Source organism: Microbispora sp. CL1-1 (assembly GCF_012034195.1).
Taxonomy (GTDB): domain Bacteria; phylum Actinomycetota; class Actinomycetes; order Streptosporangiales; family Streptosporangiaceae; genus Microbispora.
Window position 1 is genome coordinate 169,486 of the sequence record NZ_JAATEK010000001.1, and the last position, 113,753, is coordinate 283,238.

A 113,753-nucleotide genomic window follows, 5' to 3' on the forward strand; every position below is an offset into this window, starting at 1 on the left:
TGCGCGCGCTGCTGACCGGCGACGACGCGTCCGTGCGGCTCGTGCTGACCCCCGAGGCCGTGGTCGTCGCCGAGGCCCGGCGCACCCTCACCTCGCTCAGCCTGTACGGCTACCGCGTCGACGCGGTGATCGCCAACCGGGTCTTCCCGGCGGAGGGCGCCGACGAGTGGCGGCTGGGATGGGTGGAGGCCCAGAGCAGGCAGCTCGCCGCGGTGCACGAGTCGTTCGCGCCGCTGCCCGTCCTCACCGTCCCCTATCTCCCCGCGGAGCCGGTCGGCACCGCCGCCCTCTCGGACCTCGCCGCGCGGATGTACGGAGACCGCGACCCCTTCGCGCGTCCCGGCGTCGAGCCGCCGCTGACGTTCACCACCGACGAGCTGACGCTGTCGCTGCCGCTGGCCGACCGCGACGACCTCGATCTCGCCCGCAAGGGCGACGACATCATCGTCACCGCCGGGTCCTACCGGCGCGTCATCACCCTGCCCGCCGCCCTCGCCCGGCGTGAGATCTCCTCGGCGGTGCTCCGGGACGGCCGGCTCCGGGTACGGTTCCAGGCAGGAGGGGCGAAATGACGGATTCCAACGACACCACTCCCCGCCGCCAGGACCCGCTCGGGTCGGCGGCGGAGGAGGCGATGAAGCTGCTGGACGCCGTGCAGCGGCGGATGGGCCGGGAGTTCGGCAAGGCGCTCGTGAAGGGCGGTGTGAGCGGCTTCGGATCCGCCTTCGGCGGCGCCGGGGCGGGCGGCCGGAGCGACGACGTCTGGAGCGAGGCGGTCGCGGAGGACCACGACGAGTACGTCTGCCGGGCCTGCCCGGTGTGCCGGGTCATCGCGGCACGCCGCGAGTCCGGCGGCGACGTCACCGGCCACCTGATCGCGGCGGGCGGAGAGCTGTTCGCGGCGTTCCGGGAGGCGGTCGACGCCCTGCAACGCCCCATGACGGGCGGTAAGGAACGCCCGGACGGGGAGCGGCGGCCCGGCGACTCGAAGGTCGAGCACATCGACCTGGGCTGACGGGCCGGTCGAGGGCGGACGGCGGCGGGATTGCCACAACCCGGTCTGATCGGCTTCAATCGGCGCGGCGTGCAGGCTCGGGCCGTAGCAGCCCGGGCCGGAAACGGACCCGGGCGCGAAGCGGACGTGGCCGCGAAGCGGGTCCGGGCGACAAGCGGATCCGGATGAGAACCGGACCGGGTGGAAGGATGACGAATGGCGCTGACCATCGGCGTGGACGTGGGCGGTACCAAGATCGCGTATGGTGTCGTCGACGAGCACGGCGCCATCATCGAGCGCGGCCTGCGGCACAGCCCGGCGGGCAGTCCCGAGAAGATGGCGCTCACGATCGCCGATGCGGTGACCGAGCTCGCGGCCCGGCACGAGGTCGAGGCCGTCGGCATCGGCGCGGCGGGCTTCGTCGACGAGACCCGCTCGGTCATCCGCTTCGCCCCCAACCTCGCCTGGCGCGAGGAGCCGCTGCGCGAGAAGGTGGCCGACCTGGTCGGCCTGCCGGTCGTCGTCGAGAACGACGCCAACGCGATGGCCTGGGGCGAATACCGGTTCGGCGCGGGCCGGGGCGAGAGCCACGTCGTGTGCGTGACCGTGGGTACCGGCATCGGCGGCGGCATCGTGCTCGGCGGCCAGCTCTACCGCGGCCGGTGGGGGATGGGCGCCGAGCTGGGCCACATGCAGGCGGTGCCCGGCGGCCGCCCCTGCGGCTGCGGCAACAACGGCTGCTGGGAGCGGTACGCCAGCGGCACCTCGCTGCTGATGGACGCGCGCAACAACGCGCAGGCCGACCCGGAGGGCGCCGCCCACCTGCTGCGGCTCGGCGGCGGCACGGCCGAGGGCATCCAGGGCGAGCACGTGACCGAGGCCGCGCGCCAGGGCGACCGGGCGGCGCTGGCCGCCTTCGAGTCGCTCGCCCAGTGGCTCGCCCAGGGGCTGGCCGACATGGCGGCGGTCCTCGACCCCGGGTGCTTCATCATCGGCGGCGGCGTCTCCGGCGCGGCGGACCTGTTCGCCGACCGGGTGCGCGAGGAGTTCGCCGCGCGGCTGACCGGCCGGGGCCACCGCCCGCTCGCCGAGATCAGGGTGGCCGAGATGGGCCCCTCGGCGGGGCTGGTGGGCGCCGGAGACCTGGCCCGGCTCCGCTGACGGCGTGCTGCGGGTCGCCACCTACAACGTCCGGGGGCTGAAGGACGACCGCAGGGCGCTGGTCCGGGTGATCAGGGCCCTGCGGCCCGACGTGCTGTGCCTGCAGGAGGCGCCCCGCCTGCCCGGCTGGCGGCGGGAGCGGCGCGCGCTGGCCCGCGCGGCCGGCCTGTCCGTGGCCGCCGGAGGCCGCGTGGGCGGGACCGCCGTGCTGATCTCCCCGGCCGTACGGCTCCTGCGCGGGCATGGGCACCGCCTGCGGTGGTTTCCCGGGCTGGAGTGGCGGTCCGTCGCGCTCGCCGTCGTAGAGAAGGTCGTAGAGAAGGTCGTAGAGAAGGTCGTGGAGAAGACGGTGGAGAAGGACCGGGAGAGGTACGCCGTGTGCTCGGCCCACCTCGACCTCGTGGCGGGGGCGCGGCTGCGCCACGCCGCCCAGATCATGCCGATCCTGGAGCGCGCGGCCCGGCAGTCCGGGGCCGCGCCGGTGCTCGCCGGGGACCTCAACGAGGTTCCCGGCTCCCCGGTCTGGCGTCTTCTCTCGGGACGCTACACGGACTGCTTCGCCGCCGTGCGGGACGCCGAGCCGCGGATCGGGACGGACGGAGAGGACGGCCGGGCGGGCGCGACGTTCCCGGCCCGCGATCCCCGCGTGCGCATCGACGCGATCTTCGCGGGGCCCGGCCTGACCGTCGTGTCGTACGGCGGCGCGGACGTCCGGCCCGGGGACCTGTCCGCCGCGAGCGACCACCTGCCGGTCGTCGCCGAGATCGCCGTGACGCCGTCCGCCGGGGCCTGACGCGGCCGTCCGCCGGGGCCGACCCGGCCGGGAGCGCCCGCACGACTGCGGCCAGGGCCTGGACCCGCCGCGGGTGGGCGTCGCGGCCGCCGGGGGCCTGACGCGGCCGGGAGCGCCTCCACGGCTGAACCGGCCCCGGCGGGCCGGGCGGTGGAGGTTCGGGTGGTGGAGGTTCGGGCGGTGGGGATTCGGGCGGTGGGGATTCGGGCGGGGTGCCGCGGCTTCCAGGTGGGCGCGGAGACCGCCGGCAGGGCCGCGTTTCCGCATCTCGGGGTGACCGGATTCGCGACCTGTGTGACGGGGAGTGCCCGGTCACCCGTACGATCGTTTCATGACCCGCCGCCTCACACGGCGTGCGGTGCCGTTGTGTGTGCTGTCCGCCGGCCTGCTGGCCGGACTCCTCCCGTGCGCCACATCGGTCGCGCACGCGTACGCAGGGATCGTCCGTGCCCAGGTGGGGCGCGGCCCGTCGGGGGACGAGGTCGCCCAGGACGCGGGCTCCTCCACCGGACGGCTCCAGCCCGACGGCTCGCTGTCGGACGTGGCCGGCCTGTCGGCCACGGACATCTGGGCCGTGGGCCAGCAGAACGCCTGGGACTTCTGGCGCAACCAGGGGATCATCACCCACTGGAACGGCTCCTCCTGGAGCGAGGTGCCGATCAGGGGCGACGCCACCGGCGCCGGCCACCTTCGGTCGGTCGCCGCCGCCTCCGCCTCCGAGGTCTGGGCCGTCGGCGACGGCCACGACGGCCTGCCGTACGTCGCCAAGGGTTCGCGTGACGGGTTCGACCGCGTCGGCGTGCCGCAGCTGCGCACCGGCGACTGGCTCGGCGGTGTCGCGGCCTCCTCCGGGCGGGTGGTCGCGGTCGGCAGCCGGGACGGCAAGGCGTTCCTGCTGAGCAGCGGCGGATCCGCCAAGGGCACGACCTGGAAGACCGTCCAGGGCCCCGTGGGCGCGATGTACGGCGTGGCGTTCGCGGGCCGGTCGGACGGCTGGGCGGTGGGCGACACCGGCTCCGGCCCGCTGGCCATGCACCTGACCGGCGGCGGGTGGAAACAGGCCGACCTGCCGGCGATCAAGGGCGGCTTCCTGCGGGACGTGTACGCCGACGGCCGCAAGCGTGCGGTCGCGGTCGGCGGCGTCTACCAGCGCGACGGCGGCATCGCGCCGCTGGTGCTCGCTTGGGACGGCAAGCAGTGGAAGCGCGTGACGCCGCCGGAGCGGCGCGCCGAGCTGTACGGCGTCACGGGGGACAGCGACGGCAGGTTCTGGATCTCGGGGTACGACCCGAAGCACGAGGGCGAGGGCTTCCTGCTCCGCTACGACGGATCGCACTGGACCACGCTTCGAGGCCCGAAGCCGGCCGGCGATCGGACGGTGCGGCTGCAGGCGGTCGCGCACGTCGGCGATCTCACCATGGCGGTCGGTCACGTCCTGGACGGCAAGGGCCGCTACACCGACCTCGTGGAGCGGTTCGGCCCGCCTCCCGCCGACGGCCACACGGTGAAGGCGGCCGGCGAGACCGAATGAACACGGGCACCCCGGAGCCCGGGCCCGGCCCGGGGCGTGCTCCGACGTACCGGCCGCGGCAGACGGCCTCGCCCCGGTCAGACGGCCGAGCCGTGGTCAGACGACCGCGCCGTCGTCCCAGCCGGAGTCGGCGGGCGGGCCGTCGCCCATGCGTACGACGAGGATCACGAACCCCGCGATGAACGCGGACACCGCGGCGAACACGATCCAGCCGTCCATGGGCCACTGAAGCAGAGCGGCCAGGAGCAGGTAGGCGGGGCCGCCGAACAGCGCCAGCCAGGAGAGCCGGCTGAGGGTGTCGCCGTGCGGAAGCGGCGGAGGGGGCGGCGGGATGAAATGATCGTCGTCGCCGGAGGTGGGAGCCTGTTCCTCAGCGGTCCGGTCGTCGTCCCGGACCTCGTCGCCGAGAGCGTCGTCGCCGAGGGCCACGCCGCCGGAGGCACCCCCGCCGGGGGCGTCGTCGCCCGCGTCGGTCTCCTCGGTGACGTTCTCCCGGTCAGGCCATGGTTGTTCGGCCGAGGCGTCCTCGGCTGTCTCGTTGAACGAGGCGACGATCTGGCGCCAGACCTCGTCCTCGTCACTTTGCGGCGTCACGTCGATCCCGGGTCACAAGTCCTTCGTCAAGGGTACCGAGGCGTGGGAGCGGATGAACTCCAGGCTCCCTTCGAAGATCACAGGCGCGTCGTTGTCGAGAGTGGCCACGTGATAGCTGTCCGCCAGCTCTCTGACCTCCAGATTGTTTCCCATTCTCGCCTGCAGGAACGCGACGCTCCCCGGCTTTACCACGTGGTCGTTCCTGCTGTGGAACACCAGCACCGGCTGGGTCACCTTGGCGATGTCGGACTGGACGAGCTTCCACAACCGGGGCAGCGTGGCGGCCGCCCGGACGGGCGTACGCGCATAGCCGAGCTCGCTCATGCCCTCCTTCTTGATGTCGCCCGCCACCCCCGGGATCGAGCGTACGACGTACTTAAGGGCCGGGGCCAGCCGCAGCAGCGGCACGTCGTTGACGACGGAAGGGTTGACCACCACGACGCCCGCGACGGCGTCACCGTGCACCTCGGCCAGGCGCAGCGCCATGCAGCCGCCGAGGGACAGGCCCATCACGAACGCCTCCGCGCACCGTCCGCGCAGGTCGGCGAACGCCTTGTCGAGCTCGGCGTACCAGTCCTCCCAGCGGGTGCGGCTCATCTCCTGCCACGTCGTCCCGTGTCCTGGCAGACGCGGCAGGGACACCGTCAGCCCCGCCTCCGCCAGGTGTTCACCCCAGGGCCGCAGCGACTGCGGCGAGCCGGTGAATCCGTGACAGAGCAGGACGCCGATGTCGCCGCCCTCATGGTGGTACGGTTCCGCACCGGGCAGCACTGGCATGGGTGACCTCCGTGAAACGGCGGCGTGTTCCGCCCGATACTCGCACGTTGGTCAGCGTTAGTGCGAGAGGGCTGGGCGTGCGAAGATGACTGCACATCCGAGCCGAGGGGGTGCCCACGTGTTTTATTGGGTGGTGAAGGCCATCCTCTGGCCGATCCTCCGCTTCGTGTTCCGCCCCTGGGCCGAGGGGGTGGAGAACGTGCCGAAGGAGGGCCCGGTCATCCTGGCCGGCAACCACCTGTCGTTCGCCGACCACTTCTTCGGGGCCGGATTCCTGCCCCGAAAGGTGATTTCCCTGGGCAAGGCCGAATATTTCACCGGCCGCGGGCTCAAAGGCGTGGTGAGCCGCGCTTTCTTCTCGGGCGTCGGCACCGTCCCGATCGACCGTTCCGGCGGCAAGGCGAGCGAGGCGGCGCTCCGCACCGGCCTGCGCATCCTCAGGGAGCGGCAGGTGCTCGGCATCTACCCCGAGGGCACCCGCTCGCCCGACGGCCGCCTTTACAAGGGCAAGACGGGTGTGGCCCGGCTCGCGCTGGAGTCCCGGGCGCCGGTGATCCCCTGGGCGATGGTCAACACGTTCGAGATGATGCCCCCCGGCCGGCTGATCCCCAGGTTCGGCATCCGCCCCGGCGTCCGCTATGGCAAGCCGCTCGACTTCTCCCGTTACTACGGCATGGAGAACGACCGCCTCGTGCTCCGGGCGGTCACCGACGAGATCATGTACGCGCTGATGGAGCTGTCGGGCCAGGAGTACGTCGACAAGTATGCGGCGGCGGCCAAGACGGAAACGACCCGGGCGGCTCGCGAGAAGTCCTGATATTTCCGGCCGGACGGCCGACGGGCGTCGCCCGCCTCGTGTGTCCGCCGAGTCCCACGGGCCGCGTGAACCGCTCGCCTGCCCGCGTGAACCGCTCGCTTGTCCGGGTGAACCGCTCGCTTGTCGCGCACAGCCGCGCAGGCCGGAGGGGGTAGCCCATCAGCCGCGCAGAGCCCTGCCGAGTTCCGTCGCCGTCATGCCCCGAGTGGACATCCTGGGCCGGCGCCGCGCCTGGTACCGGCAGTCCCAGGAAGCAGGGACATCTGGCTGCCCACCGCGCCGTTCCGGAGAGTGGAGGCATGACGACAACACTGATCACCGGAGCGAACAAGGGCATCGGCCGCGAGACCGCCCGCCGGCTCGTCGCCGCGGGTCACACCGTGTACGTGGGCGCGCGCAACGCCGAGCGCGGCCGCCGGGCCGCGCAGGAGCTGGGCGCGCGGTTCGTCCTTCTCGACGTCACCGATGACGCCACGGTCGAGGCGGCGGCCAAGACCATCGAGGCGGACGGCGGGCTCGACGTGCTGATCAACAACGCGGGTGTCGAGCCCCGCGTCGAGGGCAACGCCATTCCCGCCCCCGAGTCCACGACCGCCGACCAGGTGCGCGCCGTCTTCGAGACGAACGTCTTCGGCCTGGTCCGCGTCACCCACGCGTTCCTGCCGCTGCTCAAGCGCTCGGCCGCGCCGGTCGTGGTGAACGTCAGCAGCGGCCTGGCCTCGCTGACCGCCCTGTCCGACCCCGCCCACCACGCGCACTTCTACCCGGGCCTCGCCTACCCGGCGTCGAAGACCGCGGTCAACATGCTCACCGTGCAGTACGCCAAGGCGTTCCCGCAGATGCGGATCAACGCCGTCGAGCCCGGCTTCACCAAGACGGACCTGAACGGCAACACGGGCACGCAGACCGTCGAAGAGGCGGCCGAGATCATCGTCCGGATGGCGGAGATCGGCCCCGACGGTCCGACCGGCGGCTACTTCGACATCAACGGGCCGCTGCGCTGGTGAAGCCGTACGGCGAACGCGGATGGAACCGGTCCCGGCGGGCGGCCTGCGGCCGACTCCGCAGGCCGCCTGCCGCCGGTTCTCCCGCACGCTGATGTCCGCGCTGACGGAGCTTCCCGGCCCAGGAGTACGTCCGACAGGTACGCGGCGGCGGCCAAGACGGAAACGACCCGGGCAGCTCGCGAGAATTCCTAATACTTCCGGACCGGACGGGTAACGTTGCGGTGTTCGCCGCGCACCTTGGGACGTTCAGACACGTTCGGATCGGAAGGCGTAGGAGCATGCCAGCACGCAGGCACCGCACATGGGCCGAGCCCGGCGCCGCGAGGCACGGAGCGGGTGACGGCGCGGGTGACGGATTGGACGGCCCGTCCATGATCCCGGCGAGCGGGTCCGCCGTACCCCGCGAAACCACGGCCCGGCACGCGGACGGGAACACGGCCTGGTACACAGACGGGGATACGGCCTGGTACACAGCGGGGTGCGCGGCCGGGGACAGGGCGCGGCGCGCCGCTCGCGGGCGCCGCGCCGGAGACGCCGTCCGCGAAGCCATATCCCGGGTCGCCGCCTGCGGACACTGTGTCAGGGCCGCCGGTCGCGGGCGGCGGATTCGGGTCGCCGCGTGCGGGTGCCCGGCATGAGCGTCCGCGAGAAGCAGCAGGCCGAGACGGGATATCTGCCGCACCGTCAGATCCTGGTCGTGCTCTCCGGAGTTGCGGCCGGAATGCTGCTGGCCGCCCTCGACCAGAGCATCGTCGGCACGGCCCTGCCGCGCATCGTCAGCGAGCTCGGCGGCCTCGACAAGTTGTCGTGGGTGGTCACCGCCTACCTGCTCACCTCGACCGCGGCGACCCCGCTGTGGGGCAAGATCTCCGACCTGTACGGCAGGCGGACGATCTTCCAGGCCGCCATCGGCATTTTCCTGCTCGGCTCGGTGCTGGCCGGGCTGAGCCAGAACATCGGTCAGCTCATCGGCTTCCGGGCGATCCAGGGCCTGGGCGGCGGCGGGCTGATGGCCTTGGCGTTCAGCATCATCGGCGACGTCATCCCGCCGCGTGAACGCGGCCGATACCAGGGCTACTTCGGCGCCGTGTGGGGCACCTCCAGCGTCGCCGGGCCGCTGCTCGGCGGCTTCTTCACCGACGGCCCCGGCTGGCGGTGGATCTTCTGGATCAACCTGCCGATCGGGCTTATCTCGCTCGTCGTCACCTCGATGGCGCTGCGGATCCCCTTCACCCGGCGCAGCCACCGCATCGACTACCTGGGCGCGGCGCTGATCGTGGCCGGGGTGTCGTGCTTCCTGCTCTACCTCGACTGGGCGGGCGGCGACATCGGCTGGACGGCTCCCGGCTCGCTGGCCCTGCTGACCGGATTCGTGGGGTTCGCGGCGCTGTTCGTGTTCGTCGAACTGCGGGCGGCCGAGCCGATCCTGCCGATGCGGTTGTTCCGCAACAAGATCTTCAGCGTGGGCAACGCCTTCAGCTTCCTCGCGGGCCTGGCGATGTTCGGCGGCATGATCTTCCTGCCGGTCTACCTCCAGGCCGTCCAGGGCATGTCGCCGACCGTGTCCGGCCTGGCGCTGCTGCCCGCGGTCTTCGGCATCTTCTCCACGTCCATCACCTCCGGCCAGATCATGAGCCGGACCGGCCGATACAAGATCTTCCCGATCCTGGGCGGGGCGGTCCTCCTGGTGGCCATGTGGCTGCTGTCCACGATCAAGGTGGACACGCCGTACTGGCAGGTGGCGGTCTATGCCTACCTCTTCGGCGCAGGGCTCGGGTTCACCATGCAGACGATCGTCACGGCCATCCAGAACGCGGTGGAGCGCGCCGACATGGGCGTGGCGACGAGCTCCACGACGTTCTTCCGGATGATGGGCGCCGCCATCGGCACGGCGATCATGGGCGCGGTCCTCACCAACCGGCTCACCCACTACCTGACCGTGGAGTTCGGTGGCAGGATGCCGCCGGGGCACGTGGACGCCAACAACGTGCAGGCGATCCAGCAGTTGCCGCAGCCGGTCAAGGATCACGTGCTGGTGGCGTTCACCAGCGCGATCGACGACGTGTTCCTCGCCAGCCTGCCCTTCGTCGCCCTCGCGCTGGTCGTGGCCTTCTTCCTCAAGGAGATCCCGCTCGCCGCCCGGAGCACCGACGGCCCGGCCGCCATGGGCTGACCGAGCACGCAGCCGGCGGCGGGATACGCCCCACGAACGGGCGGTCCGCCGCCGGCGTGGCAACGCGTGCAGGTCTGTCGTGCAGCTCTCACGTGGCGAGCCGGTCTCGCGCGCAGATCTCTTGTGCGGGTCTCGCCTCTCGCATGGAGCTCTCGCGCGTCTCGCCTCTCACATGTGGCGTGGGAGCATGCTCAGGCGAGCTGGGCGCGGATCTCGCGGATGTGGGCCGGGGTGGTGCGGCAGCAGCCGCCCACATAATGGGCGCCGAGCGAGGCCCACCCGGCCGCCGCCCTGCCGAACTCGACGGGATCGGCGAGCCCCAGCCAGCGCCGGTTAGCGGCGTCCCACGTCTCGCCCGAGTTGGGGTAGACGATCGAGGCCCCACGCTTGATCAGGTCCGGGATGAAGCGCGGCGCGGTGCAGTTCACGCCCACGGCGACCACCTGCGGGAGGTCCGCGAAGATCGCTGCCGACTCCTCGAACGGCGTCCCGTCACTGATGTGCTCGCCGTCCCGGCAGGAGAAGGTGACCCACGCCTTCACGGTCGGCGTCTCGCGCAGGAGCCTCGCGAGCGCCCGCGCCTCGGTCTGGGAGGGGATCGTCTCGCACGCCAGCAGGTCGGCCCCCGCGCCGACGAGGATTTCGAACCGCTCCCGGTGCCACTCGGTGAGGCCGTCCTCGTCCAGGTCGTAGTCACCGGTGTACTCCGCGCCGTTGGCCAGGTAGGCGCCGTACGGTCCCACGCTCGCGGCGACGAGCCCGTGCCCGGCCTCGTCCCTCGCCTGTACGGCAAGCGTCACCGACAGCCGGATGAGGTCGCGGGCCTCCTGGGTGGTGAGGCCGTGCCGTACGAACCCGGGGATGCTCGCCTGGTAGCTCGCCGTGGTGGCGACATCGGCTCCGGCCGTGAAGTAGTCGAGGTGCGCCTGACGGATGACGCTGGGATCGTCGGTGAGCAGCCGTGCCGACCACAGGTCGTCGCTCAGGTCACAGCCGAGTGTCTCCAGGTGCGTGGCGAGACCGCCGTCGAGGACGATTGGGTTCATACCGGGCAACCCTACGTGCTCACGCGGGGAACCGGCGTCGCGGCCTCACCGTCGGCCGGACCGAGTCTCGGACGCCTCTGGCCGGTCGGCCGAGCCGGTCGAGGCGCGGCATTGTGCCGCGTGCAGATGGTGCGCGAGGTCCGCCGTGTGCGGTGGAGTCGCGGGGCCGTATGGCTCGGCCTGAAGGCCGAGCCGGGCTCGGGGTCGGCTGTGATGCGGCGTGGGAGGCCGCGGGGTCCACTGTGTGTGGTGGAGGTGCGGGGCCGTATGGCGCGGCCTGAAGGCCGAGCCGGGCTCGACTGCTGGTTCCCCGGCCGAGTCGGAGCAGCGACCGGCTCTCCTGCCCGCACAGGCCGCGACACCCGAACAGCTCACGCTCCTGCAGGCAACAGCGCGCCGGTCGCCCGCGAAGTCCACGCCCAGGGGTCGGCTCTACTGCGGCGCGGGAGGCCCGCCGTACGTGGGGGAGTGGCTCAGCGGGCGTCCGCTGGCTGGCTGGGTGCCCACAGCTGATCGGCGTCACCGGCGGCGAGACGACCTCGGTACACGTCGATCTTGTGGTCGATGAGCCTGAGGTTCTCCTGTATTTCGGCGAGCTTGGCGGCCACCTCCGCGCGGTGGGCTTCGAGGAGGGCAAGCCGTTCCTGCTCGTTGCCGACTCCTGCGGAGACGAGCTGGGCGTAGCGCCTGATGGCCTTGATGGGCATGCCGGTGGCCCGCATTTTCGTGCAGATGACGATCCACTTGAGGTCGACCCCGTGATATCGCCGCTGGCCGCCGGTGGTGCGGCCGACGGGGGAGACGACCAGACCGGCGCGTTCGTAGTAGCGCAACGTGTGCACGCTGACACCGGTGCGGCGGGCGGCTTCGGCGATGCTCAGCCCCTCCTCCGGCACCGGGTGAGCGGGCTTGGACCTCGCCTGCGTATCCACTTCGAGCATGTTCGAAAGCCTAACCTCGTGACCGTTACCCGAAGCGGGTGCCGCCAGTCACCGGCGCCGGCTCGGTCGGGCTCGCGGAGCGGACCATCCCCGCGACGGCGACGCATGCCGATCGGACCGCAGGCCCGGTCGGCGGATCTGCCGATCACCAATACGGCCGTCTCCGGAATGCCCGCGCGAGGCCCCGGCACGGCAGCCTCCATCGGCCTTCACCCGCCTCCACCGGTCTGAGCGGCGTGCACCCATCTAGACAGCCCACCTCGGTGGCCTCCGTCGGTGGCCAGACCGGTAGTGCCGAAGGAGGACGGGTAGGGCCGTACCGGAATCGCGATCGCCGGGACGATCTCGGGAACGATTCGGGAACGATCTCGGACCAAGAGGCTGGACTGCGTTCTCTCCGGCGGCCACGCTTTCTGCGACCAGCGACCAGCGACCAGCGACCAGCGACCAGCGACCAGTGATCGGCGATCGGCGAGCACGCGGCTGGCTCTCGCGGTGAGGAACCGATCGACAATCTCAGGCGTTGGTGGCATATGGGGCTGAAAGGGCTTCTCAATCGGTTGCTGCGCCGCCGGTCTCCCGTCCCCGCAGGTGGACGCGACGATCGGCCTGACACGGGAGGGGTGAGGGAGCCTCGGCGTCCTGCACCCACCCCGCCGTCCGATGTCATTCGCCTACCCGAACCCTCGTAAAGGGCTCCGCTTACAGCGGAACCCGAAGCGGCCGGGGCCCGGCTTCCTCGCCGGGCGTCCCGGCCGCACTCGTTTCAGCCCTGTCGTGTCGCGGCCTCTCCCGGATGGCGTCTCACGATCGCTTCCAGAAAGGACGCCGGCCCTCCTTCGGTCCGGGCGCGGAGCCCGGGGAACCCAAGGGACCCGGGAACGCGTGCCCAGGGGTCGTGGACCCGGGGGACGTCGGGCCTGTCGAGCCGACGCCGGGCCCGCCGGTCAGGATGGTCAGCAGATCGACCGTCCGCCGCCAGAGGTCGTCGAGTGAGACCTCGGCCCACTCGGCTCTCTCCAGGTCGGCAGCGAGTGCGGCGAGATCCGGGTGACCACCTGCCATCTGCGCGAGGACGCGCAGGCGACTGGCGAGATCCGCGAGATAACGCCGCCGCTCCCACTCGGGCAGCGACTCCGCCTCGCCCAGCTTCGCGAGTTCCTCGGCCAGCAGCGGCCGGATGCCCTCGAAATCCGTGACAGGGGCGAACCCTTCGCCGGGATGCGGAAGGAAACGACCGATGGAGAACCCACGGGCGCCCCGTCTCCGAGCCGGTGCGGGCGCGCCGGCGTAAGGCGGGGCAGGCAGTGCGGCCGGAGGCGCGACAGGAGGTACGGCCGGGGGCGCGCCGGGCGGCGGAGCCGCCGCGATGGGCCCTTCAGCCGCCGCGGCGGAAGGCATCTCAGGGCGGGCCGTGGTGAACGCGGCCATTCTGGCCATCATCGGAGCGGCGGGTACCACCATCGGCATCGCGGTCGGCATCTCCCAGCCGCTCGGCGGTTCGACCGGCTGGATCACCCGGTGCTCCGGGCCGCCTTCGCCGGTGACGCGGGTGTCGACGGCCACGAAGGCGGTGAACCGGCACAGCACGCCGAAACGCAGTGAGACGTCGACGATCCGCCGTTCGAGGGAGTGGTCGCCCATGGCGTATCGGTCTTCCAGGGCGCGCAGATATGCCCGTGCCCACACGGCCCGGGCCGCCGGGTTCTGGACGGGACGGCCCTCGATCCGCTCCTCCCAGGGGCGGCCGTCGGCCGTACGGCCCTGCACCGTGAGGGCTCCGGCGGGCCGCCGCCCCCGGTAACGTCCGCTCACGACCAGAGGGACGCCGGGGTAGAGCGAGCCGGCATGCGTGACGGTGTCCGCCACGAGATCCACGCCTTCCGCCTTCAGCGCGATGTCCGTCACCAGCGGCGATCCGATGCGGCGGTGGATGTGCTCCATCGCCGCGTCGAGCCGGTCCTCCGACTCGACCAGCTCGCACCGGCCCGAGCCGGCCAGGGCCAGCCGCCCGAGGAACCCCGCGTTCACCGCCCTGTCGATGCCCACGGTGTGCACCCGGATGCCGTGCAGGCGGGAGCCGATGCGTTCGAGGATCTGGTCTTCGTTGCCCACCTGGCCGTCGGTCACCAGGACGAGCACGCGGTCGCGTGCCTGTTCGCGGGACGGGCCGGATCCGCCGTGCCCGCCGTCCCCACCCGACCGGCCGGGGTCCGTGCCGGTGGCCGCCCCCGGGGCGGGCGCGGTGTGGGTCGGCGCGGTGTGGCCTGGCATGTTGTGGCCCGGCATGTTGCCGGTGGGCGCGGTGTGGGTGGGCGCGTTGTGGTCATCGAGCAGCCGCAGGGCCTCCTCCAGGGGAGCGAGCATCTCCGTGCCCCCGCGTGCGTCGAGCCGGGACAGGTGCTCGACGGCGCGGTATCGGTTGCGGTCGGTCGCCTCCACCAGGCCGTCGGAGAAGGCCCGCTCCACGACCGAATCGAACGAGAGCACGGCGAACCGGTCATGCCGGGTGAGCGTGTCGACGATCCGGGCGGCGGCGCGCCGTGCGGCCACCATCTTCCACCCCGTCATGCTGCCGGATCGGTCGAGCAGCAGGACGACGTCACGGGACGCGGTGCGGGTGCCGTCATCCGGCGGCGGCAGCAGGGTCAGCACGAAGGTTCCCTCGGCGTCAGCCGGGTCCCTGGCCGGGTCCTTCGCTGTGCCCTGTGCCCTGTCCTCCGGTGTGCCCTTCGCGGAGCCGCCGCTGCCGTCAGCCGTGCCGCTGCTGTCGGCCGCGCCGCCGTCGTGGGCCGTGCCCTCGTCGCCGGGCGAACCGGCGTCCGTGGCGTCGGCGGCGTCGTCCGGCACGAGCGCGAGTGACGAGGAGGCGTCGAACGCCAGGCGCAGGATGAAGTCACGGTCGAGCCGCTCGCCGGGCCGCAGCCTGATCGTGTCGCCCTCCCGATCGACCTCGTGCAGGCTGGAACGGACCTCACGCAGGTCGAGCCCGGTGGGGTCGATCGTCGCCGCGAGCGACAGCCGTACGGGATAGGGAAAGCCGGGAAGCAGGACGGGCGGCGTGATCCGGGATGCGTCGGGCACGGCGTCGGTGTCGGGCGCCACGCCGCCGCCCGCCGACGGGCCGGACAGCGGAGCCCCGGGGATGTAGCGGGGTGCCACGACCAGCGGGAAGCGGAACTCGGCAGCGCCGTCCTCGTAGGGAAGCGGCTGGCTCAGCGTGAGGCGGACCACCACGCGCTCCCCGGGGACGATGTTGCCGACCCTGATCGTGAACACGTCGGGCCGGTCCTCCTCGGCGATCGCCGCACGCCTCCCCTCGGAGAGCGCCCGGTCGTAGTCGGCCCGCGCCTGCCCGCGCTCCTTGAGCACGCCCTCGATGACCCGGTCGTCCGCCTCCATCCGGAAGGCGGTGACCGCGGCCCGCGGCGGCAGCGGGAAGACGTACGTCGCCTCCAGCGACACGTCGAAGGCATCGCGGAAGGTCTGGACGACCTCGACGCCCGCCACCAGTCCGGTGACGTGGGCGGTGACGTCCACGCTCTCCAGGGGAAGGTTGCCCTTCTCGGTCTCCAGCGCTCCGAGCCCGGCGTCCGGCACGGGCCGGCACTCCTCCGGCCGCAGAGGTGTGATGGGAACGGTCATGGCGTCATCCCTCCAGCGGGTCGGACGTGTCGGAAGCATGTGGATCGAGTGCCGAGGCGTCGTGGGGGTCGCGGGCGCTCTCGAACGGCCCGGCCAGGCCGAGCGCGGCGAGGGCCGCGAGAAGTGGAGCCGCGGCCCGGCGCAGCGCCGCCACCTCGTGGCCGTCCGGGACCCGGTGAGCCCGGTCGAGCAGGACCGTCACCCCGGGCGCGAGCCGCACGCCGTGCACGACGTCCGGGAGTGCGACCTCCGAGAACGTGAGGTCCGGAAGCACGACGTCGAGGGGCGCGGCGTTCATGGGCCCTGTGCTCATGGGCCCTGTGCTCATGGGCCCTGTGCTCATGAGCCCCGTGTTCATGAGCCCGGCGTTCAAGGGCCCGGTTTCCGTGGGCCCGGTGTTCGCGGGTGTGGCGTCAACAGTCGCGGCGTCCCCGCGTGCGATGTCCTCATGCGGGGTGTTCCCGTGCAAGGCGTCTCCGCGCGTGGCGCCTCTGCGCGGGGAGTTCCTGTGGGGGGTGTCTCCGTGTGCGATGTCTTTGTTCGGGGTCAGGTAGTGGCCTGAGCCGGCCGTGGCGGCGGATGAGGCCGGGCGCGCCCAGAAGCGGTCGCGGGCCGCAGGCCGTGCGATGTCCGGGATGGCGGGCTCGGCGTCGGTTTCCGGGTTCGCCCCGTAGCTCGCCCCGTGCCAACCGGGCGCCGGTGGTGCCGGAGGGGACGGCGGGCCGGGAGGACGGTCCGCGGCGCTCGCCGGAGCCGGGACCGCCGGGCGGTGCGGAGGGGGCGGGGAAGGCGGAGCGGGCGGGGAGAGCGGCCGGGGCGCCGGTCCTGGCAACGGCTCGGTGAGCCCGGCGACGCGCATAAGCATGGCGTCGGTCGCGCCCGCCAGTTCCGCCTGGATGTCGGCGATGGACCGGCCCTCCGCCTGGCGGCGCTTCACGGCCACGAGCTGAAGCAGGTGACGGCGGCCATAGAGGGCCACCCGGCCGCGCCGGCCGAGCGGGGGGTCGAGCAGCCCGATCGTCGTGTACCAGCGGATGAGCCGTTCGTTCGGCACCTCACGGACTCTGCCATTGGCGCGCGGCTCAGGGCCGTTCGGGCGGGGCTCGGGGCCGTTGGCGCGTGACTGGGGGCCGTCGGCTCGCGGCCCGGGACCACCGCTGCCCGGCTCCCGGCCCTTGGCGCCCGACTCGGGACCACCGCCGCTGCCCGGCTCCCGGCCGTGGACGCGCCGCTCCTGGCTGAGCAGGTCCGCCGCCCGCTCCGCCAGTTCGCCGATCGTCCAGGTGTCGCTCATGCCTCCACGATGACACTGTCATAATGACACTGTCAATATCGCCTCCGTCATGCGGCGTCATGGTTTTCGAAGAGTTCGTCTCGGTGAGGAACGCCGCTTCTCCCGCCGTTCACACGAAACGGATCGACTGGGTGCAGCGACGTGTGCGACGGGCCGCCGAGGGACAGGAGAACGCGAGGCGGGAAACGAGGGACGGCCCGTGCGGAACGAGCGAACGGAGGAGGGTGCGGCCCCTCCTGAGCCTGGACGGGCGAACCGGGCCCGGCGGGCACCACGCTCCACGCACCACGCGCCGCACGCCCAGCCGGCCGGGGGTGCGGGGACTCGGCAGGCCCATCGGTGGGCGGCCGGCATGACCAGGGGCAGGGCGAGGAGGCGGTCAGCGGTGCAGGGAACTTCCGTCCGATCGGTGGCGCTCTCGGCGCTGCCGGGATCGTTGTGGCGCGCGGCGTTCGCACGGCCTGGCGACGGAGGTGAGCCGCCCGGTCACGAGCCGTACGAGTCCTACGGGCCGCCCGACCGCGAGCTGCACAAGTCCTACGGGCCGCCCGGCCCAGAGTCGTACGAGCCATACGAGTCGTACGGGCCGGGAGATCCGGATGACCCGTTCCCGGCGGACGTGCTGCGGGCCCTGCCGCCGGGTTTCGCCGCCCGGGTCGTGGCGCGGTCGGGAGAGCGTGCCGGGGGAGTCGTCTGGCCCGCGGCCCCGGACGACGGCGGCTGCTTCCCCGACGAGGACGGCTGGATATACGTGTCCAACTGCGCGCTGCCGCTGCTCGGCGGCGTGACCGCGCTGCGTTTCGCCCCGGACGGGACCCTGCGCGGCGGATATCGCATCCTGTCCGGCGCCGACCGCTGCGGGCCCGGCGCCGCCACGCCATGGCACACCTGGATCTCGGGCGAGCGGACGCCGTACGGCCGGGTCTTCGAATGCGACCCGTACGGCCGGCGCGCCCCCATGCCCCGGCTCGGGATGGGCCTGTTCACCCATGCCGGCGTGGCCTGTGATCCCGACCGGGGCGTCGTCTACCTCACGGAGGGGGAGCCGGACGGATGCCTGTATCGGTTCCGCCCGGACGACCGGGGCGACCTCACGACGGGCGTGCTGGAGGTGCTGGCCGGCGACCCCGGCGAGGAGTCCGTGACGTGGGAACGGGTGCCGATCCCGGCACTCCCCGACCATGTGCCCCACTATGTGCCCCTGCGGGAGCAGGTGAGAGGGGCCAGGAGGTTCGCGGGCGGCGGCGACTGCCACTTTTCCGATGGCCTGGTGCGGTTCGTCACCGAGGGCGATGGCCGGGTGTGGGCGTACGACGCCGCCCGCGAGTGCCTGACCGTGCTGCACGAAACGGCCGGGACGCCGGGCGGCTGCGCTGACGGCGGGTTCACCCTCGTCGCCGGTGACCGGGCGGCGCCGTTCCTGCGTGTCACGGGCGGCTGGGCCGTGACGGGGCCCGCGACGTCGCCCGACGGCGACCGGCTCTACTTCTCCTGCCGTCCGTCCCGGAGCGGGCGGCCCGCCCCGGCCGTCGTGACCGTCGAGGTCCGCGGGCCGTTCCATGATCTCTTCCGGGCCTGAACCGGCAATGGCCTGGCGAGGCCGGACGACACGGATCGCCGGGCCCTCCGCCGCGATCCGGCCCACTCGCCTGGCGGACCGCAGCCCCCGGCGTACGAGGGATGTCAGTCGCAGGGGTCGTGCGGCACGGCGGTGGTGGCCCTACTGCCGGACGTGGCGACCGCGCTGAACTGTGCCGTCGTGAGCGCGTAGCCGACGTCGGCCTTGTCCGTGTCCGCCGCGAAGACCATCCCCGCCACCCGATCTCCGTCGGAGACCAGCGGAGCGCCCGACATGCCGGGTGTGATGGCCGCACCCTGGAAGCGATGGATCCGCAGTGAGACTCGCACGCGGTTGTAAATGTCGTACGACTCGGCGGGCTGGTCCGGCCGTACTTTGGCGGGCAGCTCGACCGGGACGGTCGCGCCCTTGTGGTAGCCGACGACCACGGCGGCGGTGATCGAGGCTTGCGTGAACCGCAGCGGCCGGGCGGTCAGCCCGGGCGCCCGCAGGACGGCGGCGTCGGCCTCCGGGTCGAAGGCCACCACCTGTGCGGCGAACCGCCGCCCGTCGCCGAGGACGACTTCCAGGTCGCGGTCCGCTCCTGCCACGGTGTGCGCGTTGACCATGACCCTCTCGGGTGCGTAGACGAATCCGGTCGCCTCCAGCGGTTTCCGGCAGGAGGAGGCGTAACCCCGGACCCGCACCACGCTGTGCGCGGCTTCGGACATGGCGGTGACCTCGGTCGTGGCCCCGGCTGCAGGGGCGGCGGGCCGTGCGGGCACATGAGCGCCCGCGCACCCTGCCGCGCCCGCTCCCGCGAGCACCGCCACGCAAACCGCGAGCGCGACACTCTGTCTCGGCGTTCTCACGGTCCGCCGCACCGGTCCCAGCACGAAGATCATGATAGGGACCGCCCGGACCACCCGGACCGCCCAGATCGGCCGGGCGGGTCACAGGCCGCCTGGATCGACCTGGAAGGTCACAGGTCCTTGGCCCATATCTGGTCGGTGACGGGGATGCCCGACTCCTCGCTCGGATACTGCTCCACCAGCTCGAACCCGGCGGCCTGGTAGATCCGGCGGGCGCTGACGAGCACGTCGCGGGTCCAGAGCTCGATCCGGCTGTAGCCGGCCGACGCGGCGAAGCGCAGGCACTCGTCGACCAGGCGCCGCCCGATGCCCATGCCGCGGGCGGACGGCTCGACCAGCAGCAGGCGGAGCTGGGCCGTCGTGTCGCCTTTGCGCAGGCAGAAGACGCATCCCACCGGCTCGCCGTGCACCTCGGCGATCCAGGCCGCCTCCCGGCGGGGGTCCTGGTCCTCGACGTACTCGGCGACGATCCGCGCGACCAGGGCCTCGAACGCGGCGCCCCAGCCGTACTCCTCGCTGTAGAGGGCCCCGTGCCGGTGCACCACCCAGCCGAGGTCGCCCGCCCGCGGGGGCCTGATCACGTACGGCTCGCGCCGCTCGCCGGGCTCCAGCAGGCTGCGTACGGTGCCCATCGCGGTGACGAGCCGGCGGCGTTCCGGATCGGTCAGCTTGGCCAGGAGGGTCTCGATCTCGTCGGCCGAACGCCGGTCGAGCAGGGCGAAGGTGTCGCGGCCCTTGGGGGTGAGCCGTACGACCTGGCGGCGGGCGTCCTCGGCCGACCGCTCCCGGGACACGAGCCCGTCGCCTTCGAACCTGGTGAGGATCCGGCTCAGGTAGCCGGGGTCGAGATCGAGCATTGCCCTGACGTCGGCGGTGTCGGCGGCGTCCCTGGTGCCGAGCTCGAACAGCACCCGCGCCTCGGTCAGGGAGTAGGGGGTGTCGTGCATTCCCGACCCGAGCACGCCGATGACGGACGTGTAGAAGCGGTTGAACGCACGGACTTCGGAAACGATGTCCATTTTTCCCTTGCCTAACTCAAGGAAATGATTGACGAAGTCAAAGATAGAGCCGCAGCGGCCGGTTGGGAAGACGCCACTCACGACGAGCGCGGTCTCGTCGTGCGAGACTGAGTTGGTCTGGTCGGCCGGGTGGCGTAGCCTCTCCTTTTGGTCTAGACCATTGAGATAGGCTCAGGCAGAATGCGGTGCGGTGGAGTGCCGGGGCCTGCGTCGGGCCGGCCGCGCCATTCCACGCGTAATCCCAGATGGAGGAAGAACCCGTCATGCGTATTGGAGTCCTGACCGGAGGCGGCGACTGCCCCGGGCTGAACGCGGTGATCCGCGGCGTCGTCCGCAAGGGCGTCGGCGTGTACGGGCACGAGTTCGTCGGATTCCGCGACGGCTGGCGTGGCCCTCTGGAGGGCGACACCATGCCGCTCGACATCCAGGCCGTCCGGGGCATCCTCCCGCGCGGCGGCACCATTCTCGGTTCCTCCCGCACGAACCCGATCAAGATCGAGGGCGGCGTCGAGCGGATCAAGGAGAACCTCGCCGCACAGGGCGTCGACGCGCTCATCGCCATCGGCGGTGAGGACACGCTGGGCGTGGCCAAGCAGCTGTTCGATCGCGATGTGAAGGTCGTCGGCGTGCCCAAGACGATCGACAACGACCTCAACGCCACCGACTACACCTTCGGCTTCGACACCGCGGTCAACATCGCGATGGAGGCCATCGACCGGCTGCACACCACCGCCGAGTCGCACCACCGCGCGCTGATCTGCGAGGTCATGGGCCGTCACGCGGGCTGGATCGCGCTGCACGCGGGCATGGCCGCCGGCGCCAACGTCATCCTCATCCCGGAGAAGCCGTTCGACATCGAGAAGGTCTGCGCCTACGTCGAGTCGCGGTTCAAGACCCGCTACGCGCCGATCATCGTCGTCGCCGAGGGCGCCCACCCGCTCGAGGGCCAGATGGCGCTGCAGGCGGGCGAGCTCGACGCGTTCGGCCACGTGCGTCTCGGCGGCATCGGCGAGGTCCTCGCCAAGGAGATCGAGAAGCGCACCGGCAAGGAGGCCCGCACCACGGTCCTCGGCCACATCCAGCGCGGCGGCACCCCGACCGCCTACGACCGCGTGCTCGCGACCCGCTTCGGCCTGGGCGCGATCGACGCGGTGCACGAAGGCGACTACGGCAAGATGGTCGCGCTGCGCGGCACCGACATCGTCCGCGTCGAGCTCGCCGAGGCGACCGCCGAGCTCAAGACCGTGCCGGTCTCCCGCTACGAGGAGGCCGAGGTCTTCTTCGGCTGATCGGTGCGGGCCCGTCACCAGGGCCCGCGCACGATCCTGTACGGCTCCCGCGTCGCCCCGCGGGAGCCGTACGCATGAAAGGCCCCGAATCACGCGAAGTGAGCCCCCCGGGCGCGGCGATTGCCCGAGTATGTGAGCGGAGGGCCCGGCCCTCCCCGGCTCGATCAGGAGAGGTCGCCGCGCGATGGGCATCGAGGGACCGTTCTGGCGGGCGATCGCGGTGTTCCGCGTGGCGTCGCTCGCGTACGCGGCGCTGCTCGTGCTCAGGGCGGGCGGCTACGCCCGTCCCGCCGTGGCCTGGGCCGTCGTCGGCGTGATGGCCGTCTGGACGGTCGTCATGCTCGTCCCGCCTCCCTCCGCACGGCGGGGGCCGCTGCTGGCCGCCGACCTCGTCGTCACGGTGGCGTGCCTGCTGGCCGCGCCGTACGCGCAGAGCCGCGACGACATGCTGGCCGGGGCGATCCCGATCACGGCGACCTGGGCGGCCGGCCCCGTCCTGGCGTACGGCGTGGCGCGGGGACGCCGCGCAGGTGCGGTCGCCGCCGCGGTCATGTCGGCGGCCGACCTGTGGCTGCGCAGCGGCAACGGGGTCGATCTCGCCTCGATCCCGGTGAACGGCGCCGTGCTCATGTTCATGGCCGGAGTGGTCGTCGGGCATGTCGCCCGGCTCGCGCGGGAGGCCGAGGAGCGCATGCGGCGCGCCGCGCGGATCGAGGCGGCCGGCCGCGAGCGGGAGCGGCTCGCCCGCGGCATCCACGACTCGGTGCTCCAGGTGCTGGCCCTGGTGCAGCGCAGGGGCGCGGAGATCGGCGGCGAGGCGGCCGAGCTGGGCAGGCTGGCGGGGGAGCAGGAGGCGGCGCTGCGGGCGCTGGTGCAGGCCCCGCCCGTGGCGGAGGAGCCGGATCCCGCCCCGCCGCCCGGTCTCCATGCTCCGGTGTGGCAGCGCCGCCGCCTCGCCCACACCTCTCCTGGTTCCACGGGGACCGGCGCGGCGGAATCCGATGTCGACCTGCGCGAGCTGCTGCGGCCGTACGGCACCTCCGGGGTGACGGTGTCCGCGCCCGCGACACCGCTGCGGCTGCCGGCCGGGAGCGCGCGGGAGGTGGCGGCGGCCGTCGGCGCGGCCCTCGACAACGTCGCCCGGCACTGTCCCGAGGGCACCCGCGCGTGGATACTCGCGGAGGAGGACGACGGCGCGGTCGTCGTCACCGTACGCGACGACGGGCCGGGCATCCCCGAGGGCCGGTTGGAGCAGGCGGCCCGCGAGGGGCGCATGGGCGTGGCCCGCTCGATCCGGGGCCGCGTGGCCGACCTCGGCGGCACGGTGGCCATCACCTCGTCGCGTACGGGAACGGAGATCGAGCTGACGGTCCCAGTGGGTGCGGACAAGGCGAGCGCGGACGAGGCGAGCGGGAGGCGGTCGTGAGCGGAGACGAACGGCTGCGCGCCGGCGATCCCGCGCGCCCGGCGGCCGGTGAGGGCGCCGGTCGCCGGGAACGCCCGCGGGTGCGGGTCATGGTGGTGGACGACCATCCGATGTGGCGGGAGGCGGTCGCCCGCGACCTGGCCGAGGCCGGGTACGACGTCGTCGCCACCACCGGGGAGGGCCGTCAGGCGCTGCGCGTGGCGGCGGCGGTGCGGCCCGACGTGGTGGTGCTCGACCTGCGGCTGCCCGACCTGCCGGGCGTCGAGGTGGCCCGGGGGTTCGGCGCGTCCGCCGTCCCGCCGCGCGTGCTCGTCCTGTCGGCCAGCGCCGAGGAGGAGGACGTCCTGGAAGCGGTCAAGGCGGGCGCTTCCGGATATCTCGTGAAATCGGCGAGCCGGGAGGAGTTCCTGGACGCCGTCCGGCGCACCGCCGAGGGCGACGCCGTCTTCACCCCCGGCCTGGCCGGGCTGGTGCTGGGGGAGTATCGCAGGCTGGCCCACCGGACGGCAGGCCCGGGCCGCGACGCCGCGCAGGACGGCCCCCGGCTGACCGACCGGGAGACCGAGGTGCTGCGCATGGTCGCCAAGGGCCTGACCTATCGGCAGATCGCCGAGCGCCTGGTGCTGTCGCATCGCACCGTGCAGAACCACGTGCAGAACACGCTGAGCAAGCTCCAGCTCCACAACCGCGTCGAACTGGTCCGCTACGCGATAGAGAAGGGCCTGGCCGAGCTCGACTAGCGCGGGGCCATCGACGGAGGTTCCTCCGGCGCGGTGACCGGCCCGGAGTCCGGGACGCCCCCGGCGCGACGACGCGGCAGGGCAAAGAATGGCGGGGCGCCGGGTGCTGATCGGCGCTGTCGCGGCGGCGGCATTACAGTGGGAAGCCTGCATCGCCGCGACGCGTTGTCCCTGGCGAACGTCCCCTGGCCGCAGCCCTCCCCGGCGTGACGGCCGTCCACGTCCGTTCCGGAGGTTTCCACAGATGACCATGACCGCCCTCGGAGAGCCCTCGGTGCTGCTCAAGTTAGGCGAGGTGGTTCTGAAGGGCCGGAACCGCGAGATCTTCGAGATGCGCCTGCGGGCGAACATCAAGCACGCTCTCAAGGACCACCGGGTCGACATCCGCCAGCGGCACGGGGTGATCGCCCTGTTCCTGCCCGCGGGGACCGAGGTGGAGGAGGCCGAGGCCGTGGCGGCCCGCGTGGCCGACGTGCCCGGCATCGTGCTGGTCCATCTGGCCTGGCGGGTGGCGAAGGACACGGACGCGATCACCAAGGCCGCTATCGAGCTGATCAGGGACAGCGACGAGGTGGCCCGCAAGGCGCGCTTCGCCGTACGGTCGCGGCGTCGTGACAAGCGCTTCCCGCTGCGCTCGAACGAGCTCGACCGCGTGGTCGGCGGGGCGATCAACGACACCTACGGGCTGCCGGTCGACCTGAGCAACCCGGAGCTGACCGTGCACATCGAGGTGGACAAGGACGAGGCGTTCCTGTTCACCGGTGGCCGGCCGGGCCAGGGCGGCCTGCCGGTCGGCTCCAGCGGCCGGGCGCTGGCGCTGCTGTCCGGCGGCATCGACTCCCCGGTCGCCGCCTACCGCATGATGCGGCGCGGCCTGCGGGTGGACTTCCTGCACTTCTCCGGCATCCCGTTCACCACCTCCGAGTCGATCTACAAGGCGTACGCGCTGGTGCGCAACCTGGACAAGTTCCAGGGCAAGTCGCGGCTGTGGGTGGTGCCGTTCGGCAAGGCGCAGCAGTCGATCAGGAACTCCGGCCAGGACCGGCTCGCGGTGATCGCGCAGCGGCGGCTGATGCTCAAGACGGCCGAGGAGGTCGCCCACCGCATCCACGCCGAGGCGCTGGTCACCGGCGACAGCCTCGGCCAGGTCTCCTCGCAGACCCTCGCCAACATCACGGCCCAGGACCACGCCGTGGACCTGCCGATCCTGCGCCCGCTGATCGGCCTGGACAAGACCGAGATCATGGCCGAGGCCCGCAGGATCGGGACGCTGGAGATCTCCGAGCTGCCCGACGAGGACTGCTGCACGCTGCTCGCGCCCCGGCAGGCCGAGACCCGCGCGAAGATCGAGGACCTCAAGCAGATCGAGAAGCGCCTCGACGCCGAGGACCTCGCCGCCCAGCTCGCCGACTCGATCCAGCCGTACAAGCTCGACGTCTGAGCCCTCGCCGGCCTGGGAGGAGCCGGGGACCGCGTAACGCGGTCCCCGGGCCCAGCAGACGGGTTCAGGCGGGGATGGCGGACGGCGTCGTCGCGCCGGTGGCGGCGGTGCGGCCCACCAGCGGGGGGAAGTCGCGCATGACCGCCGCGAGGGCGTCCAGGTCGCCGTCCACCAAGGCCTGCGGGCCGTCGCACAGGGCCTGCTCGGGGTGGGGGTGCACGTCGACGATGAGGCCGTCCGCCCCGACCGCGACGGCGGCCCGCGACAGCGGCAGCACGAGGTCGCGCCGGCCGCCGGAGTGCGACGGGTCGACGATCACCGGCAGGTGCGACAGCCGCTGTACGACAGGGACCGCCGAGATGTCGAGCGTGTTGCGGGTGGCGGGCTCGTAGGTGCGGATGCCGCGCTCGCACAGCACGATGTCGAGGTTGCCGCGCTGGGCGACGTATTCGGCCGCCATGAGCCACTCCTCGATGGTCGCCGTCATGCCCCGCTTCAGCATGACCGGCTTGCCCGCCGCGCCCACTGCCTGCAGCAGCGCGAAGTTCTGCGCGTTGCGGGTGCCGACCTGCAGCATGTCGGCGTACGACGCGACGAGCGCCACGTCGTGGGCGTCCACGACCTCGGTGACGATCGGCAGCCCGGTCTGCTCGCGCACGTCGGCCAGGATGCGCAGGCCCTTCTCGCCCAGCCCCTGGAAGGCGTACGGCGAGGTGCGCGGCTTGTAGGCGCCGCCGCGCAGCAGCGTCGCGCCCGCGGCCTTGGCCATCAGCGCGGCCTCAAGCGTCTGTTCCGGGGTCTCGACCGCGCACGGGCCGGCGATCAGCGTGACGGTGTCCGGGCCGATCGGGACGCCGCGCACGGTCACCGTGGAGCGCTGCGGGTGGTTCTCCCTGCTCACGAGCTTGTACGGGGTGGAGACCCGCACGACGTCGGCGACGCCCGGCATGGCGCGCAGGTTGAGCGCGGCGAACTGCTCGACGTCGCCGATGAGGCCGATGATCGTGCGGTTCACGCCGCGGCTCGCGAACGCCTCGCCTCCGGCGGCGGCCACGACGTCGGTGATCGCCTCGATGTCGTCCTGCGTTGCCTCGGGGGCCATGACGATGACCATGGTGACTCCTGTCGCTGTTGATCGTGCGGGTCGGGGGAAAAACGACGAAGGCCCCGGGTCCGTTGGACCCGGGGCCTTCGTTCGCCGTGGCTGTCAGCGCAGCGCATGGAGGCGATCGGTCCTCACGGGTCCGTCGCCATACCAAAACGACCAAGCGGTGCGCATGCGACGAAATATAGCGCACGCGTCCTTGTCGTGCCGCACCCCCACCCCCAGGGGGCCGGTGCGGCCGTACTCCGGGCGGATGGCAGGATGGCGTGCGTGCCGGAGAACCCTGAGGAGGAGACGCGCCTGCCGCCGGGCCAGTACGTCCCACGTGGACGGCCCGTCGTCCACTACGGACGGGTCCCGGCGTTCCGCCCCGAGACGTGGCGGTTCCAGGTGTTCGGCGCCACGGCCTCGGGCCGGGTCCACGACTTCACGTGGGAGGAGTTCTCCGCGCTGCCCACGACGACCGTCATCGCCGACTTCCACTGCGTCACCAAGTTCTCCCTCATGGGCAACGAGTGGGGTGGCGTGCCCACGTCGGTGCTGCTCGACCGCGTGCCCCCGGCGCCCGGCGTGCGTCACGTCATGGTCTGGGCCGAGTACGGCTTCAGCGCCAACATGCGCATGTCCGACTTCGACCGGCCGGCCACGCTGTTCGCGACGCACCTCGACGGGAACCCGCTGTCCCCCGAGCGCGGCTATCCCGTACGGATCGTGGTGCCGCACCTGTACGCCTGGAAGAGCGTGAAGTGGGTGCGCGCGATCGAATACCTGACCGAGGACCGGCGCGGCTTCTGGGAGGAACGCGGCTATCACAACGTGGCCGATCCCTGGAAGGAGCAGCGCTACTCATACCAGGAGGACCCGGGCGACGGCCCACCGTGAGGCCGCCGAGCGGCTACGGTGTCCGGCGTGTCTTCAGCCGTCTGGGTCACGCTGTGCGCGCTCTGCGGGGTCTGCGGCGGCGCGCTGGGCCGCGCTCTCGCCGGTCGTGGGCCGGCGCCCGGCGCGCTGCCGGAGGAGGCGATGTTCCTCGCCCTGCGCGTCGCGGGGCTGGCGGCGGGCTCGCTGCGCGCCGGGCTCACCCGCGGCTCCGCGCGCCGCGCCGCGCGGCACCTGCGGACGCTGCTCGGCACCGCCGGCCTGGTGGTCGCCACGGGTGACCGCGTCCTGGCCAGGAACGGAACGGGCGTGCCGGCCGACGAGGCCGTCCTCGCGGAGGTGCGCGCGACCATGGCGGGCGGCAGGCCGCGCCTCGCCTCCGCCGCGGAAGGCGACCGGCACGGGGTGGTCGTCCCCCTGACCGTGGAGGGCAGGGCGGTCGGCGCGCTCGCGGCGTACGACACCGAGATCGGCGCCGGTCTGATGCGCACGGCGGCCGAGGTGGGCCGCTGGATGTCCGGCCAGCTCGAACTCGCCGAGCTGGACGCCTCCCGCCGGCGCACCCTGGAGGCGGAGACGCGGGCGCTGCGGGCGCAGATCTCGCCCCACTTCGTGTACAACTCGCTGACCACGATCGCCTCGTTCGTCCGGACCGATCCCGAGCGCGCCCGCGAGCTGCTGCTCGACTTCGCCGACTTCATCCGCTACGCGCTGCGCAGGGCGGCCGACTTCACCTCGCTCGCCGACGAGCTGAGCTGCGTCGACCGCTACCTGCTGCTTGAGCAGGCGAGGTTCGGCGACCGGCTGCGCTTCACCGTCCAGGTCGCTCCCGAGGTGCTGCGGGTCGACGTGCCGTTCCTGTGCCTGCAACCGCTGGTGGAGAACGCCATCAAGCACGGCATGCCGGGGGAGGTCCGGGTCGTGATCAGGGACGCCGGGCCGGAGGCGCACATCTGGGTCGAGGACGACGGCGTCGGCATGGACCCCGAACACCTGCGGGCCGCGCTCGCCGAGGAGAGCAGCGGGATCGGGCTGAGCAACGTGGACCTGCGCATGCGCCACCTCTACGGCCAGGACTACGGGCTCATGGTGGAGACCGCGCCCGGCAAGGGCACCCGCATCCGGCTGCGCATCCCCAAGACCCGCCCCCGCCCCGTCCCGGCCCGACCGGGGCTCAGCCGGTCATGAGCGGGAGCCGGAGGACGAAGCGGGCACCGTGCGGGGAGTCCTCGAGGCACAGGCTGCCCTCGTGCGCCACGGCGATCGCCCGGCACAGGGCCAGGCCGAGGCCGCTGCCGTGGGGATCGAGGCGTCGTCCCGCCTCCAGCCGGGCGAAAGGTTCGAAGACGCGCTCCCTGTCCTTCTCGTCGATGCCCTCGCCGTCGTCCTGCACGACCACCTGCGCCTGGGCCCCGGCGCGCTGGGCGCTCACCTCCACCTGACGGGTGGCATGGCGCTGCGCGTTCACCAGCAGGTTCGTCACGACGCTGGCCAGTTGCACGCGGTTGCCGAGGACCAGCACGTCGGGCTCGGTTCTGGTGCGCACCGGCACGCCCGTGGTACGCGCCGCCGCTTCGGCGCGTACGAGCGCTCCGAGGTCGACCGGCTCCAGCGAGGACGGCGTGTTGCGCAGCCTGGCGAAGGTGAGCAGCTCGTCGATGATCCGCTGCATGCGGTCGGCGGCCGGCAGCGACCTGGCGATCGCCTCGCGTGCGTCGATCTCCGGGAAGAGCAGCGCCTCCTCCAGCCCCGTCCGCAGGCCGGCGAGCGGGCACTTGAGCTCGTGGGACACGACGGCGGCGAACTCCCGCTGCCGCGTGACCGCCGACTCCAGCCGGTCGAGCGTCTCGTTCGCGGTGCGGCCCAGCCGGGAGATCTCGTCCTGGCCGGACGGCTGCGGCACCCGCAGGGACAGGTCGTGGGCGGTGATCTCGGACATCCGCTGCCGGATCGTGTCTATGGGATGCAGGATGCGGCCCGTCGCCCGCCAGGTCGTCCACGTCCACAGGACCACCAGCAGCACCCCGCCGAGCGCGCTGAAGAGCTCCAGCCGCTGCCCGCGCAGGGCGGGCGGCTGGTCCGTGCCGGCGTAGACGAAGTGGGGCTCGCCCTGCCAGAACTCCCGGGACTGGAACATCGGAACCCGGGCGGCGGTGAGCATGATGCACGGTTTGCCCTCGGGACACTCGGTCACGTCGTCGAAGTGGTTCTCGGTCGGCCTGACCGTGCTCAGCGGCCGATCGCCGGCCATGGGCCCGGCCGCCACCACCTGGCCGCGCGAGTCGACGAGCTGGACGAGCGGCACCCGTGCCGTCGGCGCCGGCGGCGGAATCCGCCCGTGTTCCATCGAGCCGATCCATTCGATCGCGACCCTGCGGGTCTCCTGGTAGATCTCGGCTTCGATCCGGTGGCGGACGAGCAGGCAGAAGCCCACGGTGATCACCGCGACGACGAGCACCGACACCGCCGCCACGGTCAGCGTCACCCGCGCCTGGATCGAGTTGGAGAAAAAAAGGCACCTGTCGGGCCTGATGCTCATCGAAGTTCCTCGGTGGGCCTGGGCTACCTGTTCAACGGTAAGCAGCCCTAACGGACAAAAGTCCTGTTAGACGCCCAAAGGCCAATAGCTCTACTATGTCTTGGCGGGAAACTTGCCTCACTGCGCACTGGAAAGTGGCGGAGCGTATCGGGAATGTGACTTACCGTTCGGTCACCCCTTGCGCGGAGGGCCGGGCACGCGGCACGGTGGACGCCATGCTGCGTGTCCTCGCGGTGGACGACGAGGTCCCCGCCCTGTCCGAGCTCGCCTTCCTGCTCCGCCAGGACGCCCGGGTGGAGCACGTGAGCACGGCGACCGACGGCGGGGCCGCCCTGCACGACATGGTCCAGATGATCGCCGACGGGGTGCGCCTCGACGGCGTGTTCCTGGACGTGCGCATGCCGGGCCTCGACGGCCTCGACCTCGCCCGGCTCATCGGCGGGTTCCCCATGCCTCCCCGCCTGGTCTTCGTCAGTGCCCACGACTGCGCGGTCCAGGCGTTCGAGCTGGAGGCCGTCGACTACCTGCTCAAGCCCGTACGCCCGGAGCGGCTGGCGGAGGCCGTACGGCGGCTCTCGGCGGCCGTCGCGCCTCCCGGCGCCGAGGGGGAGGACCTGGAGACGATCCCGGTCGAGCTCGGGGGCCGCACGAAGTTCGTGGCCCGGCAGGACGTGTGCTACGCCGAGGCACACGGCGACTACGTCCGCCTGCACACGGCCGAGGCCGTCTATCTCGTACGGATGTCCCTCGCGGCGCTGGAACGCCGCTGGGCGGGCTCCGGGTTCGTCCGGGCCCACCGCAGCACCCTGGTCAACGCGCGGCACGTCAGCGAGCTTCGCTTCGACGCCGGGCGGGTGGTCCTGCAGGTGGGCGGCGAGACGCTGCCGGTGAGCAGGCGGCACACCCGGCAGGTGCGGGAGCAGCTCGTCCGGCAGTTCCGTCCGTGAGCCCGTGCCGGGGGGTGTGTTCGTGCGCCCCGATCTACCGCTCGTCGTCTTCCGCGGCCCGCTCGTCGTGCGGGAGCGGGCCGCATGGCGCTAACTAGAGACCGCTCGTCCGAAGGGCCATCCCGCCGCCCGACTACACCTCGTAGTCTTTCGCACGTCGCAAGACACGCGGGGTAATCACAAGGTGAGCAGATTGTCACCGACTGGTTACCAAGCGGGGCCCTACTCGGGGGGGAAGGGCCCCGCCCACGCGTATCGGGGGGTGCGCGGCGATCCGGCCATACGGGGGCGCCGGATCGCCGCGAACGCCCCATCCCGATCACCCGGAGAGCCGCGTCCGCCGGAAGAACCGCGTCCGCCGGGAGAGCCGCGTCCGCCGGAAGACTCGCATCCCCCGGGAGACCTGCTCACTCCGGAAGAGCCACTCGCCTCGGGAGAGTCATTCACCCGAAGGGCCGCTCACCTCGGAAAGGCCGCTCACCCGGAGGAGCCGTCGCCAGGAAACCGCTCGCCCCGGAACCCGCTGTGACGCGAGGGACCGGCGGGCACCGGGAACATGCCGGTCAGTCGCCGCGCAGCTTCTTGAGCAGCTCGATGTCCTCGCGGTGCTTTTCCACCTTGCCGGGCGTCTCGATGCAGATGGGCACCCCGGCGGCCGTGGGATGGCGCATCAGGTCGCCGAACGCCTGGGTGCCGATGTGCCCCGCACCGATGTTCTCGTGCCGGTCCCGCTTCGAGCCGCAGGGATCCTTCGAGTCGTTGGCGTGGATCAGCTTGAGCCGGCCGGGGGCGACGTCGTTCAGCGCGTCCATCGTCTCCTTCACCCCGCCCGGCGCGGCCAGGTCGTGCCCCGCGGCGAACGCGTGGCAGGTGTCGAGGCACACGCCGACCTTGGGGTGATGGTCGAGGGCCTCCAGATAGGGGCCGAGGTCCTGCACGGTCGCGCAGAGCATCTGGCCCTGGCCCGCCATCGGTTCGAGCAGCAGGTCGGGACCGTCGTCCGGAATCTCGTCCAGCACCGGCAGCAGGCGCTCGTGGATCTGGCGCATCGCGGCCTCGCGCGGCTGGCTCACGGCCGAGCCGGTGTGGACGACCACGCCGAGCGCGCCGGTCTCGACGCCCCTGCGCAGGGTGTGCCGGGTCACCGCGATCGAGTTCTCCAGGGTCTCCGGCGTCGGCGACCCGAAGTTCACGAGATACGCGGCGTGCACGAAGACGGGCATGCCCGACTCGCGGAGCTTGGCGTCCTCCGCCGGGTTTCCCTCGGAGAGCGCCCAGCCTCGGGGGTTGGTGACGAAGACCTGGATCACTTCCGCGCCGATGTCGGCCGCGTACTTCAGCCCGCCCTTGGCGAGACCGCCGGTGACGAAGACGTGTCCGCCGATGAGATTGGAAGGAGTCATGATGCTCCCAAGAGTATTGGCACCGGGTAGTGGCGCGGAGTAGTGGCACAGGGCGTTGGCGCAGGCTGATGCCGCCCCCTTTGTCACAACGTACAAAGCGGCCCCCGGAGCGGGGCGCCCGGTTCGGACTTCGCACCGCTGGAATCGCCCCGGGCCCGGCGGTTGACTGACGGGCATGCGCGAACTCAGCCGGGAGGATCTGCGGTCCTGCTGCGCCTCCACCAGATGGGTGGAGGCGGTCGCCGCGCGCGGGCCGTACGGCGATCTCGACGGGCTCCGGCGCGCGAGCGAGGCCGCCCTCGCGGAGCTGACCTGGGACGACGTGCTGGAGGCGCTGGCGGCGCACCCGCGGATCGGCGAACGGCCCGCCGGTGCGGGACGCGAGGCCGCGTGGTCGCGGTCGGAGCAGTCCGGAACCGCGGACGCCGGCCGGGACGTGCTCGGCGCGCTCCGCGAGGGCAACGCCGCCTACGAGAGCCGCTTCGGCCACGTCTACCTGGTCTGCGCGACGGGCCGGGAGGCCGGCGAACTGCTGGCGCTGCTGCGCGACCGGCTCGGCAACGACGAGGAGACCGAGCGCAAGGTCGTCAGGGACGAACTGTCGAAGATCGTCGCGTTGCGGCTGGCCAAGCTCTGGGAGGGCCGGTGAGCCTTTCGACGCACGTGCTCGACACCGCCGCCGGGCGGCCGGCCAAGGACCTGTTCGTACGGCTCTCGCGCCGCGCCGCGCACGGGTTCGTGCCGGTGGCGGAGGGCCGCACCGACGGCGACGGCCGCATCCGCGAGTGGACCCCGCTGGGCCGGGAATGGGACCCGGCCGAGGACCCGCGCCCGGGGACCTACCGGCTCGTGTTCGACACCGGCGCCTATCTGGGGAACGAGGCGTTCTTCCCCGAGGTGAGCGTCGTGTTCGCCATCCGGGAGGCCGGCGAGCACTACCACGTGCCGCTGCTGCTGAGCCCGTTCGCCTATTCGACCTACCGGGGGAGCTGACATGGCCGTTCTGGGGCCGAACAGGTATGGCAAGGCCGAGACGAGGGTCGTACGGGTGACCCGGCACGGCGACGCCCACCGGATCAAGGACCTCACGGTCAGCACGTCGCTGTCGGGCGACATGACCGAGGTGCACCTGAGCGGGGACAACTCCGCCGTCCTGCCCACCGACACGCAGAAGAACACGGTCTTCGCGTTCGCCAAGAAACACGGCGTCGGGGCGATCGAGGACTTCGCGCTGCTGCTGGCGCGTCACTTCGTGGACTCCCAGCCCGCGATCCACCACGCGAGGGTCGCCGTCGAGGAGCACGCCTGGGAGCGCAACGGCGCGTTCGGGCACTCGTTCGTCCGCTCGGGCCGGGAGGTCCGCACCTGCGTGGCCCACTACGACGGGACGGCGTCGTGGGTGGTCTCCGGGCTGCGCGACCTCGTCGTGCTCAACACGACCAACTCCGAGTTCTGGGGCTTCGCCAAGGACGAGTACACGACGCTGCCGGAGACCCGCGACCGCGTCCTGGCCACCGCGGTGGACGTGGCCTGGCGGCACGCGGACGCCTCCCAGGACGCGACACAGGACTGGGACAAGACCTACGAGAACGCGCGGGCCGCCCTGCTCGCGGCCTTCGCCGACACCTACAGCCTGTCGCTGCAGCAGACCCTGTACGCCATGGGCACCCGGGTGCTGGCCGAGTGCCCGGGGGTCTGCGAGGTGCGGCTGTCGCTGCCCAACAAGCACCACTTCCTCGTGGATCTCGCGCCCTTCGGGCTGGACAACGACGGCGAGGTCTTCTTCGCCGCCGACCGGCCGTACGGGCTGATCGAGGGCACGGTGCTGCGCGAGGACGCGCCCGCCGCCGGCCCGGCCTGGGAGTAGCCGATGGACTTCCTGCGACCGACGACCTGGCCGGACGCCCTCGCGCTGAAGGCCGAGCGGCCCGAGGCCACGCCGATCCAGGGCGGCACCGACGTCATGGTGGAGATCAACCTCGACAAGGGCCGCCCGGCCGCCCTGCTCGACCTCACCGCGATCCCCGAGCTGCGGGACTGGTCGCGGGAGGGCGGCGAGATCCGCGTGGGCGCGGGCGTGACCTACTCCCGCCTGATCGCCGAGCTCGGGACCGAGCTGCCCGGCCTGGCCCAGGCGTCCCGCACGGTCGGGTCGCCGCAGATCCGCAACCGGGGCACGGTCGCGGGCAACCTCGGCGCGGCCTCGCCCGCCGGCGACAGCCATCCGCCGCTGCTGGCGGGCGGCGCGGTCGTGGAGGCCGAGTCGGTGCGCGGCACCCGGCTGATCCCGATCGGGGAGTTCTACACCGGGGTGAAGCGCAACGCGCTCGCCCCCGACGAGCTGATCCGCGCCGTACGCGTCCCGGCCGCCACCGGCCCGCAGTATTTCTCGAAGATCGGCACGAGGAACGCCATGGTGATCGCGGTGTGCTCGTTCGCGGTCGCGCTCGACCCGGGCGAGCGGCGGGTGGGCACCGGCATCGGCTCGGCCGCGCCGACCCCGCGCCACGCCCCGCAGGCCGGGGACTTCGCGTCGGAGAGACTGGACTGGGACGGCCAGGGCCCGCTCGATCCGGTCGTCGCGCGCCGCTTCGGCGAGCTCGTGGCCGCGTCCGCCGCGCCCATCGACGACGTGCGGGGCCGCGCCGCCTACCGTACGCACGCGCTGGCCGTGATGGCGCGCCGCGCGCTCGGCTGGGCATGGGACGACTTCAGGGGGAGCGCGTGATGAGGGTCGACGTGACCGTGAACGGCCGCCCGATGACGGCCGACGACGTGTGGGAGGGCGAGAGCCTGCTCTACGTCCTGCGCGAACGGCTCGGCCTGCCGGGCGCCAAGAACGCCTGCGAACAGGGCGAATGCGGCGCCTGCACGGTCTATCTCGACGGCACCCCGGTCTGCGCCTGCCTCGTCGCCGCGGGCCAGGCGGAGGGACGCGAGGTGGTGACGGTCGAGGGCCTGGCGGCCCCCGGTGAGGGGTCCGACGGTGAGCTGGGCGGCGGGCTCGACGAGGTGCAGCGCGCGTTCGTGGACGCGGGGGCCGTGCAGTGCGGCTTCTGCACCCCCGGTCTCATCGTCCAGGCCCACGCGCTGCTCGCGGGCACCGAAGGGGCGCCGCCGGACGCCGACATCCGGGAGGCCCTGGCCGGCAACCTGTGCCGCTGCACCGGATACGAGAAGATCCTCGACGCGGTCCGCCTGGCCGCCGCCCGTCGCGCGGAAAGCGGCTCCCGCGCATGACCCGCCGCGACCGCCCGACGGCGGTGCCGCGTAAAGGCCGCGATCACCCGGTGGCGTTGCCGCGTACGGGGTGTTATCCGCGGTGCGCCATGTCCGCACTCCGAGCGTCACGGATGCCCCGCCGCGATCACCAGGCGGCGGTGCTGCCGCGTACGGGCCGTGATCCGCGAGGGGCGGCGCCCGAATCGTCTGTGTACGGGGGTCCCATTGGCTGAGCGTCAGCGCCCGGTGGTCATCGAGAACGCCTACGTCGTCCCCGTCGCCGGGGCGGAGATCCCGTCCGGTCACGTCGTCGTGGAGGACGGCCTGATCACCGCGGTCGGCCCAGGACCCGCCCCGGCAGTGCCGGAGGGGGCCGAACGCGTCGACGGCTCCGGCTGCCTCGCCACGCCCGGCCTGGTCAACACCCATCACCACCTCTACCAGTGGGCGTCCCAGGGAGTGACCCCGGACGGCACGCTGTTCGAGTGGCTGGTCGCCAGCTATCGGCTGTGGGCCCGGATGGACGCCGAGGTGGTGGCCGGCGCAGCGACGGCCGGGCTGGCCTGGCTTGCCCTGTCGGGCTGCACCACCTCCACCGACCACCACTACGTCTTCCCCAAGGGCAGGGGAGACCTCTTCGAGGCGGAGATCGAGGCCGCGCGGCGGGTCGGGCTGCGCTTCCACCCCTGCCGGGGATCGATGGACCGGGGCGCCTCTCAGGGTGGCCTGCCGCCGGACGAGGTCGTGGAGGACATCGACGAGATTCTCCAGGCCACCGACGACGCCATCCGGAAATATCATGATCCGTCGTTCGGGTCGATGCTGCGCGTCGCGGTCGCCCCCTGCTCGCCGTTCTCGGTCAGCGGCGAGCTCATGACCCGCTCGGCCGAGCTGGCCCGCTCCCACGGCATACGGCTGCACACGCACGTGGCGGAGACGGCCGACGAGGACGAGCACTGCAGGGAGCAGTTCGGCGTGCTGCCCGTCGAATACCTCGACCGGCTCGGCTGGCTGGGCCCCGACGTGTGGCTGGCCCACTGCGTCCATCTGACCGACAAGGACGTGCGGCGCTTCGGCGAGACCGGCACCGGCACGGCCCACTGCCCGTCGTCCAACGGACGCCTCGGCGCGGGCATCGCCCGGGTGTCCGACCTGCTGGCCGCGGGCGCGCCGGTCGGGCTCGGCGTCGACGGCGCGGCGTCCAGCGAGATGACGCCGCTGGCCGGGGAGATCCGCATGGCCGTGCTCACGCAGCGGGCCCGCTACGGCCCGCGCGCGCTGACCGCCCGGCAGGCCCTGGAGATGGCCACGCTCGGCGGCGCCCGCTGCCTCGGCAGGGAGACAGAGATCGGCTCGCTGGAGCCCGGCAAGCTCGCCGACGTCGCGCTGTGGCGGCTCGGCGGCTTCCACGCGGCGATCGACGATCCCGTCGTCGCGTTCGCGTTCGGCACGACCCCGCCGCTCGCCCGGCTGCTCGTCGGCGGCCGGACCGTCGTGGACGACGGCGAGCTGCGCACCGTGCCAGGGGAGGAGGCCGCGCGGGCCGGGGCCGACGCCCACCGCAGGCTCACCACGATGGATCATGTCTGAGGCGTTCCCGGACACGATCGAAGGGCCACAGGTGAGCCACACCATGACAGGACACGTCGTCATCGCACCGGACAAGTTCCGCGGGTCGCTCACCTCACCCGAGGTGGCCGCGCACGTGGCCGCCGGGCTGCGTCTCGCGGGAGCGGGGGACGTCCCCGTCGTCGAGCTGCCGGTGGCCGACGGAGGCGACGGCACCGTGGACGCGGTCGTGGCGAGCGGGTTCACCCGGATCGAGACGCGGGTGACCGGGCCGGCCGGCGATCCGGTCACGGCGAGCTACGCCGTACGCGACGAGCCCGGCGCACGGGTCGCGGTGATCGAGCTGGCCGAGGCGTCGGGCCTGCGCCGGCTGCCGGGCGAGCCGGTGCCGCTCACCGCCACCAGCCGCGGCACCGGCGAGCTGATCGCCCACGCCGTACGGCACGGCGCGACGCGGATCGTGCTCGGCCTGGGCGGCAGCGCCTGCACCGACGGCGGCGCGGGCATGGCCCAGGCCCTCGGCGCGCGGCTGCTCGACGCGGCCGGCAACGACCTGCCCGCGGGCGGGGCCGCGCTGCGCGACCTGCACACCATCGACGCCTCCGGCCTCCTGCGGGGCTTCGAGGTGATCGTGGCGAGCGACGTGGACAACCCGCTGCTCGGGCCGTACGGCGCGGCGGCGGTGTACGGCCCGCAGAAGGGCGCGAGCCCGCAGGACGTGGCCGTGCTGGAGGCCGGGCTGGCCCGGCTGGCGGCCGTCGCCGCGCACACCCACGGCCTGGCGGGCGCGGCCGAGCACGACGGCGTGGTGCGGGCGATGGGCGTGGCCGGGCGGCCGGGGGCGGGCGCCGCGGGAGGGGTGGGCTTCGGCGCGCTGACGTTCCTCGGCGCGGAGATCCGGCCCGGCATCGGCTATCTGCTCGACCTCGTGGACTTCGACCGCCACGTGGAGGGCGCCCGGCTGGTGATCACGGGTGAGGGCTCGATCGACGAGCAGACCCTGCGTGGCAAGGCCCCGGTGGGCGTCGCCGCCGCCGCGGCCAAGCACGGCGTGCCGGTCGTGGCCGTCTGCGGGCGGCGCACCGTCGGCGACGACGAGCTGAGGGCGGCCGGCATCGAGGCGGCGTACGCGCTGACCGACGTCGAGCCCGACGTGCGGCGGTGCATGGCCGAGGCCGGGCCGCTGCTGGAGCGGCTGGCGGCGCGGATCGCCGCCGTACATCTCGTGAACGAGTAGGTGATCGTGAGGGGAGCGGCGAGTCTCGTGCGTGATCGCGGCGGTGACCGGCCCGGACCGGCGGCGGATAGCGGGGTCGCGGCGGCGGAGGGGGCGTACGACCTGGTGGTGCGGTCACGGCGGACGGTGACCCCGGAGGGGGAGCGTCCGCTGGCCGTCGCCGTGCGCGGCGGCGTGATCGCGGCCCTGCGCCCCTACGACGAGCCACCGGCGGCCGAGGAGTCGGCCGACCTCGGCGACCTGCCGCTGCTGCCCGGGCTGGTCGACTCCCACGTGCACGTCAACGAGCCGGGCCGCACCCACTGGGAGGGCTTCGCGACCGCCACCAGGGCGGCGGCGGCCGGGGGCGTGACCACGATCGTGGACATGCCGCTCAACTCGCTGCCGCCGACCGTGGACGTGGCGGCACTCGACGTCAAGCGGAAGGCCGCCGAGGGCCGGTGTCACGTGGACGTCGCCTTCTGGGGCGGCGCGATCCCCGGCAACCTCGCCGACCTGCGGCCCCTGCACGAGGCCGGCGTGGCCGGGGTCAAGTGCTTCCTGTCGCCGTCCGGCGTGGACGAGTTCCCCGCGCTCGACCGCGACGGGCTGCGGGCCGCGCTGGCCGAGGTGGCCACGTTCGACGGCCTGCTGATCGCCCACGCCGAGGACCCCGCCCTGCTGTCCGAGCCCGGCGGCCCCGCGTACGGCGACTTCCTCGGGTCGCGCCCGCAGGAGGCCGAACGCAGGGCCGTCGAGCAGGTGATCGAGCTTGCGGCGGAGACGGGCGCGCGGGCGCACATCGTGCACGTGTCGGCCGCCGCCTGCGTCGAACCGCTGCGCGCCGCCCGGACGGCAGGGGTGCGCGTCACGGCCGAGACCTGCCCCCACTATCTGACCCTGGCGGCCGAGCAGGTCACCGGGCCCGCCTACAAGTGCTGCCCGCCCATCCGGGAGGCCGCCAACCGCGACGCGCTGTGGCGGGCGCTCGCCGACGGTGTGCTCATGGGGATCGTCTCCGACCACTCCCCGTCGACGCCCGACCTCAAGGTGCCCGACTTCGCCGCCGCCTGGGGCGGGATCTCCTCGCTCCAGGTCGGCCTGCCCGTCGTGTGGACCGCCGCGCGCGCCCGCGGCCACGGCCTGGCCGACGTCGCGCGCTGGATGGCCGAGGGACCGGCACGCCTGGCTGGCCTGCCCGGCAAGGGGGCGATCCGGGAGGGCGACGACGCCGACCTCGTCGCCTTCGACCCCGACGCCGAGTTGACCGTGGACGTCGCGGAGCTGCACCACCGCAACCCGGTGTCTCCCTATCACGGCGCGCGGCTGGCGGGCGTGGTGCGCACCACCTGGCTACGCGGCACGCCCGTCGACTTCGCCACCCCGCGTGGCCGGCTGCTGACGAGAGGAGCCCGATGACCGGCTTCACCCGCCTGCCCGATCTCGCTCTCCGTACGTACGGCGGGTCGGTCGTGGCCGCCAACGACGAGTCGTTCGCCGAACGGGAGGCCCTGATCCGGCCGGGACCGGCCGAGTTCCGGCCGCACACGTTCGGGGCCAAGGGACAGGTCTACGACGGCTGGGAGACCCGGCGGCGGCGCGAGCCCGGCCACGACTGGGCGATCGTGCGGCTCGGCATGCCCGGGGTCATTCACGGCGTCGTCGTGGACACCGCGTGGTTCCGCGGCAACTACCCGCCGTACGCGTCGGTCGAGGCGTGCGCGGCCGAGGGCCACCCCGCGCCGGAGGAGCTGGACGGCTGGGTGGAGATCGTGCCGAAGAGCCCGCTGAAGGGCGACGCGGTCCACGAGTTCGCCGTGACCGATCCCCGCCGCTTCACCCACGTGCGGCTGAACATCTTCCCCGACGGCGGCGTCGCGCGGCTGCGGGTCCACGGGCGGGTCGTGCCCGACCGCACGTTCCTGGAAGGCGTCACCATCGACCTCGCCGCGCTGGAGAACGGCGGCCTGGTGACGGCGTGCTCCAATGAGTTCTACTCCTCGCCGAACAACGTCATCGCGCCCGGCCTGGCCCGCAACCAGGCCGAGGGCTGGGAGACCGCCCGCCGCCGCGACGACGGCAACGACTGGCTCGTCGTGGCCCTGGCCGGGCCCGGCCGGGTGGCCGTCGCCGAGCTCGACACGACCAACCTGGTGTTCAACGCCCCCGGCTGGGCGTCGCTGAAGGGCGCGGACGCGGACCGTGCGCCGCTGGAGGACGAGGACGCCTGGTTCACGCTGCTGCCCAGAACGCGCCTGCAGCCCGACACCCGCCACCGCTTCCGCCTGGACGACGACCGCCGGATGACCCACGCCCGGCTCGACATCTACCCCGACGGCGGCCTCGCCCGCCTCCGCCTCCTCGGCACCCTCATCCCCTGAGTCCTGCGCACACGGGGACTCGAGTACGACGTCCCGCCGGGGTCATTACTCCCCGTCGTTCTCCGGAACCGGCGGGGCTCTTCATGCGTGAGCCGGCCGCATGGCCGAGCGCGTCGCGCACGCCCCCGGAGGGACGCCGGGGACGATGACGAGGCGCGGGGAGGCGCGGATCAGTGCCAGATGGTGATGGTGGTGCCCGGCGGCTGCTGGCCGAGCGGATTCTCGCCGACCACCCGGTCGGTGCCCATCACCCTGCGGACGTTGACCTTGAAACCGGCCGCCTTCAGCTCGTTGGCCGCGTCCTTGACGGACTTGAACATCACGTTGGGGACGGCGACGACGACGGGCGGGGTCTGGTCGGGATCGGCGGGGTTGGCCTCCCACGGCCAGTGGAAGCCCTGGTCCGGGCCGCGTGAGGCGGTCAGGTGGACGGTCGCCCCGGCCACCACCTCGGCGCCGCCGGCCGGGTCCTGGGCGATCACCGTGCCCGGCGGGGCGTCGTCGGTGGTCTCGTCGACCTGGACGTTGAAGCCCTTCTCGCGCAGGAACTTCTCCGCCTGGTCGCGCATCATCTGCGTGACGTCCGGCATCAGCAGCCCGGCGCTGACGACGAAGTTGACCGTGCTGCCCTTCTTGACGCGCTTGCCCACCGGCGGGTTGGTGCGGATCACCTGGTCGCGGGGGACGGTGTCGCTCGCGCTCTTGCTCACCCGCCCGGGGGTGAGCCCGGCATCGGCGATCTTCGCCCGGGCGTCCGCCAGGCTGTACTTCTCGACCAGCGGTACGGCGATCAGCTCCGGGCCGGCCGACGGGATCAGGGTGAGCACCGAGCCCTTGACCACCTCGGCTCCCAGCCCCGGCTCGGTGTCGAGAACGATGTCCTTCGGCACCTTGTCGTCGAACCGCGCCTGGCCGATCCGCACCTCGAAGCCGGCCTGCTGCGCCATCTGCCTCGCGACGGTGACGGGCTTGTTCACCAGGTCGGGGACCTTCGTGTAGCGGCCCTGGGAGAACCACCAGCCGGTGAACGCGACGCCCGCCAGCATGACGAGGGCCAGCGCGGCGACGAACCAGACGGGCCTGATCCCGCCGCGTCCCCTGCGCCGTCCCGTCTCGGCCCGGTCGGTCAGCAGTTCCGAGCGCGGCTGGATCATCGTGTGGCCGAGCGGCGACTCGGGCTCGGCGAGCACGTGCGCCCCCATGCCGAACGACCCGCTGCCGAACGATCCGCTGCCGTGCGGCCCCGTGCCAGGAGACCCGGTGCCGTGCGACCCGGTGCCGTGCGACCCGGTGCCGTGCGACTCCGTGCCGAACGACGAGGCCCCGCCGGCCGGCGGCATGGTCCGGTGGGCGCCCGTCCGCACGCCGCTGTGGGCGCCGGTGTCCGGGGCCCCGTGGCGGGCGGCGTGCGCGTCGGTGTGCCCGGTCTTCGGCAGCGTACGGTGGACCTCGACGGCGGCGACGAGCATCGCGGTCGCGTCCGCCGGGCGCGCGGCGGGGTCCTTGTCGGTGGCCGCGGCGACGAGCGCGTCGATCACCGGCGGCACGTCGGGCACGATCGACGACGGCGCGGGCACGGTCTCGTGCACGTGCCGGTAGGCGACCGACATCGGCGTCTCACCCGAGTACGGCTGCCGCCCGGTGAGCAGCTCGAACAGCATGATCCCGGCGGCGTACACGTCGCTGCGGGCGTCGGCGTTGCCGGTCGTGACCTGCTCGGGCGACATGTAGCCGATCGTGCCGATCATCATGCCGGTCTTGGTCTGGTTGGTCGCCTCGATCGCGCGGGCCAGGCCGAAGTCCACGACCTTCACCCGGCCGTCGTCGGCGAGCAGCACGTTCTCGGGCTTGACGTCGCGGTGGATGAGCCCGGCCTGGTGGGCCGCGCCGAGCGCGGCGAGCACCGGGATGACCATCTCCAGGGCCTCGCGGGCCGGGAGGTGGCCGCGCCGGCGCAGCACGTCGCGCAGCGTACGGCCGGGGACGTACTCCATGGACAGGTAGACGTGCGCCCCGTCGGTGCCCTGGTCGAAGACCTGCACGATGTTGGGGTGCGAGAGGCTGGCCACCGACTTGGCCTCGCCGATGAAACGCCGCACGAACTGCGGGTCCTCGGCCAGCGAGCGGTGCATCACCTTGACGGCGACCGTGCGGTCGAGCCGGACGTCCAGAGCCAGGTATACGGAGGCCATGCCACCCCGGGCGATCCGGGACTCGACGCGGTAGCGCCCGTCGAGCAACTGCCCCACGAGCGGGTCGGTTAGCGTCGTGTCCACTCGCCAGAGTTTACGGGTGATTTGCCGCCGGGCGTGTTCCCGAATCCCAAACCGAGACCTATTCGGCAGCCTCGCGCGCCGTCCGAAAAGCCATACCGATTCCGAAAACCGGCCTTACCAGACGCGAAATCGGCCGCCTCCCGCCTCGCCCGCGCCGGCGTTCCGGGGCAGGCGGGCGAGAGGAGGACAGAGGCCACGGCGGTGCCGGACCGCAGAGCCGGGCTGCGGTGCCGGACCGTGGTGCCGGACCCCAGAGCCGGACTGTGATGGCGGACTGTGGTGCCCGACCGCAGGGTCGGTCCGCACAGTTGGACCGTGGTGCCGGACCACGGGGTCGGACTGTGGTGCCGGACTGTGATGGCGGACTGTGGTGCGGGACCGTGGCGCCGGACTGTGCGGCGGATCTCAGGACGCGCGGGCGGGCGAGGACGCCTCGGCGTAGCGGCGGCGCGGGATGCGCCCGGCGAGGCGGGCCGTCCGCCCGGCCGTGACCGCCTGCCGCATGGCCGCCGCCATCAGGTCCGGCCGGTGCGCCCGGGTCACGGCGCTGGCCAGCAGGACGGCGTCGCAGCCCAGCTCCATCGCGAGCGCGGCGTCGCTGGCCGTGCCGATGCCGGCGTCGAGGATCACCGGCACCGTGGCCGCCTCGACGATCAGTTCGATGCTGTGCGGGTTGCGGATGCCCAGCCCGGAGCCGATCGGGGCGCCGAGCGGCATCACGGCCGCGCACCCGGCGTCCTGGAGCCTGCGGGCCAGTGCCGGGTCGTCGCCGATGTACGGCAGCACCACGAAGCCGTCGGCGACCAGCCGCTCGGCGGCGTCGAAGGTCTCGATCGGGTCGGGCAGCAGGGTCCGCTCGTCCGCGATGACCTCCAGCTTCACCCAGTTGGTCTCCAGCGCCTCGCGGGCCAGCCGGGCGGTCAGCACCGCCTCCCCGGCGGTGAAGCAGCCCGCCGTGTTCGGCAGCACCTTGATGCCGCGGGCGCGCAGCAGGTCGAGCACCGAGCCACGCGACTGCGGGTCGAGCCTGCGCATCGCGACGGTCGTCAGCTCGGTGCCGGACGCCTCGAGCGCCTGGTCGAGCACCTCGAGCGACGGCGCGCCGCCGGTGCCCATGATGAGCCGCGAGGTGAACTTCTCCCCGCCCAGCACGAGGACGTCGTCGGTCATGTTCACCCTCCCTGCACGGCCGTGAGCACTTCGACGCCGTCGCCGTCGGCGACCTGGGTGGAGTCCCAGGCGCTCCGGCTGACGACCTCGCCGTTCAGCGCCACCGCGACCCCCGACGTGAGGGCCGTGAGGGTCCGTACGGCGTCGCCGACCGTGGCGCCGTCCGGCAGCTCGGCCGCGCCTCCGTTGATCGTGACTTTCATTGGCTGAATCTCCCTGGATCGCAGAACCGGGCGACCGGGGGCACCTCGTCGCCGGTGAGGAACGCGGCGACGGCGTCGGCCGTGACCGGGGACAGCAGCACCCCGTTGCGCCCGTGCCCGGTCGCCGCCAGCACGCCGGGCGGCCCGGCGGGACCGATGAGCGGCAGGTTGTCGGGTGTGCCCGGGCGGAAGCCGGTCGTCGTCTCGGCGAGTTCGAGCTCGGTGATGCCGGGCACCAGCTCGCGGGCGTCGCGCAGCAGCTCGTAGACGCCTCCGGCGGTGACCCGCGCGTCGTACCCCATCTCCTGGGTGGTCGCGCCCAGCGTGATCTCGCCGTCGCCCCGGGGGACGAGGTAGGCGGGGGAGCCGTGCACCAGCCCCCTGACGCACCGGGTGAGGAAGCCCCGGGGCCCGCGCAGCCGGAGGATCTCGCCCTTGACCGGGCGCACCGGCAGGCCGGGCAGCAGGGACGCCGACCACGACCCGGCCGCCACGACGACCTGCCCGGCCGCGACGGTCCCGCCGGACTCCAGCCGTACGGACGGACCCCCCGCCTCCGGGGCGTCGATCGCGGCGACTCGCTCGGTCACCAGCGTGCCGCCCGCCTTCTCGAACGCCGTGAGCAGGGCGCGTACGACCCTGCGGGGGTTGACCCAGGCGTCGTCGCGGGCCAGCAGCCCACCGCGTACGGAGGGAGAGAGCATCGGCTCGAAGGAGCGGCACTCGCGCCCGGTGAGCCGCTCGACCCGCAGGCCGAGCGTCCGCTCGAAGGCGGCGAGGTCGTCGAGGACGGCCATGTCGTCCGCGCCGCGGGCGACCTCCAGGGTGCCCTCGGTCCGGTAGTCGAGGTCGGCGCCGGTCTCGTCCTCAAGCTCCGCCCGGAACGCCGGCCAGGCCGCCAGTGACGCGAGACCGAGCCGCAGCAGCGGCTCCTCCGTGTAGGTCACCTCGCTGACCGGCGCGAGCATCCCCGCGGACGCGTGGGTGGCGCCGCCTCCGGGGGAGGGGTCGGCCACCGCGACCGACAGGCCGCGCCGGACGGTGCGCCAGGCCGCGGCCAGGCCTTCCACCCCGCCGCCCACGATCACGACGTCGTAGCCGGACTGAACGCCGGGTGGCGGTGTGCGGGACACAGCGCTCCCTTCGCCGGCATTACCCGGATCAGGTCGGGGCGGTCGAGAGCCTCGTGCTCTCCTCTCAGCCCGGTCCGCCGGGCTCCCGCGCGTCTTACGTCCCCAAGGGTAGTACGCCGCCCGAAACGGCCGATCGCGGGACCGATGAGCCCGGGTGGTGAGAGCACCCGGGGCCTCACAACCCGGGCCTGTTCGAGTGCGCGTCAATTACCCAACTCGTTATGGGGGCCCCGTTGGCCAGGGCCCCTGTCGGCAATCTATGGTCGAGCTGTGGATCACGTCGTGGTGGTGGGTGCCGGCCTGGCCGGCGTGCGAAGCATCGAGGCGTTGAGGTTCCGTGGGTTCACCGGACGCATCACGCTCATCGGCGAGGAAAACCATCGCCCCTATGACCGGCCGCCGCTGTCGAAGGCGGTGCTGCTCGGAGAGACCGACTCCACCGTGGTCGACTCCGATCTCGACGCCCTCGACGTACGGCTGTGCCTCGGCACGGCGGCCAAGGGCCTGCGCGAGGGCGTGCTGGAGACGACCGAGGGAGAGCTGGAGTACGACGGCCTGGTGATCGCCACCGGCGCCGCCCCGATCCGCCTGCGCGGCGAGGGCCGCCAGCACGTGCTGCGCACGATCGAGGACGCGCTCGCGCTGCGCGAGCGGCTGGTCCCCGGCGCCCGCGTGGCCGTCGTCGGGGCCGGCTGGATCGGCGCCGAGGTCGCCACCGCGGCGGCCAGGGCCGGGTGCGCCGTGACCGTCGTGGAGGCGGGGGAGAGCCCGCTCGCCGTGGCCCTCGGGCCCGAGGTGGGCAGCCACACCACCGGCTGGTACGCGCGGGCGGGCGTCGAGCTGCGCCTCGGGGCGCTGGTCGGCAGCGTGGACCCCGACGGCCTCACGCTCATGTCCGGCGCCCGGGTGCCGGCCGACGTGGTCGTCACCGGCGTCGGTGTGCGCCCGGCCGTCGACTGGCTGAAGGGGTCGGCGGTCCGGGTCGACGACGGGGTGGTGGTCGACGAGCACCTGCGCACGTCGCTGCCCAACGTGGTCGCGGTGGGCGACTGCGCGAGCTGGTGGTCGCGCAGGTTCCGCACCCGGCTGCGCGTCGAGCACTGGGACACCGCGCTCCAGGCCCCCGACGTGGCCGCCGCCACCCTGCTGGGCGAGGAGGCGGTCTACGACCCGGTGCCGTACTTCTGGTCGGAGCAGTTCGGCCACATGGTGCAGTTCGCCGGTCACCGGGAGGCCGGTGACCGCATGGTGCTGCGCGGCGACCCGCGCAGGGACCCGAAGTGGGCGGTGTGCTGGCTGAAGGCCGACGACCGGCTCGCCGCGGTGCTCACCGTCGACCGCCCCCGCGACGTGGTGCAGGGCCGGAAGATCATCGAGAGCGGCCGGCGGCTCGACCCCCTGCGGGTGGGGGATTCGGCCCGGCCGCTACGCGACTGCATTATGGCTTAATCGAGGTGTTTCGTGGCGGCCCGCCTGTGGTAATGGTGGTTCCGTGACGCTTACTGTTGCGCAGATCGACCGGGAGACCGACCAGCTCGTAGGGGAGTGGCTCCCCCTCTCGGAGGCCGCCAAGAAGCTGGGGCTCAGCGTCGGCCGCGCCAAGCAACTCCTCAAGGACAAGAAGCTCGTCGGCGTCCGCCGGGGCGGCGGCGAGCCGCAGATCCCGGCGGTGTTCATCGCGGACGGTGAGGTGCTCAAGGGCCTGCCCGGCACGCTCACCGTCCTGTCCGACGCCGGGTACGACGAGGTGGAGTCGATCCGGTGGCTGTTCACCCCGGACGACTCGCTGCCCGGGGCCCCGATCGACGCGATCGTGAAGGGCCGGCACACGGAGGTCAAGCGCAGGGCCCAGGCCCTCGGCTTCTGACCCCGCCGCCGCATGGCATTGTGGTCGGGTGGACGACATCCGGCGACAGCGGCTCGCGCAGGCCAGGCTCTACCTCTGCACTGACGGCAGAAGGGACCGCGGCGATCTGGAGAAGTTCCTCGACGCGGTCCTGTCCGGCGGGGTGGACATCGTGCAGCTCAGGGAGAAGGGCCTGGAGGCGCGCGAGGAGCTGGAGCTGCTCGAGGTCTTCCGCGCGGCCTGCGACAGGCATGGTGCCCTGCTGGCGGTGAACGACCGGGCGGATGTGGCCTACGCCGCGCGGCCCGACATCCTGCACCTCGGCCAGGACGACCTCCCGGTCCCGGTGGCGCGGGAGATCCTCGGTCCTGACGTGCTCATCGGCAGGTCGACGCACTCGGCGGCCGAGGCGTCGGCCGCCGCCGTGGAGCCGGGCGTGGACTACTTCTGCTGCGGGCCGATCTGGCCCACGCCCACCAAGCCCGGCCGTCCGGCGCCCGGCCCCGCGCTGCTTCAGCATGCCGCGAGCCTGGGCGCCGACCGCCCGTGGTTCGGCATCGGCGGCATCGACCTGGGCAACCTCGACGAGGTGATGGCGCACGGCGTGCGCCGCGCCGTGGTCGTCCGTGCCATCACCGAGGCCGACGATCCGGGCGCCGCCGCCGCCGCGCTCAAGGCACGGCTGTCCGCCGTCCCGCTCTGAGCGGAACGCGCACATTCAGGCACGGTGGGGCGCCCGCCCGTCACCCGCGGCGGAACGTCCGCGTCAGGCGGGGCGGGACGCCCGCCGCCAGGTGAGGAATGTCCGTCGTCCGGTCAGGTGCGGCGGGCCGTGGCCGCCACGGCCAGGGCGGCCAGTGCGGCGCGGGCGTCGTCCTCGATCGGCGCCTGGTCGAGGGCGTGCAGCGCGTCGTCGAGGTAGCGCTTGATCATGTCCTCGCACGCCGTCAGCGCGCCGGTCTCCTCGATCACCGTACGCAACCGCCCGATCCCTTCGGCGTCCAGCTCCGGGTCGCCGAGCAGGGACCGTACGACCTCCGTCTGAGCGGGGGTGGCCGAGGCGAGCGCACGCGCGATCAGGACGGTCCGCTTGCCCTCGCGAAGGTCGTCACCGGCGGGCTTGCCGGTCTCCGCCGGGTCGCCGAACACGCCGAGGATGTCGTCGCGGAGCTGGAAGGCGATGCCCACCTGCTGGCCGTACTGCACGCAGAGCCGGTCGATCCAGGCGTGGCGGGCCCGGGCGGCGAGGACGAGCCCGAGCCGGAGCGGCTGCTCGACCGAGTATTTGCCGCTCTTGTAGAGCGCCACCCGCAGCGCGCTGTCGAACGTGCTCTCCCCCTGCGCCTGTTCGAGCAGGTCGAGATACTGCCCGCACATGAGCTCGGTGAGCATGTAGTCGTGCATCGGCTGGGCGGCGGCGATCGCCTCGGGGGCGAGGCCGCTGGTGCGCCACATCTCCCCGGACCACACCAGCAGCAGGTTGCCCAGCAGCACGGCCGTGCCCTCGCCGAACTGCGGCGCCGACCCGTGCCAGCCCGCCTCGGTGTGCATGCGTTCGAACCGGCGGTGCGCCGACGGCATGCCCCGGCGCACGTCGCTGGCGTCCATGACGTCGTCGTGGATGAGCGCGCTGGCCTGGAGGAGCTCCAGCGAGGCGGCGGCGAAGCGCAGCCCCGGGTCGTCGCCTCCTCCGGCGGCGCGCCAGCCCCAGTAGCAGAAGGCGGGCCGCAGCCTCTTGCCACCAGCAAGGAAGTCTTCCGCGGCGGACAGCAGGACGGCCAGATGGGGGTCACCGAAGTGTGGTCGCTGCCGGTCGAGGAACTCCCGGAGTGCGAGGTCCACCTCCGTACGGATGGAATCGAGCGAGGCGGCGGAAGCGGTCATGTTCTGAGACTAACCGGGGTTGATCCAGACACCTATCAGCAGATCCCCTCCAATCGTGTCAACTCGCTCTGATAGGGCAAATGTCCACATTGCAAGACTGTGACGGCCGCCAAAACCACCGTCGCTGTACCCTTGCCGGTATGGCTCTCGGTCTGCCCTCGCGGCTTCCTGATCGCGTCCCGACGGTCCGCGAACTGCTGGCCGCGGGTGAGCGCTCGTTCTCGTTCGAGTTCATGCCGCCGAAGACCGACGAGGGGGAGCGGCAGCTGTGGCGGGCGATCCGTGAGCTGGAGGCGCTGCGCCCGACGTTCGTCTCCGTGACCTACGGCGCCGGCGGCTCGACCCGGGACCGCACGGTGGACATCGTCGAGCGGCTGGCGCACGAGACCACGCTGACGCCCGTCGCCCACTTCACCGCGGTCGACCACTCGATCCGCGAGCTGCGCCACCTCGTCGGCAGGTTCGCCGACGCGGGCGTGCGCAACATCCTCGCCGTCCGCGGCGACCCGCGCGGCGGCAACCCCCTGGACGAGTGGGTCAAGCACCCCGAGGGCGTGCTGTACGCCGAGGAGCTGGTGCGGCTGATCCGCCAGGCGGGCGACTTCTGCGTGGGCGTGGCGGCCTTCCCGTACAAGCACCCCAGGTCGGCGACCATCGAGTCGGACACGAAGTATTTCGTGCAGAAGTGCCGGGCCGGCGCGGACTACGCGATCACCCAGATGTTCTTCAGGGCCGAGGACTACCTGCGGCTGCGCGACCGTGTGGCGGCCCACGGGTGCGACACCCCGATCATCCCGGGGATCATGCCCGTCACGCAGATGAGCACGATCGCCCGGTCGGAGCAGCTGTCCGGTGCGCCGTTCCCGCCGGAGGTGGCCGAGCGGTTCGCGGCCGTCGCCGACGACCCGGCCGCGGTCCGCCGCCTCGGCATCGAGCACGCCATCGAGATGTGCCAGAAGCTTCTCGACGAGGGCGCGCCCGGCATCCACTTCATCACCTTCAACCGGTCGAGCGCGACCCGCGAGGTGTTCCAGGCGCTGCACAGCGTGCCCGCCGCCGCTGTGGCCGGCTGAGAGCCGGCCGGTCCCGTCAGCTTTCCTCTGCCCCGGCGGCCTCGCGCTCGGCCAGCGGCAGCCGCACCCCGGCGATGACGTACTCCTCGTAGCCGCCGGGGAAGACGAACCGGGTCATCAGGTCGGTGAACCCGACGTCCCGGTAGAGGTGCCGGGCCACCGTGGGGGCGTCGTGCGTCGACAGCACGGCCGTACGCTCCGGGCGGCCCTCGCACAGCGCGTGGATCATCCGCCGGCCGACGCCCCGGCCCTGATGTTCGGGGCGCACGTGGATCTCGGCGATCTCCAGGGCGTCGCCGAACCAGTCGTCCGCCACCAGCGGCCCGGCCCGGTCCTGCAGCGCCCCCCGCACGACGTCGTGCCACCACTGCCCCTGGCCGCCGTGGAAGCCGTACGCGAAGCCGGCGATGACGGAGGTCCGCGCCTCCTCCGCGAGCACGCAGTCGAAGTCGGGATAGGTGGCGTGGTTGCGCATGATCGCCATACGGCCCGCGAGCTGGTCCGACGGCGGGCGCATGGCGACCGTGTAGATCTCCAGCACGGTGTCCAGCACGGCCCTGAACTCGTCGGGCCCCACCCGTCGCAGTCGGATCACTCGTCGCACACTAGCAAAGCGACGCCGGGCCGGTTCGGCAGGCGTCACTCCACATCCGCCGACGTGCCTCCAGTGATGCGCAGCAGCTCGTCATAGGAGGTCGGGAAGACGGTGTGGGGGTGCCCGGCGGCGGCCCAGACCACGTCGTGCTTGCTCAGCCAGGTGTCCACCAGCGTCCGTACGGGCGCGGGGTGGCCGACCGGGGCGACGCCGCCGATGGGCTGCCCGGTGTGCTCGCGGACGAACTCCGGCGTGGCCCGCCGCACCTTCGCCGCGCCCACGAGGCGCGCGATCAGATCGGTGTTCACGCGATGGGCGCCGCTGGTCAGCACCAGCAGCGGCGCGCCGTCCGCGTCGAAGATCAGGCTGTTGGCGATCGCGCCGACCTCGCAGCCGAGCTGGGCCGCCGCCGTGGCGGCCGTCGGCGCGGCCTCGTCGAGCACGACGACCTCGCCCGTCACCGCGTGGGCCCGCAGGGCCTCCTGAACCCGGGCGACGTTCGGATGCAACTTTTCTGCCACCCGGTCACTCTAAACGGATTGCCAGGACATACGCGGCCGATTATGGCCACTTACGATCACGCGGCTCACAATCGGACCGTAAGGTGAGTCCTTTGATCGAGAAACCGGCTTATGAGGGGGTTGGTCATGATGAGGGGTCGACGGAGACTACTCGTCGCGGCCGGGGTCGTGACGTTCGCGACGGCCTTCGCGGCGACCGGCGCCGCGGGCACGGCCCAGGCGAGCACCGCCGCACCGGCGGAGGCCGTGCTCGGGGCGCTTCCCGCGCTCTCGCCGTCCTCGGCGCTCCCGGCGCGGGCCGCCGTCCCCGCACGCGCCACCGGTTACGCGCCGTTCACCGCCCCGGGCAAGACGCTCAAGCTCGGCGCCAAGGGCTCCGCCGTCAAGGCGCTGCAGGCCCGGCTCAAGGAGCTCGGGTATGTGCCCGGCAGCATTGACGGACGGTACGGCGGGGCCACGCAGATGGCGGTCTGGGCGTTCCAGAAGGTGCAGGGGATCACGCCGACCAGCACGATCGCCGCCCGCACCTGGCGGGCGCTGGAGAACCCCCGGGCGCCCAAGGTCCTGGTGCCCAGGGGCAAGGCGAACCGTGTCGAGGTGAACCTGACCAAGCAGGTGATGGTTCTCTATCGGGGTGGCGTGCCGGTGCTGATCAGCCACATCTCCAGCGGCAGCGGCATCCCCTACACCGAGTGGGCCACCTGGAACGGCAAGCGGCAGCGGTTCTCCGGCAGCGCCCGCACGCCGACCGGCGACTACAGGACCACCTGGCGGGTCAAGGGCTGGCACCGGTCCTACCTGGGGCAGCTCTACAACCCCATCTTCTTCAACGGCGGCATCGCGCTCCACGGCGCGCTGTCGGTGCCGCTCTACCCGGCGTCGCACGGCTGCGTGCGGCTGCCCATGAGCGTGGCCGAGATCCTGCCGGGCATGCTCGGCACGGGCGTCCCGGTGCACGTCAGGGGCGCCTTCAGGCGCTGACTCCCTTCAGGAGGGGCCCCGCGCGAGATCGTCGCGCGGGGCCCCTCTGTCGTCCGCCCCGCTCGTTTCGAACGCGATCCTCGAACACGTTTTCGTTGACAGTCTTGACAGGGAACATGATCGAATCTATGTTCGATGGAGTGGGCGTGGGACTCGCGGCTCGCGCCCACCCCGTTGGTTCCGTGCCTTCGTCGTCGGCGGAGACGGATGCGGCACGGCCCGCGGCGTGGGCCGGACGGGGAGAGGGGAAGCTCCTCGTCCGGCCGCCCACGGGAGCCTGGGAAAGCGCCGGGCGATCTCGAGCGGTTCGCGGGATCTCCGGCCGGCGAAATTGTCGGTGCGATCTGCGACTGTGAGGTCACCGGCGACCTTCGCCGGAGTGCCACGACTCAAGGAGGCGGGCATGACTGAGCAGAACGACGATCAGAAGAGCGGGCCCCGGCTCTCGCAGGCGGTTCTGGCACACCTCGCGGACGCCAGGGCATGCCTCGCTGACGCCACCGTCGGGCCCACACCCGCGGACCGCTACGTCTCGGCCCATCTGGCGGCTCTCCGCGCCGCCGCCGGGATCCTCGCGGCTCGTCCACGTCCGATGGACGGCCGCAGGCGGCGGCTGCGCAGCGCCTGGGAGCTGCTCCCGGAGGCCGAGCCCAAGCTCGCGGACTGGGCGGCCTACTTCGCGGTGAGCGCGACCAAGCGCGCGGCGGCCGAGGCCGGCATGGTCCGCGCCGTCACGCAGAACGACGCGGAGGAAATCATAGCGGAGGCGGACAGGTTCGTCGGCGAGGTCGAGTCGATCCTCGGCCTGCCCGGCCGTCCCACCCTCCCCATGGCCGGCTGACCCCGCACCCCGCCCATGCCCGCCCGACGCCGAACCCACGGCCGGCTGGCACCGAGCCCTGCCCAGGCGGGCTATGGAGCGGCCATGCGTTGGGGCTCTCGCTCGGGATCGCGTCAGGCCTCACCAGCGTGTCCCACGGGGCCTATTCGTCGGGGTCGGCGATCTCGATGATGCGCAGCGGGTTGTCCAGGGCCCGGGACGGTCGCTGCCATTTGCCGCCGCGCAGGGTGAGGATCGGGCAGACCGAGACGTCCGCGATTGCGGCGGCGTGAGCGTCATGGATGTCGAGGCCGGTGACGGCCATCGTGTCGACGAGCTTGGCGGATTGTGCGATGCCGTCCAGCGGGGCGACGACGGCATGCTCGAACGCGGCCAGGCCGGCGAGCAGGGCCTGGGCGTCCGGCGTGCCGCGGCCGTCGAGGAGTGCCCCGGCGGCCGCCAGTGCGGGGACGACGAGAGTCTGACCGGCCCGGTCGAAGTCCTGCAGGAGGCCGATGACGTCGGCGTCCCCGCGGGCGACGTCGGTCAGCACGCTGGTGTCGAGGATGTACGGCGTGGGGGTGAAGTCACTCACCGGACGCTGCTGGGAAACCATGCTCGGCGAGCTGGCGGTTCACGTGCCGCATCATGCGGGCCACCCGTTCGGGGTCGGCCTGGCGGGCGCGTTCGCGCAGCAGGGCGAGCGCGCGCTGGTCGGTGATGCGCTTTTCCGCGATGGCGTCGTTGAAGACGGCGGCCACGCTGGTGGCCTTGCCGGTCGCCACGAGGTGCTCGGCGTATTCAAGGACGCCGGGGTCCACGGTGATCGTGATTCGCGCCTTCCTGTCTCCGCTCATACCCGGGATCATACCGACGCTGCTCGCGCGGTGCGGGGATTCAGGCCGGTGGGATCGCGGCTGTGGTCAGACGGGGTCGCGCTCCAGAGGGCAGCTCATGCACCGCGGCCCGCCGCGCCCGCGGCCGAGCTCGCTGCCCCGGATGGTGATGACCTCGATGCCGTGCCTGCGCAGGTGGTTGTTGGTCGTGGTGTTGCGCTCATAGGCCACGACCACGCCGGGCTCCAGCGCCAGCACGTTGCAGCCGTCGTCCCACTGCTCGCGTTCGGCCGCGTGCACGTCCTGCGTCGGCGTGAGGACCTTGATGTCGTCGAGGCCGATGGCCCGGGCGATCGCCTTGTGCATGTCCTCCGGCGGATGGTCGGTGATCTTCAGCTCCTTGTCGGTGTCGCCCGGCTCCACCGTGTAGGACGGGAGCATGCCGAGCCCGGCGTATTTGGTGAACACGCCCACGTCGACGTTGGTCATGACAGTGTCGAGGTGCATGAACGCGCGGGTCTTGGGCAGGACGAGCGCCACGATGCGGGTCGCCGACCCCGCTCGGAACAGGTTGGTCGCCAGCATCTCCACGGCCTGCGGCTGGGTGCGCTCGCTCACCCCGACGAGCACGACGCCGTCGCCGAGCACCAGGACGTCGCCGCCCTCGATCGTGGCCGGGGCCATGCGCACGCCCTCGTACCAGACGTTGAAACCGCCGCCGTCCGGGTTGCCGTAGCCCGGGGCGAACAGCGGGTGCCACCGGTAGACCGCCTCGTAGTTGACGGTCTCCCGCCTGCGGGCCTTCTTGCGCATCGGATTGATCGACACCCCGTCGTATATCCAGCAGGAGGTGTCGCGGGCGAACAGGTGGTTGGGCAGCGGCGGGAGGACGAAGTCGTCCAGGCCGAGGGTGTGGAAGACGATGGAGGCCGGGTCGCAGCCCAGTTCGAGGATCTCGCGTTTGGTGATCCCGCCCGTCAGCAGCGGCGCGAGCGCGTCCGCGTCGAGGGCGTCGAGCGTGTTGCGGATCGCGTCGGCGGTCAGGGGGCCGAACCAGTGCTCGTCGACGCTGCCGTCGAGGATGTGCTTGCGCGCGTCGGGGATCTCGATCACCTCCCGGAGGAGGTCGCCGAGGTGATGCACCTCGACGCCGCGCCCGGCGAGCACCTCGCACCACTCCCGGTGCTCCTCCAGAGCGCGCTGCACCCACAGCACGTCGTCGAACAGCAGGGCGTCCTTGTTGCCCGGGGTGAGCCGCTTTAGCGCGAGTTCGGGTATGTCGACCAGAACCCGGCGGAGCCTGCCCACCTCGGAGCCCACGAAAAACGTCATGTCCTGCCTATCCCCGCGTGGCGGGAATCAGCCGTACGGGCGGCTCCCCGTCGCGGAGACGCCGCCCGTGACGAAGGGGCCCGCCGGCGCCGATGCCGCGAAGGCGCCGCCCGGACCGCTCCAGGCACGGCGCGTGCCGGAAACGACCGGCATCGCCGCGGGGAGCCGGGTGCGGACCCGTGGGAGGTCAGAAGGACTCGACGGCGCGGCGGGCCTCCGCGTCGAGCACGCCCCAGTGGATGAACTCCTCGGTCAGCTCGACCGGCGACTTGTCGTAGATGACCGCCAGCGAACGCAGGTCCTCCTGCCGGATGGACAGCACCTTGCCGTTGTAGTCACCCCGCTGGCTCTGGATGGTCGCGGCGTAACGGGCAAGCGGACCGGCCTTGTCCTTCGGCAGCTGCGAAAGGCGCTCAAGGTCGATGACCAACTTGGGAGCGGGCGCAAGCGGGCTGGGGGCGGCTCCGCCCGGAAGAAGCTCCGACACCGGCACTCCGTAGAAATCCGCGAGCTCGGCGAGCTTCTGCACGGTCACCGCGCGGTCGCCCCGCTCGTAGGAGCCCACGACGACGGCCTTCCACCGTCCGCGGGACTTCTCTTCCACACCATGCAGGGACAGCCCCTGCTGGGTCCGGATGGCGCGCAGGCGCGCGCCCAGCGACTTGGCGTAGTCAGACGGCATCGTGTGGCCCCCGGCTTTCTATGTCTCTTCTCACTTGATTGTGCGTCCTTGTCCTAAGCGTTCCGTACACCGGGGCTGGTGCCCGAGACCGGCACCTTCGGTGACCGCTGCGTCGGGTTTTACCCAGGAAGGTCGCGTGTTGTGGTTACGGACAGTGACGGTAAAGCCGACACTCCCAAAGGTCAAGCTGATTGGAAAAAAGAGCGTGAAACAGTGCTCTCACCGAAATCACCGACACCCGGTGTGATGCGGCTTCCGATCCCCGGCCCGTCTCTCGCCCGTCTTCCGGACGTCCCCGGCGCGTCCCCGTGAACGGCGCCGGAGGGTCCCCGAAGGCCCCGGCACGTCCTCGTCACGCCGAGGGCGAACACCCCCTGCGGTGGCATCACCCCTGGCGGGAGGGGGGTTCGCAGACGGCCCTGATACTCTAAGCAGAACCGACACCCTTTTAAGACCCGTCCCGTGAGGCGGGAAAGGTGGTGACTTTTTGATGTCTGATGCCCGAAATCAGGCCCGCGCCGTACTGGAAGGGCCCGACATCCACCGGGCGCTCACCCGGATCGCACACGAGATCCTCGAACGCACCAGGGGCGCGGAGAACGTCGTCCTGATCGGTATCCCCACCCGCGGCGCCACTCTCGCGCACCGCATCGCCGGGCGCATCGCCCAGTTCGAGGGGATCAAGGTCCCCGTCGGCGCCATCGACGTCACGATGTACCGCGACGATCTGCGCCTGCGGCCCGCGCGCCCGCTCGGCCGCACCGAACTTCCCCAGAACGGCGTGGACGGCAGGACCGTCGTCCTCGTGGACGACGTCCTCTACTCCGGCCGCACCGTCCGCGCCGCGCTCGACGCGCTGAACGACGTGGGCAGGCCCAGGGCCGTCCAGCTCGCCACGCTCGTCGACCGCGGCCACCGCGAGCTGCCGATCCGCGCCGACTACGTCGGCAAGAACCTGCCGACCTCCAAGAGCGAGAAGGTCAAGGTCTTCCTTGAGGAGACCGACGGGCGCGACGCGGTCGTGCTCATCAAGGAGGACGACCGATGAAGCATCACCTGATCTCGACCGGCGACCTCACCCGCGACGACGCGCTCCTCATCCTCGACACGGCCGAGGAGCTGGCGCAGGTCTCGCAGCGGTCCATCAAGAAGCTGCCCACGCTGCGCGGCCGCACGGTGGTGAACCTCTTCTTCGAGGACTCCACCCGGACCCGCATCTCCTTCGAGGCCGCGGCCAAGCGCCTGTCGGCCGATGTGATCAACTTCTCGGCCAAGGGGTCGAGCGTGTCCAAGGGCGAGTCGCTGAAGGACACCGCGCTCACCCTGGAGGCCATGGGCGCCGACGCCGTGGTGATCCGGCACAGCGCCTCGGGCGCGCCGCACCGCCTGGCCACCTGGGTGCGCGGCAGCGTGGTCAACGCCGGGGACGGCACCCACGAGCATCCCACCCAGGCGCTGCTCGACGCCTTCAGCATCCGCCGCAGGCTGGGCCGCCTGGAGGGCCTGAAGATCGCCATCGTGGGCGACGTGCTGCACAGCCGGGTCGCCCGGTCCAACGTGCTGCTGCTGCACACGCTCGGCGCGGAGGTGACGCTCGTCGCCCCGCCGACCCTGCTTCCGGTTGCGGTCGAGACCTGGCCCTGTCAGGTCTCGTACGACCTCGACGCCGTGCTGCCCAAGTCGGACGTCGTGATGATGCTGCGGGTCCAGCTCGAACGGATGAACGCGGCCTACTTCCCCTCGGCGCGGGAGTACAGCCGACGCTACGGCCTCGACCGCGAGCGCTTCGCCCGCCTGCACGACGACGCCGTCGTCATGCACCCCGGCCCGATGAACCGCGGCATGGAGATCTCCGCGGAGGTCGCCGACTCGCCGCGCTCGACGATCGTCGAGCAGGTCACCAACGGCGTGACGGTCCGGATGGCCGTCCTCTACCTGCTGCTCGGCGGTTCCGAGCCCGCGATCGGAGGCGCCGAATGAGCACGTACGACCTTCACGGGGGAACTGTGAACACCATCCTCATCAAGGGCGCGCGGATCCTGGGCGGCGCCCCGGGCGACATCCTGCTGCGCGACGGCGTCGTGGCGGAGACCGGCGACCTCGCGGGCGCCAAGGCCGACCAGACGATCGACGCCGACGGGCTGGTCGCCCTGCCCGGCCTGGTCGACCTGCACACCCACCTGCGCGAGCCCGGCCGGGAGGACGCCGAGACCGTCGAGACCGGCACCCAGGCCGCGGCGCGGGGCGGATACACCGCCGTCCACGCGATGGCCAACACCTCCCCGGTGGCCGACACCGCGGGCGTGGTGGAGCAGGTCTGGCGGCTCGGCCAGGAGTTCGGCCACTGCGACGTGCAGCCCGTGGGCGCGGTGACCTCCGGCCTGGAGGGCCGCCAGCTCGCCGAGCTCGGCGCGATGGCCGACTCCGCGGCCCGCGTGCGGGTCTTCTCCGACGACGGCAAGTGCGTGTCCGACGCCGTGCTGATGCGCCGGGCGCTGGAGTATGTCAAGGCGTTCGACGGCGTCGTCGCCCAGCACGCCCAGGAGCCCAGGCTGACCGAGGGCGCCCAGCTCAACGAGGGCGAGGTGTCGGCCAGGCTCGGCCTGACCGGCTGGCCGGCGGTCGCCGAGGAGGCGATCATCGCGCGCGACTGCCTGCTCGCCGCGCACGTCGGCTCCCGGCTGCACGTCTGCCACGTCTCCACCGCGGGCTCCGTCGAGATCATCCGCTGGGCCAAGTCGAAGGGCTGGGACGTGACCGCCGAGGTCACCCCCCATCACCTGCTGCTGACCGACTCCTGCGCGGAGAGCTCGCCGCTCGGGCCGTACAACCCGATCTACAAGGTGAACCCGCCGCTGCGCACCGCCGACGACGTACGGGTGCTGCGCGAGGCGCTGGCCGACGGCACGATCGACTGCGTGGCCACCGACCACGCGCCCCACCCGGTCGAGGACAAGGAGACCGAGTGGGCCGCGGCGGCCATGGGCATGATCGGCCTGGAGACGGCCCTGTCCGTGGTCCAGGAGGCCATGGTCGAGACCGGCCTGCTCGACTGGGCCGGCGTCGCCGACCGCATGTCCGCCCGGCCGGCCAGGATCGGCAGGCTCGCCGGCCACGGCCGCCCGATCGAGGCCGGAGCCCCCGGCAACGTCACCCTGTACGACCCGTCGGTCCGGCAGCCCGTGGACCCGTCCGCGATGGCGTCGAAGAGCCGCAACACCCCCTACGAGGGGCTGACCCTGCCCGGCCGCGTCGTCGCGACGTTCCTGCGCGGCCGCCCCACCGTTCTCGAAGGGAAGCTCGTATGACAGCCCTGCTCGTGCTCGAGGACGGACGCGTCTTCGAAGGAACCCCGTACGGCGCGGTGGGCGAGACGTTCGGCGAGATGGTCTTCAACACCGGCATGACCGGCTACCAGGAGACGCTCACCGACCCCTCCTACCACCGCCAGATCGTGGCGATGACCGCCCCGCACATCGGCAACACCGGCGTCAACGACGAGGACCCCGAGTCCGGCAGGGTCTGGGTAGCGGGCTACGTGGTGCGCGAGCCGTCCCGGATCCCGTCGAACTGGCGCTCCCGCAGGACGCTCGACGACTACCTGCGCGACCAGGGCGTGGTCGGCATCGCAATGCCCGGCACCCGCGCCCTCACCCGCCACCTGCGCGAGCGCGGCGCGATGCGCGCGGGCGTCTTCAGCGAGGGCGGCGACATCGACGAGCTGGTCGAGCGGGTGCGGCGCTCGCCCGGCATGGAGGGCGCCGACCTGGCCCGCGAGGTCAGCACGGCCGAGCCGTACGTCGTGCCGGCGCGCGGCCGCAAGCGCTTCACCGTCGCCGCGGTCGACCTCGGCATCAAGGCGATGACGCCGGAGCGGATGTCCGAGCGGGGCTGCGAGGTGCACGTGCTGCCGGCGACCGTCACGGCGGCCGACATCCTCGCCCTAGCCCCGGACGGCGTCTTCTTCTCCAACGGCCCCGGCGACCCCGCCACGGCCGACTACGCGGTCGAGTCGCTGCGCGAGGTGCTGGACGCGGGCGTGCCGTTCTTCGGCATCTGCTTCGGCAACCAGATCCTCGGGCGGGCGCTCGGCCTCGGCACCTACAAGCTGCGGTACGGCCATCGCGGGGTGAACCAGCCGGTGCAGGACCGCAGGACGGGCAAGGTCGAGATCTCCGCGCACAACCACGGCTTCGCCGTGCGCGCGCCGCTCGACGGCCCCTTCGAGACCCCGTACGGCGCGGCCGAGGTGAGCCACGTCAACCTCAACGACGACTGCGTGGAGGGGCTGCGCCTGCTGGAGCGTCCCGCGTTCAGCGTGCAGTACCACCCCGAGGCGGCCGCGGGCCCGCACGACGCCGCGTACCTGTTCGACGAGTTCTGCGAGCTGATGGAGCGCGGGAGGGAGCGAGGGAGCGGCGCGCAGCGTGCCTCCCTGCCTGCGAGCGAGGCTCGGTCATTCGGCGCGCCCCCGGCACGACGGAGCGCGACCGAGGACACCGACGACAAGAAGGGGGCCGAGGGTGCCTAAGCGTACGGACATCAGGTCCGTCATGGTGATCGGCTCCGGCCCGATCGTCATCGGACAGGCGTGCGAGTTCGACTACTCCGGCACCCAGGCCTGCCGCGTCCTGCGCAGCGAAGGCTTCCGGGTCGTCCTCGTCAACAGCAACCCCGCCACGATCATGACGGACCCGGAGTTCGCCGACGCCACCTACGTCGAGCCGATCACGCCGGACATCGTCGAGAAGATCATCGCCAAGGAGCGGCCCGACGCGCTGCTGCCCACGCTGGGCGGCCAGACGGCGCTCAACACCGCCGTGGCGCTGCACGAGGCGGGCGTGCTCGACAAGTACGGCGTCGAGCTGATCGGCGCCGACATCGACGCCATCCAGGCGGGGGAGAACCGCGAGCGGTTCAAGGAGATCGTCGCCAAGGTCGCCGCCGAGCGCGGCCTCAACGCCGAGTCGGCGCGCAGCGCGATCTGCCACACGATGGACGAGTGCCTGGCCGCGGCCGGCGAGCTGGGCTACCCCGTCGTGGTCCGCCCGAGCTTCACCATGGGCGGCGCCGGCTCCGGGTTCGCCCACGACGAGGCCGAGCTGCGCCGCATCGCGGGCGCCGGCCTCGACGCGTCCCCCACCACCGAGGTGCTCCTGGAGGAGTCGATCCTCGGCTGGAAGGAGTACGAGCTCGAGGTCATGCGGGACCGCAACGACAACGTGGTCATCGTGTGCTCCATCGAGAACATCGACCCGATGGGCGTCCACACCGGCGACAGCGTGACGGTGGCGCCCGCGCTGACGCTGACCGACCGCGAATACCAGAACATGCGCGACGTCGCGATCGCGGTCATCCGCGAGGTCGGCGTGGACACCGGCGGCTGCAACATCCAGTTCGCGGTCGACCCGAAGACCGGCCGCATGATCGTCATCGAGATGAACCCGCGCGTGTCGCGGTCGTCGGCGCTGGCGTCCAAGGCCACCGGCTTCCCGATCGCCAAGATCGCCGCCAAGCTCGCCATCGGCTACACCCTCGACGAGATCGCCAACGACATCACCAAGGAGACCCCGGCGTCGTTCGAGCCGTCGCTCGACTACATCGTGGTCAAGGTGCCGAGGTTCGCGTTCGAGAAGTTCGCCGGGGCCGACCAGACGCTCACCACCCACATGAAGTCGGTCGGCGAGGCGATGGCGATCGGCCGCTCCTTCCCCGAGGCGCTGCAGAAGGCGCTGCGGTCGATGGAGAAGAAGGGGTCGTCGTTCACCTGGGCGGGCGAGCCCGGCGACCTGGACGAGCTCCTGGAGGCCTGCCGCAGGCCGCACGACGGACGGCTGCGCACCATGCAGCAGGCGATCAGGGCGGGCGCGACCCCCGAGCAGATCCACGAGGTCACGTCGGTGGACCCGTGGTTCGTCGACCAGCTCTTCGCGATCGACGAGGTCGCCCGGTCGATCACCGCGCTCGACCGGCCCACCCTGGAGCTGGCCAAGCGGCACGGCTTCAGCGACGCGCAGATCGCCGAGATCCTGGGCGTGCCGGAGCCCGAGGTGCGGGCCGCGCGCCACGAGCTCGGCGTCCGGCCCGTCTACAACACCGTGGACACCTGCGCCGCCGAGTTCGCCGCGCGCACGCCGTACCTCTACTCCACGTACGACGAGGAGACCGAGGTGCCGGCAGGGGACCGGCCCAAGGTGATCATCCTGGGCAGCGGGCCCAACCGCATCGGCCAGGGCATCGAGTTCGACTACGCCTGCGTGCACGCGTCGTTCGAGCTGTCCAGGGCCGGCTACGAGACCGTGATGGTCAACTGCAACCCCGAGACCGTCTCGACCGACTACGACACCTCCGACCGGCTCTACTTCGAGCCGCTCACGCTGGAGGACGTCCTGGAGGTCGTGCACGCCGAGCAGGAGACCGGGCCGGTGGCCGGCGTCATCGTGCAGCTCGGCGGCCAGACGCCGCTCGGGCTCGCCCAGGCGCTCAAGGACGCGGGGGTGCCCGTGGTCGGCACCTCGCCCGAGTCGATCCACCTCGCCGAGGAGCGCGGCGCGTTCGGGCGGGTCCTCGCCGAGGCCGGGCTGCCCGCGCCCAAGCACGGCACCGCGACGACCGTGGAAGAGGCTCAGGCCGTCGCCGAGGAGATCGGCTATCCGGTGCTCGTGCGGCCGTCGTACGTGCTCGGCGGCGCCGGCATGGCCATCGTGTACGACGAGGACACCCTCGGGGCGTACATGGCGAAGGCGGCCTCCGAGCACCCGGTGCTGATCGACCGGTTCCTCGACGACGCCATCGAGATCGACGTGGACGCGCTGTTCGACGGCGAGGAGCTCTACCTCGGCGGCGTCATGGAGCACATCGAGGAGGCCGGCATCCATTCCGGCGACTCGGCGTGCGCCCTGCCGCCGATCACGCTGGGCGGCTTCGACATCAAGCGGATCCGCGCGGCCACCGAGGCCATCGCCCGCGGGGTGGGCGTGCGCGGCCTGCTGAACGTCCAGTACGCCATGGCCTCCAACGTGCTGTACGTCCTGGAGGCCAACCCGAGGGCCAGCCGTACGGTGCCGTTCGTGTCCAAGGCGACGGCGGTGCCGCTGGCCAAGGCGGCGGCGCGGCTGATGCTGGGCGCGACGATCGCCGAGCTGCGCGCCGAGGGCATGCTGCCGGCCGGCTACGACGGCGGCACGCTGCCGCTGGACGCGCCGGTCGCGGTCAAGGAGGCGGTGCTGCCGTTCAACCGGTTCCGCGGCGTGGACACCGTGCTCGGGCCGGAGATGCGCTCGACCGGCGAGGTCATGGGCATCGACGAGTTCTTCGGCACGGCCTTCGCCAAGTCGCAGTCGGCGGCCTACGGCGCGCTGCCGACCAAGGGGCGGGCGTTCGTCTCGGTCGCCAACAAGGACAAGCGGGCAATGATCTTCCCCGTGAAGGCGCTCGCGGACCTCGGCTTCGAGATCCTTGCCACGGAGGGCACCGCCGAGGTGCTGCGCCGCAACGGCGTACGTGCCAAGATCGTGCGCAAGCACAGCGACGGGACGGGTCCCGACGGTGAGCCGACGATCGTGCGGCGCATCCTCGACGGGGAGGTGGACCTCATCGTGAACACCCCGTTCGGCAGCCCCGGTCAGGGCGGGCCGCGCCTCGACGGGTACGAGATCCGCACCGCCGCCGTCAGCCGCGGCATCGCCTGCATCACGACCGTCCAAGGCCTGGCGGCGGCCGTGCAGGGCATCCAGCACATCGTCAGGGGTGACATCGACGTGTGTTCCCTGCAGGAACACGCCAGGAGGCTGCGAGACTGAGCGCGGAGGGCGCGCTGGCAATCTGGACTGAGGAGCGAGGGGGGCGAGGTACGAGCGACCCGGAGCGACGAGGGCTGGGTACACTGCGCGCCTCCGGCACGACCAAGCCGGCTCAGGCGCCCGTTCGAACGGAGCGGGCGCCATGAGCAGGGCGCGCGCCATAGGCAGGGAGGAAGGGAGTGGCCGGGAGTCCGGTTCAGGTCACGGGCACGGTGCTGACGACGCGCCGCGTGGACGCCTACCATGCGCTCACGGTCGTCGCGCCGGGCATCGCCGACCGGTTCCGGCCGGGCCACTTCGTCACGGTCGCCGTCGGAGGCCGCAACTCCTCGATGCTCACCCGGCGGGCCTTCACGATCCACGACGTGAAGCCGGACTACGGTGGCACGGTGGAGCTCGTCTTCGGCGTGCGCGGTGCCGGGACGGCCTGGCTCGCCGACCTCCGGGCGCGCGACACGCTCGACCTGGTCGGCCCGCTCGGCCGTCCGTTCCCCCTGCCCCGCGACCCCTGCACCTGCGTACTGGTCGGCGACGAGCACGGCGCGGCGCCGCTGTTCGCGCTGGCGGACGCGCTGCAGCAGCGGGGCTGCCGCATCGACTTCGTGCTGGGGGCGCCGTCGGCCGACCGGGTCTTCGGGGCGCTGCGGGCCCGCAGGATGGGCGAGACGACCACGCTGACGACCGAGGACGGCTCGCTCGGCATGCGCGGCACGGTGACCGACGTGCTGCCCGGCGTGATCGCCGACGCGCGGGCCGACGCGGTCTACGCGTGCGGGCCGATGGCGACGCTGCGCGGCGTCACGGCGGTCGCCGCCGAGTTCGGCATCCCCGTGCAGGTGGCCGTGGAGGAGTCCATGGCCTGCGGCATCGGGGTCTGCATGACGTGCGTGGTGCCGGTCATCGGCGACGACGGCGTGACCCGCATGGTCCGCGCCTGCACCGAGGGGCCGGTGTTCCGGGGCGAGCGGGTGCGGTTCGACGACGTCGGGACGATCCCGTTCGACGCGCTCGGCGCGCCCGGCGGACGGCATGCCTGAGCCGGGGCGGGGGAGGCGGCCGTGACCGCCGACCTGCGGACCTACCTGGCCCATGTGGAGCTGCCCAACCCCGTGCTGACCGCCTCGGGCTGCGGCGGGACGGGCCGCGAGCTGGCCCAGTTCTCCGACGTCCACCGGCTGGGCGCCTTCGTCACCCGGTCGATCACCATGGCCCCGCGCGCGGGACGGCCGACGCCGCGGATGGCCGAGACGCCCTCGGGGCTGCTCAACGCCGTGGGCCTGCAGGGCCCGGGAGTCGAGGCGTTCCTGGAGCGCGAGCTGCCCTGGCTGGCCGAGCGCGGAGCCCGCACGGTCGTGTCGATCGGCGGCGGCACCGTGACCGAGTACACCGCGCTGGCACGGCGCCTGGCCGGCGTCGAGGGCATCACCGCCGTGGAGATCAACCTGTCGTGCCCGAACGTCGAGGACCGCGGCAGGGTGTTCGCCCGCGACGGGGCCGCCGCGGCGGAGGTCGTGGCCTCGGTGCGCGCGGCCACGCCGTACGAGGTGCCGGTGATCGCCAAGCTGTCCCCGGACGTGGCGGACATCGTCGCGGTCGCCCGCGCGTGCGTGGACGGCGGCGCCGACGCCCTCGCCATGATCAACACCCCGGTGGGGATGAGCATCGACGTGGACACGATGCGCCCATCGCTCGCGGCCGGCACCGGCGGCCTGTCCGGCCCCGCCGTACGGCCCCTGGCGGTGCGCTGCGTGTGGCAGGTGCACGCGGCGCTGCCGGGAGTGCCCATCATCGGCATGGGCGGCGTGACGACCGGCAGGGACGCCCTTGAGCTCGTCCTGGCGGGCGCCTGCGCCGTCGCTGTGGGCACGGCGCTGTTCCATGACCCCTACGCCTGCCCGCGCGTCCTGAGGGAGCTTGAGGAGCTTCTGCAGGAGCGCGGGTTCGACCGGCTCGCCGACGCCGTGGGCCTGGCCCACCGCCCGGCGGGCGCGCAACCACGAACACGCACAGACCTCGAGGAGAGTTCGCTTTGACCACGCCCGCTCCCATCGCCGTCGCCCTGGACGCGCCCGACATGGAGACCGCGGCCCGCTGGGCCGGCCTGGTCACCCCGCACGTTTCGACGGTGAAGGTGGGGCTGGAGCTCTACCTGCGCCACGGCCCCGACGTGATCGCCTCGGTGCGCGGCGCGAGCGGCGTGCAGGTCTTCCTGGACCTCAAGCTGCACGACATCCCCAACACCGTGGGCGCCGCCGCCCGGGCGGTCGCCCGGCTCAAGCCGACGTACCTCACCGTGCACGCCGCGGGGGGCCACGCGATGGTCAAGGCGGCCGTCGAGGCGGCCCCCAACATCCAGATCGCGGCCGTGACGCTCCTGACGTCGCTTTCCGAGGCCGATCTCGGCGAGCTCGGCATGCAGGGACCCCCTACCGACATCGCGCGCCGCATGGCCGCCGTGGCCGTCGGGGCGGGCGCCCAGGCCCTCGTCTGCTCGCCCAGGGAGGTCGCCGCCGTACGCGCGGAGGTCGGCCCGGACGTGACATTGATCACTCCGGGCGTGCGGCCCGCCGGCGCCGACACCCAGGACCAGGCGCGGGTGGCCACGCCGGAGCACGCGATCGCCCAGGGAGCCGATCTTCTGGTGATCGGACGGCCCATCACCGGGGCGCCGGACCCGGGTGCGGCGGCCGCCGGGATCGCCGCCGCGCTGCGTCGCGTGAGCGCCTGATCGGGCGTTCGCCGGCCTCGGGCGCCGTCACCTTGCGTCATCCTGCTTAGGGCCTGCTGAGGCGGTTTTGATCTACGAAGAGTGACTTTTCCAATACCAAAAGTAGTAAAATCAATTTTGTAGTCCGAGAAACCGCCCTTGACGTTGCCGTTACGGCCAAGACCAGCTAGTTTCCCCTCCCGTCCGAGTACATCGACAAGAAATTCGAGGTGACCCGGCGTGGCTCTTCCTCCCCTGACCCCCGAGCAGCGCGCCGCAGCTCTTGAGAAGGCTGCCAAGGCACGCAAGGAGCGTGCCGAGGTCAAGAACCGGCTCAAGCACGGCGCGGTTTCGCTGGCTGAGGTGCTGAAGGATGGGCAGACCGACGACGTCATCGGCAAGATGAAGGTCTCGGCTCTGCTGGAGTCGCTCCCTGGCGTCGGCAAGGTCCGCGCCAAGCAGCTCATGGAGCGCCTTGGTATCGCCGAATCCCGCCGCGTGCGGGGTCTCGGCGCCAACCAGCGCGCCTCCCTGGAGCGCGAGTTCGGCGGCGCCGAGAGCTGATCTCGGCGGCGTACGAGCGAGTTTCACGGGGGTACGGAGTGACCGACATGTCCCGGTCCGCTGGAGATCGGGCCCACGAGGCAGTCGCGACCAGCGGGTCCAGGGCACACGGCGGTGACTCCAAGCCCCGCCCGCGCCTGACGGTCCTGTCCGGTCCGTCGGGTGTGGGGAAGTCCACGGTCGTCGCCGAGCTCCGGCGGTCCCACCCAGAGGTGTGGCTGTCGGTCTCGGTGACAACCCGGAAGCCCCGGCCGGGGGAGCAGCACGGCGTGGAGTACTTCTTCGCCGACAACGACGAGTTCGACCGGCTCGTCGCCTCCGGTGAGCTTCTGGAGTGGGCCGAGTTCGCCGGCAACCGCTACGGCACGCCCAGAGGGCCGGTGCTGGAGAAGCTGGCGGCAGGGGTCCCCACCCTGCTGGAGATCGACCTGCAGGGCGCCAGGCAGGTGCGCAAGACGATGCCCGATGCCCTGCTGGTGTTCCTCGCCCCGCCGAGCTGGGAGGAGCTGGAGCGGCGGCTGCGCGGCCGCGGCACCGAGCCTCCCGACGTGATCGCCCGGCGCCTGGAGATGGCCCGGATCGAGCTGGCGGCGGAGAAGGAGTTCGATCTCACGATCGTCAACACGTCCGTCAAGGATGTGTGCCACCGGCTGATAACCTTGATGGGAAACTCACCTAGCTAGGGGAATCACTGACGTGGCAAGCAGCTCCGCCTACGCGGAAGGCATCACCAACCCGTCGATCGACGCGCTTCTCGACATCGTCGACAGCAAGTACAGCCTCGTGATCATGGGTGCGAAGCGGGCGCGCCAGATCAACGCCTACTACTCGCAGCTCGGCGAGGGCCTGCTGGAGTACGTGGGGCCCCTCGTGGAGACCCACGCCCAGGAGAAGCCGCTGTCGATCGCGCTGCGCGAGGTCTCCGAGGGTCTGCTCACCTCTGAGCCCATCGAGGGCTGAGCACCGCCTCCGTCATGACGTCTGTCGTGCTGGGCGTGAGCGCCGGCATCGCGGTCTACAAGTCCTGCGAGCTGCTCCGCCTGTTCACCGAGTCGGGGCACGACGTGCGCGTCGTGCCGACCCGTGACGCTCTGCGGTTCGTCGGCGAGCCGACCTGGGCCGCGTTGTCGGGCAATCCGGTGACCACCGAGGTGTGGGAGTCGGTGCACGAGGTGCCGCACGTGCGCATCGGGCAGTCCGCCGACCTGGTGGTCGTCGCCCCGGCGACGGCGGACGTGCTGGCGCGCGCCGCGCACGGGCTGGCCAACGACCTGCTCACCAACACGCTGCTCACGGCGCGGTGCCCGGTGGTGTTCGCGCCCGCGATGCACACCGAGATGTGGGAGCACCCGGCCACGCGGGCGAACGTGGCGACGCTGCGCGAGCGCGGCGCGATCGTGATCGAGCCCGCCGTCGGCAGGCTCACCGGCGCCGACACCGGCCCCGGGCGGCTGCCCGACCCCGCCGAGATCTTCGAGGTGTGCCGGCGGGTGCTGGCCGGGCGGCGCGAGGATTTGGCCGGCCGGCACGTCGTCGTCTCGGCCGGAGGCACCCGCGAGGCGATCGACCCCGTGCGCTTCATCGGCAACCGGTCTTCCGGGCTGCAGGGATACGCCCTCGCCCGTACGGCCGTCGCCCGGGGCGCGGAGGTCACGCTCGTCGCGGCGAACGTGACGCTGCCCGATCCCGCGGGCGCGAAGGTCGTCCGGGTCGAGTCGGCGCGGCAGTTGCGCGACGCGGTCCTGGCGGCGGCCGAGCACGCCGACGCGGTCGTGATGGCCGCCGCGGTCGCCGACTTCCGGCCCGTACGGCAGAGCGACACGAAGATCAAGAAGTCGTCCGCCGAGCCTGATCCAATCCATCTGGCGAAAAATCCGGACATCCTGGCCGAGCTGGGGGAGATCCGCCGGGCCAAGCGAGAGGCGTACGCCGCCGTGGGCGGCGGACCCGCGATCGGCGACGGCCCGGACGCTGCGCGGGAGACCCGCGACGGCCTGGGCGCCGCGCGGACGGCCGATGGGGCGGGTGGCGCGCGGGAGACCGGTGACGGCCTGGGCGCCGCGCAGGACGCCGAGGCCGTCGGGCCGGGCGCTGTGGGGGAGGCCAGGGCCGGTGCCACACGGGACGCCGGGGCCGATGGGCCGTATCCCCGGGTGATCGTGGGATTCGCGGCGGAGACCGACGACGTCCTGGCCAACGGCAGAGCCAAGCTGGAGCGCAAGGGCTGCGACCTGCTCGTGGTGAACCAGGTCGGGGAGAACCTCGCGTTCGGTACGCCGGACAACGCGGCGGTCGTCCTCACGGCGGAGGGCGGGTCCGTGGACATTCCGAGGGGTCCCAAAGAGGATCTCGCCGACGTAGTGTGGGATTTGGTGGCGCAGCGTCTCGCCTGATCTTCGCGTGGTGCCGGCGCGGGCGCCCGCCCCAGCCCCCACAGCGTGCGTCGAGGGAGCGATCGCCATGCCGGTGTCCGCCACGATCAGGGAGCGCTGCCGGGCGATGCTCGGCCCCGGAGAGGACATCCGCTACGTGTTCCCCGCGGTGGCCGTGCCGCCCCCTGCCACGATCGGTTTCCTCGTCGTGGTGACGGACCGGTCGATCACCCTGCTGTCCACCAAGATGTTCAGCAGGGACGAGCCGTCGGGGGTGTGGGCGCGTTACCCCCGCCGCACCCGTCTCGGGCCGATCGAGTTCGGGTCGGGCCCCCGCATCGAAATCGGCGGCATGACACTGGAGGTCGACGACGAGTACGCCGCCGTGGTCGCGGCGGCCGACGCGGAGGCGTTCACACCCGGTGACCTGCCCAGAGACCCTCTGCCCGATCTCTGACACGCCGTACGCGGGCGCGCCGGGCCCGCTTTCGGTCCATCATCCCGGCGACCCGAAACCGGATGGCTTCGCGGCTCCGCAGCGCCTAGGGCTAGACTCGCGTGAGCATCGAGTGACCGCGGTGGGGCGAGGCTCTACCGCCGGTCACTCATGGACGTCAGCAGCCGCTGCATGAGGAGCCCTGAGTTGTCCCGTCGCCTGTTCACCTCCGAGTCGGTCACCGAGGGCCACCCGGACAAGATCGCCGACCAGATCAGTGACGCGATTCTCGACGCCATGCTCAAGGACGACCCCAAGAGCCGGGTCGCCGTCGAGACGCTGATCACCACTGGCCAGGTCCACGTCGCCGGTGAGGTGACGACGGAGACCTACGTCGACATCCCCGCCCTGATCCGCGAGAAGATCCTCGAGATCGGTTACGACGCCTCCCACAAGGGCTTCGACGGCGCCTCCTGTGGCGTGTCGGTGTCCATCGGCGCGCAGTCGCCGGACATCGCGCAGGGCGTGGACGACGCCTACGAGCACCGCGAGGGCGAGGGCTCCGACGACTTCGACCGTCAGGGCGCGGGCGACCAGGGCCTGATGTTCGGCTACGCCTGCCGTGAGACCCCCGAGCTGATGCCGCTGCCGATCCAGCTCGCGCACCGGATGGCCCGCCGCCTGTCCGAGGTGCGCAAGAACGGCACGGTTCCCTACCTGCGTCCCGACGGCAAGACCCAGGTCACGATCGAGTACGACGGCGACCGCCCGGCCCGCCTCGACACCGTCGTCGTCTCCACCCAGCACGCTCCGGAGATCGACCTGCGGGAGATGCTGACCCCCGACATCCGCGAGCACGTGGTCGAGCCCGTGCTGGCCGACCTGGAGATCGAGACCGAGGGCTACCGCCTGCTGGTCAACCCGACCGGCCGCTTCGAGATCGGCGGCCCGATGGGCGACGCCGGCCTCACCGGCCGCAAGATCATCATCGACACCTACGGCGGCATGGCCCGCCACGGCGGCGGCGCCTTCTCCGGCAAGGACCCGTCCAAGGTCGACCGCTCGGCCGCGTACGCCATGCGCTGGGTCGCCAAGAACGTCGTCGCGGCCGGCCTGGCCGACCGCTGCGAGGTCCAGGTCGCCTACGCCATCGGCAAGGCCCAGCCGGTCGGCCTGTTCATCGAGACGTTCGGCACCGAGAAGGCGCCGGTCAACGTGATCCAGGACGCGGTGCTCCAGGTCTTCGACCTGCGCCCCGCCGCGATCATCCGGGACCTCGACCTGCTGCGCCCGATCTACTCCGAGACCGCCGCGTACGGCCACTTCGGCCGAGAGGGCTTCTCCTGGGAGTCCACCGACCGGGCCGACGCCCTGCGTACGGCCGCGGGTCTGTGACCCCCGCCTGACGGCACGCACTCCGGGCGGCGCCCGCCTCTGACGGCGGGCGCCGCCCTGGCATGCCCGCCGGGCATGTGGATGTCCACAGGCGGTGGGCGTACGTGCGATTGCGGCTCGCCGGGTCTGGTAGGACGTAGACGTGACCGAGCCGACCCGCGCCCCGCATCCTCAGGAGGCGCTCCTTCCGGCGCCCCCGGCCGCCGTACGGCGGCCCGCCGAGCGGGCGCGGGGCGCCGCCGCGCAGGGGCAGGGGCAGGGAGCTGCTGCGCCGGGGCAGGATGCGCGGGGTGAAGGCGCGACAGGCCGAGGCACGGCCGTGCGGGGCCAGGGCGCGGCGGCGAGGGGGCAGGGCGCGACAGCACGGGGCGCGGGGCGGGCGCGCGCGGGCGCGTCCAAGGGCGCGCGTGAGGCGGCCCAGAACCTTCCGGTCGCCAGGGTCGTGGTGGACACGCCGCTGCCGCACCTCGACCGCCCCTTCGACTACCTGGTCCCCACCACGATGGACGCCGAGGCGGTGCCCGGCTGCCGGGTGCGCGTCCGCTTCGCCGGGCAGCTCGCCGACGGCTACCTGCTCGAACGGCTCCCCGAGAGCGAGCACGAGGGCCGGCTGTCCTTCCTCGAACGGGTGATCTCCCCGGAGCCCGTCCTCACTCCCGACATCGCGCGGCTGGCCCGCGCCGTGGCCGACCGTTATGCCGGGACCATGTCGGACGTCCTGCGCCTGGCCGTTCCGCCCCGGCACGCCCGGGTCGAGGGCGAGGCGAGAACCCCCGCCCGCCGGGCGGCGTCCTCCGGTGACGGCGACGTTCCCCCGCCCGCCCCGGAGCCCGCCCCCGAGCCCGCCCCGGAGCCCGCCCCCGAGCCCGCCCCCGAGCCCGCCCCCGAGCCCGTACGCGCGACCGTGGACGACGGCCCTCCTTCGCACCCCGCCGAGGGCGCGGGAGAGGAGCCGGAAGCGCCCCCCCAAGACGCGGCGCACGCGGCGAGGGTCCACGGCGAGACCACGCCATCCGAGGGTGCGGGACCGGGGCGGGGGGTGGCCCCCGAAGACGCGGCGCACGCGGCGAGGGTCCACGGCGAGACCACGCCATCCGAGGGTGCGGGACCGGGGCGGGGGGTGGCCCCCGAAGACGCGGCGCACGCGGCGGCGGTCCATGGTGAGACCACGCCACCCGAAGCCACGCGACCCGAGGCGGTGCGAGGCGAGCCCGCCCCACACGAAGGCGCGCCACCCGAGGCCGCGCACGGCAAGGGGGCATCCCCGGCTGTGCCGGATGAGACCGCGCCGCAGGAGACCGCGCCGCAGGAGACCGGGCCACGCGGGGAGGCGGGGCGGCGGGCGGCGCGGGCGTATGGGGACGCCTGGAGGGCCTACCCGGCAGGCGCCAGCTTCCTTGAGGCGCTGGCCGAGGGCAGGGCTCCACGCGCCGTGTGGACGGCCCTGCCCGGCACGGATGCGGACGGGCCGGCGTGGCCGCGCGCCATCGCGGCCGCCGCGCGGGCGACGCTGGACGGCGGCCGGGGCGTCGTCGTGGTGGTGCCCGACGGCAAGGACGTCGCGCTGGTGACCGCGGCCCTGGGAGAGACTCCGCATGTGGCGATCACGGCGGACCTCGGGCCCGCGGAGCGCTACCGGCGCTGGCTCAAGGCGCTGCGCGGCGAGATCGGCATCGTGGTGGGCAACCGCCCCGCGGCGTACGCGCCGGTGGCCCGCCTGGGGCTGGCGGTCGTCTGGGACGACGGCGACGACCTGCACGCCGAGCGCCACGCGCCCTATCCGCACGCGCGGGAGGTGCTCGCCCTGCGAGCGCATCAGGCGGGGGCGGGCCTGCTCGTCGGCGGCTACGCGCGCACGGCCGAGGCAACGGCGCTCGTCGAGACGGGCTGGGCCGCGCCGCTGGTGCCGGACCGGGGGGCGGTCCGGGCCCGGGCGCCCCGGGTGCGCCCGGCGGGCGACGACGCGGAGCTGGCCCGCGACCAGGCGGCCAGGGCGGCCCGCCTGCCCAGCATCGCCTGGCGGGCGCTGCGCGAGGGCCTGGAGCACGGCCCTGTGCTCGTCCAGGTGCCGCGCAGGGGCTATCTGCCCGCGCTGGCGTGCCGTCACTGCCGTGCCCCCGCCCGCTGCTCGGGCCTGCCGCAGGTGCGCCCGGCGGCGGCACCGGACGCCGCCCTGGGAGGCGCGCCGGCGCTCGGCGGCGACACGCGGGGCCGCGCCGCGACGGCCGCCGGGCGCGGATCGGGCGTCCATCGGCCCGTGGTCCCCGGGGGGACCGGCCAGGAGAGCGGCAGGGCGGGCGGCAGGGCGAGGCCGCTCGTGGACCCGGTGCCGGCGGAGCCCGCGGCCACCGGACCGGTGTGCTCGGGTCCGCTCGCGCTGCGCGGCGGGCACGCCGTGCCCTACTGCCGCTGGTGCGGCCGGATCGCGGGCGACTGGCGCTGCCCGTCCTGCGGCGGGACGGGTGTGCGGGCCGTCATCGTGGGCGCCCGCCGCACCGCCGAGGAGCTGGGCCGGGCCTTTCCCTCGGTGGCCGTGCGCACCAGCGGGCGCGACGGCGTGCTCGCGACGGTGAGCGGCGCCCCCGCGCTGGTCGTGGCGACGCCCGGGGCCGAGCCCGTGCCGGACGGCGGCTACGCGGCGGCCGTGCTGCTCGACGGATGGGCGCTGCTGGGCCGTCCCGACCTGCGCGCGGCCGAGGAGGCGCTGCGACGCTGGATGAACGCCGCCGCCCTGCTGCGTCCGGCGGGGGAGCTGGTCGTCCTGGCCGACGCCGGGGTGCCCGCCGTACAGGCCCTGCTGCGCTGGGATCCCGTCACCTTCGCGGAACGCGAGCTCGACGAGCGGGCCGAGCTGGGTTTTCCCCCGGCCGTCCGGATGGCGACGCTGACCGGCCCGGCAGCGGCGGTCAGGGAGACGCTGACGTCCGCCGGGCTGCCTCCCGGAGCGCAGGTGCTGGGGCCGGTGCCGGTGGACGGCGGGCTGGAGCGGGCGATGGTCCGGGTGCCGCGCTATCTCGGGTCCGCGCTGGCCCGGGCGCTCAAGGGGGCCTCCGGTGTGCGCTCCGCGCGCAAGGCTCCGGACGTGGTCCGTGTGAACATTGATCCGCTCGACCTCATCTGACCGATTCGCCTCGCACTAAGGGAGCCGTTAGCGTGCCTCTGTGTCGATCGAATGGGTGAACCGGGCCATCGACGGCCTGCGTGCCTGGGGGCGCGAGCGGAACGTCGAGGTCGACGTCGACGAGGTACGTCTGCTGTGCGACTACGCCAGCGACTACCTGGAGGTGAACGAACTGGGCGATTTCCGGCCGGGCACCTTCGAGGAGCTCCTGCTGGAGATCTATCCGCGCAAGGTCATCGCGCCGCCGGAGAGCGCGCCGGAGACGGTCGCCGCGGCGCGGACACTGGTCGAGTTCCTGCTGGACACGGGCGAGATCGGCAGCAAGACGGCCGTCCGGATGCGGGAGACCATCGACCGCATCGAGCCCGAGATGCCGCAGGCGCTGGCCGACACGTCCAAGTTCGGCATGGCCAAGAGCCTGTTCAGCGCCATCGGACCCGACGACCTGGAGCTCGACGCGGCCCAGTCCGCGCGGGCGGAGGAGGCGGCCGACGGCGGCGAGTGCGACTGCCCCGGCTGCGCGCCCCTGCCGCCCGTACGGCTCGCGCCGCGCGAGGAGGTGGCGCGGGCCGTACGCGAGGTGCCGCTGCTGCGCGACGCCCACCGGGTGGTGACCTGGCTGGCGGACGGCGGCCGCACGGTGACCAAGCGCCGGTCCATGCGGGTCAGGGACGCGCGGGCGTGCACGGCCGAGCTCGGCGTCGAGTGCCCGGAGCCGGCGTGGCGGCTCGCGCTCGATCTGGGCCTGGCCCGGCTCGACGGCACGGCCGTCGTGGTCGCGGAGGACTTCCGCGAGCTGGACGCGCGCGGCGAGGACGAGCTGCTCGATTTGTGGCGGTCGGCGCTGGAGTTCCTCGTGGAGAGGACCGTGCCGCTGACCGGGGAGGCGGTCGTGGACGAGGGGATGTCCCAGATCCACGACCTGCTCTATCGGCTGCAGTCGCCCGTCCCGGTGGACGCGCTCGCCGACTACCTGCGCGAGGTGGCCGCGGGTCGGCCCGTCGGGCGGCTCGACGAGGCGCTGGCCACGCTGGTGTACGCGGGAACGGTCCAGCGCACCGAGGACGGCCTGGCCCTGACCGCGCACGCCCTGTGGGGCCTGCGGGAGCTGTACGCAGGCATGGGCCTGGACGCGCCGCTCGCGCCCGCCCCGGCCGAGGGCGACGCGAGCGGGCTGATCGCCGGGCTGATCGGCGACGGCACGACCGACGAGGCGGCCGAGCGGGACATCGCCGAGTGGCTGTCGCGGCGCACCCCGGAGCAGGCGGCGGCGGAGCTGCTCGCCGCCGTGGCCGGCGCCCCGGCGGAGGTGCGCGGGGTCGCCGTGACCATCGTCGACCGGCTGGGCGTCGAGGCGGCGCCGGTCGTGCGGTCCTACCTGGACGACGCCGAGCTGCGCCCGCACGCCATCCACTGGCTCTCCTCGCGGGGCCTGGACGCGCCCGCGCTCACCCCCGAGGAGGTCCTGTGGGTGAGCGTCGACATGCTCGCGCTCGCGCTGCCCGCCGCCGAGGCGGACCCGGAGGGCTTCGCGGAGAACATCGCCGCCTCGGGGCCGCCCGCCCATCTGATCGAGGACATGTGGCGGGTGGATCACCCCGACGTGGTCGAGGTTCTCGAACTGCTCGGCAGCACGCTGACGGACCAGGCCGCCGCCAAAGCCGCCCGGAAAGCGGCTTTCAAGGCTCGTTCGCGGGGCATCAGGTGACTGCTGTGCAGTAAGTTGCTGGAATGGCCGACAGCGACGTGCTCACCTTTCCGCCGGTCGACATCGCCCCCGACGAGCAGCTCGTCCTCGCGGTTCGGGAGGTCCCGCTCGTGCGGGACGCCCGCCGCGTGGCCGAGTGGGTCGGGGCCCGCTGCGCGGCCTCTCCCCGGGGTGTGTGCGAGGTCACCGAGCAGGGGCTGCCGCACCCCGCCGAGGCCGAGGCGGTCGTCGCCGAGCTGGGCCTGGAGGCCGCCAGGCTGCGCCTGCTGTGGGTGGTCGCGGTCAACGGCCGCCTCGTGGAGGTCACCCGGCAGGGCGCCCGCCCCGGGCCCGGCGTGCCCGACCCGATGGAGTTCTGGGACGGCGTGGTCATGGACGTGCTCGACCGCACCGAGGAGGGCCTGACCGGGTCGGCGGTCATCGACGAGCACCTGACCGAGATCCTCGCCACGATCTACTCGGTGCGTGAGGGCATGCCGCTCGCCGCCCTGGCCGGCGGCATCCTCCAGGCCCACGAGGTGGGCTGCGAGGCGCGGCCGGCGGACCTGCGGCGGCTGCGGATGACGCTGCCGGGGGAGCTGGCGGCGGCCATGGCGCTGCTGGAGTACTGCGGGCTGATCGAGCTGACCGGGGAGCTCGTCCGGCTCACCCAGCCGGGCGTGTGGGCCGTGCGCCGCGACCTGCTCAGGGAGGGCCACGACGCGCCGTCGCTCGGCGAGGTGGCCGCGCTCGCCGAGCTGGGCGCCGCCGACCTCATCGACGCCATGCTGACCGGCCGGGCCTCCGCCAGCGCCGCCACGCTGTGGCTGGAGCGCCGGGTGCCCGAGGACGCGGCGCGCGAGCTCATCAAGATCGCCGCGTCGGGCAACGCCGCCCAGCGCGGCACCGCAGGGACCGTGCTGGAGGAGCTGGGCCCGGAGGCCGCGCAGGCCGTACGGGAGGCCCTGGACGAGCCGATGATGTGGCGCTACGCCGCCGCCTGGCTGGGCGTACGCGATCTGGAGGCGCCGGCTCTCGGCGAGGGCGACGGGGCCTGGGTGGCGGTGGACACCCTCGCCGCCCTGCTCTACATCGGCGCCCCGGTCGACTCGGTGGCCCACTTCGACCTCCTCGGGGAGGACCTGCTGACGCTGGTGCCCCAGATGGGCCGGGTCGACCACCCCGACGCTCTCGCGGTGCTGGAGATGCTCGGCAGGCACCACCCCGACCCGCTGATCGCGAAGACCGCCAGGAAGACGGCGATGAAGGTGCGTTCGCGCCCGTAGACTGGGGTGATCCTCCTCGTGTACGTGACGTGAACGGAGTCAACCCTTGGCCATTCAGCCGATCCGCCTGTTCGGCGACCCGGTGCTGCGCACCCCTGCCGAGCCGGTGGTCGACTTCGACAAGGAACTGCGCAAGCTCGTCAAGGACCTGACCGACACCATGATGGACGCGCCGGGCGCCGGCCTGGCCGCGCCGCAGATCGGCGTCGGCCTGCGCGTGTTCACCTACTACGTCGACGAGCAGCTCGGGCACCTCATCAACCCCGATCTCGACCTCGGCGGCGAGATCGACGAGGAGGGCGAGGAGGGCTGCCTGTCCTTCCCCGGCCTGACCTTCCCGACGCCCCGCGCGATCAGAGCGGTGGCCAAGGGCTATAACATGCACGGCGAGCCGGTGACGATCGAGGGCACCGACCTCATGGCGCGCTGCTTCCAGCACGAGACCGACCACCTCGACGGCGTGCTGTTCATCGACCGCCTCGACCCCAAGCAGCGCAAGCTCGCGATGAAGGCGATCCGCGAGGCCGAGTGGAGCGGCCTGTCGGCGCCGGTGGTGAAGGTCTCGCCGCACGCCACGCAGGGAAGGGCCCTGTAGTGCGCCTGGTCTTCGCCGGCACGCCCGACACCGCGCTCCCGTCGCTGCGCGCCCTGCTGGACTCGCCCCGTCACGAGGTGGCGGCCGTGGTGACCCGGCCCGATGCGCAGTCCGGCCGTGGCCGCAAGGTGCATCCCAGCCCGGTGGCGCAGCTCGCCGAGGAGTCGGGGATCGAGGTGCTCAAGCCGGCGAAGGCCGGAGACCCGGAGTTCCTCGACCGGCTGAGGGCGATCGGCCCCGACTGCTGCCCCGTGGTCGCGTACGGCGCCCTGCTGCCGCAGGCGGCGCTCGACATCCCCCCGCAGGGGTGGATCAACCTGCACTTCTCCGTGCTGCCCGCCTGGCGCGGCGCGGCGCCCGTGCAGCACGCCGTGCTGCACGGCGACGACGTCACCGGCGCCTCGACCTTCCGCATCGTGAAGGAGCTGGACGCGGGGCCGGTGTTCGGCGTGCTCACCGAGCGGATCCGGCCCGGCGACACGAGCGGGGCACTGCTGGCCCGGCTCGCGGACGCCGGCGCGGGGCTGCTGCTCGCCACGCTCGACGGGGTAGAGGACGGCACGCTGGAGGCGCGCCCGCAGCCCGCGGACGGCGTCAGCCTGGCCCCGAAGATCACGGTCGAGGACGCCAGGATCGACTGGACCGCGCCCGCGATGCGGGTCGACCGGCTGGTGCGGGCCTGCACTCCGGCTCCCGGCGCGTGGGCCGAGTTCCGCGGCCAGCGGGTCAAGATCGGGCCGGTGCGGCTCGCGCCCGACGCGGGCAAGCTCGCCCCCGGCGAGATCGCGGCCACGCGGAAGTCCGTCCTCGTCGGGACCGGCACCCACCCGGTGGAGCTCGGCGAGGTGCAGCCGCAGGGCAAGCGCCAGATGACCGCGGCCGAATGGGGGCGCGGCGTCCGGTTCGCGGATGGTGAGACCCTGGTCTGAACGGCCCCGCCCGCCACGGCCCCGGCATCGTTCCGGGAGACGCCCGGCAGGCAGTGGAATCCGCCGCCGAGCCGGAACCGTCCCGGTGGCCGGAACCAGGGCTGGCCGACCGGGCCGGCGGAACTAGGGCCGGCGGAACTAGGGCCGGCGGATCGGTGAGGGACAGGACCGAGGGCGGTAGCGCCGCACGTGCCTCCATCGAACGGGGCGGTGTCTAAGGTGACAGCGCCGAAGATGACAGGGCCGCGGAGGGCGGAGTAAGAGCGGCGGCATCTCAGGGTGAACAGGGTCGTGGCAGTGGTCGTGGCAGTGGTCGTGGCAGTGGTTGTGGCAGGGTCGAGGGTGACACCGTGAAGCAGGGCAGAGGGCAGGGCGGCGGCGCACGGCGTGGCCAGGGGAGCGGCCAGGGCGGCGGCCCGGGAGGCGACTCAGGACAGGCCCGCCCGGGACGCGGCGGCAGGCCGGGACGCGGCGGGCAGGCCGCGCACGCGGCGAAGGCCGGGCAGCCGAGGCAGGGCCGCGGACGCCCGCCCCGCGACGAGGCGCGCAACGCCGCCTACGACCTGATGCGGGCCGTCGACGAGCGCGACGCGTACGCCAACCTGCTCATGCCGACCCTGCTGCGGCAGCGGCGGATCACCGGCCGTGACGCGGCCCTCGCCACCGAGCTGGCGTACGGCACGCTGCGCGGCCTGGGGACCTACGACGAGGTCATCGCCGCGTGCAGCGACCGGCCGCCGGAGGAGGTGGACCCGCCGCTGCTCGACGCGGTGCGGCTCGGCGTCCACCAGCTTCTGCGCACCCGGATCCCGCCCCACGCGGCGGTCAGCGCGACCATCGACCTCGTGCGGCTGCGTGTCGGGCCGGGCCCGTCCCGCTACGCCAACGCCGTGCTGCGCAAGGTCGCGGGCCGCACGCTGGAGCAGTGGCTGGAGATCGTCGCACCGCCGCGTGACCAGGACCCGATCGGCAACCTGGCGATCGCCTACAGCCACCCGCGCTGGATCGTCACCGCCCTGCGCGACGCGGTCGGCGGCGACGTGGACGAGACGGCCGCGCTGCTGGAGGCCGACAACGAGCGGCCCCGCGTGGCGCTGGTGGCGCGGCCGGGCCGGGCCACGGTGGACGAGCTGGTCGCGGCGGGCGCCGAGCGGGCCGCCTACTCGCCGTACGCCGCCTATCTGCCGGAGGGCGACCCGGGCTCGCTTTCCGCGGTGGGGGAGGCGCGGGCCGCGGTGCAGGACGAGGCCAGCCAGCTCGTGGCGCTCGCGCTGACCCGTGTGCCGCTCGACCAGGACTCCACCTGGCTGGACATGTGCGCGGGCCCGGGCGGCAAGGCCGGGCTGCTCGACGCGGTGGCGGCCCAGCGCGGCGCCCGGCTGCTCGGCGCCGACGTGCAGTATCACCGGGCTCGGCTGGTGTGGGGCACCACCCGCGAGGCGAAGGTGATCACGGCGGACGGCACCCGGCCCGCCTGGCGGCCGGGCGTGTTCGACCGGGTGATGCTCGACGCCCCCTGCACCGGGCTCGGCGCCCTGCGCAGGCGTCCGGAGGCCCGCTGGCGGCGCGACCCCCGGAGCATCCCTGAGCTGACCGCGCTGCAGCGGCGGCTGCTCGGCTCGGCGCTGGAGGCCGTCCGGCCGGGCGGTGTCGTTGCGTACGTCACCTGCTCGCCGCACCTGGCCGAGACCCGCGCGGTGGTGGAGGACGTGCGCGACCGCGTGGAGGTGCTGGACGCCCGCGCGTTCCTGCCGGAGGTGCCCGGTCTCGGCGACGGCCCGTACGCGCAGTTCTGGCCGCACCGGCACGGCACGGACGCGATGTTCCTCGCGCTGCTGCGCCGCACCTGACGGTCCCGCCGCAACGGCCCACAGCCGAACCGCCCACAGCCGCAACCGCCCACAGAGGAGACCACCCGCGGAGCCGGGCGTCTCCCGGGCGACGGTGAAGCGCAGGCGCGCGTCAGGCGGCCGGCGCGCGGGCCGCAGTCATCGGCCCGCGTACGCGCGGCTGATTGCGGGCGGCGGTGGATGTCATCGATCGCGGACGAGGGCGAGCATCTCGTCCACGGAACCGGCCGGATCGTTGATCGGGAACTGCACCGCCCGGATGATCCCGCCGGGGTCGGCCAGCAGCGTGAGGCGCTTGAAGCGGTCGACGCCGGCCGTCCGGAAGGTCGGCAGCAGCAGCCCTGCGGCGAGCCTGCTGTCCTGGTCGGACAGCAGGGGATAGGGCAACGTCGCATGCTCGACGAAGGCGGCCAGCTGGTCGGGCCGCTGCGTGCTCACGCCCCGGACCGCGGCGCCTGCCGCCTCGAAGCCGGCATGCCGTGACGCGTAGGTGAGCGCCTCCAGGGTGCATCCCTTCGTCCCCGGGATGTCGGTCCAGCCGGGCGGGTAGCCCTGGGTGCCCGGGGCGAAGGCACCGGGGAAGAAGAACAGCACGGTCCAGACGCCCGGCGCGACGGGCGTGACCGGCTCGCCGTCGTGGCGATCCAGCACGACGTCCGGCACCTTCCGGCCGACCAGATCGTGCACGCGGCGGCTTTCGGCGGACCCGTCCTCGCTGGTCGCGGTCAGCGCCCCGTCGCCCATCACATGCCTGGTGCCCCAGTCCTGCAGTGCGATGAGCGCCGGCAGCAGGCCCTCGCCCTTCGCGGTCAGCACGTAGTCGTAACGCGGCGGGTGCTCGGAATAGGGCCGCTTCTCCAGCACCCCGTGGTCGACGAGCCCGGCCAGGCGTTCGGCCAGCGCCCGGCGGCTGACGCCGAGCTCACGCTGAAGACCGTCGAAGCGGGTGATGCCGCCCGCGATGTCGCGAACGATCAGGAACGTCCACCAGTCGCCGATCACGCCGAGGGCCTGCGCGATACCGCAGTCGGAGTCGGGTAGATCCGCGCGCTTCACGCGCTCCAGTATAGTGCGTTTCAGATTGGAACTGACTGAGGAGAGGTGCGGGGATGGGAATCGACAGCGGAGGCGGGGCGGCCGTCTTCTGGCGGTGGTGGACGGCCGGCACGGTCAGCGCGGTCGGCTCGGCGGTCGGCGCGGTGGCGCTGCCGCTGACGGCCCTGACGGTGCTCGACGCCTCCGCGTTCGAGATGGGCCTGATCGCCGCCGCCGGTTACGTCGCCTGGATCGTGATCGGCCTGCCCGCCGGGGTGGTGGTGCAGCGGCTCCCCATGCGACGGGTGCAGGTCGGCGCCGACCTGGCCCGTGCGGCGGCGATCGTCTCCATCCCGCTGGCCTGGTGGTCCGACCGGCTGACGGTCGCCCAGCTCGTGATCGTGGCCCTCGTGACGAGCTTCGCGAACGTCGTCTTCGACGTCGCCAACTCGACCTTTCTGCCGTCGATCGTGAGCAGGGAGCAGTTGCAGTCGCGCAACAGCCTGACGTCGGGCACCCATGCCGCCACCCAGCTCGGCGGGCCGTCGGCGGGCGGCATCGTCGTCCAGGTGCTCGGGGCGGTGCCCACCCTCCTCGTCGACGCGGCCGGCTACCTCGTCTCGGCCCTGCTGCTGCGGACCCTGCCGGAACGCCGCGCACAGGCCCCCGACCGCTGGCCGCCGATGCGCGAGATGATCGGCGAAGGCTGGCGTTTCGTCGCGCGCCACCCGGTCATGGGCCCGTGCATGTGGGCCGCCACCGCGGCCAACGCGGTCTGCGGGGCACAGCAGGCGCTCTACGCGTTGTATCTCGTACGCGAGCTGCACGCCGCGCCCGGCCTCGTCGGCCTGCTGCTGGCGGCGGACGGCGTCGGCTCGCTGATCGGCGCGGCCCTGACGAACCGGGTCACGGCCAGGCTCGGCACCGCCCGGGCCCTGATCGTCGCCGGCTTCGCCGCGGTCGCCGGGGCGCTCGTCATTCCCCTCGGCGCCGGCTGGCCGGGCTTCGCCGCCTTCGCCGTGGGCAACGTGGTGTTCGCCGCCGGCATCGTGACGTTCAGCGTGGTGACCCGCACCTATCGGCAGATCGCCAGCCCGCCCGGCCTGCTGTCCCGGGTGATGGCCACGGTGCGCTTCGTCTCCTGGGGCGCGATCCCGGTCGGAGGCCTGGTCGCCGGAGCGGTCGCCGGGATGCTCGGCGGCCGGATCACGTTGCTGATCTTCGTCGTCCCGGCCGTCTGCATTCCGCTGGTGCTGCTGGCCTCACCGATCCGGCGCCTGCGCGACCTCACCGACTATCGGCGGAGCGGCGACTCCACCGGCCCGCCCGCGCATCGGCGGCAGCTCGCCGCCGAAGCCTGAGCGGGCACCCGCGCCCTGCCATCGGGGACGACGGGGCCGTCGGGGTCGCCGGGGCCGTCGGGGTCGTCGGGGTCGTCGGGGTCGCCGGGGTTGCCGGGGGAAGGAGCGGGACGGAGGTCCCGGCGAAATAGACTGCAGGCACTATGGCCGTTCAGATCTCGCCCAGCATCCTGTCCGCGGACTTCGCCCGCCTCGCCGACGAGGCCGCACGCGTCAAGGACGTCGCCGACTGGCTCCACGTCGACGTCATGGACTATCACTTCGTGCCGAACCTGACGCTCGGCCTGCCGGTCGTCGAGTCGCTGCTGAAGACCACCTCGACGCCGATCGACTGCCACCTCATGATCCAGGACCCGGATCGATGGGCGCCGGACTACGCGGAGGCGGGCGCGGCCAGTGTGACGATCCACGCCGAGGCGGCCAAGGCCGCCGTGCGCACGCTGCGGGCGATCCGCGCCGCCGGGGCCAGGGCAGGTCTGGCGTTGAACCCGGCGACCGCCGTCGAGGGGTACGAGGACCTGCTGCCCGAGATCGACATGATGCTCGTCATGACCGTCGAGCCGGGCTTCGGCGGGCAGCGCTTCCTCGACATCGTGCTGCCGAAGCTGTCGCGGGCCCGGGCGCTGATCGACAAGTACGGCGGCGAGGTGTGGCTCCAGGTCGACGGCGGTGTCTCCGCGGAGACGATCGAGCGCTGTGCCGAGGCCGGGGCCGACGTCTTCGTGGCGGGCAACGCCGTCTACGGCTCCGACGACCCCGCCCGCGCCGTCCAGGAGCTCAGGAGCCTCGCCGAACGGGCCGCCCCGCCCGCCTGAACGCCCCCGCCCGCCTGAACGGCCCCGCCCGCCTGAACGGCCCCGCCCGGCCCGTCGCCGAGCACACGGCAGGCACCTGCGCGTCGGCGCCTCCGGGGCCGGAATCCTGCGCCGCAGGGCGGCTGACGGCGGTGGCCGTCACCGCTTCGGGCGTCCCCGGGGGACAGCGGCGCCGACCACCGGGCCACGCCGCCGGTGCCGCATCCGTACGGCAGGGCAGCGGGCGTACATCGGACGAAACGACGACGGGCGCGCCCCCCGAGGGGGCCGCGCCCGTCGCGTGTGCCGGGAAGCGTCAGGCGAGGGCGGGGTCGAGGACCACGTCCTCGCCCTGCGTGGTGGGCGCCTCGGGGAAGTGGCAGGCGGTCAGGTGACCCTCGCGGTTGCCGCTGAGCCTGACCAGGGGCGGCACCTCGGTGGCGCACTTGTCCTGGGCCTTCCAGCAGCGCGTGCGGAACCGGCAGCCGGACGGCGGGTTGATCGGCGACGGGACGTCGCCGGCCAGGCGGATGCGCTCGCGCGGCTCGCTCGACACGTCCGGCTCCGGCACGGCCGACAGCAGGGCGTGCGTGTACGGATGCCGGGGCCGCTCGTAGATCGACTCGCGGTCGCCCACCTCGACGATCTTGCCGAGGTACATGACGGCGACGCGCTGCGAGAAGTGCCGGACGATCGCGAGGTCGTGCGCGATGAACAGGAACGCGATGCCGAGGTCGCGCTGCAGTTGCTGCAGCAGGTTGACCACCTGGGCCTGGATGGAGACGTCCAGTGCCGAGACCGGCTCGTCGGCGATGATGAGCTTGGGGTCGAGCGCCAGGGCCCGGGCGATCCCGATGCGCTGCCGCTGGCCGCCGGAGAACTCGTGCGGGAAGCGGTTGTAGTGCTCGGGGTTGAGGCCGACGATCTCCAGCAGTTCCTGGACCCGCTTCTTGCGCCCGCCGGGCGGGTTGATGTCGTTGACCTCCATCGGCCCGCGGATGATCGTGCCGACGGTGTGGCGCGGGTTGAGCGAGCTGTAGGGATCCTGGAAGATCATCTGGATCTCGGACCGGATCGGCTTGAGCTGCCGGCGCGAGTGGTGGCTGATGTCCTGGCCCCGATAGAGGATCTTGCCGGAGGTGGGTTCGAGGAGGCGCGCCGCCAGGCGGCCGCTGGTGGACTTGCCGCAGCCCGACTCGCCCACCAGGCCGACGGTCTCGCCCTCGCCGACCGTGAGGTCGATGCCGTCCACGGCGTGGACGGCCCCCACCTGGCGCTTGATCAGCGCACCGCCCCGCACGGGGAAGTGCTTGACCAGGTCCTTGAGCTCCAGCAGCGTCTCGTTCATGCGTGGTCCTCGGTCTTCGCGGTGCGGAGCTCCCTCTTCTGCTCCAGCGTGAGGTAGCAGGCGTCGCCGTGCCCGGTCTCCGGGGAGATCGACGGCCGCTGGCCGAAGCACAGCTCCGGCCCGGCGAGCTTCGTGTAGTCGCAGCGCGGGTGGAAGGGGCAGCCGGACGGCGGGTTCAGCAGGCTCGGGGGAGTGCCGCGCACCGGCATCAGCGGGACGTCGACGGGCGCGTTCAGGCGCGGCATCGACGACAACAGGCCCCACGTGTAGGGGTGCTGCGGCTCGCGCAGCACCTCGCGGACGGTGCCGCGCTCGGCTGCCCGCCCGGCGTACATGACCATGACGTTGTCGGCGGTGCCGGCCACCACGCCGAGGTCGTGGGTGATCAGGATGATCGCGGTGCCGAACTGCTGCTGGAGTTCCTTGAGCAGGTCGAGGATCTGCGCCTGCACGGTCACGTCGAGCGCGGTCGTCGGCTCGTCGGCGATGAGCAGGTCGGGGTCGCACACCAGCGCCATCGCGATCATCGCGCGCTGGCGCATGCCGCCGGAGAACTCGTGCGGGTAGCTGTCCACGCGACGCTCCGGCTGCGGGATGCCCACCCGGCGGAGCATCTCGATGGCCCGGTCGCGGGCCTCCTTCTTGCTCGCGCCCTTGTGCTTGCGGTAGACCTCGCCGATCTGCCGGCCGATCGTGTGGAACGGCGACAGCGCGGTCAGCGGGTCCTGGAAGATCATCGCGACGCGGTTGCCGCGGAGCTGCTCCATCGTGGTGCGGTCCGCCGAGATCAGCTCCTGGTCCTCCAGCCAGATCTCCCCGCTGATCTTCGTGTGTGCGGGGTCGTGCAGGCCGAGGATGGCGAGGTTGGTCACCGACTTGCCCGATCCGGACTCGCCGACGATGCCGAGCGTGGTGCCCTTCTCCAGATCGAAGGACAGGCCGTCGACGGCGTGCACGATGCCGTCCTCGGTGCTGAACTCGACGCTCAGGTCGCGGACGGACAGGAACGGCCCGGGGCCGCGCGAGGTCCCCGGCTCGCTGCTCCACGACACGGTGGTCACTTGCTGCTCCAGTTCCCGGTTCGACTTGGTAGGGCGTTGGTAGGGCGGGCTCAGGTCAGGCGGACCCGCGGGTCGATGAACGCGTAGAGCACGTCCACCACGATGTTCAGCAGGACGATCGCCGCCGCGCCCACGATGGTCACGCCGAGCAGCATCGGCAGGTCGGTGTTCTGCACGGCGCGTACGGCGAGCTCGCCGATGCCGTGGAGGCTGAACGTCTGCTCGGTGATGATCGCGCCGCCCAGGAGCGTTGCGAGGTCGACACCGAAGATCGTGACGATGGGGATCATCGCGCCGCGCCAGGCGAAGCGGAAGAAGACCGCCTTGTTCGACATGCCCTTGGCGCGGGCCGTACGGACGTAGTCCTCGGTGAGCTGCTCGACCATCTGCGAACGGGTCATGCGGGTGTAGTTGGCGGTGAAGATGATCGACAACACCACCCACGGCAGCAGCAGGTGGGTGAACCAGTCCAACGGGTTCTCGGTGATCGGCACGTACGACGGGCGGGGGATCAGCTGCAGGGTGTCCACGAGGTAGAACGCCAGCAGCGGCCCGACGAAGTAGATCTGGAGCGAGGCTCCGACGACCGACGAGGCGCTCGCGATCTTGTCGAGCGGCTGCCCGACCTTCCAGGCCGCGATCATGCCGGTCATGATGCCGAACGCCAGGATGACCACCGACGCGCCCAGGGTGAGCGACAGCGTCACCGGGAAGCGGTCGACGATGGCGCCGAAGACGGGCTCCTGGGTGGCGAAGGAGTAGCCGAGGCAGGGCGCCGGGCACTCGCCGAACTGGACGAACTCGCGGCCGGTGAAGATGCCCGCCAGCCAGTGCCAGTACTGCACGAAGAGCGGCTCGTCCATGCCCAGGTTGTGCCGGATCAGCGCCAGTGTCTCGGGCTGGCAGATCTTGCCGCAGAACGCCCGGGCAGGGTCACGCGGGACGGCGTAGAAGAGGTAGAACGTGATCGCGCTGATGATCATCAGGATCACGAGGGCGCCGGCGACGCGGCGTACCAGATAGCTGGTCATGGTCTCGCACTTGCTCCTGCGGGCGGGACGGGCCTGGGGCCCGCCGCCCCGGCGAAGGGGCGGCGGACCCTGGTTGCTGCTACTTCACGTAGATGTCGAGGGCCGACTGCTCACCCTCGATCGGGTCGAACTTGACCCCGCCGAGGCCCGAGCCGTACAGACCGAAGTAGGTCTGGTAGAACTCGGGGACGATCGCGGCCTGGTCCATGATCTGCCGGTCGATCGCGGCCCACGCCTTGCCGGCCTCGACCGGGTCGCTGATCGCGTTGGCCTTGTCGATGGCGTCGTTGATCTCCGGCACGTTGAGGTGCGTGTAGTTCGGCTGGTTGTCGGAGATCAGCCGGCCGTCGTACTGCGGCTGGATCGCGGTCGATCCGGTCGGCCAGTCGGCCGCCCAGCCGCCCCAGTAGATGTCGTACTTGTTGTCCACCGGGCCGATGGCGTCGTAGTACGTCGTCGGGTTGAGGGGCTTGGCCACCACGTTGAAGCCGGCCTTGGTCAGCGCCTCCTTGATGGCGACGGTGACCTTCTCCTGGACCGGCGTCTGGTTGTAGGCGTAGACGACGGTCGGGTTCGGGGTGCCCGACTTGGCGAGCAGCGCCTTGGCCGCCTCGGGGTCGCCCTCGGGCTTGGCGAGCTTGTTGTACAGGTCGAACTGCTCGTAGCCGAGGACCGTCGGGCTCATGACCGTCGTGGCGATCTTGCCGGCCGCGATCTCGCCGCCCTCGAGCTGCTGGATCTGCTTGGACGGCCAGGCCGTGATGATGGCCTTGCGGACGTTGACGTCGGTGATCCGCTTGGTGTTGATGTTGTAGAAGGTCGTGAACGGCGTCAGGCCCTGCAGCGACCGCTTCATCAGCTCGGGGTTGCCCAGCACCTCCTGGACCCGCTCGGGGGCGACCGGGTTGTGGAAGGTGAACGCCTGCTTGTCGGTGCCGGTGTCGGCCATGAAGCGCTCGGTGGTCTGCTGCGCCTGCAGGCCGAACTCCATGTGGAACTTGTCCGGGTACGCGTGCCGGATGGGGTCGGTCTTCGGGTCCCAGTTCGGGTTGCGCTCCAGGTCCAGCGACTTGTCCGTGATGTGGCTCACGATCTTGTACGGACCCGAGGAGAACGGCTGCTTGTCGTACTTCTGCTTCGTGTCGTGCGCCTTGGGCACGGCGCCGTAGCCGGTCATGGCCACGGTGAAGTTGAAGTCCGGGTGCTCCCCGTTGAGGTGGAAGACCACCGTCTTGTCGTCCGGAGTCTCGATCGTGTCGAGCTCCTTGCCGTCGTACGGGCCCTTGTACTGGTCGCGGAACGGCTTCTTCGGGTCCGGGACCAGCCACGTCTCGGCGTAGTCCGGGCCCTCGGTGATGAAGTCGGCGAACAGGCGCTCGAAGCTGTACTTGATGTCAGCGGAGGTGATCGGCGAGCCGTCCTCCCACTTCAGGCCGTCCTTGAGCGTGAACTTCCACGTCTTGCCGTTGTCGGTGGTGGTGCCGGTGTCGGTCGCCAGGTCGCCGACGAGCTTGATGTTGCCCGAGTCGTCGTGCTTGTACGCGGTGAGCTGGCGGGTGAACAGGTGGGACACCGAGGAGTTGTAGTTCACGTAGACGCGGCCCGGGTCCAGGTGGCTGAAGTCGTCCCGGTCGATCATGTAGACCGTGCCGCCGGACTTGGCGCCCGGAACCTCGGGGGCGGGGCCGGTGGAGTCGGCCGCGGTGCCGACCGAGATGGCGCTGACGGCCTTGTTCTCCAGCGGCTTCTGCGAGGTGCCCGCAGCGCCCTGGGGTGCCGCGCCGCCCCCGCCCTTGGCGCAGCCGGCGAGGGCGAGCGCGCCCACCGCGAGCACGGCCGTCATCGAGGCGATCCGCCTGCTATGCGATCTCATGTGGTCCTTCCTATGGGGGAGAGCGCGTGTGGTCAGCGCTTTGTCTTGGGGTCGAAGGCGTCGCGGATGGAGTCCCCGAGCAGGTTGAAGGCGACCACGAAGATCAGCATCGAGACGCCGGGGAACAGGAGGTAGGTCACGTCGGAGTGGTAGACGTTCACTCCCACCTGGAACATCCGGCCCCAGTCGGGGGTGGGCTCCGTCATGCCGACGCCCAGGAAGCCGAGACCGGCCTCGGCGCCCACGTACAGCGGGAGCGCGAGCGTGGACTGGATGATGATCGGAGTCCAGAGGTTGGGCAGAAGCTCTTTGAAGATCACCCTGAACGGCGACGCGCCGGTGACGCGGGCGGCCTCGACGAACTCGCGCGCCCGCAGCGACAGCACCTGTGCGCGGAGCAACCGGGCGATCGTGGCCCAGCCGAGGACGGTGAGGACGACGCAGATGGACACGTAGCGCAGCCAGACGGGCGTCTCCTCCTCGGGCAGCACGATCGCGGCCTCGACGACCGGCAGGAACACGATCAGGAAGAGCTGCGAGGGGAAGGCGAGCAGCGTGTCGATGACCCGCCCGATCACGTAGTCGGTCTTGCCGCCGAGGTAGCCGGAGGTGATGCCCATCGCGACGCCGATGATGGTGGTGATCACCGTCACGACGAGGGCGATGCTCAGCGAGGTGCGGATGCCGTACACGAGCTGCGTGAACACGTCGCGACCCAGGCCGGGCTCCAGGCCGAACCAGAAGTCGCCGCTGATGCCGCCGTTGGGCGCGATCGGGTAGCCGAAGTCGTTCAGCAGGCCGGGCTGGTTCTGCCCGTAGGTCGTGTACGGATCCTTGCCGTACAGCGCGGAGATCACGGGAGCCAGCAACGCGATCAGGAAGAACGCGAGCACGATGATGGCCGATGCCACGCCCGTTTTGTCGCGCCGGAAGCGGCGCCACATGAGCTGGCCGGGCGAGCGGCCGACGACGGCGGGACCGGAACCGGCCGTGCCCGCGGCGTCCGCGGCGTCCGCGGACTCCGCGCCGGCGTCGGTCGCGGTCGAGGAGGGGAACGTCATGGTGCGGTGCTCCCGGATGGACCATTAACGATCGGAAGAGATCCGACTATAGGGAACCCTGGCAACTAATTTTGCGGGGGTCAATCACTTGAGGCGGGTAGTTCGCCGCTTGCTTGCTTCGTTGTGCAAAGTAAATCACCTTGTGTCCTGCGACCGCATTGACCTCGTTATACGTGGCGCGGAACACTACTTATTACACAAATCCTTTTGTGTCACAGCTTTGTGACACAACTCGCACACCGCTGAGACGAAACGCAACTGCTAAGCGTGTGCCGCAGATCACCCCAATCCCACCTTCGGGCCACGAGCCGGGCACGGCTACACTGACGGGTAGCAGAGCAGCGTGCTCCGGGGTCGGTGTAATTCCGAACCGGCGGTGACATCCCTGCCCCCAGGGGTGAAGTCCGCGACCCGGCCGAAGCCATCGGCCGGTGGACCTGGTGAGATTCCAGGACCGACGGTGAAAGTCCGGATGGGAGGAAGCGCGCGAACGGGCGGTCGTGGTGCCGCCGGGCGGCCGTGTGGCCGCGCCGGAGCGAGGCCGTCCGTGCAGATGATGCGAGGCCGCATCCCGAACAACCCCGGGGCCCGCCGTAGACAACGGCGAGAGGAAGACCGGGGTGACCTCACGGGACATCCTTCACATGCGGCGCGCGATCGCGCTCGCCGCCCGGGGACTGGGCGGCACCAGTCCCAACCCCGTCGTCGGCTGTGTGATCCTCGATCCGTCGGGCGAGGTCGCGGGCGAGGGCTTCCACGCCTACGCCGGAGGGCCGCACGCCGAGGTCGTGGCGCTGCGCGAGGCCGGCGAACGGGCCAGGGGCGGCACGGCCTACGTGACGCTGGAGCCCTGCAACCACACCGGCAGGACCGGCCCCTGCTCCGCCGCCCTCCTCAAGGCGGGCGTGGCCCGGGTCGTCGTCGCCGTCTCCGATCCCAACCCGAAGGCCGCGGGCGGCGCCGCCGTCCTGCGGGAGCACGGCGTGGTGGTGGACGAGGGCGTGCTGACCGCCGAGGCCGAGGAGGTCAACGCCGCCTGGCTGACCTACGTCCGGGCCGGCCGGCCGTACGTGACCTGGAAGTTCGCCGCCACCGTGGACGGCCGCTCGGCGGCAGAGGACGGCACCAGCCAGTGGATCACCTCGCCCGAGGCCAGGGCCGACGTGCACCGGCTGCGGGCCGAGAGCGACGCCGTGATCGCCGGGATCGGCACCGTGCTCGCCGACGACCCCCGGCTCACCGCCCGCGTCCCCGCCCCGCTCCGCGAGGCGCCCGTGCTGCGCGTGGTCGTGGACTCCGGCGCCCGCACCCCGGCCGCCGCCCGCGTCCTGGACGGCGAGGCCCCCACGCTGGTCGCCGTGGCCGAGGACGCGGCCGTCCCCGCCCATCTGTCCCCCCACGCCGTACGGCTCCCGCGCGTCCCCGGCGGGATCGACCTGCGCGCCCTCCTGGCCGAGTTGCACGGCAGGCAGGTCGTGAGCGTGCTGATCGAAGGCGGGCCCGTCCTCGCCGGCGCCTTCCTCCGGGAGGGCCTGGTCGACCGGGTCGTCGGCTACCTCGCCCCGGCCCTGCTGGGTGCGGGGGCGGCCGCGCTCGGCCCCGCGGGCGCCTCCACGATCACCGAGATCCACCGGCTGGAGTTCGCCGGCGTCACCCCTGTCGGGCCGGACCTGAGGCTGGTCCTGCGGCCCAAGTCCTCCGCCCCGCAGTCCCCTAAGGAGAGCTGAATGTTCACCGGAATCGTCGAGGAGCTCGGCGAGGTCGTGGCACTCGAACCGCTGGGCGACTCCGCGCGCCTCACGGTGCGCGGCCCGCTCGTCACCGCCGACGCCCGGCACGGCGACTCGATCGCCGTCAACGGCGTCTGCCTCACGGTGGCCGGCGCGGAGGGGGACTCCTTCACCGCCGACGTGATGAAGGAGACCCTCGACCGGTCGTCGCTCGGGGCGCTGCGCCCCGGCTCACGGGTCAACCTGGAGCGTGCCGTACGCGCCGACCAGCGGCTCGGCGGGCACATCGTGCAGGGCCACGTGGACGGGACCGGGGAGGTGCTGTCGCGCGAGCCCGGCGAGCACTGGGAGGTCGTGCGGCTCTCGCTGCCCGCGAACCTCGCCCGCTATGTCGTCGAGAAGGGCTCGATCGCGGTGGACGGCGTCAGCCTCACCGTGGCCGCCGTGACGGACGACACCTTCTCCGTCAGCCTGATCCCCACCACCCTCGACCTCACCACGCTCGGCCGCAAGCAGCCGGGCGAGCCGGTCAACCTCGAGGTCGACGTGATCGCCAAGTATGTCGAGAAGCTCACCGCGGCGACCGCCAAGGGGGCCTCGGCATGAGCTGGACGGAGGCCGGGTTCGACGTCTTGGGGCAGCACGTCCTGTGGACCGACCTGGTGGGCAACGTGTGCGCGCTGGGCACGGTGTGGCTCGCGATCAAGAAGACGATCTGGACCTGGCCGGTGCAGCTCGTCGGCTCCGTGCTGCTGTTCGTGGCGTCGTTCAGCGCGCACATCACCGGCAACGCGCTCAAGCAGGCGCTGTTCGGCATCCTCGCGGTCTACGGCTGGGTGAAGTGGTCGCGCGGCACCCGCGGCGGCGCGGAGCTGCCGATCCGCTCGGCGCGCGTCCGGGAGCGCGGGGCGCTCGTGGCCGTCATGATCGCCGGGACGGTCGCGGTCGCGCTGCTGTTCACCTTCCTCAACTCCCGGGGCTGGAACATCTCCTGGGCGCCGTGGCCGGACGCCTACATCTTCGTCGGCAGCGCGGTGGCGACCTGGGCGCAGGGCAAGGCGCTGGTCGACTTCTGGATCATCTGGGTCGCCGTGGACCTCGTGGGGGTTCCGCTGGCGTTCAGCTCCGGGCTGGTGGTCTCCGGCCTCGTCTACGGACTGTTCTTCGTGATGGTGATGATCGGGTTCCGTGACTGGCTGCGCCAGTCGCGCGGGTTGCGGGCGGTGACCGCATGAGTGAGGGAAGGCGTCCCATGAGCGGGATCAGGCTGGATCCGATCGAGCGGGCCGTCAACGACATCAGGGACGGCAAGCCCGTCGTGGTGGTGGACAACGAGAACCGTGAGAACGAGGGCGACCTCATCTTCGCGGCGTCGAAGGCCACGCCGGAGCTGGTCGCCTTCATGATCCGCTACACGAGCGGCGTCATCTGCGTCGGCATGGAGGGCGCCACGCTCGACCGGCTCGGCCTGCCGCTGATGGTGCAGGACAACCGCGAACGCCTGCGCACCGCGTACACGATCAGCGTGGACGCCAGGGACGGGGTGACCACGGGCATCTCCGCCGCCGACCGGGCCAAGACGATCAGGACGCTGTGCGACTCGGCCACCGAGCCGTACGAGCTGGTCCGGCCGGGGCACATCTTCCCGCTGCGTTACCGCGAGGGCGGCGTGCTGGCGCGGCCCGGGCACACCGAGGCGTCGGTCGACCTCGCCAGGCTCGCCGGGCTGACCCCGGCCGGCGCGCTCGCCGAGATTGTCAACGACGACGGCACGATGGCCCGCCTGCCCCGCCTGCGCGAGTTCGCCGACGAGCACGACCTCGCGCTCGTGTCGATCGAGCAGCTCATTGAGCACCGCCGCAGGTCCGAGAGCATGGTCACCAGGGTCGCCGAGACGCGCATCCCCAACCGCTACGGCGTCTGGCGGGCGTACGGCTACGCCAGCGCGCTCGACGGCGGCGAGCACGTCGCGCTGGTGTACGGCGACATCGAGGACGGCGAGAACGTGCTCGTCCGGGCGCACTCGGAATGCCTCACCGGCGACGTGCTCGGCTCGCTGCGCTGCGACTGCGGCGTGCAGCTCGACACCGCCATGCGCATGATCGCCGAGAACGGGCGCGGCGTGATCGTCTACCTGCGCGGCCACGAGGGACGCGGCATCGGCCTGCTGGCCAAGCTGCGGGCCTACAGCCTGCAGGACAACGGCAGCGACACCGTCGACGCCAACCTGGAGCTGGGGCTTCCGGTGGACGCCCGGGAGTTCTCCAACGCCGGGCAGATGCTCGCCGACCTCGGCGTGAAGTCGGTGCGGCTGCTGACCAACAACCCGGCCAAGGTGCGGGGCATGGACGGGTACGGCATCAAGGTCCTGGGCCGCGAGCCCATGCCGGTGGCGATGAACCCCTACAACGAGAAGTATCTGACCGCCAAGCGTGACCGGCTCGGTCACGAGATCTCGGGCGACGTGCCCCGCGACATCCACGGCGAACACTTCGGCAAGGAGGCCTCATGAGCGGCGTCGGACGACCGGACGCGGCGGCGGTGGACGCGGGCGGGCTGACCGTCGGCATCGTCGCGGCCCGGTGGCACGAGAAGATCACCGACCAGTTGCTCGCGCGGGCGGAGCAGGCGGCGCGCGACAGCGGCGCGGCCGTCGTCACGGCCCGTGTGGCCGGGTCGCTGGAGATCCCGGTGGTCGCGCAGGCCCTGGCCCGGCGTTGCGACGCCGTCGTCGCGCTCGGCGTGGTGATCCGGGGGGAGACGGCCCACTTCGACTACGTCTGCGACTCGGTGACCGCGGGACTGACCAGGGTCTCGCTCGACGAGTCGACCCCGGTGGGCAACGGGGTGCTCACCTGTGACACCCTTGATCAAGCGGTTGACCGGTCCGGCGTGCCGGGCAGCAAGGAGGACAAGGGGTATGAGGCGACGATCGCCGCCCTGGAGACCGCCCTCCTCCTCCGCGGCCTCGCCGGCCGACCTCGCCCGGTCACCTGAACCGCAGTCCGCGAAGCCGCGGCCTCGAAGCCCCAGCCTTGAAGCCACAGCCTTGAAGCCACAGCCTCGAAGCCGCGGCCCTCGCATCCGCAGCGCCGAGCCGGGAAGACTTGACTGGTGATCACGCAGTATCCGCCCACGGTCCCGCAGGCCGGGGACGCCGTACGCCGCCTCGCCGTGCCGGCTCGCGGGGGTCGTCATGCCTGAGAGCGCGCCGCCGCTGCCCGTCACGTGGCGTCCCCGCATCACGACGATCATCGCGTACGGCATGGCGGCGGTGATGGTGATCGGCTCGATCCTGCTCGCCGTCGGCCTGCCCGAGCAGTTCGGGCTGCCGGACCGGGTGGGCATGGTGGTGTTCGGCGTGGCGGTGGCGTGCGTGCTCCACCTGCTCGGCCGCCTGCGGGTCACGGCCGACGAGAAGGGGATCACGGTGGTGAACGCCCTGCGGGTCCACCGCTTCGAGTGGGCCGAGGTGCTGGACGTCACCATGGTGGAGGGCGACCCCTGGCCCAAGCTGGACCTCGCGAACGGGGTCAGCCTGGGGGCGATGGGCATCCAGAGCACCGAGCGGAAACGATCGCGGCGGGCGGTGGCCCAGCTCACCGCCCTGATCCGCGAACGCGGCGAGGCCCCCGACCGCCTCTGACGGCGACGGGGGCCGGACCGCCCGTTGGACGGCGGGGCTCCTGACCGCTTGTGACGAGACCTTCCGTCACGGGGCCTCCTGTCACAGGGCCTCTGTCACGGGCCTCCTGCCACGGCCATGGAGCCGCGGCGGGTGACGCCGTCAGGCGCTGAGCCGTACGGGCTCGCCGGCGCCGAGCACACCGCGGCGGCGCAGCTCGGGCAGCACGCCCTCGCCGAACCAGAAGGCCTCCTCCAGGTGCGGATAGCCCGACAGGACGAACTCCTCCACGCCGAGTGAGGCGTACTCCTCCACGAGATCGGCGACCTCGGCGTGGCTGCCGACGAGCGCGGTGCCCGCGCCGCCGCGCACCAGGCCGACCCCCGCCCACAGCCCGGGGTGGATCTCCAGGTCCCTGGCCCTGCCGCCGCGGAAGCCCTCGTGGAGGGCGAGCATCCGCTGCTGGCCGACCGACTCGCTGCGGGACAGGATCGCCCGCGCCGACGCGATGTCCTCGGGGGAGATCTGGTCGAGCAGCCGCCCGGCCTCCGCCCACGCCTCCTTGGAGGTGTCCCTGGTTATCACGTGCAGCCGGATGCCGAAGCGCAGCGTGCGGCCCTCGGCGGCGGCCAGCTCGCGCATCCAGTCGAGCTTGGCCGCGACCTGGGACGGCGGCTCGCCCCAGGTGAGATAGACGTCCACGTGCCGGGCCGCGACCGGGCCCGCGGCGGCCGAGGAGCCGCCGAAGTACAGCTCGGGCACGGGGTCGGGCCGCTCGGCGACCGTCGCCCCCTCGACCTCGTAATAGTTGCCTCTGAAGTCGAACGGACCGTCCCAGGCGCCGCGCACGATCGACAGGAACTCGGAGGTCCGCGCGTACCGCTCGTCCTTGCCCAGGTGGTCGCCGAACCGCCGCTGCTCGGCCGCCTCACCACCGGTCACCACGTTCAGCAGCAGCCGGCCGCCGGAGATCCGCTGGTAGGTGGCGGCCATCTGCGCCGCGAGCGTCGGGGACAGCGCCCCCGGCCGGAACGCGACCAGGAACTTCAGCCGGGTCGTCACCTGGGTGAGCGCGGCGGTGACCAGCCAGGCGTCCTCGCAGTAGGTGCCCGTGGGGGTGAGCACCGCCTCGAACCCGGCCTGTTCGGCCGCGCGGGCCACCTGTGCCAGGTAGTCGACCGTCGGCGGCCGGGACACGGCGGCCCTCGCCTGGCCGTGCCGGCGCGCCAGGCCGTGGCCGCCGCCGGTGATGGAGCGGCCGTCGCCCGAGGTGGGCAGGAACCAGTGGAATCTCATTGCTGCGCCTTCCTGACGACGTCGTTGAAGCGGTCGTCGACGAACTGGGAGAAGGTGATGGCGCCCGGCACGAGGCCCTCGGCGGTGAACGCGTCGGCGATCTCCTGTTCCGAGGCGACGACCGCGTCGTCGATCACGATCGGGGTGGCCACGGCGTTGGCGACGGCGGCGTTCGCCACCTCGACCGGCAGGCCCGTCTCCTGCGCCCACACCTTCGCCCACTCGTCCAGATGGCCGGCGGCCCAGTTCCGCGCCTTGGCGAGACGGGTGAGGAAGTCGTCGATCGCGGCCCGCCTGCCCGGGTCGTCGAGCGCGGCGGGAGCGGCCACCTGGAAGTTCAGCCCGTTGACGATGCCCGCGCCGTCGACCAGCAGCCGCGCCTTGTGCTGGATCTCGGCCTGCGAGGTGAAGGGGTCCCAGATGGCCCAGGCGTCGACGGTGCCGGACGAGAACGCCGCCAGGGCGTCGGCGGGCTGGAGATACTGCGGCTGGATGTCCTTGAACGACAGGCCCTCCTTCTTCAGGACGGCCAGCAGGTGGTAGTGGGCGGAGCTGCCCTTGGCCACCGCGACCTTCTTGCCCTTGAGCTGGGCCGGAGAGGTGATCGCGGACCCGCTGGGGACGAGGATCGCCGACCCCTTGGCGCTCTGCCGGTACGCGGCGACGATCTTGATCTTCGAGCCCGCGGCGGCGGCGAAGACGGGCGGGGTGTTGCCGACGCCGCCGATGTCGACCGCCCCGGCGTTGACCGCCTCCAGCAGCGGCGGCCCCGAGGTGAACTGCGAGAACGTGATCGCGTAGGAGGTGCCGTCGAGCAGCCCCGCGGCCTTGAGCAGGGCCTCCGAGCCGGCCTTCTGGTCGCCGACCCGGAGGGTGACGCGGCCCGTGGCCTGCCCGTCGTTCCCTCCTGACGTGCTTTGTCCCGTCGAGGAGCAGGCCGTGACGGCCGCCAGGACGATCAGCAGCGCGGCGAGCGGTCTCCTGGTCATGCGGGTCCCTCCGGGGTGACGCCCAGCGCGGACAGCAGGGCCGCGCGCAGGGTGAGCAGGTCGGGGTGGTCGCGGTGCCGGGGGCGCGGCGCGGTGACGGCCCACTCGTGGGCGAGGCGTCCGCCGTCGAGCACCAGGATCCGGTCGGCCAGCAGCAGCGCCTCGTCCACGTCGTGGGTCACCAGCAGCACGGCCGGGCCGTGCGCCGCCCACAGGTCGAGCACCAGGCGGTGCACGGTGATCCGGGTCAGCGCGTCGAGCGCGCTGAACGGCTCGTCGAGCAGCAGCAGCCTCGGCTCGCGGACGAGCGCGCGGGCCAGGCTCGCCCGCTGCGCCTCGCCGCCGGACAAGGTCAGCGGCCAGGCTCGCGCGCGGTCGGTCAGGCCCACCTCGGCCAGTGCCGCCTCCGCCCGGGCGGCCGGGTCGGGCGCGTCGAGGCCCAGCGTGAGGTTGTCGCGCACCCGCTTCCACGGCACCAGCCGGGGCTCCTGGAAGGCCACGGCCACCGAGCCGTCCACCTCCAGGCGGCCCTCGACCTCCTCGTCCAGGCCGGCGAGCGCGCGCAGCAGCGTGGATTTGCCCGAGCCGCTGCGGCCGAGGAGCGCGACGAACTCGCCGCGTCCGATCGTGAGGTCGAGGGCGTCGAGCACGGTGCGGTCGCCGAAACGCCGGGTGAGCCCGCGTACGGTGGCCACCGCCGTGCCACTCACCGAAGCGTTCACCGGGGCGTCCGCAGCGCCGGTCACCGAAGCGTTCACCGGGGCGTCCGCAGCGCCGGTCACCGTGCCGTTCACGGGGGTGTCCGCCGCGCCGGTCACCGCGCTGTTCACGGTGCTGTTCACCGGGCCGCTCACCGGGACAGGAACTCGCGCCGCCATACCAGCGCCCTCCTTTCCAGGAGCCGGACCAGGGCGTCGGTGAGCAGGCCGAGCGCGCTGTAGACGAGAAGGCCGACCACGATCACGTCGGTACGCAGGAACTCCCGCGCGTCGTTGATCATGTAGCCGAGGCCGGCGTCGGCGTTGACCTGCTCGGCCACGATCAGCGCCAGCCAGGCCACTCCGAGGCTCTGCCGCAGCCCGACGAGCGTCTGGGGGAGCGCGCCGGGCAGCACGATGTGCCGTACGAGCGCGGCCCGGCCGAGCCGCAGCGTACGGGCGACCTCGGCGAGCTTGCCGTCCACGCCCCGGATGCCCGAGAACGTGTTGAGGTAGAGCGGGAAGGAGACGGCGAGCGCCACCAGCAGCACCTTGGGCGTCTCCCCGATCCCGAACCAGAGGATGAACAGCGGGATCAGGCCGAAGAACGGCAGGGCCCGGAGCATCTGCATGAGCGGGTCGACGGCGTTTTCACCCGCCCGGCTCAGCCCGGCGACCAGCGCGAGGCCGACGCCCGCGACCGCGCCGGCGGCGAAGCCGAGGAGCACCCGTTCGAGGGACACCGCGATCGCCGTGGGCAGCGTCCCCGAGCCCACCAGGTCGAGCGCGGTCACGGCGATCTGCGACGGGGCGGCGAGCAACCGGGCGGGCAGCAGCCCGAGCGTGCTGGCGAGCTGCCACAGCAGCACGACGACGAGGGGACTGATCCACCTGTGCCACCCCCTCCGCGGGCCGCGGGCCGTGGCGGAGCGGGGACGCGGCCGGGGATCCGCCCGGACCGCGCCTCCTAACTCGCCCCCTAACTCGCCCTGGAGTTCGACGACGGACATGGACACACCTCGCTGTTGACGACGAAGGGTTCGCCACCAGCGTTGCCCACATTTCCTACCAAGTCAATGGGTTAATTGCCGGGTGTCGCGGCGCGAGCGGCACGGGCGCTCAGCTCGCGCAGATACGCCCGCAGTTCCGGCGGCTCGTGCACCTCGAACGCGTAGCCGAGCATGAGCAGACGCGACGCGAGCCACTCCAGGGTGTCGGCCCGCCCGCGCAGGCGGCAGCTGTGGTCGTCGATCGGCTCGACGCTCCCCGCGGCGGCGCCGAGCCGGCGTGCCACCTGAGCGCTACGGCACGCAGGGCGGGGACTTCGGGGCCTACGTCGCCCCGGAGCTGGCCAAGGCGGCGCCGGACAACGTCGTCGGCGTCTACATCATCAGCGGTCTCGGCTTCCCCGCCGAGAAGGACCTGCCGGAGATGACCGAGGACGAGCGGGCGGCCTATGCCCGGCTGATGGAACAGGACTGGATGAACGGCGTCGACCGGTCTGCTGCGCGCGGCGCCGCAGACGTTCACGTACGGGCTGACCGGCGCGCGCCGGCGGCATCGTCACCCGCGGCTCACCCGGGGATGGTGACGTTCTGCTCCTTGAACTTGTAGCCGGTCCGCAACGCGTCGCGCTGCAGGCCGTCGATCGAGCTCTTGCCTGCGGCGATGTCGGCCGGCGTGGCGGTGCCGTCGTGCAGTTTGCCTGCCAGCGTCTTGAAACGGGAGCTGACGCCCTCGACGGCCCTGCACAGGGTCGGATTGGCCCTGGCGAAGCGCTTGGCGACCTTCAACTGGTGCAGGGCGAAGACGCCGGCGATCGCGGCCTTGGCGATCGTGCGCTTGCGCTTGTCGGCCCCGGCCTTGAAGCCGCCGCTGCGTAGCGGTTTGTAGATGTAGCGGTGGAAGGCGCCGAGTGCGAGACCCGCGTGCAGCGCGAACCGCGTTTTGGCGAACTTCTTGACGTTGCCGCCGGTCGGGCATGGCGAGTCGTCCTCGGTCTCGGCGGCGGTCGGCGTGGCGACCGCCGCCGGGCCGGCCACGGCGGCACCCCCGGCCACCGGGCTGGTCGCGCCGCCGGACACCGGGACGACGGTGGTCGTGCCGCCGCCGCAGCCGGCGAGCAGCGCCGCCGTCAGCACGGCCGCCGCCGCGAGCGCGGTAACGGACCGGACAGTTCGTGCAGCCATCGTCTTCCCCCGTGACCCCTGCCTCCTGTGACCCTGGCTCCCGACGGTTGCCGCCCAGACGGCGACTATGCGGGTCTTTGCCGGGTCGGGGCGCTTTCCATGCCGTGGCCGGACGGACATTTTGCGGCCGCCGCACGGTCGGCATGGCGAAAGCGCGGGACGTGCGGGCGAAGCCGCCGGGGAATCGGGCCCGGCCCGGTGAGGTCCATCGTGCAGACGTAGATCCCACGTCGGTGGAAACCGGGGGCCATTCCGGAGCCGAACCGGCCCCTCATTCGTCGATCCCTGCCAATCGCCGCATCCGGATTCGCATCGGATTTTCCCTGGATCATGCGCGATGGCGGGCGACGGGCTGGACGCCTCCCGTAGCAAATTTGGACAATGAGGGAGAAATAGCCCAAACCGCCGCGTCGCGGCTTGATGGAGAGGGGAAAGGTCATGCGAGGTGGGCGATTGAGCATCATCGTCGGCTCGGCGCTGCTCGGCACGATCGCGCTCTGGCCGGCCACGGCGTCTCCCGCATCGGCGGGCGTGGGTGACGCGACCGTCACGCGGGCGGCTCCCGGCGATGCCTACACGAACCCGAAGCCGCCCAGGTGCACTTATCGATGCACAAACCACCGCAAGTTCAAATGCTGTCCCAAATGTAAGCGCGTTGCGGGGAAGTGCTAGGAGGCGATCCCCGCTGGGGCGGTCCACGGGGGTTGCCGGCGCGTTATCCGGCGATCTGTCATCCCGCCTGGAATCCGCCCTTGAGCCGCGCTGAATTCGCCCGGAATCCGCGCTGGGCCCGCATCGGGTCCGCGCTGATTCCGGTCCGAATTCGAGCCGGGTCCGGCCGGACGCGCTCCGAATTCCGCGCCGATTCCCCTGCGAATTCGCTCTGATTCCGGATCCGATCGGGTTCCTCGGTCGCGGCGTCGGCTGCCGTATCCCGGGGGGCGGGCGGCGGGATGCCGGTCGGGGCCGCGCACTATGCTCACCCGGGACGACACGGGGGACGACCCCCGGACCCGCAGCGCGGTCGGGTGCTCCGCCGCCGCGGGTCGTGCGACGGGCCCGGGGGAGGGGCGCATGGCGGTGCTGATCGACCGGCCGAACTGGCCGGGACCCCGGGGCCTGCTGTGGTCCCATCTGGTCAGCGACTCCTCGCTGGAGGAGCTGCATGACTTCGCCCGCCTGCTCGGCGTGCCAGAGCGCGCCTTCGACCGGGACCACTACGACGTGCCGGAGACGGTCTACGACCGGGCCATGATCCTCGGTGCCGAGCCCGTCGGCAGCCAGGAGCTGGTGCGCCGCCTGCGCGCGTCCGGCCTGCGCCGCCCGAAGACCCGCGCCTGATCTACATCGTAAAGGCGTCGGCCGGCGACCCGCCGTGTGCGTGCGCTGGTCAGAGCGCGGCCAGCTCGGCGGCGACGTTCTCGCGGGCCCGCGCCTCCCACAGGTCCCTGCCCACCGGAGTGCCGAACAGGCGGGGCTTGCCGAGCAACTCCCGCAGCACCCCGGCACGTCCGATCCGGAACGCCTCGTCCGGCACGTGCCGATACTCCTCGCGTACGGCTCTCGCGTACGCCTCGTAGGCGCCGGGCGGCGCCGCGAGGATCGCCAGATCGGCGTCGCACAGGACGGCCGCGTTCACGTCGCCGGGCTCGTAGGCGTGCCCCGCCGTGAGCCGTACGAGCCGGGCCACCTCGCGCACCCGCTCCGCGGGCAGGCCGCAGGCGGGCAGCCGGGCCTGGGCGAGCTGGGCGCTGCGCTCCTCGTCCCACCCGGGCCGCCCCTCGTAGACGGCGTCGTGGAACCACGCGGCCAGCCGTACGGCGTCGGCGTCCCGGGCCTGGGCGGCGAGCGGCTCGATCGCGGCCAGGACCGCCCGCAGGTGGGCCGTTGTGTGATAGCGCCGGTGCGGTTCGGCCCAGCGGGCCTCCAGCTCGGCGGCCAGCGCCCGCCCGGCGGGCGAGCCGCTGAGGCAGCCGGGCCGGGGCAGGCTCCGATCATCGGTCATGCGCCGAACCTAAACGGTGCCTGATCTGAACGGTGCCGGGCCTGAGCGCTGCGGGACCACCCGCTCGTCCGGGCCTCTGCCGAACCAATGGGCGGGCGGCCTACCAGGCGGGACGTCCCAGCACGGTCGCCGGGTCCGCGTCGCCGGGCCGCTCCTGATCGCCGGTACGCGTCGCCGAGGCGGGGGTGCCCTGCCACGGTGGCGCGGCGGGCACGTGCACGCCGATCAGCGACAGCGCCCGGGCCACGATGTGGTCCACCACGTCGTCCAGCGACTCCGGATTGGAGTAGAAGGCAGGCATCGGGGGTGCGATGATCGCGCCGATCTCGGTCGCGGTGACCATCGCCCACAGGTGTCCCAGGTGCAGCGGCGTCTCGCGCACGCACAGCACGAGGCGCCGGCGTTCCTTGAGGGTCACGTCGGCGGCCCGCACCAGCAGGTTCTCCGACACGCCCGAGGCGATTGCGCCGAGCGTCTTGACGCTGCACGGGATCACGATCATCCCGTCCACCGGGTAGCCGGACGCGATGGAGGCGCCGATGTCGCGGAAGTTGTGCACCACCTCGGCGTCGAACGTGGCCCGTGACGGCGCAGGTCGTGCTGGCCAACCGGAGCATGCCGCCGGACGTGATCATCCGCGAGGTGTGGCAGGGGACCGGCGACCGGCCGTTCGAGTCCATCGACGACGTGATCAAGGTGGAGGAGCTGGCCGCGATCTCCCAGCGATACCAGGAGATCGCGGGCTACTCCGCCGACGCCCTGCGCGGCGAGCGCTGAGCCGGCTCGGGCCGTACGCTCCCGGGCGGCCATGAGGAGGACGAGGCCGGGGTGGCGGTGCGTTCCGGGTCGTCACGCCGTACGGCGCGGCGCGCGATAGTTCAACTATTATCGAACTATGCCTGGAACCCGGGACCTGCCCCACCCCGACGCCGCGAGCCTGGTGCTGACCGACGTGCTGTTCGCGCTCAGCGACCCTTCGCGGCTGGCGCTCGTACGGCGGCTCGCGCAGGGGCCGCTGGAGGTGGCCGCGTGCCAGCCCACGGGAGGAGAGGTGCCGAAGTCGACGCTGTCGCACCACCTGAAGACCCTCCGTGAGGCCGGTGTCGTCCGCAACGTGCCCGAGGGCAGGCAGCGATACGTGAGCCTGCGCAGGGAGGACCTCGACGACCGCTTCCCCGGCCTGCTGGACGCCGTGCTCGGCACTGATCCGGAGTAGGACCGGACGGGTCTGTGCGATCGTGGTGACGCGACCCCACCCGGCCCGTCCGGCTTTGGTGGAATCGGCCAGAGCCTCGCGGAACGCCGCCACGTAGCCTGGCCGTGTGCTGCGGCGGACGACCACGATCTCGGACCTCGACGCGCCGGCGACGCTGGCGGAGTTGCTCGACCACCATGACTACCTGGCCGACGAGGGCGTGACGACCGCGGCCTACCTCGCCCTGAAGATGGGCAGACCGCTGTTCCTGGAAGGCGAGGCGGGCGTCGGCAAGACCGAGCTGGCCAAGACGCTGGCGGCGATCCTCGGCGCGCCGCTGATCAGGTTGCAGTGCCACGAGGGGCTCGACGCGGCGCAGGCGTTGTACGACTGGGACTTCCCCCGGCAGCTCCTGCATCTCAAGGCGGCCGAGGCGGCGGGCGTGGCCGACGTCGCCGCGCTGGAGGGCGAGATCTACGGCCGGCGGTTCCTCATCGCGAGGCCGCTGCTGCGGGCACTGGAGACCCAGCCCAGCGTGCTGCTGGTGGACGAGATCGACCGGGCCGACGACGAGTTCGAGGCGTTCCTGCTGGAGGTGCTGTCCGACTTCACGATCTCGGTGCCGGAGATCGGGACGATCCGCGCGGCGACCCCGCCGGTCGTCGTCCTGACCTCCAACCGCACCCGCGAGGTGCACGACGCCCTCAAACGGCGCTGTCTGTATCACTGGCTGGAGCACCCCGGGTTCGACCGGGAGGTGGCGATCCTGCGGCGGCGCCTGCCCGGATGCGCGGAGCGGCTCGCGGCCGACGTGGCGCGGACGGCGGGCCGGATGCGCGAGGCGGGCCTGGTCAAGCCGCCGGGCATCGCCGAGACCCTCGACTGGGCCGAGGCGCTGCTCACGCTCGGCGCGGTCGAGCTCGATCCGGCCCTGGCCGCCGCGACGCTGGGCGCGGTGCTCAAGCACCGGGAGGACCAGGAGACCGTCCGCGCCCGGGGGCTGCTCACGCCGGACGGCGGCCGTGGCTGACGACGCCCCCGTGACCGGCCGCCGCACGGGCCCGCTCGCGCCGCCCGGCGGCCCGGAACCGGTCGCGGTGCTGACCGGGTTCGTCCGCACGCTGCGGGCCGCGGGGGTCGTGGCCGACCACCATCGCACGCGGACCTTCCTGGCCGCGCTCGGCCACCTCGACGCCGCCGACGGGCGGGACGTCTACTGGGCCGGCCGTCTCACCCTGTGCGCCGGGCCCGACGACCTGGCGCGCTACGACCGCTGCTTCGCGGCCTACTTCTCCGCCGCCTCCGCCCCGCCGCACCGCGTACGCGCGATGACCGTGTCCGTGACCCGCCCGGTGGCGTCGCCGTACGGCGGAAGGGAGCGGGAAACGACGGGCGAGCAGGGTGACGAGCAGGGCGCGCCCCCGGCCACGGCGAGCGAGATCGAGGTGCTGCGGCACCGGGACGTGGCGCGGATGAGCGAGGCCGAGCGGCGGCAGGTGCACCGCCTGCTCGCGCTGCTGCGCGGTGCGCGGCAGCCGCGCAGGACGCGCCGCCACCGCCCGTCGCCCCACGGCGGCGCGATCGACGCGCGGCGCACGGTCAGGGAGATCCTTCGGCACGGCGGGGAACCGGCGCGGCTGCGCCGCCGCGTGCGCCGGGAACGGCCGCGGCGGGTCGTCATGCTCGTGGACGTCAGCGGCTCGATGGCCGCCTACGCCGACACGCTGCTGCGCTTCGCCCACGCGCTGGTGCGCGCGGAGCCGCGGGCGACCGAGGTGTTCAGCATCGGCACCCGGCTCACCAGGATCACCGCCGCGCTGCGCCATCGCGACCCCGGCCACGCCATGGACGAGTGCTCGGCGGCCATCCCGGACTGGAGCGGCGGCACCCGGCTGGGGGAGGAGGTGCGGGCGCTGCTGCGCCTGCCCGATCCCCGGGGCGCGATCGTCGTGATCGCCTCCGACGGCTGGGAGCGGGGCGAGGCGGGCCTGCTGGGCGTGCAGATGGCCCGGCTGTCCCGGCTGGCCCGCCGCGTCGTGTGGGTCAACCCGCACAAGGGCGACCCGGCGTACCGGCCGCTCACCGCGGGCATCCGCGCGGCGCTGCCCTATGTGACGGACTTCGTCGCGGGGCACAGCCTGGCCGCGTACGAGGAGCTGGCCGCGCTGCTGGCCGGCGACCGGCCCGTGCGGGCCGGGGGGAGGGGAGGGGCCGATGCGTGACGTGCTCGACCAGGTGCTGCGCTGGTGGGAGCAGGGGCGGCGGTTCGGCCTCGCCACCGTCGTCGAGACCTTCCGCAGCGCGCCGCGCCCGCCCGGCGCGGCCATGGCCGTCCTCGACGGCGAAGCGGCCGGCAGTGTGTCGGGCGGCTGCGTCGAGGGAGCGGTCTACGAGCTCGCCGCGCAGGTCGTCGCGACCGGGACGCCGGTGCTGGAGCGGTACGGCGTGAGCGACGACGACGCCTTCGCGGTCGGCCTCACCTGCGGCGGGATCATCGACGTGTTCGTGGAGCCGGTCTCCAGACAGGAGTATCCGCAGCTCGGAGAGGTCGCCGCGGACGTCGCCGCGCGGCGTCCGGTCGCCGTGGCCACGATCGTCGCGGGCCCCGGACGCGTGGGGGCGCGGCGCGTGGTCTGGCCGGACCGGGCGGCGGGCTCGCTCGGCTCGGCCCGGCTCGACGACGCGGTGGACGACGACGTGCGCGGCATGCTCGCGCAGGGCCTGACCGGCGTGCGGCGCTACGGCCCCGAGGGCGAGCGGCGGCTGGACGACCTGCGGGTGTTCGTGCAGTCGTTCGCGCCGCCGCCGCGCATGCTGGTCTTCGGCGCGATCGACTTCGCCGCTGCCGTGGCGCGGATCGGGCGCTTCCTCGGCTACCACGTGGTCGTGTGCGACGCGCGGCCGGTCTTCGCCACGGCCAAGCGGTTCCCCGAGGCCGACGAGGTCGTGGTGGCCTGGCCGCACGACTATCTGTCCGGCGTCGAGGTCGACGAGCGCACCGTGATCTGCGTGCTCACCCACGACCCGAAGTTCGACGTGCCGCTGCTGGAGGTGGCGCTGCGCACCCCCGCGGCGTACGTCGGGGCGATGGGGTCGCGGCGCACGCACGAGGACCGGCTGGCGCGGCTGCGCGAGGCGGGCCTGACCGAGGACGAGCTGGCCCGGCTGAGGTCGCCGATCGGGCTCGACCTCGGGGCGCGTACGCCGGAGGAGACGGCCGTGTCGATCGCGGCCGAGCTGATCCGGCTTCGCTGGGGCGGCACCGGCAGGCCGCTCAGCGAGACGTCGGGGCGCATCCACGGCGAGCCGCGGTGAGCGGCGCGGCGGTCGCGGGGCTGCTGCTGGCCGCCGGGGGCGGCAGCCGGCTCGGCATGCCGAAGGCGCTGGTGGAGTTCGAGGGGGAGCGGCTGGCCGACCGCGGGGTGCGGCTGCTGGCCGAGGGCGGGTGCCGCCCGGTGCTGATCGTGCTCGGGGCCGCCGACGTGCCGGTCGCGGGCGCGGTCGTCGTGCGCAATCCCGGGTGGGCGTCCGGCATGGGGTCGTCGCTGCGGGCCGGGCTGCGCGCGCTGCCGCCGTCCGCCCCCGCCGTGGTGATCGCGCTGGCCGACCAGCCGCTGGTGCGGCCCGAGGCGGTGCGCCGGCTGATCGCCGCGTTCGAGGCGGGCGCCCGTGTCGCCGTCGCGGCGTACGGCGGAGCGCCGCGCAACCCGGTGCTCGTCGCGCGCGAGCACCTGGCGGAGGTGGCCGCGCTCGCCGAGGGCGACGTGGGCGCGCGGCCCTTCCTGCGCGCGCACCCGGAGCTGGTGACGGCCGTGCCCTGCGACGACGTGGGCGCTCCTGCGGATATCGACACCCCGGATGACCTGCGGCGACTCAGCAAGGAGTGATTTGCCCGATTCGCCGCCGATGGTGAGCTCCGTCACAATGATCGCAAAAGCAGTCCGGCGGAGCAGGGAGCGTTGTCATGACGGAGCAGGCGCCCGGGTTCGACGTCACTCAGCCCAACGTCGCCCGCATGTACGACTACTACCTGGGCGGCAAGAACCACTTCCCGGCCGACCGGGCGGCGGCCGAGCGGATCATCGAGCTGTCCGAGGGGCACGTACGGGAGGCCGTGCGGGAGAACCGCGCGTTCCTCGGCCGGGCCGTGCGCTACCTGGCGGCCGAGTGCGGCATCCGCCAGTTCCTCGACCTCGGCGCCGGGCTGCCGACGCAGGGCAACGTCCACGAGATCGCGCTGGAGCACGCGCCCGACTCGCTCGTGACGTACGTGGACAACGACGCGGTGGTGGCGGCGCACGCGCGGGCACTGCTGGAGGGTGATCCGCGGGTGCGCTTCCTGGAGGGCGACCTGCGCAGGCCCGAGGAGATCGTCGCCGCGGCGTCGGCGGCCGGTATCGCCTTCGACCGGCCCGTCGCGCTGCTGCTGGTGGCCTGCCTCCACTTCGTGCCGGACGAGGAGGACCCGGAGGGGATCGTGGCGGCCTACCGCGAAGTGCTTCCCTCCGGAAGCCACATCGTCATCTCGCACGCCTGCTCCGACCCCGTTCCGGAGGCGATGGCCGCCGCGGGCGGCGTGTACGGCAGGGCCAACGCGCCCTTCGACGCCAGGCCGGCGGCGCGGATCGCCCGGTTCTTCGACGGCTTCGACTTGGTCGAGCCGGGCACGGTGCCGCTGAACGAGTGGCGCCCCGAGCTCGACGCGCTGCCGTTGCGCGGCGGCTTCCTGCCGGTGCTCGGAGGCGTCGGCCGCCGCCCCTGACGGTGGTCACGGCCCTTCCGGCTGGCTAGCCTTGGGACCCGAGTGTGGAACATCATTCGGTTACTGGCGGGTTCACGCGCGGAAGGACGAAGCGGATGCGGATCGGTATGGCCCTCAACTACTCGGGGGGCTTCAAGGAGACCGTCGCCGAGCTGGCCGACTACGAGAAGGCCGGGCTCGACATCGTGTTCGTGGCCGAGGCGTACAGCTTCGACGCCGTCAGCCAGCTCGGTTACATCGCGGCGAGGACCGAGCGGCTGCAGATCGCCTCGGGCATCCTGCCGATCTACTCCCGCACGCCGGCCCTGCTGGCCATGACGGCCGCCGGCCTCGACTACGTCTCCGACGGGCGGTTCACCCTCGGCATCGGCGCCTCCGGCCCGCAGGTGATCGAGGGCTTCCACGGCGTGCCGTACACCGCGCCGCTCGGCCGCACCCGCGAGGTGATCGAGATCTGCCGCAAGGTGTGGCGGCGCGAGCGGCTGGAGTATTCCGGCAAGCACTACACGCTGCCCCTGGAGGGCGGCACCGGCCTCGGCAAGCCGCTCAAGCTGATCAACCACCCGGTGCGCGAGCGCGTCCCGATCGTGATCGCCGCCATCGGGCCGAAGAACGTGGAGCTCGCCGCCGAGCTGGCCGAGGGCTGGGAGCCGATCTTCTACATGCCGGAGAAGGCAGGCGAGGTGTGGGGCCCCTCGCTGGCCGCCGGCCGCGAGCGCAGGGACCCCGCTCTCGGCGAGCTGGACGTGATCGCGCAGGCCGTGCTCGCGATCGGCGACGATGTCGAGGGCGTGCTTGAGCTGGGCCGTTCCATGGCCGCCCTCTACATCGGCGGCATGGGCGCCAAGGGCAGGAACTTCTACAACGACCTCGCCCGCCGCTACGGCTACGAGAAGGAGGCCGAGCAGATCCAGGACCTCTACCTGGAGGGCAGGAAGAAGGAGGCCGAGGCGCTGGTGCCCAGGGAGCTGCTGGAGCGGGTGTCCCTGGTCGGCTCGGAGGGCCACGTGCGGGAGCGGCTGGCCGCGCTGCGCGAGGCCGGGGTCACCACGCTCAACGTCGCACCCATGGCCCCCACGCATGAGGAGCGCGTCAAGCTCATCGAGAAGATCAAGGACATGGCCGCCTGAGCCGCCCGCGCCGCCTGACCTGCCCGCGCCTCGTGAGCGTCTGGGCCGCCCGCGTCGCCTGGGCGGCCCGCGCCGCGCCGCCACGGCTCACCCGCGTGGACGGCACGGGTGCATGCCGGGCGGGTCACCTCGCGTGAGCGGCATACGTTGCAAGGTCGTCCCTGCCCGCACGCCTGGCGGCCCGCCCCGCTCGACGATCTCGGTGGGCTCGGGCCCCGCGGCCTCCTCGGCCGCGGCGTGTGAGTGCCGCCGGGTGGGCGTAAAGTCCGGGACGTGACGTACGAATCCCGCCGCGCGCGGCTGGCCGCGGCGCTCCCCGAGCACGACGCGGCCGCCGCCCTGGTCACCTGGCCGGTCAACGTCCGCTACCTGACCGGCCTGAGCAGCTCCAACGCCGCCGTGCTCGTCACCGCGACGGGTGAGGCCGCGCTCGCCACCGACTCGCGTTACCTGGAGACGGCACAGGCGGTGTGCTCGGGCATCGAGGTGACGCAGGAGCGTGACGTCGCGGGGGCCCTGCTCGGCCGCGTGCCCGCCGCGGCGCGGATCGCGGTGGAGGCCGACCACATGCCGGTGGGGCTGTTCCAGCGGCTGGCCGCCGAGCATGCCGCCCTCCATCCGGCCGGCGGCCTCGTGGAGGCCGTCAGGTCCGTGAAGGACGAAGGGGAGATCGCCGCGCTGCGCCGCGCCTGCGCGATCACCGACGAGGCGTTCTCGCTGGTCGTGGAGCGCATCGCCCCCGGCGTCACCGAGCGGCAGATCGCCCGGTGGCTGGAGGCCGCGATGGTCGAGCTCGGCGCCGACAAGCCGGCCTTCGACTCCATCGTGGCGAGCGGCCCCAACGGCTCGATCCCGCACCACTCGCCCTCCGACCGGCCGGTCGAGCGGGGCGACCTGGTGACCATGGACTTCGGCGCCCGTTATGACGGTTATCACGCGGACATGACCCGCACGGTCGCGGTGGGTCCGCCCGCCGCCTGGCAGCGCGACCTCCACGACCTCGTACGGCAGGCCCAGCGCGCGGGCCGCCACGCCGTACGGGCGGGGGCGACGGCGCACGAGGTGGACGCCGCCGCGCGCGACGTGATCGCCGAGGCGGGTCACGCCGAGCGGTTCGGTCACGGGCTGGGTCACGGAGTCGGCCTGGAGATCCACGAGCTGCCGTTCCTGGGCCCTGGCAAGACCGGTAGACTAGAGGATCGAGTTCCGATCACCGTCGAGCCGGGGGTCTATCTTCCGGGCAGGGGCGGTGTGCGCATCGAGGACACGCTTGTGACGCGTGCTGACGGGCCGGAGCTTCTCACACTGACGACCAAGGAGCTGCTCGTCCTGTAGGGCAGCCGCACGCGGGAGACGCTACGTGGCGACGACGAACGACCTGAAGAACGGACTCGTGCTCAAGCTCGACGGTGGGGAGCTGTGGACCGTTGTCGAGTTCCAGCACGTCAAGCCGGGTAAGGGCGGCGCGTTCGTCCGCACCAAGCTCAAGAACATCCTGTCCGGCAAGGTCGTGGACAAGACCTTCAACGCCGGCGTGAAGGTCGACGTGGCGAACGTCGACAAGCGCGACATGCAGTACTCCTACCTCGACGGCGACGACTTCGTGTTCATGGACACCGAGACCTACGACATGGTCAACGTCCCGCGCGACGTGGTGGGCACCGCGGCCAACTACATGCTGGAGAACACGACCGCGACCGTCGCGTTCAACGAGGGCAACCCGCTGTACGTCGACCTCCCGGCGGCCGTCGAGCTGACGATCTCGCACACCGAGCCGGGCCTGCAGGGCGACCGCTCCACCGGCGGCACCAAGCCCGCCACCCTGGAGACCGGTGCCGAGATCAAGGTCCCGCTCTTCATCACGACCGGCGAGAAGGTCAAGGTCGACACTCGCACCGGCGAGTACCTCGGTCGGGCCTGACGTGTCGGCTCGGGGGAAGGCCCGCCGCCGCGCGCTGGACATTCTCTTCGAGGCCGAGGCCCGGCAGCTGAGCCCGCTCAACGTGCTCGCCGAGCGGGTTGAGCGGGCCGACCCGCCGGTCAACGAGTACACCTCCTTCATCGTCGAGGGCGTGGTCCGGCATCTGGACCGCATCGACGAGCTGATCTCGACGTACGCCGAGGGCTGGACCCTGGAGCGCATGCCGGCCGTGGACCGCAACGTCCTGCGCGGCGGGACCTACGAGATGCTGTGGTCGGAGGAGGTTCCGGAGGGCGTGGTCATCAGCGAGTGGGTGCATCTGGCCGCGGAGCTGTCGACCGACGAGTCGCCGCAGTTCGTCAACGGGCTGCTGGCCCGCTTCAAGCAGCTCAAGCCCTCGCTTTCGCTCTGATCCCACGGTCCCTCGGCCCGACCGGCGGCCCGGCATCCCGGGCGGCCAAGGCGGTCCGGGAGGCCGACAGCTCCGAGAGGCCCGACAGGGAGGCCGCAAGTGCGTGACGCCACACGCCGCGCCGTCGTCTGGGAGGCGCTGCGCGCGCTCCTGGCCGAGCGGACGGCCGCCACCGGGCGCGAGACGCTCGACATCGTCGACGCCGGCGGTGGCACGGGCGGTTTCGCCGTGCCGCTGGCCACGCTCGGGCACACCGTGACGGTGGTCGACTCGACCCCCGACTCGCTGGCCGCACTGGAGCGCCGCGCCGCCGAGACGGGCGTCGGCGTGAAGGGCCTGCAGGGCGACGCCGCCGACCTCGGCGACCTGCTGGCGCCCGGCAGCGCCGACCTGGTGCTGTGTCACAGCGTGCTGGAGTACGTCGAGGACCCGGCGGGTGCGCTGGGCGCGGTCGGCGGCATCCTGCGGCCCGGCGGCGTGGTGAGCGTGCTGGCCGCCAACTCGGTCGCCGCGGCCGTCCACCGCTCGCTGGCCGGCCACTTCGACGAGGCGCGCCGGGTGCTGTCCGACCCGGCGGGCCGCTGGGGCGACCGCGACCCCACGCCGCGCCGCTTCTCCCGTGAGACGCTGGGCGAGCTGCTGTCCGGCGCCGGGTTCACCGTCGGCGAGGTGCAGGGCGTGCGGATCTTCGCCGACCTCGTGCCGGGCATGCTGGCCGAGAGCGACCCCGAGGGCCTCGTGGCGCTGGAGCGGGCGGCGGCCACCCATCCCGTGCTCCGCGACATCGCCACCCAGATCCACGTCATCGCCTATCGTCAGTAGAAAAGATGTTCGGATAGCGTGGTGGTCGGGTAGGGTGACCTCATGTCCCGGAATCAGCTGCTGCCTCGGGATCCGTCGCCACCGCCGGACGGCCCGGCCGACGACAGCGGCTGCCCCATCCTCCATGTGGACATGGACGCCTTCTACGCCAGCGTCGAGCTGCTCGACCGTCCGGAGCTGCGGGGCACCCCGGTCATCGTCGGCGCCACCGGCGCGCGCGGGGTCGTGCTGAGCGCCACCTACGAGGCCCGCAGGTTCGGGGTCCACTCGGCGATGCCGATGACCCGGGCCCGGCGCATCTGCCCGCAGGCCACGGTCATCCCGCCCCGCCACGCGAAGTACGCCGAGGTGTCCCGCGGCGTGATGGAGATCTTCCAGTCGATCACCCCGGAAGTCGAGCCGATCGCGTCCGACGAGGCGTTCCTCGACGTGGGCGGGGCCCGCCGCAGGCTCGGCAGCCCCGCGGCCATCGCCCGCATGATCCGCGCCCAGGTGGCCGAGCGGTTCGGCATCACCTGCTCGGTGGGGGTGGCGAGCACGAAGTTCGTGGCCAAGCTCGCCTCGCGCCAGTGCAAGCCGGACGGCCTGCTCGTGGTCCCGGCCGACCGCGTCGTGGAGTTCCTGCACCCGCTGCCCGTCGCCGCCCTGTGGGGCGTGGGAGAGCGCACCGAGCAGGCCCTCGTACGGCTCGGCATCCGCACCGTGGGCGACCTGGCCCAGGTGCCGGTGGCGACGCTCCAGCGTGAGTTCGGCGCCGTCGGCGCGCACCTGGCGGCCCTCGCCTGGGGACGCGACGACCGCCGGGTGGTGCCGCACGCGCCCGACAAGAGCATCGGCAACGAGGAGACGTTCCCGCACGACGTCGACGACCCTGAGACGATCAGGCGTGAGCTGCTGCGGCTGTCGGAGCGGGTCGCCGCGCGCCTGCGGGCCGGTGGGC

The 113,753-nt window shown here is 72.6% G+C and carries 110 protein-coding genes and 2 riboswitches (2 of these 112 only partly in view); of the genes, 74 read left to right on the forward strand and 36 right to left on the reverse strand.

Annotated features, from left to right (window positions below; all coding sequences use genetic code 11):
• From HCK04_RS00790 to HCK04_RS00810, 5 genes are all read left to right on the forward strand, one after another.
• Positions 1-572 carry the 3' portion of an ArsA family ATPase gene (locus HCK04_RS00790; protein WP_142644917.1) on the forward strand. It extends 589 nt beyond the left edge of the window, so 572 of the gene's 1,161 nt are visible here — the last part of the coding sequence; its start codon lies off the left edge, out of view; its stop codon occupies positions 570-572.
• Positions 569-1,015 carry a DUF5304 family protein gene (locus HCK04_RS00795; protein WP_142644918.1) on the forward strand — a complete coding sequence of 149 codons (447 nt, stop codon included), beginning with the start codon at positions 569-571 and terminating at the stop codon, positions 1,013-1,015. Before HCK04_RS00790 ends, HCK04_RS00795 begins: the two co-directional genes overlap by 4 nt.
• A 195-nt stretch (positions 1,016-1,210) precedes the next feature.
• The gene (locus HCK04_RS00800; RefSeq protein ID WP_142644919.1) at positions 1,211-2,155 is read left to right on the forward strand and encodes an ROK family glucokinase; all 945 of its coding nucleotides are present in this window, start codon (positions 1,211-1,213) and stop codon (positions 2,153-2,155) included.
• A 4-nt stretch (positions 2,156-2,159) separates the two neighbouring features.
• The gene (locus tag HCK04_RS00805; protein WP_142644920.1) at positions 2,160-2,948 is read left to right on the forward strand and encodes an endonuclease/exonuclease/phosphatase family protein; all 789 of its coding nucleotides are present in this window, start codon (positions 2,160-2,162) and stop codon (positions 2,946-2,948) included.
• A gap of 331 nt (positions 2,949-3,279) precedes the next feature.
• Complete coding sequence (locus HCK04_RS00810; protein WP_142644921.1) at positions 3,280-4,479, forward strand: hypothetical protein; 1,200 nt, start codon at positions 3,280-3,282, stop codon at positions 4,477-4,479.
• Between the two features lie 96 nt (positions 4,480-4,575).
• On the opposite strand, the gene HCK04_RS00815 is transcribed toward HCK04_RS00810, so the two are convergent.
• Positions 4,576-5,073 carry a hypothetical protein gene (locus HCK04_RS00815; RefSeq protein ID WP_142644922.1) on the reverse strand — a complete coding sequence of 166 codons (498 nt, stop codon included), beginning with the start codon at positions 5,071-5,073 and terminating at the stop codon, positions 4,576-4,578.
• Between the two features lie 12 nt (positions 5,074-5,085).
• Positions 5,086-5,850, reverse strand: coding sequence for an alpha/beta fold hydrolase (locus HCK04_RS00820; protein ID WP_142644923.1), 765 nt, complete (start codon positions 5,848-5,850; stop codon positions 5,086-5,088).
• Between the two features lie 118 nt (positions 5,851-5,968).
• Here HCK04_RS00820 and HCK04_RS00825 point away from each other — a divergent pair, with 118 nt between their 5' ends.
• The 3 genes from HCK04_RS00825 to HCK04_RS00835 all read left to right on the forward strand — a co-directional run bounded on the left by HCK04_RS00825 (position 5,969) and on the right by HCK04_RS00835 (position 9,847).
• On the forward strand, positions 5,969-6,667 hold the full coding sequence (locus tag HCK04_RS00825; RefSeq protein ID WP_142644924.1) for a lysophospholipid acyltransferase family protein: 699 nt from the start codon (positions 5,969-5,971) through the stop codon (positions 6,665-6,667).
• A gap of 299 nt (positions 6,668-6,966) precedes the next feature.
• Positions 6,967-7,674, forward strand: a complete 708-nt coding sequence (locus tag HCK04_RS00830) for an SDR family NAD(P)-dependent oxidoreductase (protein ID WP_142644925.1) — start codon at positions 6,967-6,969, stop codon at positions 7,672-7,674.
• A 634-nt stretch (positions 7,675-8,308) separates the two neighbouring features.
• Positions 8,309-9,847, forward strand: coding sequence for an MDR family MFS transporter (locus HCK04_RS00835; protein ID WP_142644926.1), 1,539 nt, complete (start codon positions 8,309-8,311; stop codon positions 9,845-9,847).
• A gap of 191 nt (positions 9,848-10,038) precedes the next feature.
• Here HCK04_RS00835 and mmuM read toward each other — a convergent pair whose 3' ends face one another.
• The 4 genes from mmuM to HCK04_RS43310 form a co-directional block, all read right to left on the reverse strand.
• Positions 10,039-10,893 (reverse strand): homocysteine S-methyltransferase, encoded by an 855-nt coding sequence (mmuM, locus tag HCK04_RS00840; protein WP_142644927.1) that lies wholly within the window; start codon positions 10,891-10,893, stop codon positions 10,039-10,041.
• Positions 10,894-11,366: 473 nt separating this feature from the next.
• Positions 11,367-11,834 carry a MerR family transcriptional regulator gene (locus HCK04_RS00845; protein WP_142644928.1) on the reverse strand — a complete coding sequence of 156 codons (468 nt, stop codon included), beginning with the start codon at positions 11,832-11,834 and terminating at the stop codon, positions 11,367-11,369.
• An 804-nt stretch (positions 11,835-12,638) separates the two neighbouring features.
• Positions 12,639-15,479, reverse strand: coding sequence for a VIT domain-containing protein (locus HCK04_RS41830; protein ID WP_240970788.1), 2,841 nt, complete (start codon positions 15,477-15,479; stop codon positions 12,639-12,641).
• A gap of 4 nt (positions 15,480-15,483) precedes the next feature.
• Complete coding sequence (locus tag HCK04_RS43310; protein ID WP_261985618.1) at positions 15,484-16,773, reverse strand: helix-turn-helix domain-containing protein; 1,290 nt, start codon at positions 16,771-16,773, stop codon at positions 15,484-15,486.
• 385 nt (positions 16,774-17,158) lie between these two features.
• Here HCK04_RS43310 and HCK04_RS00860 point away from each other — a divergent pair, with 385 nt between their 5' ends.
• Positions 17,159-18,352, forward strand: a complete 1,194-nt coding sequence (locus HCK04_RS00860) for a PhoX family protein (protein ID WP_260617006.1) — start codon at positions 17,159-17,161, stop codon at positions 18,350-18,352.
• A 104-nt stretch (positions 18,353-18,456) separates the two neighbouring features.
• Here the strand turns inward: HCK04_RS00860 and HCK04_RS00865 are convergent, their stop codons facing one another.
• Together HCK04_RS00865 and HCK04_RS00870 are read right to left on the reverse strand one after the other, a co-directional pair.
• Positions 18,457-19,062 carry a trypsin-like peptidase domain-containing protein gene (locus HCK04_RS00865; protein WP_168065539.1) on the reverse strand — a complete coding sequence of 202 codons (606 nt, stop codon included), beginning with the start codon at positions 19,060-19,062 and terminating at the stop codon, positions 18,457-18,459.
• A 251-nt stretch (positions 19,063-19,313) separates the two neighbouring features.
• Positions 19,314-20,222, reverse strand: a complete 909-nt coding sequence (locus tag HCK04_RS00870) for a helix-turn-helix domain-containing GNAT family N-acetyltransferase (RefSeq protein ID WP_142644931.1) — start codon at positions 20,220-20,222, stop codon at positions 19,314-19,316.
• 263 nt (positions 20,223-20,485) lie between these two features.
• Between HCK04_RS00870 and HCK04_RS00875 the strand changes: the two genes are divergently transcribed.
• The 4 genes from HCK04_RS00875 (at position 20,486) to thiI (ending at position 25,118) form a co-directional block, all read left to right on the forward strand.
• Entirely contained in the window at positions 20,486-21,511 is a 1,026-nt protein-coding gene (locus tag HCK04_RS00875) for a 6-phosphofructokinase (protein WP_142644932.1), read from the forward strand.
• Between the two features lie 184 nt (positions 21,512-21,695).
• Positions 21,696-22,937: a DUF5931 domain-containing protein gene (locus tag HCK04_RS00880; protein ID WP_142644933.1), complete on the forward strand. Its 1,242-nt coding sequence runs from the start codon at positions 21,696-21,698 to the stop codon at positions 22,935-22,937.
• A gap of 89 nt (positions 22,938-23,026) precedes the next feature.
• Positions 23,027-23,677 carry a response regulator transcription factor gene (locus tag HCK04_RS00885; RefSeq protein WP_142645211.1) on the forward strand — a complete coding sequence of 217 codons (651 nt, stop codon included), beginning with the start codon at positions 23,027-23,029 and terminating at the stop codon, positions 23,675-23,677.
• Positions 23,678-23,921: 244 nt separating this feature from the next.
• Entirely contained in the window at positions 23,922-25,118 is a 1,197-nt protein-coding gene (gene thiI / locus HCK04_RS00890) for a tRNA uracil 4-sulfurtransferase ThiI (RefSeq protein WP_142616738.1), read from the forward strand.
• Between the two features lie 64 nt (positions 25,119-25,182).
• Here the strand turns inward: thiI and aroF are convergent, their stop codons facing one another.
• Entirely contained in the window at positions 25,183-26,232 is a 1,050-nt protein-coding gene (aroF, locus tag HCK04_RS00895; protein WP_142644934.1) for a 3-deoxy-7-phosphoheptulonate synthase, read from the reverse strand.
• A gap of 252 nt (positions 26,233-26,484) precedes the next feature.
• Here aroF and HCK04_RS00900 point away from each other — a divergent pair, with 252 nt between their 5' ends.
• Together HCK04_RS00900 and HCK04_RS00905 are read left to right on the forward strand one after the other, a co-directional pair.
• Positions 26,485-27,105: a sulfite oxidase-like oxidoreductase gene (locus HCK04_RS00900; protein ID WP_142644935.1), complete on the forward strand. Its 621-nt coding sequence runs from the start codon at positions 26,485-26,487 to the stop codon at positions 27,103-27,105.
• Between the two features lie 27 nt (positions 27,106-27,132).
• Positions 27,133-28,290: a histidine kinase gene (locus HCK04_RS00905; RefSeq protein ID WP_260617008.1), complete on the forward strand. Its 1,158-nt coding sequence runs from the start codon at positions 27,133-27,135 to the stop codon at positions 28,288-28,290.
• On the opposite strand, the gene HCK04_RS00910 is transcribed toward HCK04_RS00905, so the two are convergent.
• Positions 28,277-29,641, reverse strand: coding sequence for a HAMP domain-containing sensor histidine kinase (locus tag HCK04_RS00910; RefSeq protein WP_142644936.1), 1,365 nt, complete (start codon positions 29,639-29,641; stop codon positions 28,277-28,279). The genes HCK04_RS00905 and HCK04_RS00910 overlap by 14 nt on opposite strands.
• Positions 29,642-29,856: 215 nt before the next feature.
• Here HCK04_RS00910 and HCK04_RS00915 point away from each other — a divergent pair, with 215 nt between their 5' ends.
• A complete protein-coding gene (locus HCK04_RS00915) occupies positions 29,857-30,588 on the forward strand; it encodes a LytTR family DNA-binding domain-containing protein (protein WP_142644937.1) in 732 nt (243 codons plus the stop codon).
• A 563-nt stretch (positions 30,589-31,151) separates the two neighbouring features.
• On the opposite strand, the gene HCK04_RS00920 is transcribed toward HCK04_RS00915, so the two are convergent.
• Positions 31,152-31,991, reverse strand: a complete 840-nt coding sequence (locus tag HCK04_RS00920; RefSeq protein WP_142644938.1) for a deoxyribonuclease IV — start codon at positions 31,989-31,991, stop codon at positions 31,152-31,154.
• 175 nt (positions 31,992-32,166) lie between these two features.
• Here HCK04_RS00920 and uraD point away from each other — a divergent pair, with 175 nt between their 5' ends.
• From uraD to alc, 9 genes are all read left to right on the forward strand, one after another.
• Positions 32,167-32,640 carry a 2-oxo-4-hydroxy-4-carboxy-5-ureidoimidazoline decarboxylase gene (gene uraD / locus HCK04_RS00925; RefSeq protein ID WP_142644939.1) on the forward strand — a complete coding sequence of 158 codons (474 nt, stop codon included), beginning with the start codon at positions 32,167-32,169 and terminating at the stop codon, positions 32,638-32,640.
• The gene (gene uraH / locus HCK04_RS00930; protein WP_142644940.1) at positions 32,637-32,984 is read left to right on the forward strand and encodes a hydroxyisourate hydrolase; all 348 of its coding nucleotides are present in this window, start codon (positions 32,637-32,639) and stop codon (positions 32,982-32,984) included. The genes uraD and uraH overlap by 4 nt, the downstream gene beginning before the upstream one ends.
• A 1-nt stretch (position 32,985) precedes the next feature.
• Entirely contained in the window at positions 32,986-33,858 is an 873-nt protein-coding gene (pucL, locus tag HCK04_RS00935) for a factor-independent urate hydroxylase (protein WP_142644941.1), read from the forward strand.
• Positions 33,859-33,861: 3 nt separating this feature from the next.
• Positions 33,862-34,719 (forward strand): FAD binding domain-containing protein, encoded by an 858-nt coding sequence (locus HCK04_RS00940; RefSeq protein WP_142644942.1) that lies wholly within the window; start codon positions 33,862-33,864, stop codon positions 34,717-34,719.
• Complete coding sequence (locus HCK04_RS00945) at positions 34,719-35,231, forward strand: (2Fe-2S)-binding protein (protein ID WP_142644943.1); 513 nt, start codon at positions 34,719-34,721, stop codon at positions 35,229-35,231. The genes HCK04_RS00940 and HCK04_RS00945 overlap by 1 nt, the downstream gene beginning before the upstream one ends.
• Before the next feature lie 207 nt (positions 35,232-35,438).
• A complete protein-coding gene (locus tag HCK04_RS00950) occupies positions 35,439-36,803 on the forward strand; it encodes an 8-oxoguanine deaminase (protein WP_205829665.1) in 1,365 nt (454 codons plus the stop codon).
• A 43-nt stretch (positions 36,804-36,846) separates the two neighbouring features.
• Positions 36,847-38,019 carry a glycerate kinase gene (locus tag HCK04_RS00955; protein WP_205829711.1) on the forward strand — a complete coding sequence of 391 codons (1,173 nt, stop codon included), beginning with the start codon at positions 36,847-36,849 and terminating at the stop codon, positions 38,017-38,019.
• A gap of 102 nt (positions 38,020-38,121) precedes the next feature.
• Positions 38,122-39,417 (forward strand): allantoinase AllB, encoded by a 1,296-nt coding sequence (allB, locus tag HCK04_RS00960; RefSeq protein ID WP_205829712.1) that lies wholly within the window; start codon positions 38,122-38,124, stop codon positions 39,415-39,417.
• Entirely contained in the window at positions 39,414-40,379 is a 966-nt protein-coding gene (alc, locus tag HCK04_RS00965; RefSeq protein ID WP_142644946.1) for an allantoicase, read from the forward strand. The genes allB and alc overlap by 4 nt, the downstream gene beginning before the upstream one ends.
• A 170-nt stretch (positions 40,380-40,549) precedes the next feature.
• On the opposite strand, the gene pknB is transcribed toward alc, so the two are convergent.
• From pknB to thiO, 4 genes are all read right to left on the reverse strand, one after another.
• Positions 40,550-42,655 carry a Stk1 family PASTA domain-containing Ser/Thr kinase gene (gene pknB, locus HCK04_RS00970; RefSeq protein ID WP_260617009.1) on the reverse strand — a complete coding sequence of 702 codons (2,106 nt, stop codon included), beginning with the start codon at positions 42,653-42,655 and terminating at the stop codon, positions 40,550-40,552.
• 405 nt (positions 42,656-43,060) lie between these two features.
• Positions 43,061-43,825 (reverse strand): thiazole synthase, encoded by a 765-nt coding sequence (locus HCK04_RS00975; protein WP_142644947.1) that lies wholly within the window; start codon positions 43,823-43,825, stop codon positions 43,061-43,063.
• A 2-nt stretch (positions 43,826-43,827) separates the two neighbouring features.
• The gene (thiS, locus tag HCK04_RS00980) at positions 43,828-44,028 is read right to left on the reverse strand and encodes a sulfur carrier protein ThiS (RefSeq protein ID WP_079320013.1); all 201 of its coding nucleotides are present in this window, start codon (positions 44,026-44,028) and stop codon (positions 43,828-43,830) included.
• Positions 44,025-45,161 carry a glycine oxidase ThiO gene (thiO, locus tag HCK04_RS00985; RefSeq protein WP_142644948.1) on the reverse strand — a complete coding sequence of 379 codons (1,137 nt, stop codon included), beginning with the start codon at positions 45,159-45,161 and terminating at the stop codon, positions 44,025-44,027. Before thiO ends, thiS begins: the two co-directional genes overlap by 4 nt.
• Positions 45,150-45,260, reverse strand: a riboswitch (TPP riboswitch). It overlaps the preceding gene by 12 nt.
• A 171-nt stretch (positions 45,261-45,431) precedes the next feature.
• On the opposite strand from thiO, the gene HCK04_RS00990 reads away from it, so the two are divergent.
• The 3 genes from HCK04_RS00990 to thiE are packed head-to-tail and all read left to right on the forward strand — an operon-like array spanning position 45,432 to position 47,710.
• Entirely contained in the window at positions 45,432-46,610 is a 1,179-nt protein-coding gene (locus tag HCK04_RS00990) for an FAD-dependent oxidoreductase (protein ID WP_168065541.1), read from the forward strand.
• A 43-nt stretch (positions 46,611-46,653) separates the two neighbouring features.
• On the forward strand, positions 46,654-47,028 hold the full coding sequence (locus HCK04_RS00995) for an Rv2175c family DNA-binding protein (protein ID WP_142644950.1): 375 nt from the start codon (positions 46,654-46,656) through the stop codon (positions 47,026-47,028).
• A gap of 37 nt (positions 47,029-47,065) precedes the next feature.
• On the forward strand, positions 47,066-47,710 hold the full coding sequence (thiE, locus tag HCK04_RS01000) for a thiamine phosphate synthase (protein WP_142645215.1): 645 nt from the start codon (positions 47,066-47,068) through the stop codon (positions 47,708-47,710).
• 113 nt (positions 47,711-47,823) lie between these two features.
• Here thiE and HCK04_RS01005 read toward each other — a convergent pair whose 3' ends face one another.
• Positions 47,824-48,891, reverse strand: a complete 1,068-nt coding sequence (locus HCK04_RS01005; RefSeq protein WP_142644951.1) for a polyprenyl synthetase family protein — start codon at positions 48,889-48,891, stop codon at positions 47,824-47,826.
• A gap of 140 nt (positions 48,892-49,031) precedes the next feature.
• Here HCK04_RS01005 and metF point away from each other — a divergent pair, with 140 nt between their 5' ends.
• Positions 49,032-49,964 (forward strand): methylenetetrahydrofolate reductase [NAD(P)H], encoded by a 933-nt coding sequence (gene metF / locus HCK04_RS01010; RefSeq protein WP_142644952.1) that lies wholly within the window; start codon positions 49,032-49,034, stop codon positions 49,962-49,964.
• 16 nt (positions 49,965-49,980) lie between these two features.
• Here metF and HCK04_RS01015 read toward each other — a convergent pair whose 3' ends face one another.
• Complete coding sequence (locus HCK04_RS01015) at positions 49,981-50,559, reverse strand: GNAT family N-acetyltransferase (RefSeq protein WP_142644953.1); 579 nt, start codon at positions 50,557-50,559, stop codon at positions 49,981-49,983.
• A 44-nt stretch (positions 50,560-50,603) separates the two neighbouring features.
• Positions 50,604-51,080, reverse strand: a complete 477-nt coding sequence (locus HCK04_RS01020; RefSeq protein ID WP_142644954.1) for a YbaK/EbsC family protein — start codon at positions 51,078-51,080, stop codon at positions 50,604-50,606.
• Positions 51,081-51,206: 126 nt separating this feature from the next.
• Between HCK04_RS01020 and HCK04_RS01025 the strand changes: the two genes are divergently transcribed.
• Both HCK04_RS01025 and HCK04_RS01030 read left to right on the forward strand, forming a co-directional pair.
• Positions 51,207-52,061 (forward strand): L,D-transpeptidase family protein, encoded by an 855-nt coding sequence (locus HCK04_RS01025; protein ID WP_240970789.1) that lies wholly within the window; start codon positions 51,207-51,209, stop codon positions 52,059-52,061.
• A 403-nt stretch (positions 52,062-52,464) separates the two neighbouring features.
• A complete protein-coding gene (locus HCK04_RS01030) occupies positions 52,465-52,902 on the forward strand; it encodes an SAV_6107 family HEPN domain-containing protein (RefSeq protein ID WP_076432068.1) in 438 nt (145 codons plus the stop codon).
• Positions 52,903-53,044: 142 nt separating this feature from the next.
• On the opposite strand, the gene HCK04_RS01035 is transcribed toward HCK04_RS01030, so the two are convergent.
• The 4 genes from HCK04_RS01035 to HCK04_RS01050 form a co-directional block, all read right to left on the reverse strand.
• Positions 53,045-53,476 (reverse strand): type II toxin-antitoxin system VapC family toxin, encoded by a 432-nt coding sequence (locus tag HCK04_RS01035; protein ID WP_142644955.1) that lies wholly within the window; start codon positions 53,474-53,476, stop codon positions 53,045-53,047.
• Positions 53,469-53,738, reverse strand: coding sequence for a hypothetical protein (locus tag HCK04_RS01040; RefSeq protein ID WP_142644956.1), 270 nt, complete (start codon positions 53,736-53,738; stop codon positions 53,469-53,471). The genes HCK04_RS01035 and HCK04_RS01040 overlap by 8 nt, the downstream gene beginning before the upstream one ends.
• Before the next feature lie 66 nt (positions 53,739-53,804).
• A complete protein-coding gene (locus HCK04_RS01045) occupies positions 53,805-55,049 on the reverse strand; it encodes an arginine deiminase (RefSeq protein ID WP_142644957.1) in 1,245 nt (414 codons plus the stop codon).
• A gap of 187 nt (positions 55,050-55,236) precedes the next feature.
• Positions 55,237-55,731 (reverse strand): transcriptional regulator, encoded by a 495-nt coding sequence (locus HCK04_RS01050; protein WP_030508976.1) that lies wholly within the window; start codon positions 55,729-55,731, stop codon positions 55,237-55,239.
• A gap of 490 nt (positions 55,732-56,221) precedes the next feature.
• Between HCK04_RS01050 and pyrR the strand changes: the two genes are divergently transcribed.
• The 20 genes from pyrR (at position 56,222) to HCK04_RS01150 (ending at position 80,475) form a co-directional block, all read left to right on the forward strand.
• Positions 56,222-56,779, forward strand: a complete 558-nt coding sequence (gene pyrR / locus HCK04_RS01055; RefSeq protein WP_168065543.1) for a bifunctional pyr operon transcriptional regulator/uracil phosphoribosyltransferase PyrR — start codon at positions 56,222-56,224, stop codon at positions 56,777-56,779.
• Positions 56,776-57,711 carry an aspartate carbamoyltransferase catalytic subunit gene (locus HCK04_RS01060; protein ID WP_142644959.1) on the forward strand — a complete coding sequence of 312 codons (936 nt, stop codon included), beginning with the start codon at positions 56,776-56,778 and terminating at the stop codon, positions 57,709-57,711. The genes pyrR and HCK04_RS01060 overlap by 4 nt, the downstream gene beginning before the upstream one ends.
• Positions 57,708-59,039: a dihydroorotase gene (locus tag HCK04_RS01065; RefSeq protein WP_205829666.1), complete on the forward strand. Its 1,332-nt coding sequence runs from the start codon at positions 57,708-57,710 to the stop codon at positions 59,037-59,039. Before HCK04_RS01060 ends, HCK04_RS01065 begins: the two co-directional genes overlap by 4 nt.
• A complete protein-coding gene (gene carA / locus HCK04_RS01070) occupies positions 59,036-60,262 on the forward strand; it encodes a glutamine-hydrolyzing carbamoyl-phosphate synthase small subunit (protein WP_142644961.1) in 1,227 nt (408 codons plus the stop codon). The genes HCK04_RS01065 and carA overlap by 4 nt, the downstream gene beginning before the upstream one ends.
• Entirely contained in the window at positions 60,255-63,533 is a 3,279-nt protein-coding gene (gene carB, locus HCK04_RS01075) for a carbamoyl-phosphate synthase large subunit (RefSeq protein WP_142644962.1), read from the forward strand. The genes carA and carB overlap by 8 nt, the downstream gene beginning before the upstream one ends.
• A 179-nt stretch (positions 63,534-63,712) precedes the next feature.
• On the forward strand, positions 63,713-64,570 hold the full coding sequence (locus HCK04_RS01080; RefSeq protein ID WP_142644963.1) for a dihydroorotate dehydrogenase electron transfer subunit: 858 nt from the start codon (positions 63,713-63,715) through the stop codon (positions 64,568-64,570).
• 21 nt (positions 64,571-64,591) lie between these two features.
• Positions 64,592-65,566 carry a dihydroorotate dehydrogenase gene (locus HCK04_RS01085; RefSeq protein WP_142644964.1) on the forward strand — a complete coding sequence of 325 codons (975 nt, stop codon included), beginning with the start codon at positions 64,592-64,594 and terminating at the stop codon, positions 65,564-65,566.
• Positions 65,563-66,261: an orotidine-5'-phosphate decarboxylase gene (gene pyrF, locus HCK04_RS01090; protein WP_142644965.1), complete on the forward strand. Its 699-nt coding sequence runs from the start codon at positions 65,563-65,565 to the stop codon at positions 66,259-66,261. The genes HCK04_RS01085 and pyrF overlap by 4 nt, the downstream gene beginning before the upstream one ends.
• Before the next feature lie 219 nt (positions 66,262-66,480).
• Positions 66,481-66,804, forward strand: a complete 324-nt coding sequence (gene mihF, locus HCK04_RS01095; RefSeq protein ID WP_030450375.1) for an integration host factor, actinobacterial type — start codon at positions 66,481-66,483, stop codon at positions 66,802-66,804.
• Positions 66,805-66,842: 38 nt separating this feature from the next.
• Positions 66,843-67,487, forward strand: a complete 645-nt coding sequence (gmk, locus tag HCK04_RS01100; protein WP_260617010.1) for a guanylate kinase — start codon at positions 66,843-66,845, stop codon at positions 67,485-67,487.
• Positions 67,488-67,500: 13 nt separating this feature from the next.
• Positions 67,501-67,764, forward strand: coding sequence for a DNA-directed RNA polymerase subunit omega (gene rpoZ, locus HCK04_RS01105; protein ID WP_030508986.1), 264 nt, complete (start codon positions 67,501-67,503; stop codon positions 67,762-67,764).
• A gap of 14 nt (positions 67,765-67,778) precedes the next feature.
• Positions 67,779-69,197 (forward strand): bifunctional phosphopantothenoylcysteine decarboxylase/phosphopantothenate--cysteine ligase CoaBC, encoded by a 1,419-nt coding sequence (coaBC, locus tag HCK04_RS01110; protein ID WP_142644967.1) that lies wholly within the window; start codon positions 67,779-67,781, stop codon positions 69,195-69,197.
• Positions 69,198-69,264: 67 nt separating this feature from the next.
• Entirely contained in the window at positions 69,265-69,633 is a 369-nt protein-coding gene (locus tag HCK04_RS01115; protein WP_142644968.1) for a hypothetical protein, read from the forward strand.
• A gap of 186 nt (positions 69,634-69,819) precedes the next feature.
• Positions 69,820-71,007: a methionine adenosyltransferase gene (metK, locus tag HCK04_RS01120; RefSeq protein WP_142644969.1), complete on the forward strand. Its 1,188-nt coding sequence runs from the start codon at positions 69,820-69,822 to the stop codon at positions 71,005-71,007.
• A gap of 142 nt (positions 71,008-71,149) precedes the next feature.
• On the forward strand, positions 71,150-74,128 hold the full coding sequence (locus HCK04_RS41845) for a primosomal protein N' (protein WP_260617011.1): 2,979 nt from the start codon (positions 71,150-71,152) through the stop codon (positions 74,126-74,128).
• A 40-nt stretch (positions 74,129-74,168) separates the two neighbouring features.
• Positions 74,169-75,836, forward strand: coding sequence for a hypothetical protein (locus HCK04_RS01130; protein WP_142644970.1), 1,668 nt, complete (start codon positions 74,169-74,171; stop codon positions 75,834-75,836).
• A 23-nt stretch (positions 75,837-75,859) separates the two neighbouring features.
• A complete protein-coding gene (locus HCK04_RS01135; protein WP_142644971.1) occupies positions 75,860-77,101 on the forward strand; it encodes a hypothetical protein in 1,242 nt (413 codons plus the stop codon).
• A 46-nt stretch (positions 77,102-77,147) separates the two neighbouring features.
• Positions 77,148-77,696, forward strand: coding sequence for a peptide deformylase (gene def, locus HCK04_RS01140; protein ID WP_142644972.1), 549 nt, complete (start codon positions 77,148-77,150; stop codon positions 77,694-77,696).
• The gene (gene fmt, locus HCK04_RS01145; RefSeq protein WP_142644973.1) at positions 77,696-78,625 is read left to right on the forward strand and encodes a methionyl-tRNA formyltransferase; all 930 of its coding nucleotides are present in this window, start codon (positions 77,696-77,698) and stop codon (positions 78,623-78,625) included. The genes def and fmt overlap by 1 nt, the downstream gene beginning before the upstream one ends.
• A gap of 566 nt (positions 78,626-79,191) precedes the next feature.
• The gene (locus tag HCK04_RS01150; RefSeq protein ID WP_205829723.1) at positions 79,192-80,475 is read left to right on the forward strand and encodes an RsmB/NOP family class I SAM-dependent RNA methyltransferase; all 1,284 of its coding nucleotides are present in this window, start codon (positions 79,192-79,194) and stop codon (positions 80,473-80,475) included.
• A 183-nt stretch (positions 80,476-80,658) separates the two neighbouring features.
• Here the strand turns inward: HCK04_RS01150 and HCK04_RS01155 are convergent, their stop codons facing one another.
• Entirely contained in the window at positions 80,659-81,531 is an 873-nt protein-coding gene (locus tag HCK04_RS01155; RefSeq protein ID WP_142644975.1) for a winged helix-turn-helix transcriptional regulator, read from the reverse strand.
• A gap of 53 nt (positions 81,532-81,584) precedes the next feature.
• Here HCK04_RS01155 and HCK04_RS01160 point away from each other — a divergent pair, with 53 nt between their 5' ends.
• Entirely contained in the window at positions 81,585-82,871 is a 1,287-nt protein-coding gene (locus HCK04_RS01160) for an MFS transporter (protein ID WP_142644976.1), read from the forward strand.
• A 143-nt stretch (positions 82,872-83,014) separates the two neighbouring features.
• Positions 83,015-83,686 carry a ribulose-phosphate 3-epimerase gene (rpe, locus tag HCK04_RS01165; RefSeq protein ID WP_142644978.1) on the forward strand — a complete coding sequence of 224 codons (672 nt, stop codon included), beginning with the start codon at positions 83,015-83,017 and terminating at the stop codon, positions 83,684-83,686.
• 295 nt (positions 83,687-83,981) lie between these two features.
• Here rpe and HCK04_RS01170 read toward each other — a convergent pair whose 3' ends face one another.
• The 5 genes from HCK04_RS01170 to HCK04_RS01190 all read right to left on the reverse strand — a co-directional run bounded on the left by HCK04_RS01170 (position 83,982) and on the right by HCK04_RS01190 (position 90,039).
• Positions 83,982-85,013 (reverse strand): dipeptide ABC transporter ATP-binding protein, encoded by a 1,032-nt coding sequence (locus HCK04_RS01170; protein ID WP_142644979.1) that lies wholly within the window; start codon positions 85,011-85,013, stop codon positions 83,982-83,984.
• Positions 85,010-86,074 (reverse strand): ABC transporter ATP-binding protein, encoded by a 1,065-nt coding sequence (locus tag HCK04_RS01175; RefSeq protein ID WP_142644980.1) that lies wholly within the window; start codon positions 86,072-86,074, stop codon positions 85,010-85,012. The genes HCK04_RS01170 and HCK04_RS01175 overlap by 4 nt, the downstream gene beginning before the upstream one ends.
• Before the next feature lie 50 nt (positions 86,075-86,124).
• Positions 86,125-87,105, reverse strand: coding sequence for an ABC transporter permease (locus HCK04_RS01180; protein WP_142644981.1), 981 nt, complete (start codon positions 87,103-87,105; stop codon positions 86,125-86,127).
• Between the two features lie 79 nt (positions 87,106-87,184).
• Entirely contained in the window at positions 87,185-88,978 is a 1,794-nt protein-coding gene (locus HCK04_RS01185) for an ABC transporter substrate-binding protein (RefSeq protein ID WP_142644982.1), read from the reverse strand.
• A gap of 32 nt (positions 88,979-89,010) precedes the next feature.
• Positions 89,011-90,039 carry an ABC transporter permease gene (locus HCK04_RS01190; protein WP_142644983.1) on the reverse strand — a complete coding sequence of 343 codons (1,029 nt, stop codon included), beginning with the start codon at positions 90,037-90,039 and terminating at the stop codon, positions 89,011-89,013.
• A 339-nt stretch (positions 90,040-90,378) separates the two neighbouring features.
• Positions 90,379-90,529: riboswitch (FMN riboswitch) on the forward strand.
• 130 nt (positions 90,530-90,659) lie between these two features.
• On the opposite strand from HCK04_RS01190, the gene ribD reads away from it, so the two are divergent.
• The 6 genes from ribD (at position 90,660) to HCK04_RS01220 (ending at position 95,415) form a co-directional block, all read left to right on the forward strand.
• Positions 90,660-91,766: a bifunctional diaminohydroxyphosphoribosylaminopyrimidine deaminase/5-amino-6-(5-phosphoribosylamino)uracil reductase RibD gene (ribD, locus tag HCK04_RS01195; protein WP_260617012.1), complete on the forward strand. Its 1,107-nt coding sequence runs from the start codon at positions 90,660-90,662 to the stop codon at positions 91,764-91,766.
• Positions 91,767-92,375, forward strand: coding sequence for a riboflavin synthase (locus tag HCK04_RS01200; protein ID WP_142644984.1), 609 nt, complete (start codon positions 91,767-91,769; stop codon positions 92,373-92,375). It begins immediately after the preceding gene.
• Positions 92,372-93,004, forward strand: a complete 633-nt coding sequence (locus HCK04_RS01205; protein WP_142644985.1) for a nicotinamide mononucleotide transporter family protein — start codon at positions 92,372-92,374, stop codon at positions 93,002-93,004. The genes HCK04_RS01200 and HCK04_RS01205 overlap by 4 nt, the downstream gene beginning before the upstream one ends.
• A gap of 17 nt (positions 93,005-93,021) precedes the next feature.
• A complete protein-coding gene (locus HCK04_RS01210; protein WP_142644986.1) occupies positions 93,022-94,281 on the forward strand; it encodes a bifunctional 3,4-dihydroxy-2-butanone-4-phosphate synthase/GTP cyclohydrolase II in 1,260 nt (419 codons plus the stop codon).
• The gene (gene ribH, locus HCK04_RS01215; RefSeq protein WP_142644987.1) at positions 94,278-94,766 is read left to right on the forward strand and encodes a 6,7-dimethyl-8-ribityllumazine synthase; all 489 of its coding nucleotides are present in this window, start codon (positions 94,278-94,280) and stop codon (positions 94,764-94,766) included. Before HCK04_RS01210 ends, ribH begins: the two co-directional genes overlap by 4 nt.
• 199 nt (positions 94,767-94,965) lie before the next feature.
• Positions 94,966-95,415, forward strand: a complete 450-nt coding sequence (locus HCK04_RS01220; RefSeq protein ID WP_142644988.1) for a PH domain-containing protein — start codon at positions 94,966-94,968, stop codon at positions 95,413-95,415.
• 141 nt (positions 95,416-95,556) lie between these two features.
• Here HCK04_RS01220 and HCK04_RS01225 read toward each other — a convergent pair whose 3' ends face one another.
• The 5 genes from HCK04_RS01225 to HCK04_RS01245 all read right to left on the reverse strand — a co-directional run bounded on the left by HCK04_RS01225 (position 95,557) and on the right by HCK04_RS01245 (position 99,671).
• Positions 95,557-96,690 (reverse strand): LLM class flavin-dependent oxidoreductase, encoded by a 1,134-nt coding sequence (locus HCK04_RS01225; protein ID WP_142644989.1) that lies wholly within the window; start codon positions 96,688-96,690, stop codon positions 95,557-95,559.
• Positions 96,687-97,679 (reverse strand): ABC transporter substrate-binding protein, encoded by a 993-nt coding sequence (locus tag HCK04_RS01230; protein WP_142644990.1) that lies wholly within the window; start codon positions 97,677-97,679, stop codon positions 96,687-96,689. Before HCK04_RS01230 ends, HCK04_RS01225 begins: the two co-directional genes overlap by 4 nt.
• A complete protein-coding gene (locus HCK04_RS01235; RefSeq protein ID WP_142645218.1) occupies positions 97,676-98,401 on the reverse strand; it encodes an ABC transporter ATP-binding protein in 726 nt (241 codons plus the stop codon). Before HCK04_RS01235 ends, HCK04_RS01230 begins: the two co-directional genes overlap by 4 nt.
• Positions 98,402-98,529: 128 nt before the next feature.
• The gene (locus HCK04_RS01240; RefSeq protein WP_260617013.1) at positions 98,530-99,246 is read right to left on the reverse strand and encodes an ABC transporter permease; all 717 of its coding nucleotides are present in this window, start codon (positions 99,244-99,246) and stop codon (positions 98,530-98,532) included.
• Between the two features lie 212 nt (positions 99,247-99,458).
• The gene (locus HCK04_RS01245) at positions 99,459-99,671 is read right to left on the reverse strand and encodes a WYL domain-containing protein (RefSeq protein WP_142644992.1); all 213 of its coding nucleotides are present in this window, start codon (positions 99,669-99,671) and stop codon (positions 99,459-99,461) included.
• On the opposite strand from HCK04_RS01245, the gene HCK04_RS01250 reads away from it, so the two are divergent.
• The gene (locus tag HCK04_RS01250) at positions 99,665-99,991 is read left to right on the forward strand and encodes a hypothetical protein (protein WP_205829669.1); all 327 of its coding nucleotides are present in this window, start codon (positions 99,665-99,667) and stop codon (positions 99,989-99,991) included. The two genes, HCK04_RS01245 and HCK04_RS01250, sit on opposite strands and share 7 nt — an antisense overlap.
• Here the strand turns inward: HCK04_RS01250 and HCK04_RS01255 are convergent.
• A complete protein-coding gene (locus HCK04_RS01255; RefSeq protein ID WP_142644993.1) occupies positions 99,952-100,566 on the reverse strand; it encodes a hypothetical protein in 615 nt (204 codons plus the stop codon). The genes HCK04_RS01250 and HCK04_RS01255 overlap by 40 nt on opposite strands.
• 1,074 nt (positions 100,567-101,640) lie before the next feature.
• Between HCK04_RS01255 and HCK04_RS01260 the strand changes: the two genes are divergently transcribed.
• A complete protein-coding gene (locus HCK04_RS01260; RefSeq protein ID WP_142644994.1) occupies positions 101,641-101,907 on the forward strand; it encodes a DUF4031 domain-containing protein in 267 nt (88 codons plus the stop codon).
• Positions 101,908-101,956: 49 nt separating this feature from the next.
• Here the strand turns inward: HCK04_RS01260 and HCK04_RS01265 are convergent, their stop codons facing one another.
• Together HCK04_RS01265 and HCK04_RS01270 are read right to left on the reverse strand one after the other, a co-directional pair.
• Complete coding sequence (locus tag HCK04_RS01265; protein ID WP_142644995.1) at positions 101,957-102,571, reverse strand: metal-dependent phosphohydrolase; 615 nt, start codon at positions 102,569-102,571, stop codon at positions 101,957-101,959.
• Between the two features lie 100 nt (positions 102,572-102,671).
• Positions 102,672-103,133, reverse strand: coding sequence for a UbiX family flavin prenyltransferase (locus HCK04_RS01270; protein ID WP_142644996.1), 462 nt, complete (start codon positions 103,131-103,133; stop codon positions 102,672-102,674).
• Positions 103,134-103,153: 20 nt separating this feature from the next.
• Between HCK04_RS01270 and HCK04_RS01275 the strand changes: the two genes are divergently transcribed.
• From HCK04_RS01275 to HCK04_RS01335, 13 genes are all read left to right on the forward strand, one after another.
• The gene (locus HCK04_RS01275) at positions 103,154-103,348 is read left to right on the forward strand and encodes a hypothetical protein (RefSeq protein ID WP_142644997.1); all 195 of its coding nucleotides are present in this window, start codon (positions 103,154-103,156) and stop codon (positions 103,346-103,348) included.
• Between the two features lie 118 nt (positions 103,349-103,466).
• Positions 103,467-103,787: a metalloregulator ArsR/SmtB family transcription factor gene (locus tag HCK04_RS01280; RefSeq protein WP_142644998.1), complete on the forward strand. Its 321-nt coding sequence runs from the start codon at positions 103,467-103,469 to the stop codon at positions 103,785-103,787.
• A 106-nt stretch (positions 103,788-103,893) separates the two neighbouring features.
• The gene (locus HCK04_RS01285; protein ID WP_142644999.1) at positions 103,894-104,796 is read left to right on the forward strand and encodes a MoxR family ATPase; all 903 of its coding nucleotides are present in this window, start codon (positions 103,894-103,896) and stop codon (positions 104,794-104,796) included.
• A complete protein-coding gene (locus HCK04_RS01290; RefSeq protein WP_260617015.1) occupies positions 104,789-105,988 on the forward strand; it encodes a VWA domain-containing protein in 1,200 nt (399 codons plus the stop codon). Before HCK04_RS01285 ends, HCK04_RS01290 begins: the two co-directional genes overlap by 8 nt.
• The gene (locus HCK04_RS01295) at positions 105,981-107,081 is read left to right on the forward strand and encodes an XdhC/CoxI family protein (protein WP_142645000.1); all 1,101 of its coding nucleotides are present in this window, start codon (positions 105,981-105,983) and stop codon (positions 107,079-107,081) included. The genes HCK04_RS01290 and HCK04_RS01295 overlap by 8 nt, the downstream gene beginning before the upstream one ends.
• Positions 107,078-107,653, forward strand: a complete 576-nt coding sequence (locus HCK04_RS01300; protein ID WP_260617016.1) for a nucleotidyltransferase family protein — start codon at positions 107,078-107,080, stop codon at positions 107,651-107,653. Before HCK04_RS01295 ends, HCK04_RS01300 begins: the two co-directional genes overlap by 4 nt.
• A gap of 77 nt (positions 107,654-107,730) precedes the next feature.
• Positions 107,731-108,528, forward strand: coding sequence for an SAM-dependent methyltransferase (locus HCK04_RS01305; RefSeq protein ID WP_142645001.1), 798 nt, complete (start codon positions 107,731-107,733; stop codon positions 108,526-108,528).
• 95 nt (positions 108,529-108,623) lie between these two features.
• Positions 108,624-109,658 carry an LLM class F420-dependent oxidoreductase gene (locus HCK04_RS01310; protein ID WP_142645002.1) on the forward strand — a complete coding sequence of 345 codons (1,035 nt, stop codon included), beginning with the start codon at positions 108,624-108,626 and terminating at the stop codon, positions 109,656-109,658.
• A gap of 273 nt (positions 109,659-109,931) precedes the next feature.
• Positions 109,932-110,993 carry an aminopeptidase P family protein gene (locus HCK04_RS01315; protein WP_142645003.1) on the forward strand — a complete coding sequence of 354 codons (1,062 nt, stop codon included), beginning with the start codon at positions 109,932-109,934 and terminating at the stop codon, positions 110,991-110,993.
• A gap of 25 nt (positions 110,994-111,018) precedes the next feature.
• Entirely contained in the window at positions 111,019-111,579 is a 561-nt protein-coding gene (gene efp, locus HCK04_RS01320; RefSeq protein WP_142645004.1) for an elongation factor P, read from the forward strand.
• Between the two features lies 1 nt (position 111,580).
• The gene (nusB, locus tag HCK04_RS01325) at positions 111,581-111,991 is read left to right on the forward strand and encodes a transcription antitermination factor NusB (protein WP_142645005.1); all 411 of its coding nucleotides are present in this window, start codon (positions 111,581-111,583) and stop codon (positions 111,989-111,991) included.
• A gap of 99 nt (positions 111,992-112,090) precedes the next feature.
• Complete coding sequence (locus HCK04_RS01330; protein WP_142645006.1) at positions 112,091-112,813, forward strand: methyltransferase domain-containing protein; 723 nt, start codon at positions 112,091-112,093, stop codon at positions 112,811-112,813.
• Positions 112,814-112,855: 42 nt separating this feature from the next.
• Positions 112,856-113,753, forward strand: the 5' portion of a protein-coding gene (locus HCK04_RS01335) for a DNA polymerase IV (RefSeq protein ID WP_142645007.1). 347 nt of this gene lie beyond the right edge of the window; 898 of the gene's 1,245 nt are visible here — the first part of the coding sequence; it begins with the start codon at positions 112,856-112,858; the stop codon falls past the right edge of the window.

Coding starts and splice junctions, on each gene's coding strand:
- HCK04_RS01200 (WP_142644984.1), top strand. CDS start 91,767: ATGTTCACCGGAATCGTCGAGGAGCTCGGCGAGGTCGTGGCACTCGAA.
- HCK04_RS41830 (WP_240970788.1), bottom strand. CDS start 15,479: ATGACCGTTCCCATCACACCTCTGCGGCCGGAGGAGTGCCGGCCCGTG.
- ribH (WP_142644987.1), top strand. CDS start 94,278: ATGAGCGGCGTCGGACGACCGGACGCGGCGGCGGTGGACGCGGGCGGG.
- HCK04_RS43310 (WP_261985618.1), bottom strand. CDS start 16,773: ATGAGCGACACCTGGACGATCGGCGAACTGGCGGAGCGGGCGGCGGAC.
- HCK04_RS01185 (WP_142644982.1), bottom strand. CDS start 88,978: ATGAGATCGCATAGCAGGCGGATCGCCTCGATGACGGCCGTGCTCGCG.
- HCK04_RS00910 (WP_142644936.1), bottom strand. CDS start 29,641: ATGAGCATCAGGCCCGACAGGTGCCTTTTTTTCTCCAACTCGATCCAG.
- HCK04_RS00915 (WP_142644937.1), top strand. CDS start 29,857: ATGCTGCGTGTCCTCGCGGTGGACGACGAGGTCCCCGCCCTGTCCGAG.
- HCK04_RS01045 (WP_142644957.1), bottom strand. CDS start 55,049: ATGACGTTTTTCGTGGGCTCCGAGGTGGGCAGGCTCCGCCGGGTTCTG.
- HCK04_RS00920 (WP_142644938.1), bottom strand. CDS start 31,991: ATGACTCCTTCCAATCTCATCGGCGGACACGTCTTCGTCACCGGCGGT.
- HCK04_RS00975 (WP_142644947.1), bottom strand. CDS start 43,825: ATGACCGACGACGTCCTCGTGCTGGGCGGGGAGAAGTTCACCTCGCGG.
- HCK04_RS01050 (WP_030508976.1), bottom strand. CDS start 55,731: ATGCCGTCTGACTACGCCAAGTCGCTGGGCGCGCGCCTGCGCGCCATC.
- uraD (WP_142644939.1), top strand. CDS start 32,167: ATGCGCGAACTCAGCCGGGAGGATCTGCGGTCCTGCTGCGCCTCCACC.
- HCK04_RS01150 (WP_205829723.1), top strand. CDS start 79,192: ATGCGGGCCGTCGACGAGCGCGACGCGTACGCCAACCTGCTCATGCCG.
- HCK04_RS00800 (WP_142644919.1), top strand. CDS start 1,211: ATGGCGCTGACCATCGGCGTGGACGTGGGCGGTACCAAGATCGCGTAT.
- HCK04_RS01260 (WP_142644994.1), top strand. CDS start 101,641: ATGGCGGTGCTGATCGACCGGCCGAACTGGCCGGGACCCCGGGGCCTG.
- HCK04_RS01065 (WP_205829666.1), top strand. CDS start 57,708: ATGAGCACGTACGACCTTCACGGGGGAACTGTGAACACCATCCTCATC.
- HCK04_RS01060 (WP_142644959.1), top strand. CDS start 56,776: ATGAAGCATCACCTGATCTCGACCGGCGACCTCACCCGCGACGACGCG.
- HCK04_RS01180 (WP_142644981.1), bottom strand. CDS start 87,105: ATGACCAGCTATCTGGTACGCCGCGTCGCCGGCGCCCTCGTGATCCTG.
- HCK04_RS00810 (WP_142644921.1), top strand. CDS start 3,280: ATGACCCGCCGCCTCACACGGCGTGCGGTGCCGTTGTGTGTGCTGTCC.
- HCK04_RS01170 (WP_142644979.1), bottom strand. CDS start 85,013: ATGAACGAGACGCTGCTGGAGCTCAAGGACCTGGTCAAGCACTTCCCC.
- HCK04_RS01295 (WP_142645000.1), top strand. CDS start 105,981: ATGCGTGACGTGCTCGACCAGGTGCTGCGCTGGTGGGAGCAGGGGCGG.
- HCK04_RS00880 (WP_142644933.1), top strand. CDS start 21,696: ATGGGCATCGAGGGACCGTTCTGGCGGGCGATCGCGGTGTTCCGCGTG.
- HCK04_RS00795 (WP_142644918.1), top strand. CDS start 569: ATGACGGATTCCAACGACACCACTCCCCGCCGCCAGGACCCGCTCGGG.
- HCK04_RS01230 (WP_142644990.1), bottom strand. CDS start 97,679: ATGACCAGGAGACCGCTCGCCGCGCTGCTGATCGTCCTGGCGGCCGTC.
- HCK04_RS00830 (WP_142644925.1), top strand. CDS start 6,967: ATGACGACAACACTGATCACCGGAGCGAACAAGGGCATCGGCCGCGAG.
- HCK04_RS01225 (WP_142644989.1), bottom strand. CDS start 96,690: ATGAGATTCCACTGGTTCCTGCCCACCTCGGGCGACGGCCGCTCCATC.
- pyrR (WP_168065543.1), top strand. CDS start 56,222: ATGTCTGATGCCCGAAATCAGGCCCGCGCCGTACTGGAAGGGCCCGAC.
- HCK04_RS01190 (WP_142644983.1), bottom strand. CDS start 90,039: ATGACGTTCCCCTCCTCGACCGCGACCGACGCCGGCGCGGAGTCCGCG.
- pucL (WP_142644941.1), top strand. CDS start 32,986: ATGGCCGTTCTGGGGCCGAACAGGTATGGCAAGGCCGAGACGAGGGTC.
- HCK04_RS00955 (WP_205829711.1), top strand. CDS start 36,847: ATGACAGGACACGTCGTCATCGCACCGGACAAGTTCCGCGGGTCGCTC.
- HCK04_RS01220 (WP_142644988.1), top strand. CDS start 94,966: ATGCCTGAGAGCGCGCCGCCGCTGCCCGTCACGTGGCGTCCCCGCATC.
- HCK04_RS00945 (WP_142644943.1), top strand. CDS start 34,719: ATGAGGGTCGACGTGACCGTGAACGGCCGCCCGATGACGGCCGACGAC.
- HCK04_RS01135 (WP_142644971.1), top strand. CDS start 75,860: ATGGCCGACAGCGACGTGCTCACCTTTCCGCCGGTCGACATCGCCCCC.
- HCK04_RS01160 (WP_142644976.1), top strand. CDS start 81,585: ATGGGAATCGACAGCGGAGGCGGGGCGGCCGTCTTCTGGCGGTGGTGG.
- rpe (WP_142644978.1), top strand. CDS start 83,015: ATGGCCGTTCAGATCTCGCCCAGCATCCTGTCCGCGGACTTCGCCCGC.
- HCK04_RS01255 (WP_142644993.1), bottom strand. CDS start 100,566: ATGGCTGCACGAACTGTCCGGTCCGTTACCGCGCTCGCGGCGGCGGCC.
- HCK04_RS01115 (WP_142644968.1), top strand. CDS start 69,265: ATGCCGGTGTCCGCCACGATCAGGGAGCGCTGCCGGGCGATGCTCGGC.
- thiI (WP_142616738.1), top strand. CDS start 23,922: ATGACCATGACCGCCCTCGGAGAGCCCTCGGTGCTGCTCAAGTTAGGC.
- HCK04_RS01005 (WP_142644951.1), bottom strand. CDS start 48,891: ATGACCGCTTCCGCCGCCTCGCTCGATTCCATCCGTACGGAGGTGGAC.
- HCK04_RS00835 (WP_142644926.1), top strand. CDS start 8,309: ATGAGCGTCCGCGAGAAGCAGCAGGCCGAGACGGGATATCTGCCGCAC.
- HCK04_RS00900 (WP_142644935.1), top strand. CDS start 26,485: ATGGCGTGCGTGCCGGAGAACCCTGAGGAGGAGACGCGCCTGCCGCCG.
- carA (WP_142644961.1), top strand. CDS start 59,036: ATGACAGCCCTGCTCGTGCTCGAGGACGGACGCGTCTTCGAAGGAACC.
- HCK04_RS01280 (WP_142644998.1), top strand. CDS start 103,467: ATGCCTGGAACCCGGGACCTGCCCCACCCCGACGCCGCGAGCCTGGTG.
- HCK04_RS01305 (WP_142645001.1), top strand. CDS start 107,731: ATGACGGAGCAGGCGCCCGGGTTCGACGTCACTCAGCCCAACGTCGCC.
- HCK04_RS00820 (WP_142644923.1), bottom strand. CDS start 5,850: ATGCCAGTGCTGCCCGGTGCGGAACCGTACCACCATGAGGGCGGCGAC.
- HCK04_RS00875 (WP_142644932.1), top strand. CDS start 20,486: ATGCGTATTGGAGTCCTGACCGGAGGCGGCGACTGCCCCGGGCTGAAC.
- HCK04_RS01210 (WP_142644986.1), top strand. CDS start 93,022: ATGAGCGGGATCAGGCTGGATCCGATCGAGCGGGCCGTCAACGACATC.
- HCK04_RS01025 (WP_240970789.1), top strand. CDS start 51,207: ATGATGAGGGGTCGACGGAGACTACTCGTCGCGGCCGGGGTCGTGACG.
- HCK04_RS01265 (WP_142644995.1), bottom strand. CDS start 102,571: ATGACCGATGATCGGAGCCTGCCCCGGCCCGGCTGCCTCAGCGGCTCG.
- HCK04_RS01310 (WP_142645002.1), top strand. CDS start 108,624: ATGCGGATCGGTATGGCCCTCAACTACTCGGGGGGCTTCAAGGAGACC.
- aroF (WP_142644934.1), bottom strand. CDS start 26,232: ATGGTCATCGTCATGGCCCCCGAGGCAACGCAGGACGACATCGAGGCG.
- HCK04_RS00940 (WP_142644942.1), top strand. CDS start 33,862: ATGGACTTCCTGCGACCGACGACCTGGCCGGACGCCCTCGCGCTGAAG.
- HCK04_RS01040 (WP_142644956.1), bottom strand. CDS start 53,738: ATGAGCGGAGACAGGAAGGCGCGAATCACGATCACCGTGGACCCCGGC.
- HCK04_RS01030 (WP_076432068.1), top strand. CDS start 52,465: ATGACTGAGCAGAACGACGATCAGAAGAGCGGGCCCCGGCTCTCGCAG.
- HCK04_RS00845 (WP_142644928.1), bottom strand. CDS start 11,834: ATGCTCGAAGTGGATACGCAGGCGAGGTCCAAGCCCGCTCACCCGGTG.
- mmuM (WP_142644927.1), bottom strand. CDS start 10,893: ATGAACCCAATCGTCCTCGACGGCGGTCTCGCCACGCACCTGGAGACA.
- HCK04_RS00885 (WP_142645211.1), top strand. CDS start 23,027: ATGGTGGTGGACGACCATCCGATGTGGCGGGAGGCGGTCGCCCGCGAC.
- alc (WP_142644946.1), top strand. CDS start 39,414: ATGACCGGCTTCACCCGCCTGCCCGATCTCGCTCTCCGTACGTACGGC.
- HCK04_RS01205 (WP_142644985.1), top strand. CDS start 92,372: ATGAGCTGGACGGAGGCCGGGTTCGACGTCTTGGGGCAGCACGTCCTG.
- HCK04_RS00870 (WP_142644931.1), bottom strand. CDS start 20,222: ATGGACATCGTTTCCGAAGTCCGTGCGTTCAACCGCTTCTACACGTCC.
- thiS (WP_079320013.1), bottom strand. CDS start 44,028: ATGAAAGTCACGATCAACGGAGGCGCGGCCGAGCTGCCGGACGGCGCC.
- HCK04_RS00865 (WP_168065539.1), bottom strand. CDS start 19,062: ATGTCCGAAGCCGCGCACAGCGTGGTGCGGGTCCGGGGTTACGCCTCC.
- coaBC (WP_142644967.1), top strand. CDS start 67,779: ATGACGTCTGTCGTGCTGGGCGTGAGCGCCGGCATCGCGGTCTACAAG.
- metF (WP_142644952.1), top strand. CDS start 49,032: ATGGCTCTCGGTCTGCCCTCGCGGCTTCCTGATCGCGTCCCGACGGTC.